This is a genomic window from Vibrio celticus (assembly GCF_024347335.1).
Taxonomy (GTDB): domain Bacteria; phylum Pseudomonadota; class Gammaproteobacteria; order Enterobacterales; family Vibrionaceae; genus Vibrio; species Vibrio celticus.
In genome coordinates, this window is the sequence record NZ_AP025464.1 from 1,903,161 (window position 1) to 2,016,907 (window position 113,747).

The window sequence follows — 113,747 nt, forward strand, 5'->3', positions numbered from 1 at the left end:
TTATTACTCTCTTGTTCTTGGTTGATGAGTTCTTGCGCTAAAGAGGCCAGTTCATTGGCGCAGTGAGCAAACTGTAGCTGGTCGGCTCGATGTTCCTTTAAGCGCTTTAGGCTGCTTCCGAAAATAGGTACGATGCCCGCACGAGTTGATTCAATGGTTTCAACAATCGGCTCTGAAACTGGAACACCGGTTAAGCGGGTGTGGATGACCTGCATCAGCGTGAACAGTAACATCCCAATTCGTGATTCAGTAAAGCCATTTTGATGGTACTGATCGCTCCAATACGCAAAGTTGAACTGAATGCTCTTAGTCACGCCTTTTAGGTAAGACGGGACTTGTGACTCGATTCGTACCTGTTCGCAAAAATCATATAACAGACGTTCGACTTCGTTTTTCGGTCGCAGTGAGTAGTGAAGTTCAGCGTCGGAAAGCAGCATTCGCAGCGCCGATGAATCGATCTTGCCTTGCATTGAGAGCTTGCTGTTTGTCAGCTCATGGCGAGACACAAAGGTGAGATCGTTGGTGTGTGCCGACTGATAATAGCAGGGGACGTTGCCGTTATAGAGACGCTCTCCCCGATAATTCAGGTTCAATTCACCACTGATCGCTCTAGCGACAGACACACCAAGGTCGAGGATCTTTTTCTTCTGAGAAGAAACATTGGCCATGGTTTACGACTCCGACTGCGCATAACTCTGAGTAGGCGTTTCTAGCGCCTCACCAAAGCAGCGGAAGTAATATTCGCTCACCAGCTCTTTCTCTTCATCTTCACAACGGTTGAGGAATGAAAGCCTAAATGCAGTCGCTACGTTATCGAATATTCGAATGTTTTCAGCCCATGTGATCACGGTTCTCGGAGACATTACCGTCGACAGATCGCCCGCTCTAAAACCATTTCGCGTTAAACCGGCGGTGGCGATCATTTTTTCGACTAACTGATGACCACTTTCATTGTTTAGCTCAGGGCGCTTGGATAACACGATCTTAGTTTCATGTTGTGGGTCTAAATAGTTAAGCGTGGCGATGATGTTCCATCGGTCAAGCTGGCTATGGTTAAGCACTTGAGTACCGGAATACAAACCCGAGAAATTACCCAAACCAAGTGTGTTACAGGTAGCAAATAGGCGGAAAGAAGGGTGAGGCGTGATCACTCGGTTTTGCTCTAAAGAGGTGTATTTGCCGTCTTGCTCTAGCAGTTGCTGAATCACAAACATCACATCAGGTCGGCCCGCATCGTATTCGTCCAATACTAATGCGATGGGTTGCTGAATGCTTTGTGGAAGAATGCCTTCCTTAAACTCCGTTACCTGCATTCCATCTTTAATGACGATGCTATCTTTGCCAATGAAATCCAATCGGCTTAAGTGTCCATCTAGGTTGATCCTCAAGCATGGCCAATTTAATCGTGCTGCCACTTGCTCTATATGAGAAGACTTGCCAGTTCCGTGTGTGCCTTGTATCAACGTGCGGCGATTAGAGGTGAAACCCGCCAATATCGCTAGCGTGACTTCAGGATCAAAACAGTAGTTAGGCTCGATCTTCGGTACATACTCTCCCGCATGTTCAAACGCCAATACGGTTAGGTTGCTGTCGATGCCAAAACACTCTCTCACACTTATTGGTTGTGTTGGTATCAATTCCGCATCATTCATTTTTCTTCCCTCTTAATAGCTTCCATGACTGCCGCGATGGGCGATATGTCATCGATTATTAACAGCTCACTCTAAGTTAACGGCACTTTTTGTACGAAAAACTATCAATAATGTGATCCAGTTTTATTAATTAGAATGAATTGTTCCAATTTAATATAAAAAGTTGACGCGCAAAAAATCTACTATTAAGGTGAAAATGAATTCGAAAAAGAGACAATTCATTCCGAAAAATGAAATTTTGGTTAACTCAAGGAGAATGGAAGAATGAGTGAGCAAGAAAAACGTACGGTTGTTTCCGGCACAGTAACAATGACACCATCAGAAGCGTTCGTTGAAACTATGGTTGCTAATGATGTTACCGACATGTTCGGCATCATGGGGTCGGCATTTATGGACGCAATGGATATCTTTGCTCCTGCTGGCATTCGATTGGTCCCAGTAGTACACGAGCAAGGCGCTGCCCACATGGCAGATGGTTACTCCCGTGTATCGGGTCGCCACGGTGTAGTCATCGGGCAAAATGGCCCGGGTATCAGTAACTGTGTAACAGCAATTGCAGCTGCGTTCTGGGCACATAGCCCGGTCGTAATTGTGACGCCAGAGACAGGCACTAAAACAATGGGCTTAGGTGGTTTCCAAGAATGTAACCAGCTTCCAATGTTCCAAGAGTTCACTAAGTATCAAGGACACGTAACGCACCCAGATCGTATGGCGGAATACACAGGCCGATGCTTCGACCGTGCGATGAGCGAAATGGGTCCAACTCAGCTAAATATTCCTCGTGACTACTTCTACGGTGAAACTCAAACCGAGATCCCTAAACCCGCGCGTTTAGATCGTGGCCCGGGTGGTGAGAAGTCTCTGAATGAAGCAGCTGACCTGATTGCTGAAGCGAAATTCCCAGTCATCATTTCCGGTGGCGGTGTGGTAATGGCTGATGCAGTTCAAGAGTGTGCGGCATTAGCAGAAAGACTAGGTGCACCTGTAGTGAACAGCTACCTACACAATGACTCTTTCCCTGCGAGTCACCCATTATGGTGTGGTCCTTTAGGCTACCAAGGTTCGAAAGCAGCAATGAAATTGATGGCTCAAGCGGATGTGGTTATCGCTTTGGGTACACGTCTTGGTCCATTTGGTACCTTGCCTCAACATGGCATGGACTACTGGCCGAAGAACGCGAAAATCATTCAGATTGATGCAGACAACAAGATGCTTGGTCTGGTTAAGAAGATTTCGGTTGGTATCTGTGGTGATGCAAAAGCAGCAGCGGTTGCTCTATCTGAAAGGTTGGAAGGTCGTGCACTGTTGTGTGATGACAACAAAGGCGCTCGCCAAGATACCGTCGCTACAGAAAAAGCACTTTGGGAAAAAGAGCTTGATGAGTGGACACACGAACGTGACTCGTTCAGCTTAGATATGATTGAGGAAAACTCACACGAGACTCCGTTCTCTGGTGGTGAATACCTACACCCACGCCAAGTACTGCGTGAGCTAGAAAAAGCGATGCCTGAAGACGTTATGGTCTCGACGGATATCGGTAACATCAACTCAGTGGCAAACAGCTACTTACGCTTTGAAAAACCACGCAGCTTCTTTGCTGCAATGAGTTTCGGTAACTGTGGTTACGCATTCCCGACCATCATTGGTGCGAAAGCTGCGGCACCTCATCGTCCCGCTATTTCATATGCAGGCGACGGTGCGTGGGGCATGAGCCTGATGGAAACCATGACATGTGTTCGCCATAACATTCCAGTGACAGCTGTGGTATTCCACAACCGTCAATGGGGTGCAGAGAAGAAGAACCAAGTCGACTTCTACAACCGACGCTTTGTTGCCGGTGAACTTGAAAACCAAAGCTTTGCAGAGATTGCACGAGCAATGGGTGCTGAAGGTATCACGGTTGATAAGCTAGAAGATGTAGGTCCAACCTTGCAAAAAGCCATCGACATGCAGATGAACGAAGGCAAAACAACCATCATTGAAATCATGTGTACTCAGGAATTGGGCGACCCGTTCCGCCGAGATGCACTATCAACACCGGTTCGTTTCCTAGATAAGTACAAAGACTACGTATAAGTCATAGGAAGTTTGCCCGACCAAAACAGTCTCGTGAATGCTAGATAAAGAGTTATCGAGAATGTGGTCGGGAAAACAAATTAAGCTCTAACACTAGCCATTAATTTCAAATTGGATGATCAAACAGAATGACTCAACGACCGAGTTGTTTTCAAAGATTCTTAATAGTACTGATATCTAAGTATTGGGTCATATATTTCTATTATTTCGCTATAAATATTAGAGCCCTAATGAAATAACCAAGATGAATAGGTGCGCGGTTTCAGTAATAGAGACTTATTAATAATTATTATGAGTAACTTTTAAATAGTAATTATCGATAAGTCGATAGAGTTCTTAGACTTTAGTATGTGTATTTCATTACATGTCAGTTTTTAACGAATAAATTTTAATTTAGTTATTTATATTGTCGAGTGGTTGGAACCAAGTATGAACAATAAACGTTATATCAGCACGCTCGAAGAACTGTATAAGATAATTGATTCATTAATGAATGAATGCAGTGACCAACGTGGTTTGATGTATAACGTGTGTGATTATGAAAATAATAATCTAATGCCAAGTTTAGGCCGTTCCAATCGTAAGAACATACGCCGTGTCGAACAAGAGTTGCTTTCAACTGTGAGAGTTTACGGTGGTCACTCGCTGAGCTCACACGACATAAATGACTGGTTATTGATGTGTTTAGCCAAGAAGCAGGGCTTTCCCACCCGTTTACTGGAATGGACCGATAACCTGTTAAATGCGCTTTGGTCGGTGTGTCACAGCCAAAGTAAAGACTGCATAAATATAATTAAAGCTATTGATTATCAGCAGGTTATTGTTTTTAGCTCGCCGTGTGATCTCAACAAAACTCAGATATTTAATGTGGCGGATTGCGATCAGCAAGAGCCACGCAAGGACAAGTGGTATTCCATTCACCCATTTAAGGAAGGTGGCAATGATGCCATTCAGCCTTTGTACGATGAGAAAGAATATTCAAACGGTCTAGTGTCCGTTCATATTCTTCCATCAGTGAAAGTAAACCTGATAAAGGAGTTAATATCCATGAATGTTTTAAATGAACCGACAGAGTATGTCGAAGAGAAACTAACGGATTTAAAAAATGAAGCACATGCAGATAACAACCAAGTCATAAATAAAGGTGACGGCAATATTGAATTGCAAGTTAATACTCATGATCGTCAACTTGAACAGTATGGTCGAAAGTATCATCAAGACTTTGATTTCGACTAAAGGCTAACACGTTCTAATTTAATTATACCTCTTATGTCGTCAGTGAAAAGTTGATTAAATAAAATTATAACACTAATTAATTTATAAAAAGATGAAATCTGTGAGCTTAGAGATTGTTTATAACCTAACTCGAAGTTAGAGTGATGAGCCTTGTTATCAAGTTGTTAAATTTTCACAGATCTAGTTTAAACACTCTAATAAAAAAGTGGCGCAAAGCTACTGAAATTTAAACCAATAACGAAAACATAAAGGATTCTGGAATATGAATATGCAAACCAATGCGGCGACATTCGTGCTGGAAAACCAAGTCGATACCGCCTTTTTACAGTCTTTCAGTGAGGCGTGGAATAACCATGATATTGAAGCACTCATGTCTTTCATGACAGAAGACTGTGTATTCCACACGGTGGCAGGAGAAGGCTTGCTTGGAAACACTATCGAAGGGTACGAAGCGGTTCGAAATAGCTTTGAATTGGTTTGGCAGAACTTTCCAGATGCGGCTTGGAGCGACCCTGTCCACTTTGTATGCGGTGACCGTGCTGTGAGTGAATCAACGTTTTCTGCGACGAACCCGGATGGCAGCGTCATCGAAGCTCGTATGGTTGATGTGTTTACCCTGAAAGATGGAAAAATCAGCGTAAAAAATGCCTTCCGTAAAACACGACCTCTTTTAACTCCCAGCAATACTCCCAAGAGCTAGACACGAAATCGCAACCCGTTCACGTGTTATGACTAGGAGAGTCGAATTATGAGTTTAGTAATGGAACAACCGGCAGCCGATGTGCCGCCAAAGGTGAAAAGCACCCAAGCAAAAGAAAGTACCCAAGCAAGAGATAAATACGATCCAAAATACGATCCACTTAAAGACAAGAGCCCAGGTCATGGTAAGGAATACGCACCAACCTACTGGGTAGATACGGCAGGCGCGCCACCTGAAGATGATGGTCCAATTACATCGGATATGGATGTTGATGTGGCGATAATCGGTTCAGGTTACACAGGCCTAAGTACCGCGATACACCTTGCTGAAATGTACGGCATTAAAGCGACTGTGATTGAAGCTAACCGTATGAGTTGGGGCTGCAGTACCCGAAATGGTGGTCAGGCTCAGTGTGCGTAAGGGCGTTTGAAGCGTTCTCAGTGGATTGAACGCTGGGGACTAGAAACCGCGCTGAAAATGCACCGCGAATGCGTCGATGGCATGAACACCTTTAAGTCTCTAATCAGAGACATTGATTGTGACCCACAACCGGGCGGCCATTTATATGTCGCTCACCGTCCAAAAGTGATGGCAACACTGGAGAAAGAAGCCAAGTTGCTGCGTGACACGTTCGATTACGATGCGCAGATCTTAGATGCGGAAACCGTAAAGCGTGATTACGTTGGTGACCAAGAAGCGGCAGGCGCAATGCATGAGCCAGAAGGGATTGGTATTCATGCAGGGAAACTGGCGTTTGGCTATCTAAGAAAGGCGAGAGCACTCGGTGTAAAAGTGCATCCAGCAAGCCCTGTAATGGGGTGGGAAACACGCAACGGTGTGCACTACTTGAAAACGCCCGGCGGTGTTGTGAAGGCACGTTCTGTTGGGGTTTGTACCGGTGGATACACCAGCCAAGGCTTGCATTCAGAACTTAAGAATCGCTTGTTGCCGGTACTTTCTAACTCGATGGTGACACGTCCGCTCACTCAAGACGAAATTGCCGCGTGTAACTTCAAAACCAATCAGGTGATTACAGATACCCGAATCCTGCGCCATTACTACCGTCTGTTACCGGATAACCGAGTGCAGATAGGTACGCGCAGTGCCATCAGTGGCAAGAGCGCACCTGAAAAGAAATACGAAGATATGTTGAGAGCGGATTTAACTCGAAAATTTCCGTCTCTCGATCAAATCAAAATTGACTACTCATGGTGGGGCTGGGTGGATGTTAGCCACGACATGATGCCGAGAATCTATCAGCCTAATCCAAAGCAATCCATCTTTTACGCGCTGGGTTATGGCGGTAATGGCGTGATGTATTCCGCTCAAGCAGGTAAGCGCCTCGCTCAGTGGATCGCAGGTGAAGGCCACAAGTTGGACTTGCCAATATTTGAATCAAAACTTCCGTTCCCCAACGTGAGGGAAGTGGTGGAATCAGAGATGTTTGCACCGTTTCGCAGAATGGGGCAGCGGTTCCTTTATCAGTGGTATTCGTTAAAGGATGAAAAGCTGTAATCGCGACTCGAACATTGTTTCCAAAATAGGGAAATAGAACTACGACCGGGAAAGTTGTACCAGGTCACCTTGTGAGCAAAGTACAGGCAGGAAGTCTGTACGATAGGAAAGGTTAAGACTATGAAATTTATTAAAAATAAAATTATTGCTGGTGTCACCATTGTAGCAACAGCGGTGTTATCTCATACTGCGGCAGCAGCGAATTTTAAAATGGCTATCGGCGATGCTGCTGGTGGCACGCAGTGGGAATTGGCGACATCGTTTTCTGAACTGATGGAGAAAAAAACAGACGGTAAGGTGAAAATCGATCTGTTCCCGAATGGTCAATTAGGCAATGAGCAAGACACCGTCAACGATGCTGCAATCGGCCTTCTCGACTTCTCTGTATTGGCGATCAACAACGTGACGCCTTTCTCTCCTACGGTTGGTCTACTGACCATGCCTTACGTCATTCAAAGTGCAGAAGAAGCGGTGCTATTAACTCAAGGCCAAGTGGGCCAAGATCTTGTCGATAACACGATTCGTGATGCAGGCGTTCGTATCGTAGGTTGGGCTTATTCTGGCTTTAGGGTTCTGACTAACTCTAAAAAATCCGTCGCTTCACCAGCGGATCTGAAAGGACTAGTGATTCGTGTTCCGCGTAACGAAATTATGATTGCTTCGTACCAAGCATGGGGTGTAAACCCAACACCAATGGCATGGTCAGAGACATTTACTGGCCTGCAGCAAGGTGTGGTTGATGGTCAAGACAACCCATACATCACTGTTCATGCGATGAAATTCAATGAAGTACAAAAGTACGTAACAAACCTCCGTTACATCTTCTCACTTGAGCCGTTAATCGTCAGTGAAACGGTCTTCCAACAACAGACACCTGAGATGCAAAAGATCATTCTTGAAGTGGGTCAGGAAGCAACAGAGCACAGCTTTGCTTATTTAGAGAATACTGAAAACAAGATCCGTGAAGAGCTACAAGCAAAAGGCATGGTATTCACAGACCCAGCAGACAATGAGAAAGAGTGGATTAGCAAGGTAACGAAATCAGTTTGGCCTAAGTTCTATTCAAGCATTGGTGGTAAAGACAAGCTAGACGACGTTCTTGAGTTACTAGGTAGAAAGTAACGATTAGATACGCCCTATCTGCTGTTCTCCGCTACTTAATCACCTAGCGATAGAACAGTGAGATAGGGCATTTACATGGCTTTACTCGTTGATCTGTTTAGTACCTGATCTGCTCAGTACCGCGAGCGACTGGTTGTCATGTGGAAATCAACATTGGAGGTTATATGTCAGTCGCTAAAACTATAAAAAAGCATCTTAACAACATCGAGGAATATACCTGTTGTCTGTTGCTAGCAAGCTTTGTCTTATTACTGTTCACACAAATCCTTACTCGTCAGCTTTTCGATTACTCCATACCTTGGGGTGATGAAGTTGCGACTTACATGTTCGTTTGGTTTGCCTATCTAGGCGCCGTTGTGGCGGCCAAAATGTCGGCACATAACCGAGTCAGCTTTCACTTCAAGTTCTTCCCTCCGATTGTTCAGACCGTCTGTGAAACCATCGCTGACTTCTTATGGTTGCTGTTCAACGGTTACTTTGTCTATCTCAGTTACGATTTCGTGTTCAACAAAATGAACCTGTTCTGGAAATCTCAAACGACAGGCATCCCAATGAAGTACTTCTATATGATTTTGCCTATCGCGTTTTCGTTGATGATGATTCGAATTATTTGGAACAACTATGAGCGTTTGTTCAAAGGCGCTAAGAACGAAGATCCAGAAGTCAAAGAACTGCGAAAAATGACGGCACAAAAGTCATCACAGTAGTCGTCACAGAGAATAGCCGTAATAGAGAGATGTAATAATGGAATCCTATTTAACTCTAATTTTATTTGGTGGCTTCTTAACCCTGTTAATTCTGGGTGCACCAATCACAGTATCACTGGCCGGCGCTTCAATGGCGGCCTATATGTTGCTCGACAAAAATCCCATCGCTTTAGTACAAATCGCGTTTACTTCGGTGGGTAACTTCCCGTTAATGGCGCTGCCGGCCTTTGTTCTTGCTGGCGCATTAATGGAGGCGGCGGGTATCTCCAAACGTCTGGTGGATATTGCAGAGAGCTTAGCCGGACCCGTGACGGGTGGCCTTGGCGCTGCAACGGTAATGGCCTGCCTTTTCTTTGGAGCTATATCGGGTTCAGGCCCAGCCACGACCGCTGCGGTTGGTATGTTGATGGTACCAGCAATGGTTAAGCGAGATTACGATAAGAGCTACGCCTCTGCGGTGACTGCCGCTTCAGGGGGATTGGGTATCATTATTCCGCCATCCATCCCGCTAGTTATTTTCGGCATTTCTGCGATGGGATTAATGGCACCGCCAGAGGCCATTGCTCAACACGGACAGTTTGCCTCTTTATCTATTCCAAAACTGTTTGTTGCTGGGGTTGTGCCGGGTTTCATTATGGCGTCGACGCTAGTGGTCACTAACTACTTTATTGCTAAACGTGAAGGTTACAAAGGGCTGACTGAAAACTGGTCATTTGGCGAAGTAAGACACTCTTTGCGCCGTGGTATTTGGTCGATACTGGCTCCGTTTTTGATTCTCGGGGGCATCTACAGTGGCATGTTCACACCAACAGAATCAGCGGTTGTGGCTATCTTCTATTCACTGTTTGTCGGGGTGTTTATTCACCGAGAGTTATCGTTCAAAAGCACGATTAAATCATTGTCGACAACGACATGGATCACTGGACGTGTGTTGCTGATTCTATTCGCGGCAACCGTATTTGGTCGCTTGCTAATCGAACAAAAAATTCCAGTTGTGGTGGCGGAGTCATTGCTAGGTTTCACTGACAACATGTACATGGTGTGGGCACTGACTATTGTGTTACTGCTTTTTGTTGGCATGTTCATGGAAACGTTAGCCGCGATCATGATTATCGTACCGGTCTTGCTGCCAATCATGTACATGCTAGGCGCAGATCCAACCCACGTAGGTATTGTGGTGGTGTGTACGTTATCGATAGGTTTTGCTACACCGCCGCTCGGTGAAAATATCTTTGTCGCCTCGGGGATAGGCGGAGCCACGGTCGAACAGATCACCGCGAAGATCCATCCCTTCGTGCTTGCATCCGTCATTGGCGTTTTCGTTATCGCTTTCTTCCCGCAAATTACGCTTTGGCTACCGTCCTTAGTGGGCTATTAGGAGAAGTTACTATGAATATATCAAGAATTATCCTTATTGGTTGTGCCGTATTTGCAGTGATCAGTGGCATTGGACTACGTGCCGAACATTCAGAAACAGCAAAAGAAAACGAGCCAGTTAATGTGCTCGATATTTCTGAGCCCCATGTGGTGAGCGAGGCTGAGAGAAGAGCCAAAACTCTCCTTGCTAAAGCGGTGGTCCATGTTCAAAAGGATGGCGATGAAAGCGTTAAAGACTTTATGAGTGACCCTGAATATATCGATGGGGAGCTATATGTGTTTGCTTTGGGCATCGATGGCCAATTCCTTGCCAGTGGCGGATCTTCGATGGTGCTGGTGGGCGACAGTGTGTTGGACACGCAAGACGTTTACGGCAATCCTTTTTTCCGTGAAATGATCACCAAAGCGGTACACAAGGGTTTTGGTCAGGTGAAGTACCACTGGACCAATCCGACTGACCGAATGGGCGAACCTAAAACCACGTTTTTCGAGCGTGTTGGTGATGTGATCGTGGCCGTGGGGTATTACCCAGAACGTTCCAGTGCTGCAGAAGCTAAGCGATTATTGGCGAGAGCCATGACCGCAATAGTGGAGTCTGAGCAAGACAGCATTACTGAATTTAATGATACCGAAGGTAGTTTTGTAGAAGGGGACTTGTATGTGTTTGTGATGGATATGAGTTCAGGAAAGCTGCTCGCGCATGGCGTGTCTCCTGAGCTTGTTGGGCGTTCACACAACGAAATTCTAAGTCCTGACGATAAGCCGATTCTCACTGAGATGTTAAACCTAGCCAAAGAAAATGGTCGAGGTGTTTACACCTATCGATGGTTAAACCCGCTGTCGAGCAAAGTGGAAACTAAGCACACTTACTATCGAGTTATCGACAATAAGTTGGTTGGGGTGGGTTATTACACAAATTCAAACAACACGTAAATGCGTTTCTACGGAACCCTCAACCCAGTTAAATAAAGGGCTGGGGGCTCGAAATACCGGTTTGTGTAAAAAAGCGATTTAGTAAAATTCACAGTGTGTAATTTTTGTTGTGAAATTGTTTCAAAAATACAAGTAGTATGAAAAACATGGAAACCACACAGTAAAGAACAATTTTGAAAAGGGTCTATTGGGATGTTTGACCTAAATGAAATTTAAAGCCGTACGAGGGATAGACTATGAATATGCTGACACTAGACAAAACAGAACTTCACAGAAACCATTCAACATTTATTGCTGAAGCTGTCTTTGCCGTCGAAATGGTGAAAGCAGACAAGCAACTCGAAAAACAAAAAATGGCGAAACAGTTGCTTGATACTCTATTTCCTCTAGAGACGGGTTCACATGAAGATGTAGTGAGCTACGAGATCGATTACCGACACGTTCAGGTTTACTTCAAGAATGGCGAACATACTGGACTGAAACGCGCTAAACACTTTGTGGCTTACACAGGTGATAAATCTAAGCCTTCAGCAATCCTATTCCGTGATGAAAGCGGTACGCACGTTGAAGTGACAATCGGCGCTCGTAAAGGCACAGGCCGCCTGGAGTTGGTTGATATTCAAGATATCCAATTAGAGACATGCACCACGTTTGGTCAAACTGAGGCGAGCCGTTCTTCTGGCATCCGTCACTGGGTGAGCTTAGTAAAAGGCGATGAAAGTGGCCGCCCGAATGCATCAAGTGAAGACAAAGAGTTCACGGCGAAAAATGGTGAAGACTATAACCTCGGTTTTTGCTTCGCAATCTAACGTACTGTCTTTGAAATGTGCAGTGCTGATCTGTGAGACGCAGCACTGACATTTGAACACTGATTTCTCTTTTACCTTTGGTAACTTTCCCCGCCCCTATAGCGGGGCTTTTTTATTAGAGCTATAAGTAAATTGGCTGATTATTAAAATTATCTGCAAAAAGTTTGGATGTAATTTTACGGTTCGTCATTTTAATTTAAATTGTTGTATTTGAACGTTTTTATTCTTTTATTTTATTCTGTTTTTATTGGGTTAACTATCACTATCAACGGTGGTTTGGGTGACTATTGAGCTAAAACTCAGTCAAAATGCTTTGAGCTGTGCTATAATGTGCGCCTTGGGATTGAGCCAGTAAGTCCATTTATCACCTTGCTCGGTGGTTTTTATCACGTTTTATTTTTGTGAAATGGCGAGCCAATCAAGTAGTAGTTGGATATGGAGAGCGTCCTTATATTCGTTGATTCGGATATGCGAACATCATAATTTATGAGTTTTAAATCAAAAAAATACAGTATTGATTCTACTGACTATCAAGTTGGTCAAGATAACGTCAGTAAATGGGGCATGGATGTCCATAACACAGTCTTCGTAGCCTCAGTAGGCTTATCTCTTCTCTTTATCGTCACTCTTCTTGCTCTTCCTCCTGCAGATGCCAAAGCTGCGATTGATTCTATCAAGGGTGCTGTTTTATCTAAGTTTGACTTCCTCTTTATGTGGGGAGCCAACATCATGTTAGTTTTTGCCGTTATTCTTGCATTCTCACCTTTGGGTAAAGTTCGCTTAGGTGGCGAAGACGCGACTGCGGATTATTCAATGTCATCTTGGATTGCGATGCTATTCGCAGCAGGCATGGGTATTGGACTTATTTTCTGGGGTGTTGCAGAGCCAACGGCGTTCTTCACCAACTGGTTCGGAACGCCACTCGATGCAGAACCTTTCACAGAAGCTGGCCGTGAATTGGCACTGGGTGCGACCGTATTCCACTGGGGTTTCCATGCTTGGGCTATCTATGGCATGACGGCACTTTGCCTTGCGTATTTTGTTTACAACAAAGGCTTACCGCTATCAATGCGTTCCGTGTTCTACCCAATTCTGGGTGAACGAGTATGGGGCAAAACCGGTGATGTGATCGACGTACTTACTGTACTGGTTACGTTGTTTGGTCTTGCGACCTCATTAGGCTTAGGTGGTACACAAGCAGCAAGTGGTATCAGCCACGTGTTTGGCTTGGAGAACAACATCTTCCTTCAGCAATCTATCATCGTTCTGATCATGGGCTTAGCGATCATCTCTGTTCTACGTGGTATGGACGGTGGTGTTAAGTTCCTTAGTAACTTGAACATGGTTATTGCGTTCGTATTCCTTGGCCTTATCGCTGTTCTGAACTTCACAACTGTGCTTGATTCTGTGGCGACTGCGGTAACGGGTTATGTGAAAAACATCGTTGCATTGAGCCAAAGTTCTGGTCGAGAAGATACAACATGGCTACATGGTTGGACTGTGTTCTACTGGGCATGGTGGGTTGCGTATGCACCATTCTTCGGTATGTTCGTAGCGCGTATTTCTAAAGGCCGTACGGTGCGTGAATTCCTACTTTGCGTACTGATTATCCCAACATTGGTAACATCGGCTTGGATGTCTATCTTTGGTGGCGTGGCTATCGAGCAAGTGATCAGTCATGTGGGGCAACTTGGCCTCGACCAAGGCATCACAGACGTATCTCTAAGCTTGTTCTACATGCTAGACGCATACCCGTTTGGTAGCATTCTATCTGTTATCGCTGTAGCACTGATCATCGTATTCTTCGTGACTACGCTAGACTCAGGTTCTATCGTTATCGATGGCATGACGGCGGGTGGTAAACTAGAAGTGCCAGTGAAACAGAAAGTGGTTTGGGCGGTTATCTCAGGCGCTATTGCAATGGTAATGCTGTGGATTGGTGGTACTCAATCTATCCAAGCACTGCAATCGATAACGATCATTGCTGCACTGCCGTTTACGATCATTCTTCTTATTGGCTGTTTTAGCTTGTTGAAAGGTCTACTGACTGAAGTAGATAAAGGACAAGAAAACGTTAGTGAAACCGCTAAATAAAGTAATCGAGTATGGGGAGTATATAGTTCGCTAATTACTCCTTTTTCAGTGTTATTTCAAAGCTCTCTTGTACTATGTGCAAGGGAGCTTTTTTATGCCCAAGAAGAAATCAAAGACAAGTAGAAAAGACAAAAAAAGAGCCACAAGTGAATCGTCACTTATGGCTCTTTTTAGTTTTAGGGAGCAGCTTTAGCTAATAGCTTACGCGTTCAGTTCGTGCTGAATAACGTAATCCAAAGCACCGACTACCGCTGCAACCTGAGCGTCATTACACTCTTCGTCTGTCACTTTATCGCTGTCCGGGTAAACCTCTGTGGTTGTACCGTACTTACAGTCAGTCACACCGCCACATAAGCCAAGCTTCTTCATTGGGTAGTTAATCACACCATGTTGGGTAACTTCAGAACCAATGATCTTGCCGTCTGCATCTGCTGGCGCAATGTGCGTTACTTTTTCTACTGAAGCAATCACCGCCGCTTGGAATTCTGGCTGTGGATTTTCAGTATCGCCAACTGTGTAGAAGCCGTCTGGAATCATACCTTCAATGTACTCAATACCATCACGTGCTGCGAGTGCTGGTCGAAATTCTGTTTCGTCAGAATCTGTCGTTTCGTGTAGATCAACGTGAACCAAGACTTCTGGTAAAGAAGCGACTAACGCACGTAGGTTTGCTGATTCTTCTGCTGGCGTACCGTCATAGAAAGAGCGGTTTGGATCGACAGCATTTGGGTTCCAACGGTTGATGACTTCGTAACCCCAAGGGCTCACACAAGGTGCAACAACAATGTTGAAATGCGCTGCATATTGTTCTGCTTGAGTTGCGGCGAACTTGATCGCGCCATGCACACCACTGGTTTCGTAACCGTGAACACCACCCGTTACAAGGATCGTTGGTTTTGATGCGTTCCAGTTTTTGCTTTTAATTGCAAAAAGCGGGAAGCGAGCTTCATCGTAGCTCAATGCGCCGTATTGCTCGATGTCAAAGCGGTCTGCCAATGCTTGGATTTTTGGCACGACTTCTTGCTGGTATTCACGCTTAACGGTTCTTTGAGCGAACCATGCTTGACGTTCTGCTTCTTGCCATTTTTGTCCTGGCTCACCGATTGGGTAGGAGTATTCACTTTTCATCTATACTTCTTCTTTTATGTTCGCGAAAGATGAAGACAGACTAGTCCTGTCTAGCTGAGACGGCAATAGAAAACACAACTTGTGACTCTATTTTTTACAGACTCATAACTTTGATGAGTGGATTGATGGTGTTACATTTTATCAATTGTTTAATCCCTTAAAAGAGACCATAAAATGGCTGGAGCAAGTTTATTAACGCTACTGGATGACATTGCAACCGTGTTGGATGATGTCGCACTGATGTCTAAGGTCGCTGCGAAAAAAACCGCCGGTGTGTTGGGGGATGACTTAGCGCTGAACGCTCAGCAGGTATCCGGTGTTTCTGCTGAACGAGAAATCCCAGTGGTTTGGGCGGTTGCAAAAGGCTCATTTAAAAACAAGCTGATTTTGGTGCCAGCCGCATTATTGATCAGTGCCTTTATTCCTTGGCTGATCATGCCTTTGCTTTTGATTGGTGGTCTGTTTCTTTGTTTTGAAGGGGCAGAGAAAATCTTAGAGAAGCTCTTTCCTCATGCTCATCAAGAGGCTGAAAAGGGAGAGGACACAAGTACTGGTGAATCCATAGAGGAGTATGAGAAGAGGAAGGTCGCAGGCGCGATTCGTACCGATTTCATATTATCTGCGGAAATCATCGTGATCGCTCTGGGTACCGTGACGGGTACAAGTATCGTCACTCAGATTCTTGTCGTGAGTTTGATTGCGGTTGTGATGACGATTGGTGTTTATGGCTTAGTAGCAGGGATCGTTAAGTTGGATGATTTAGGCTTCTATCTGCAGCGAACATCGAATGGTAGTGGCATTAAAACTCAATTGGGTAACGGGCTAGTCGCGTTTGCTCCCAAATTAATGAAGACGCTTGCTGTGGTCGGTACTGCCGCGATGTTCTTGGTTGGCGGCGGTATTGTGGTGCACAACGTTCCTGCGATTCATCACTTAATTGAGCCGATTATTATGGACTTTCGTGGACATACGATAGCGACAGCGGTTGTTCCAACGTTATTGAACGGTGTTATTGGTGTCTTAGCTGGGCTGATCGTCGTTGCAGGCTGGACTGTGATTGGAAAAATTCGCGGTAAGTAATCGCGCATTATTGATTTTAATAGAACCCTCTTTCCCCTAAACGAAAAAGGGGCACCATAATCATTATGGTGCCCCTTTTTAATCTAATGGGTCGTGTTTAATTAACACCACGCTCTTATTTTGCAATATAAGCGCTTACTTTACAGACCAAGCAATCGTCTCGCCGCCACGGATTGGCACAACGATGTCTGAACCGAAAGGCATGGTTTCAGCAACGTTCCACTCTTCTTTAACAAGAGTGATGGTGTCCGTGTTACGTGGAATACCGTAGAAGTCCGGGCCGTTGTGGCTTGCAAACGCTTCTAGATTCTCAATCTTACCTTCTAAGTCGAACACTTCTGCGTACAGTTCAACGGCAGCATGCGCTGTGTAAGAACCCGCACAACCACATGCTGACTCTTTTGCACCTTTTGCGTGTGGTGCTGAGTCTGTACCCAAGAAGAACTTCTTGCTACCGCTTGTTGCAGCTTCGATAAGCGCTAATTGGTGCGTGTTACGCTTCAGAATAGGAAGGCAGTAGAAGTGTGGCTTAATGCCGCCAACCAACATGTGGTTGCGGTTGTAAAGCAGGTGGTGAGCGGTGATGGTTGCCGCTACGTTGTCATTCGCGTTTTTAACGAAGTTTGCTGCGTCAGCGGTTGTGATGTGCTCAAGAACAATCTTTAGGTTAGGAAAGTCGTTCACAATCGGAGCTAGCACTGTGTCTAGGAACTGTTTCTCGCGGTCGAAGATATCAACATCGTGAGTGGTTACTTCACCATGAACCAGTAGCAACATATCCACTTCTTGCATTGCTTCCAACACGTGGTAAATCTTTTGTGCTGACGTCACACCTGAATCAGAGTTAGTTGTTGCGCCCGCTGGGTAAAGCTTTGCTGCCACTACTGCACCAGACTCTTTCGCTTTGCGAATTTCTTCAGGTGTTGTGTTGTCTGTTAGGTAAAGTGCCATTAGAGGCTGGAATTGCTCGCTTGGCTGCTCTGCCATGATGCGTTCACGGTAAGCTAAAGCCATTTCGGTATCGGTTACCGGTGGGATGGTGTTTGGCATGATTAACGCTCGACCATTGTAGCGGCTGATATCGCGCACTGTATCTTTTAATACTTCGCCATCGCGTAGATGAACGTGCCAGTCGTCAGGACGAGTAATCGTAAGTTGTGTCATTGAAGGCTCCCACCATTTGAAGTGTTATGTAGTTGGAGCCTAAACTCGGCGAAATCTGTGAAAGCAATCGCTTACGTTTAGGCGACAGGATGATAGTGGAAAAGCACTTTCATTTCATCCTATTTTTAACTCTTCAGGGCTAGGAGCTTGTTTTTATGGCGTTTTAATTCGGTATTTATTTTTGGATACGGGTTAGCGAGTCGCCACCCAGAGTCCGTGGATCATTCCTGGTACCCAAAAGAAGAAGGTCAGGACTATGTTAATCAGCAAATCTTTACCTGCGCCACGAGCGAAGAACACACCAACAGGCGGAAGCAGTACACATAAAATGATAATGACGAGTTTGTTCATGATAAATCCTTTTTATTCAATGAAAGTTCAATGCGATAACCGTGTTCACATTATAGAACGTATGGAGAGTGTTAATGCATTGCTGTCTTAATGTATACAAGGCAGTGATTTAAACATCTCAAGATATTAGCTTAGTATCAAGTGTTTAATGCCTGCCAGTTTATCTATTTATAACCATTTGTTAGCATTGGGACAAACAACAAAACATTGGAATCGTTATGTCGCAGTCACCTATAGATCGAAAGGCTTCAGAGCAAGCTCCTTCCTTATCTCAAATCAACGTGTTTCCGGTTAAATCAGTGGGCGGGATTGCACTCTCTTCTGCTTGGGTCGAAAAACAGGGCCTTACCTTCGACAGACGTTTTATGTTGGCGTTGGCTGATGGATCAATGGTGACGGCGCGTAAGTACCCTAAAATGGTCAAGGTGTCTTCAAGCTTGCAGCCAGACGGTTTGATTTTTACTTATGAAGGTAAAGAGCCGCTGCGCCTGAAATACGCAAACTTTAAGATGCAAGAAGCGCCTGCAACGGTGTGGAAAGATAGCTTCACTGCGTATACCACCAACGACGAGGCGGATGATTGGTTCAGTGATGTGTTGGGCGTGCGCGTAGAACTGCTGTTCTGTGGTGAGCAATCAAATCGTGTTCGAGAAAAGCTTGGTCAGAATGTCAGTTTCGCTGACGGCTATCCAATGTTGGTGATCAGCCAAGCCTCTCTAGATGAACTCAATCGCCGCAGCCCTGAAACCCATTCAATGGATCAGTTCCGTACTAACTTTGTTGTTTCAAATACAGAAGCCTTTGCCGAAGACGGTTGGAAGCGTATCCGAATTGGTGAAGTTGAATTCGAAGCGGTGAAGCCTTGTGAGCGCTGTATCCTAACGACAGTCGATGTTGAGAGTGGCGAATTTAGAGCAACAAAAGAGCCTCTTAATACCTTCTCTACATTCAGAGCTAACGAGCGTGGTGGTGTTTTCTTTGGTCAGAACCTTGTGGCGAAAAATGAAGGTCTGGTGAAAGCGGGTGACGTGGTTGAGGTACTTGAAACCAAAGAGAAAGAGCACTACGAAGATACTTGGGTTGAGTCACTGCACTTAACTTGCGTCGAGCGTGAAGAGATCGCTCGCGACTTCACGACGTTCTGGCTAGAGCCAGCGAAAGAGAACCATTCATTACCAAGCTATCAGCCAGGACAACATCTACCGATTGAGATGGTGATTGATGGCGAAAAAGTGTCTCGTCGTTACACGCTATCTTCTAGTCCTTCACGTGCGGGTCGTTTAGCGATTTCTGTAAAGCGAGTGGATGATGGTCAAATCTCCAACTGGCTCAATGATCACTTCCAAGTGGGGGATACTCTTGTTGCTCAAAACCCAGATGGTGCTTTCTATTTAGAACAAAACCCTAAGCATCCACTACTGCTTTTGTCTGCGGGTAGCGGCATTACGCCAATGTTGTCGATGCTTCGTTATTTGGCCGACCATGGCCAGATTGATGATGTGGTTTTCTATCACCAATGCAGCAGCGAAGAAGATATCCCTTATCAAGCGGAGATCGATCAAATTGCCAATGAACATCCAGGCTTACAGGTTATTTACTCACTAAGCCAACCAACGAAAGAGTGGGGTGGTTTATCAGGACGTTTGAGCGTGTCTCACGTCGCCAAAATCGAAGAGTTGCACAAGCGTCAAGCATTCGTGTGTGGCCCTGATGGCTTTATGGATAATGCCAAGAAATTGCTGATTCAAATGGGGCTTAATCCTCAGCATTACCACCAAGAAGCGTTTGGTGTTGCTCAGTCTACGGAAGAGGCGGTGAAGCAGCTTCAGTTAAGTGTGAACGGCTACCTGTTTGAAGGTAATAACCAATCAACCCTGCTAGAGCAAGCGGAGTCGGCGGGTGTGTCTATCGCTTCAAGCTGCCGTGCTGGTTTCTGTGGCGCTTGTAAAGTGACCCTTGAGTCTGGGCAAGTTCACCAACCGGATGTGCCTGCATTGCAAGAACATGAACGCAATATGGGTCAGATACTGGCGTGTTGCAGTGTGCCTCAAACCGATATCGAAGTTGTTGATTAACGACGCGTTCGGTCAAAAGGAAAACCACTAAATAGAAAGGCCGGAAGTTCGTGAATGAGCTTCCGGCCTTTTTGATTCTGAGACTAATTCAAAAACTAATTAATCGTAGATCGTTGGGATTGGTTGACGCTTGTGCTGTGTTGCTTTGTAGATACTCACTAAGCGATCGGATACGTCTTGAGAAACGGCTTTGCCTTCAAGGAAGTCATCGATCTGATCGTAAGAAAGGTTCAATGCTGCTTCATCGGCTTTCTGTGGGTCAAGCTCTTCTAGGTCAGCAGTTGGTACTTTCTTAACCAGTAGCTCTGGAGCGCCCAGTGTAGCTGCTAGTTCACGGACTTGACGTTTGTTCAGGCCGAACAGCGGTGCTAAATCACATGCGCCGTCACCGTGCTTGGTGTAGAAGCCAGTAATGTTTTCCGCTGAGTGGTCAGTACCGATTACAAGGCCGCCAACGTAACCTGCAATTTCGTATTGTGCGATCATGCGAGCGCGAGCTTTCACATTACCTTTCACAAAGTCGATTTTTGCTGAGTCTGTTGGTAGTAAGCCTGTACCTTCAAGAGCAACGTGAGATGCAGCGTGAAGCCCATCAACACCCGCTTTAATATTTACAGAAACAGATTGAGAAGGCTGAATGAAAGACAGAGCAAGTTGCGCCTCGTCTTCATCTTTTTGTTCACCGTAAGGCAGGCGAACCGCGATGAATTGGTAGTCTTTGCTACCAGCGCTTTTATTTAGGCTATCAACGGCCATCTGTGCTAAGCGGCCACAAGTTGTCGAATCCACACCGCCACTGATACCAAGGATCAGAGACTTGCAGCCTGACTGCTGAAGTTTCGTTTTGATAAAGTCCACACGACGAGTCACTTCGAAGTGAGGGTCAATTGAAGGTAGTACGCGCATTTCGTCACGAATTAACTGTTCCATTCGTATTCCTTTCCTGCAAGCAAATTAAAAATCTAGTGTTATCATACCTAAATCATCCGATTTAAAAACCTCTTTGCACAAGCTTAGAAAGAGAAGGCAGTAATTAATAATGGAAAAAATAGCCATTTTCGGTAGTGCGTTTAATCCACCGAGCTTAGGGCACAAAAGTGTGATTGATTCGTTGGCTCACTTTGACAAAATTCTACTCGTTCCAAGTATTGCCCATGCTTGGGGAAAAGAGATGCTAGACTTTGATACGAGATGTCAGTTAGTTAACGAATTTATTAGTGATCTGTCACTGGACCAAGTGGAGCTTTCTTTGATCGAAAAGAGCCTATTTACGCCAGGTGAAAGCGTCACGACTTATGCGGTGCTCAGTGAGCTTCAAAAGTTACATCGTGACGCTGAACTGACATTTGTTATTGGCCCAGATAACTTCTTTAAGTTCTCATCTTTCTATAAATCAGATGAGATTACCGGGCGGTGGTCTGTAATGGCTTGCCCTGAAAAAGTGAAAATTCGCAGCACAGACATACGTAATGCATTGATAAGTGGGATCGATGTTGCAAAATTGACCACTAAGTCAGTTACAAAAGCGTTGCAAGATAGTGGTCTGTATACAATAATGTAGGTTTACTAATTCAATGGATTTGAGACTATGCTAAAGTCCGCGATACATGCGACGATGATCATGGCAGCATGCAGTGTGCCTGCGTATGCTGAATGCGATTTTTTTAGCTTAGATTCGATCATGTTGACTTCTGATAAAGATGGCAGTTGTTTAGACTTCTCCTCGAGCATCGAGTCTTTTGGCCAACGCATGATGGAAATCAGTGGATTGAGTGAAGAAGAAGCCGAAAACACCCCAGACTATTGGTCTGACTGGGTTCTTCAAACCAAAGACTCGCCATTGCTGACACAAAGCATTGAATCAAACTATATTGGCTTGGGTATGTGGTTTCCAGAAGACCTTGAAGATGAGCAGTATGATATGTCGACAGAAGAGTGGTTGATGAATCATGGTCTTCAACTCAGCATCGGCTTTGGCGAGAAAGTAGAAGGGCAGCCGCGTATGCGCTTTGATTATCGTTGGCATGACTCACGTGACGCCGACCTAATGATGCAGGTTGAGTTGCCATTTTAGACAAGCAGATACATAGATAGATTGCTATCTATGTAAAAACACTAAGAATTAAAAAAGCCGCAAAAACTCAGTTTTTGCGGCTTTTTAGTATCTGGCTTGCTAGTTTAAATACCAGCTCTCACTTAGCGCCAAGCTATAAATCTTCACCAAAAACAAGCATACACAGTTGCTCGAACTCTTCTTCTTTACCTGAGAACAGATCATCAATCACAAGTGAACGTTTTTGGCCTGACTGCATGCGTTTCTTCGCTTCTCGCATCACCATCACCAGAGTGTGCTCTTGTGGCAGGTTTGAATCATCAATGTTCCATTGATTGAATCGCTGAGAAAGAGCACTTTCGCAAAGCAGTGGTTTAAATGACAACACTTCTTGCTTCAAGACAGAAAGCATATCTTTAAACGCTTGTTCCGTATTATTGGCATTGGAAGCACGAGCTTTGGTTTGCTCTAGCTTTTCTAGTAGTGCCGAAGAGAGGTTAGTTTGCGTAATGTAACCCGCTTGTCTTGGGAATGAATCCGTCAAACGAACAGAAAAGTCGACACGGTTAACCTGAGTGTTTGGAAAGTAGGTCAGTGACGTTAGGCAGTCGTATGGAATCCAGACGCTTTGTCCTAGTTCAACGGCATACTCTTGTTTGCCTAACTTAATCAAAACCAAGCCACTTTGAACCGATACAAGGCTATGTTTAAGTACTTTCTTGCGTGGTGTGATCACCAAGTGTGAAAAGTAAGCCGATGTATATTCAATAGCGAAGTTCATAGATAGTACCTTAATTTTGGGGCGTCAAGATTACCGTTAATCTTAAAGAATGCCAACAATAACAGGGGATTTTCAATGTTTCTGGTCTGACCTTGTCAAAAGTATGGGCTCTGTAGCTGCGAGAAGTCAAAACAACGCGTAGAATGAGCCAGCTTTTTATTATATGAATTAAAAAATGACCTCTCCAACCGATCCATATGTTGATATTCGTCCTTACGGCGATGATGAAATTCCAGCGGCACTAAACCGTCTTATTAATGATGAAGAATTTATCAGTGCAATCTTGCACTACCGTTTTTCAAACCATGCGTCTTGGTTCAAAGCATTAATGAGCCCGATTTTGCGTGTGTACTTAAAAATGAAATGGAGCAAGCTGACTAGCGTTGAATCCATTCAGATTGAAGTGAAAAAGTACTTACGCGACACGTTAGCGAAAACCACTAACGGTGTGACGTACACGGGTGTCGAGTCACTGGATGCGAACCAAGCTTATCTGTTTGTATCAAACCATCGTGACATTGCTATGGATCCTGCGTTGGTAAATTACGCTCTGCATCAAAATAATCATCAGACTTGTCGCATCGCTATCGGTGACAACCTGTTGAAAAAGCCATGTGCGACTGAATTGATGCGTTTGAACAAGAGCTTCATCGTAAAGCGTTCTTTGAAAGGACCGCGTGAGATGATGAAAGCGCTAGGGCAGTTGTCTTCTTACATTAAGCACTCTCTAGAAACAGGCAACTCAATCTGGATCGCTCAAAAGGAAGGTCGTGCGAAAGACGGTAACGATTTTACTGAGCCAGCAATCTTGAAAATGTTTCACGTTGAAGGACGTAAGCAAAAAATTGCTTTCCCTGAATACGTGAAGTCATTGAAGATTGTTCCTGTGGCTATTTCTTACGAGAACGACCCATGTGACACGGCTAAAGCGATAGAGCTTTTCGAGAAAGACGTAAACGGCAGTTACGAAAAGGGTGAGTTTGAAGATATCGAAAGTATCATTCAAGGCATCATCGGTAATAAAGGACGCGTTCACGTTGGCTTCGGTCAGGTTATCGACCAAGATTTTGATACCCCTGAAGCGCTTGCTGAAGAGATCGATCGTCAGATCCACGATAACTACAAACTGTTTCCAGTAAACTTACTGGCAGCAGAAAAAGAAGATGAGTCGATTACAGCGGTAGTTAAGCAAGAGTTTGAAGCTAAACTATCGAGCCTGCCACAAGGTGCGCGTCAGTACTTGATCGATAGCTACGCGAACCCAGTGAAGAACATTGGTTAACGAGAGTTAGTTGATTAGCAACTTGATTGAATTGAAAAAGGAGCCTTGGGCTCCTTTTTTGTTTCTGAATCGCTACTTGCTGCTGCGATCGAGCATTTACGTATTAGAGCAATAGAGCTTTAGCCTGAATTAGCGAGCGACTGCGCCACCGAGCTCTAGATTGGTTGGCCATGTGGTTACGGTGTTGCCGCCCAGATAGATGTTGCCTTTGACTGTCATGGTCTCGGGGAATGTTGTAATCCCAGAACCGCCTATATATAAGTTACCATCAACCACGATCCCGTTGGGTAGCTCGGTTAAAGGAGTGCGGATCACGCTCAGATCGCCTTTCACTCTAAAGCCATTCGGTAGCCTTTCCAGTGGAGTATCGGTGAGGTTAATAAAGCCGCCCACTCTTACACCTCTTGGCCAACTGGTGATTTGGCTGCCAATTAAGTCGACGTAACCTTTTATCTTAACCCCGCTCGGGACTTGAGCGAGTTGGCTGTTAGAGCCTTTTAGGCTGCCGTTCACTTCTAACCCTTTGGGTAGGCGTGTGATCGCAGTGTTCTCTATATTGAGATTACCATCTACCACCAAGCCAGTTGGAAGTGATGTATAAGGCTTATTTCTTAGATATAAGTTTCCGTAATTATCGAGATGGTTCAATATTTGATAGTGATCGAGTGGTTCAGCACTGACATTTGTTATGGTTAAGGAACCAATAATAAGTGCAATTATTCTGAGCATAACAAGCTTCTTATTACGATAGACGTTTACACTATAATGGAAAAATTAATCTCGCATAGTGTTTTACCCATTTGGCGGTAGATTAACGAGGAATGGAGCAAAGATGATAGGTAAATCAATGATTAGAGTAAATATACTAATTGTTAAGGTCTTTCTGATAGCCGCTTCAGTGTTTGGCTCAATGTCTGCGAGTGCCAATAAAGTAATTTCAACGCCCGGTAAAGCTGCGGTAGTGGTGACACAAGGCAGTCAACAGCAACGAGTTTGTTATTATGATGACAAGGCTTATAGTATTGGGGCAGTGTTAGAGGTGGGGGGCGTAGTGATTCAGTGCGCTGCAGAAAATGATTTTGAGCAAAATGGGTCACTGGCTTGGGTTCAATTAAAAAAAGACGAGTAATTCACTCGTCTTTTAATAAGAATATAAATGCTTATATTAACGCGCTAGAGAGCGAGTCTTAAGTTCAAAAATAATCTTCTCAGCGCTAACTTCAAATTTAAAGCGAGCGCGCAACTCTGTGCTTTCTTCAGTCATCTCTGATGCTTCGAACTCAACGTTGCTAGACACTTGTTTAGCAAGTTCAACATACTTAGCAAACTCAGCTTCAATCAGTGCTTTTGAGTTTCCGTAAACCGTTACTTCAGCAACATCGTCGCCTTCTTTAATGATGAACCCGATTTCGCCTGCACAGCCGCAAGCCTCACATACATCGTTGTTACCAATATCTTGGCTCATAAATAATCCTCTTACAAAGTCTGAGGTTATTCTAACGAGCAATTTGAACTGTATCTACAAAAATTAAAACCTTTGAACTAATTTATACTGGTATGCTATGTTGTTTGTTAAGGTGTTTAATGAATATCTACATTCGCGCCGCCAAATATGTGTGTGATTTACCTCACGTTTTGTTTAAAAGGAATGTTATTAATATGTCAGAATATCATTCACTTAGTTGCGCCAGAAATGATTTTATAAGACTATCTATCGCTTGATAGGTATTTATACAATAAATTTTTCGTTGGGTATTTCATATTCTAAGTAGTTATTTAAACTTATCGACTTAGGATTGTAAGGTGATTTTCGAAGAATAATTAGACAAAGTGTCCAAAGAGGCATCACTGTAAAATTGTTCGTACATAGTATTTGTGTGAATTTAGTTATAAATACTTGCGAAAAAATACCTTGCTCACATAATGCTGATAACGATTTTCATTCTGACTTCATTTGATTGAGTTAGATGGATTTACAAAGAGAAGAGCCTGAATATGCCAAAGCGTAGTAAAGAAGATACAGAAATCACGATCCAGAAAATCATGGATGCCGTTGTAGACCAGCTACTAAGATTGGGTTACGACAAGATGTCATACACGACGTTGAGTCAACAAACTGGTGTTTCTCGTACAGGTATAAGTCATCACTTTCCAAAGAAAACGGATTTTACTGCTGCTCTAGACGGTCGTATTTTCAAGATGTTCATGGAACACATTGACTTCGAAAATGGCCTTGACGCATTTTCAGCTAGCTGGGTTGCAGCACTTGAAGACGCTGAGTTCCTAGCAATCTTACGTTTACTTTTCCATCATATCGTTACTGCTGAGAGCGCGCATGAGTTCGCTGCAAACGGTATTGATCGTCTATACAAGCTGACTGAAACTCAGTTTGGCGATACTAGCGGTAAAGAACTAGAGTGGTTGATTGGTAAATCATTGATTCGTATGAGCCAATAATCAGCACTCAATAAAAGAAGCTCCTGCGGGGGCTTTTTTTGTGCCTGCCGTTTCACTTCTTGTGCGTTTTTCTCTAAATCCCACACCGATGTCGCTGTCTTGTTTATTGATGCTGAATGAAGTTATTTCTCTTCTTTTTATATGCTTACGTTCAAGCCTTGTTTCCCTCTCTAGTGTTAAAAGCTAAGTAACTCTAAAGGGTAGTGTGCATTTCTAGAGCCTCAAACGTTCAAGGTGAGGCGTTTTGGTGTTTGCTGCCATCGTTATTAATAAAATTGAGTTTAAGCCGAGAGAGTAGCTGTGAGCCAATAAAAAAGCCCCGAACAAATCGAGGCTTAGGATTACGTCATTGTTATCAAGAACGAATACTCAAAACGAGTCGCTCCTTAATCGGACTTATTGCGCGGGGTGAACCTGAGGGAAGCTCATGGTCGGGTGTTTTTCTACGATACTTTTGTAACCATACACATCTTCTATCATCGAAGGTTTCAGCGCATCCCAAGGCTTGCCATCACACACCAAATTGCCATCTTTCAATACCACTAATCGATCGGAATACTGCGCGGCTAAGTTGAGATCATGCAAAACTACGATAACCGCGGCATTGTGGTTGTCGGCCAATTCTCTCGCAATCTTTAAGGTGTTGTGTTGGTGGGCAAGATCCAGTGCAGACGTTGGTTCATCAAGCATCAAAATACATTGGTCACCAGAGTGGTGAAGCTGAGTTAACACTCGAGCCAAGTGCACTCGCTGCTTTTCACCGCCCGATAGCGAAGGATAAAGCCTTTCACTCAAGTGAGTCACATCAGCAACATCCATTTTTTTGCTAGCAATGCTGGTCAGCTTCTTGTTGGATTCTTGCAGAGGAATTCCACCAAGCTCGACAACTTCATGTGCCAAGAATGGGAAGGTCAATGTGCTGTGTTGAGGAAGCATAGCAAGGTGCTTAGCTAACTTTTGAGAAGGCCACTTGTCTTTACTGTGTCCAAAATACTGGATATCGCCGTTGCTTGATATCTCTTGGCACAAAGCTTTAAGCAGCGTGCTTTTACCTGCGCCATTTGGCCCAAGCAGTGTGGTTACCTTTCCCGCGTCAATCTCAATAGAAACGCCATCTAATATCACTTTACTGCCGAACTTCACTTCGATATCGGTCGCTTTTAAAGCTGAAGGAAACATTAAAGGATTCTCCCTTTCTGTTGAAATAGTAGATACAAGAAGAATGGAGCGCCGATAATCGCAGTGACAATACCAACAGGAAGTTCAGCCGGAGCAAGTACCACGCGTGAGAACATGTCTGCGGCGGTTAGCAGCAGTGCGCCTAGTACCGCTGATAGTGGCAACAGAACTCGGTGGTCAGGGCCTGCTAACATACGACCTAAATGCGGGATAACCAAACCAATAAAACCAATCATGCCAGACAGGCTAACCGTTATACCAACACCTGCAGCCGTCAGTAGAATCAGCTTTCGTTTAAGCTTTTGTACTGGGATACCAAGGTGTTGCGCTTCTGACTCGCCCAGTAATAGAGCATTTAGAGACATCGCTTGGCGGTAGAAAACAACAAACAAGCCAACGAGCGTGACAGCTGCCAGCAAAATTCCTGACCACTTAGCGCCCGCCAATGAACCCATCGACCACAATGAAAGATCGCGCAGCATTTGGTCATCAGCAATGAAATTCAAGAAGCCGATACCTGCGCCAGAGAGCGCACTGATCGCCACACCTGCCAACAACATTATGGTGACAGAGGTGCCGAATTTGCCCGTGCCCAGTTTATACACCAACAGGGTGGTTAAAGCGCCACCAAGAAAAGCGAACACAGGAACCGCAGCAAAGTTCATGAAAGCAGGGTATTGAAGCGATAGCTCAGAAAAAAGCACGATGGCCAGAGCTGCACCTAGCGCCGCACCAGCAGACACACCAATGATTCCAGGTTCAGCAAGCGGGTTTCGAAACAAGCCCTGCATGACCGCGCCACATAAAGCGAGAATCGCGCCGATTAGCATGCATAATATCGTTCGGGGTAAGCGAATCTCTTGAATCACTAAGTTGATGTGGGGGGCTAAATCATTGTTTGGCTGGAGTAAGCTCGCTGCGCTGTCCGCTAAGCTAATGTTCATTGGCCCAACGGTGATTGAAAACAGTGCGACGAAGACTAGGGTAGCACCTAGGCCTAACATCGATGTTTTCAGCGGGACGGTTCGTAACAACATAAAGGGCCTCAATGTCTATCACCAACTTCAATACTTATCACCGACTTCGCAAAAAATGAGACGGTGATGAGCATTAAGCAAGCAACAGTAGAAATGGGTAGTCGAATTATAGCGGTAGATAAGTTATAGCGGTAGATAAGTTATAGCGGTAGATAAGAGCGTTTAATCGTTTCGCTTCAGAAAGGCTTTCAAGGCCAAGTCCGCCAACCAAAGCACTGCCATTTACGGTAATGATTTGCTTGTTCATGCCTGCAGGCGTTGCCGCTAACATAGGTAGCGATTTCAGGATGGCATCAGCACCGCCCATCTTTTGGTAGCTACGACCGCTGACTAAAATCACATCTGGCTGCATTTCTACCAGTGATTCCATCGACAGTGGCTTGTAAGACGTTAGGCTTTGAGCTGCAGGGTTGATACCGCCAGCTAACTCGATGATTGCATTTGGCGAAGTTTCACCGCCAGCAACGTTCGCAGGACGGCCTTCATGCAGCAATAGGAAAAGTACTTTCTTCGCTTCGTTACTTGGTACTTGGTTCGCTTTCAGTGCAGCAATCTTCTGATTTACTTCAGCTTTAACTTGCTGTGAGTGTGCTTCGGTATGGGTAATCTTGGCGATTTGGTCGATACGTTTTAATAGCCCTTCAACGTTTGCTTCAGTGTTGACGATTTCTACATCGACACCCGCCGACTTCAATTGAGAAATCGCGTTGTCTGGACCCATTTCATCTGAGCCAATCAACGTGGTCGGTTCTAGGGCAAGTAAGCCTTCCGCAGACAGGTTTCGGTGATAACCAATCTTTGGCAGGTTTTCTGCTTGAGGAAAGTGGCTGGTCACATCAATCGCGACTAGCTGCTCTTCAGCACCTAATGCCAAAACCAATTCAGTAACAGCACTACCGGCACTGATGATTCGAGGTTGTTCAGCGTCGTTGGCCATTGCGGGGGCGCTAAGTGCCAGGCTGATTGCTGCCAATGAAAGAAGAGGTGTCTTGGTCTTTAATTTATTGAGCACGTTTAAGTTGTTCATAATAAGTTCTTTATATTTTCTTTTTGTATCGCGAAGATACTCAGTGAGCAGTCCGTTCGCATTGTGAGTTCGAATCGATAGAGAGGCTTAGTTCTGCTTGTTTAGTCTTATCAACCAGAAGCCAAACCTCGTGAAAATTGAGTGTCGCTCTAACCATCGTCCGTGAGCAGTTGAGTCGCTGGTATTCCGTTTTCTTGAAGGAATGACAGCAACTTCACTAGGTTTTCAACGTTGGCGGCTTTGTCCGCGCCAATGATGATCGGCTTTTTATCCGTTGAGCCAGTCTCTTCTAACAGGGCAATCTTGAAGTTTTCCCAGTCGATGTATTCTTGGCCGTTAATTGCCCAGTAGGGTTCGCGGTCTAAAATATTGACGCTAATCGAATCCTTGTGGACTTCAGAAACGTTTTTGACATCCGAGCTTGGCAGCTCAACTTCCAGTGACTCCAGCTTTACCGATGCCGTAAGCAATAGAAAAACCATCACGATAAAAATGATGTCGAGCAGCGGTGTTAAGTCAGGAGCCAGGCTCTGTGTGTTCGATGAGTAGGGCGTTTTAATCATGCTTGGCTCACATCACCGATAGAGGTTTTGTTGAGAGGCTTACCTTGAGTATCATCAGACTGATTGGTTTGAATCGACATGCCTTCTAGCCACACATTCACATAGTTTAGAGTATGTTCTAGCTGAGCAAGCACTCGATCGGCCCATAACCCGAGTAGCTGAGCACCTGAAATAGCTGGAAGCGCAATCATCAAACCCGCAGCTGTGGTTCGCATTGCTAATCCAAGACCGTCTGCCAAATCATTGGGCGTGATGCTGCCTGTTGTCGCGGCAACGCCTTTAAACATCTCAATAAGACCAAGTACCGTACCAAGCAAGCCGATGAGTGGGCTGATCACGCCGATCAAACCAAGCAGCCTTAAACCTGCATGAAGTTGGTGGCGTTTTTCTTGTAGCCAGATCCCAGCAGCATCTTCACGTAACCCTTTTGAGAAAGAGTGGTGAGCAAGCAACATTGACACGCCCTTGTACAGTAGCGGGCGTTTACCTGAAATCGACTGAGCAAGCGCTTCAATCTCTTTACTGTTGGTTGGTGAGATTTGGTTTAACTCGCGACGAATGGCACGTTTGCCCACACCAATGCTGAGCATGACTTGGAAGACACGTTCAGCGATGATCATTGCTGTTAATGCCGAACAGATAAGAAGAGGCCAAGTCATTAAGCCAAGTTGATCTTGTAAGTAACTGATTTGTTGCATGATTAATCCAACCTAAAACGAACAGGTATTTGTACTCGGTGAGCAATAGCTCGACCATTGACAGTGTGAGGTGAGAATTTCCATTGTTTAATGGCATCTAATGCGGCGTTATCGAGCATTAGTGCGCCTGATGAATTTACTAATGCTTGTTTAATTTGTTTGCCTTCAGCGTCTAACCAGATCTCATAAGTCGCGACACCTTCAACGCCACGACGTCTTGCTTGGCGAGGGTAATTCGGTGGGGTAGGACGCGCAGAGAACGAAGGTTTAGTGACCAAAACTGGCTCTTGGTTTGATACGCCTTGATTTACTTCCTGAGGCTGGTTGGCAGACTCGTCCATATTCTTATCGACTTTCTTGTCGGCCAGTTTCTCTGGTTGAGTGGCTGGTTTTGGGCGTTCTTTCTTAACCACCTTTTTCTCAGTTACTGGTTTCTTTTGAACCGGCTTCTTCTCGACAACCTTTTGCTCAATCACTTTTTTCTCAACTTTCTTTGGTTGAGGCTTATTGGTGATCGCTTTTTTCTTTGGAGTTGGCTTAGCTTGCTTTGGCTCAACCGTTTTTGGTTCGACTGATTTAGGTTCGGCTTGTGAGACGGTTTCTTTTATTGGCTCAGGCTCAACTGGCTCTGTGACTGTTTTTTGCTGAGCTTGTGAAGGAGCGCTCTTAGGAGTGAAGTTGATCGATACCGTGTTCGATTGGCTACCTGCAGGCATCGCAAATACTTTGGATTCTTGAGCGACAAACAACAACGCTGCATGAATCACTAACGATGCACCGCCTGCAATAACATATCTAGGAACGTTCACAATCAATCCTTTACCAAATCAAAATTCTGTATCGGATTATTGCCCAGAATCTAAATAAGATCAATTATCAATTGCATTATCATTTACGTGTATTTATGATTCTCTCAGTTTTTAGCGAATAGTCTTCCAGACTTTGCTATGTAAGTGTTTAGAGAGATTATATGAGTCTTAATATTTATAAATTTGACGAATCAATCTTGGGCATTTCTAGCCCTGATCCGCTTCGTTTTGCGTTTGCGAAAAAGCATTCTGCACACGCCGGAGGAAGCTCAATTCCGGTCGACCCCAGTAAGAAGTTAGAACTCTTTGACGAATTGATGTTGAGTGAAGGGAAAAAACAGGATAAGCGTTGCTTGTATATCCACATTCCTTTCTGTCGTGTGCGTTGTACGTTCTGCAATTTCTTCCAAAATGCCGCAAGCCGTAAATTAGTGGATGAGTATTTCGATGCACTGATGGTCGAGCTAAAGCAGAAAGCCAAAACGCCTTGGGCTCAGTCTGGACTATTTCACGCTGTCTATATTGGTGGCGGAACACCCACCGATTTGTCGCCTCAACAAGTTGAGCAGCTGGGTAAAGCGATTCGTCAATATTTCCCACTAGCAAACGATGTTGAGATGACATTGGAAGGGCGCATCAATCGATTTGGTGACGAGATGTTTGATCGTGCGCTTGAAGGTGGCTTCAATCGTTTCTCATTCGGTATTCAAAGTTTCAATACTCAAGTTCGACGCAGTGCTAAGCGCCTAGATGACCGAGAGGTTGTGCTAGAACGTATCAGTTCACTGAGCCGTACAGAACAAGCGCCAATCGTTCTTGATCTGTTATACGGATTACCACACCAATCTATGGAAGTGTTCCAACAAGATTTAGAAGACTACATGTCTACTGGCGCACACGGCATTGACCTCTACCAACTGATTGTTGCGGGCAATGCACCTATGCTTAATCTTGTTGAGAAAGGAAAAATCCCACCGCCTGCGAATACGCCAGACAAGGCGAGCATGTATTTGGCGGGTGTGGAGTTCATGGCAAAAAATAAGGTCAAGCAACTCAGCGTAAACCACTGGACACGTGATAACCGCGAACGCAGCATTTACAACAGCTTAGCGAAAACTTATGCCGAAGTTCTACCCATTGGTTGTGGCGCTGGTGGCAACATAGGCGGTCATGGTGTGATGCAGCATCGAACTTTAGACAGCTACATGGAGTCTATAAAGCAAGGTCAGTTGCCGATTGCCATGATGACGAAACAAAGCTCATTAGAGTCTATCTTCTCAACATCAAAGGCAGGTTTCGATTCTGGTGTTGTTAGAAGAAGTACGCTACCGAGCTTTATGGGACAAGACACGTTTGACTACCTTAAGCCTTTGTTCGCGCATTGGGAAAAGAACGGTTTAGTTGAGCTTTCGGAAGATTATCTGATCCTGACTATTGCTGGCAGCTTTTGGGCGGTAAGCCTAGCGCAGAGTGTAATTCAAGTGCTTAACGCTGAATACCAAGCTATGCATCCAGCGCCTAAAGCGTCAGGTTCGGGCGTACACCCGCATGCAAGTTTGAAGCACGCTTAATATCGAATTTTTAGTTTATAACTTACTCGTTTATACGGAACATATTCAATGACAGATACAACATTAGAAATGACAGAAACTCTAGAACAGCGCGTAGCTCTAATTTTAGAAGAAGAACCAAAACTACTGCCAACAGCAATTGCTGAGAAGCTAGGTGTTTCAGAGGTTGAAGTGGTTGCTGCTTTTCCAAACGACATGGCGGTAATGCTCGATGGCAGCCGTGCTCAAGAGATTCTAGAAGGTTTAGTGGGTTGGGGCCCTGTGACCACTATCGTGCATTCATTTGGTTCTATCTTTGAAGTAAAAGCACCATTCCCGAAAGGTAAAGTAGCGCGTGGTTACTACAACCTGATGGGTAAAGAGGGCGAGCTTCATGGCCACCTAAAACTGGACAACGTTAAACATATCGGTTTGGTGAGCAAGGCGTTCATGGGTCGTGAAAGTCATTACTTCGGCTTCTTCAGTGAAACCGGCGAGAACATTTTTAAGATTTACCTAGGCCGCAACGAAAAGCGTGAGCTTATTGCCGACCAAGTAGAACGCTTCAAAGCGCTAAAGGAACAAGCTTAAGTTCAATTTACAGTAAACAATCAGCAGCAATCTTACATAGGGTTGCCAACTGGCTTAAACAAGACATCAATGTTCGAGGATCGTTTAGTTCGCTAATGTTCGCTCAACCTCGGGCAAAAATAATAAATCAGAGAAAGTGAAGAAAGGAATTACCCATGGAACAGCAAGTAAAACAAGAACGTCTACAAGGTCGCCTAGGTCCAGAAATCAAAGAGTTTCGCCAAGAGCGCCGTACCCTTCAACTTGCAACGGTTGATGAAGAAGGTCGCCCGAACGTAAGTTACGCACCTTTCGTTCAGAACCAAGAAGGTTACTTTGTTCTAATTTCTGATATTGCTCGTCATGCTCGTAACTTGAAAGCGAACCCTCAGGTCTCTTTGATGATGATTGAAGACGAAGAGAGCTCGAAGCAGCTTTACGCACGTAAGCGTTTAACGTTTGATGCTCAAGCAAGTGTTGTGGAGCGTGAAACGGAACTTTGGACTCAAGTGATCGGCCAGATGCAAGAGCGTTTTGGTGAAATCATTGATGGTTTAAGCCAACTTCAAGACTTCTCTCTGTTCAACCTTAAAGCAGAGAACGGCCTGTTCGTTAAAGGCTTTGGTCAGGCATACCAAGTGTCAGGCGATGATCTGGTGGATTTCGTTCATCTACAAGAAGGCCACAAAAAAGTATCTAACGAGTAATCTCGTTTAACCGATTTCTTCAGGAGCCCTCCAATGTGAGGGCTTTTTTATGTCTAAATCAAAGAGTTTGGTATATTGGCGTTTGATGACTATTTATGTGTAAGGATCGGTACGTGAAACCAGTAAGTCGAGATTGGGACGAGTTTTGTTATCCGTTTATCTATGAAGACAGTCCTATCTGTGATTTTGAGATTTTGTCGGATGAACTTTGTTGCCGAGTTGGATTGGTGTTGTCTTTAGAGCTAGAGCCTCAGGTTCGTGAGATCCTGCAACGCTTGCAGCCAAACATCTACCATTTGAATGGCTCTGTGCGCGGTAAGCTTGCCATCACCGAGTCTGAATTGGTCGAGCTCAAGCAAGACTATCATCGTATCCGAGAGCAGCTAGAAGGTGGTTTTAAAGGTTTTGTCTTACCCGGTGGGCACCGAGTGTCTAGTGAACTTCACTTGTGTCGTTGTCAGGCTAAAAAGGTCGTGCGAGCTTTGGTGAGTATTGAACATCATGAAAGCAAAAAGTCGCCAGACCCGATTCTTTTTAAATACGCCAACCTAGTCGCGAACACTCTCTATGCATTGGCCTCTTTTACCAATCATGTCAATGAAGTCGAGGAAGTGGAATTTGTGAGTAAGAGCTATTCTATGCCGAAAAAGTCTATGCCAGATAACAAAGACTAACGGTTAGCTCTATTCTTATTAAGATTTGAAGAAAGAAGAGACTAAGAAGCTAAACCATTGAGCACTATGCTAGGTTTAGCTTCTAAACAGAGCCTAAGCAGCCGTAGAGGCGCCGTTTAAGACTTTTGCACCGCGTAGCATAGCTTCGATTAATTCACCCGCGTTGAACTTCTCAAGCGCTTCATGTGCCCCTACCTGATTAGCACGGTCGACACAGATCTCACTGGATAGTGAGGTATGCAAAATACAGTAAGCGTGACTTAAAGCGCTGTCGTTTTGCACTTCAAATGCAAGCTCATAACCATCTAATCCTGGCATTTCAATGTCACTGACAAGAAGGTCAATCGCTTTGCCCACGCTAGCTTGGCGTCGCATTAGGTCAATCGCATCCAAACCGTTATTACAAATGCTGTAAGGGATGTTGATGCTGTCTAAGGCATCTGATAACTGTTTACGCGCAATCAAAGAGTCATCCACCAATAAGATGTTCAACGCTTTGAGGCGTTCCCTTTCTACATCGGTCAGCATCGGAATGTGCGCATTTTCATAAGCTGGGTAGATCTTAGAAAGCAGCAGTTCCACGTCGAGCATTTGCACAATACGGTCTTCGAAACGTGTAATACCGGTAACAAACACATTGCGACCCACACTGGTGGGTGGAGATTCAATGCTCTTCCAGTCGCATTCAATGATTTTATCAATCGAACGAACCAAGAACGCCACAACCGTTCTCAAACAGTCAGTAACGATGAGTACACAATCTTGGTATTCCGCGGGTGTTATCGGACGGAAGCCAATCGCAGCGGACATATCAATCACTGGAACCGTAAGGTCGCGGATAGTCACTGTACCAATCACGTGATGATGGGAGTAGGGGATCTGAGTCATCGGCTGAAAAGGGACGATTTCTCTGACCTTAAGCGTGCCAATCGCAAAACTTTGAGTGAGGGATAACTTGAACATCAACATTCCCTGTGACTGACTCGCTTTACTGATCGGTTTGGCCATAAGTGGCTCCTACTTAATACGCGCTTAATTTATAAGGATTAATTTAAAGGGAAATGGAAGCCGCAGCAAGTCGCGATGCGGTTTTTAATAGCCTTTAATGCAGTTGTTTTCGGTTATAGAGTGAAGAATAGCGGTTCTTGGGTTAAAATCACGCTAAACGCTGGCTGTCGATGAATTTATGTCGATAAGCCGTTAGCGGCAAACAGATTTACAACAGTCAGTTCATTCGCGATGTTCTAAGCAATCGTCGTAAGTAAACTGGCAGCAACAAACTGAGAATTATCATGGCAAGAACAGCAGCAGCGCTTCATATTTTGGTGAAGCATAAAGAACTAGCAGAAGACATCATGACGCAGCTTAAAAAGGGCGCTAAATTTCAAACGCTAGCGAAGAAACATTCAACCTGTCCATCTGGTAAAAAGGGCGGCGACCTAGGCGAGTTCAAAAAAGGTCAAATGGTGCCTCAGTTTGATAAGGTTTGTTTCTCTGGCGAGACGCTTGTACCCCACCTTGTGAAAACAAAATTCGGTTGGCATGTAGTTAAGGTTCTTTACAGAACCTAGTGTAAGATATGTGTTAGATGGAATAAAAGGAGCGTATATACGCTCCTTTTTTGTGACTTTTTTGCGCGTTTTAAAGTACTACGGTTGAGTGTTCATCCCAGACGTTATGCGATAATTGGTGCTACGCCCTCAACTATCCACCGTGAGTAATTGGTAGGAGGAGGAGGGTTTTTAATGAGTAACTCATATAATAAATGCCATTCTTGAGGAAATTTATGCAGCTTTGCCTTTTAGCCTTTGCCTTTTCTAAAAAGCTGTAAACGAGTTTGGTAGGAGAACAACATGGAGAGTTCAGCTATGTTAAGCAACCCAGCGACAGATGTCATATTGCATGCCTTTGACTGGTGCTACGCTGACGTAATGAAGAACGCCCCACTGATCCAAGAGTTGGGTTATAAATCTGTTTTAGTATCACCGGCGATGAAATCGCTGCGCGGCCCTAAAGGTTGCGACCGAGATTCTGGTACCCAATGGTGGCAGCGCTATCAACCACAAGATTATCGTGTGATCGATAATCAACTTGGTGACACGCAAGACTTCACAGCGATGGTGAACACGTTAAAGCAACATGGGCTTCGTACCTATGTAGATGTTGTTTTTAACCACATGGCCAACGAATCTGGTATCCGCGGTGATCTGACGTATCCCAATCAGCAAGACATGGCGTCTTATCAAAAAGATGCTGATTATTATGAATCCATACGTTTGTTTGGTGACCTTTCTAAGCCTTTATTTGATGAAAACGACTTTGTGGAAGCGTTTGGTATCAAAAACTGGAAAGACACTTGGGAAGTGCAGAATGGGCGTATTACTGGCGGAGCCAGCGATCCTGGTTTGCCAACGCTGTTAGACAACGACAATGTGGTTGCACAACAACGAGCGTATCTAAAAGCCTTGAAAGCGATTGGTGTGAAAGGTTTCCGCATTGATGCTGCAAAACACATGACACTGTCACACCTGCGCAAGGTATGGACTGATGATATCTGTGAAGAAATGCACATCTTTGGCGAGATCATTACCGATGGCGGTGCGACGGAAGAAGAGTATGAGCTATTCCTTGAGCCATATCTGAAACACACGCGTTTAGGTGCGTACGATTTCCCTCTGTTCAATACCATTTTCAAGGCCTTTGAAGAGCAGGGCAGCTTTAAGTCTCTGATCAACCCTTACTGTTTTGGTCAGGCTCTGTCGAATATGCGAGCGATCACGTTTGCGGTCACTCATGATATTCCCAATAACGAGGTGTTTTTGGAGCATGTGATGGATGAAGTGGACGAGCGATTGGCTCATGCCTTCATTCTTGGTCGCGATGGCGGTGTACCACTAGTTTACAGTGAATTAAGCACGAGCGGTATTTTGGATCAGAATGGCCAGCCTCGTTGGCTTAACGACTGGCAAGCGCCTTACATGAAAAGCATGATTCAATTCCATAATCATGTTCATGGCGAAGCGATGTGTGTAGTTGAAGCGAATGATGATTTGTTGGTATTTGTCCGCGGTGACAAAGGCATTGTGGTGATCAACAAGTCGAAACGCAGCAAAACCGCCTCGTTAAATTGGACTGGTGCGGTAACCGATTTACTGTCGGATGATGTGTTTGAATGTGTTGGTAAGGATTTAACCATCAAGGTGGAATCGAACCAATGCATGATGTTAACGACGAATGAATTGAAGCCTGTCACGAGTTAACTTGGATAGACTAGAAAGAGAAGCCCCGCTTACTGGCAATCAGTAATCGGGGCTTTTTATTTTAAGCTATTGCTCGGTAACTAAACCAAATGGCGACTCAGCCAAACGGCAACTGAGCCAAACCTTGGTTAAACCGTAAACTTATTCAATAGCTCGTCTTGTTGGCGAACATTGTCAGTTTGCTGCTGCATTGCGGTATTCGCTTCTTGGGCCGCTGTTGATACTTGTGTTGAAAGGTCTTTGATCTTAACAGTGTTGTTATTGATCTCTTCCGCTACCAAGCTCTGCTCTTCTGCCGCTGAAGCAATCTGGATGTTCATATCTGAGATGCGTTGAATCGCGTCACGGATACGGTCAAGTGAAGAGTTAGCTTGCTGAGCGCGTTCAACGGCGTCAGTGGCTGTGTCTTTACTTTGGTTCATCGCGTTCGATACTGAGCTTGCACCCGCTTGGAGCTGTTCAATCATGTTGCGGATTTCAGTAGTCGATTCTTGAGTACGTTGCGCCAGAGTGCGAACTTCATCGGCAACGACTGCGAAACCACGGCCTGACTCACCAGCACGCGCCGCTTCAATAGCTGCATTCAATGCCAGTAGGTTGGTTTGGTCTGCAATATCGTTGATTACTTTTAGAATCGTTTCGATGTTGGCTGTTGCTGATTCAAGTACTTGTACTTCAGCAACGGCTTGGTCGATGCGCTCAGATAGGTTATCAATCGCTTGAGTAGTATCACTAACTACAGAAGTACCGTCTAGTGTTGCTTCGTCTGCTTCACGAGCAGCAGCTGCTGCACCTTGAGCGTTGTTTGCGACTTCTGTTGCGGTAACCGCCATCTCGTTCATTGCTGTTGCTAACTGTTCAAGCTCTTGCAACTGGGTATTCATTGCGTTCGCTGATTCGCCCGCACCTTTCACTGTGATTTCAGTGCCACGTTTAATCTCAACACCAATCGCTTTCGATTGAATGATCTGATTTTTCAGGTTTTCAGTAAAGGTGTTGAAGCCTTTCGCTAGGTCAGAAAACTCTTGGTCGGTATTGGTATCTAGACGCTTAGTTAAGTCACCTTGTCCGCTTGCTACGTCTTGAATTGCTTGGTTAAGCGCATCCAGTGGACGCATTAATACACGAATCAGAACAGTCAGTGCGATGATGCTAAGAATCACTGCAATCAATGAATAGATCATCGAGCTGTTCTTCAATTCTTCAACGGTTTGAAAAGCGATCTCTTCATCAAGGATGACACCAATGTACCAATCTTCACTTGGGATGTGGGTGAAGTTAACTAAGAACATTTTGCCGTCGACTTCAATTTCTTGAGAGCCTTCACGAATAGTCGCTTGAGGCATGTAGCTTGAAAGCAATTCGCCATTGTTTTTCGCATTTGGGTGAGCAATCGTGGTGCCGTCGGCTGTTACTAGGAATAGGTAACCCGCATCAAACAAGTTCACTTGGTTTACCAAGGTAGCGAGGTTCGTCAATTCTAGGTCATAGAACATACCCGCAGTGAAACGACCGTTGTCTTTAACGGGTGTACCCACTGAGATGATGACTTTTTTGCTTGATGCATCCACATAAGGAGCGGTCACAACTAAACTGTTTTTGGATTTAGCATCAATGTACCAAGGACGGATTCGTGGGTCGTAATCTGGCCCTGCATCCCAACCGTCATCATTTTCAATAACGAAACCGTTGGCTTCATAACCAAAACCAACCGCTAGGAAGCTGTTTTTAAGCTTTGGTTTTTCTAATATTTCTTTTACGTAAGCGCGATCTTCAGGGTTGATCTCGATGACTTCAGTCGTCGATTGAGCCAGCGCCTTCTTGGCGTTCATCTCTGATTCGACGGTATTTTTAACGCCAGAGACCATTTCTTTCAGGCTCGCATTGACGTGGTTTTCTACAGCACTTCTTACGGTGTAAAGTTGTTGTATTGAAAGCAATGATACTGTCACTAGCAGCAAGGCTGATGATGCAGCAACCACCTTATGGCTAAATTTCATTGAGTTTTCCCCTTCTCACAGGCTTTGCGAAGACTAAAGTTAATCGTGTTTTTGTAATTATATATATCGACTAGATTGAAAATTACTTGAATGTAAATTCACAAAATAGACTACAAAAATACAACAACCTAAACAATACAAAATTCACTAAATCACATATTTGTTACTTTTAGTATTTGGTTCAATGATTTGGGGAATGGGACTGGACGGAGTTTAAGGAAGAATTAAGAATGTATTAATTTGTTGGTTATGTGTTCAGTTTTCTATTAACAAGAGGTGGGGTGAATAAACGATATGAAATCAAATGATATGCCAGTTTTATATATTTAAGGGCTTTGAAATTGATGCGTGAATATATTCCGTACAAAAAAAGCCCCACAAAAGTGAGGCTTTATAAACTGAATCTTTATTGAATTATATAAGTAGTATCTAATTTAGAATATTAGATGCGCTACACCAGCGATAACTGGAAGTGTAATTAACGTACGTAGAATAAAGATAATAAACAGTTCTAAGATGTTCACTGGAATCTTACTGCCTAGAAGTAGAGCACCCACCTCAGACATGTAGATCAGCTGAGTTACCGACATTGCTGCAATAACAAAGCGAGTCATCTCGTTGTCGATAGAAGCCGCAAGGATTGCTGGGATAAACATGTCCGCAAAACCAACAACAATCGTTTCAGATGCTGCAACCGCTTCAGGAACACCAAGTAGCTCTAGGAATGGAATGAAAGGCTGACCTAGGATTGAGAACACAGACGTGTATTCCGCAATAACCAGTGCCATTGTACCTAAACCCATAACAACAGGCAGTACGCCAAATACCATATCTACGGCGTTACGAACGCCTTCGCCAAATACAGATTTAGCCGACTTTACTTGAGATGCTTTATTTACCGCTAGCTCAAGACCCCAAGAGAACGTTGAGTGACCTGCTGGGATCGCGTCAGCGTCTTTGTGCGGCTTGCTGCCATCAATGAAAGTATCTTTCTTCATGCTTAGTGGTGGAAGGCGAGGGATGATCACCGCTGCCACAATACCCGCTAAACAGATTGCTGCGTAGAAAGGTAGGAACAGGTGCTCTAGTTCTACCTGAGCAATAACCACAAGACTGAATGTGATAGATACTGCTGAGAAAGTCGTACCAACAACCGCAGCTTCACGCTGAGTGTAGAATTTCTTCTCGTACTGTTTGCTTGTAAGCAGGATACCAACGCTGCCGTCACCCAACCAAGAAGCCATACAGTCAATAGCACTGCGGCCTGGTAGGTTGAAGATTGGACGCATGATTTTACTTAGTAGCGTGCCAAACAGCTCTAGTAGACCAAAGTTAAGTAGAAGCGGAAGTAGCAAACCAGCAAAGATGAATACTGAGAACAGTGTCGGAAGCAGGCCTTCTAGAACCAGGCCACCAGTATTTTCTTCCCAAATAACCTCAGGGCCAACTTGGAAGAAAGCCATAACGGCTGCAGCACCACCAATTAAACGAACCAACAACCATAGTGGAGATGGGTTGAAAAGGCCGTTTAAAAATGAATTTGATGTAATGATTGTAGGCTTAAAAATGGTGCTTAAAACTGAAGCTACAGACATGAAAGCAACGATCGCAGTGATGATAGGGACTAGATATTCACCGAAAACCGCTTGAATTGATTTGGCTAAGATAGCTACAGGGATGGTTAGATCACCTTGATAGCTGATTGGCGCCATGAAAAGGAATAAACCAATCAATGATGGGATTAAGAAAACCCAGAAACTGCCTTTAGATTTCTCTGTTTGAGCAGTATTCGTGTTGTTAGACATGTTATTGTTCTCGAATTTCTACACGTAAAAAAGCCACATCCTTGGCATTTTTATTCACTAAACGTCCGTATTTTCTCATTGGGTGCAAGATTACCCAGTATTAATATCGCTTGCAATACTATTCATCAAATATCGCTAAATATTCATGCTGGTTATTCTGCAACGTATTAAGAGTTTAGAATAAAGTGTTGCGGATGTTACGTAGTTTGAGGTTATATTGCCAGATATTTATGAATTGACTGGGGTTTCAGTTCGATAGGTCAAGTATAACCAGTAGCTAAACGCAATAATGAAGGCGAAAGAAGCTGGGAAAGCCAATGCTAAGATTTCGAAGCGTTGGAACAGACAAGCGCCAATTAAGCCGCCAAACAGGAAGCCAACCACAATGAACATTAGCAGTTTGGCTTTACGGCGGTCAAAAGGCATCCCCTTTAAGCGAGCGCCAATCATGATCCCAAGATCGGTAATGATCCCGCTCATGTGTGTTGTTCGAATGATCGCCCCGCTGTAAGTGGTGATCATCGCGTTCTGCAAACCACACGCGGCTGAAGCGAAATACTGACCTGAAGTATAGCCTTGCAACAGTGTCCACAGCGCCAAAAACAGCAATCCACCCTCAATACATAGCGCAACACCGTAACGGCGTCCTAACTTCAATGCTTGGTTTTCAATAAAGAACCCGCTGAACGCCGCACCTAACATGAAGCTCATGATCACCAATAGGAGGTGAACAGAAGCCGAGGTCGGTGTAAGCAGACTACTGCCTAGCAAAGACATGGTGCCGGAGATATGGGAGATAGCTTGATGTTGGAAGCCAAGTAAGCCGATAGCATTAACACTGCCAGCAAGGGCTGCTAACAGTAAGGCGCCGTATTCAACCCAGCGAGGTAGCATAGAAATCATGTGGTTCACCCTGGGTTAAATAGAGGAGCAAGATTATAACGCTAGAGAAAAGATACGCTAGCGCTGTGGAGCGTTGATATTTGATCTTAGGCAACAGTATTGCAGTTTGTTTTAATACTGTTGATCTATAAAGATAACGGTCAATAACGAGATAAAGATAACGCTCAATGACGAACTAGTTGTAATGGCTCATTTGGTGGTCGAACTTAACCCAACCGTGCTTGCGTTCTTCATAAACCGAAAAGCTTGGTAGTGGGAAGTCTTGCTCTTTAAATAATCCGAGCGGGACGATATAAAAATCGGCGGCGGCAACCGACTGCAAAAGCATGGTGGTGCCACACTTGGGGCAAAACTGATAGGTGACTTCATTACCCGTATCGCTGATGCGTGAGAAAGAGGTCACTTCACCGCTGAGTGTGACTTGTTCTATTGGGAACCGTGCCTGAACGCCGAACACACTTCCGGTGCGTTTCTGACACTCATAGCAATGGCAGACAGAGGTACGTTGAGGTTCGCCTCGGCATACTAGATTGACTGCTCCACAGCGGCATTCGCAACTTCTGATATTTCTATCTTTAATATGATTGATATCCATCCATGCTCCACTTCTGGTTAAGCCTGTATTGATAATTATACTAAAGCCCTTTATGGTCTGCACAACTGGATGAAAACAAAAGAATATAATTGCCCATGAAAAAGAAAATCTTACCTATTCCTCTGATTCTACTGATTCCAATTGTCATGCTGGTTGTGGTGATAGTGGCGGGTGTTTATCGCTTTAGCTTAAGTGATGAAGAGATCTTGGCGAAGTTTCCTTCTTCTCAAGTGAGTTATGACCCAGTCGTAGAAACCGTTTTTGATTTGAAGGCGACCAACCCATGGACAATTAAAGTTCCTGAAACTAACGCCTACGCGTTTATTAATGAAGTTGATGAGCCTAGAGCCATCGCGTTTGGACGCTATGACTCAGGTGTTGAGCGCGGCGTGGTAACGGTAGACACCAATAATCTTTCAGCCGCTACGCTGGGCAAGGCGAGTTTCTTTGTCGCGCCGATGTGGATATCTAACCAAGGCAGCGGTGTTTTCTATTATCTAGGCCTGTTTAAACATGACCAGCAACGAAGCCGTGTGGTGTTAGTCGACCAACTTTTTCTGGGCGATCGTATACGAATTCAAACATTGGAGGTCGCTCAGCAGCCAGATTCGCAATCACAGAATAAACTCACTGGGGAAGGTTTTATCGGCTTTACTCAGCATTCTGCGGAACAATCATTTGCAGAACCCCCTTCTGAAAAGGTGTTAATGAGTTTTTCTTTTGATACGCAATCAATTGGTAAGCAATAACGTTTGCGTGAATGTAAGGATCTGTTGTTTATGTGAGCCAAATTACATATTATCTTAGTTAGATGAATGAAATTTAGACACACTTAGCTTTGTGTCCGCTTATTTTTACAAATGGAGCTTGCGAATGATTAATAAACGTTTTTTTAAGACGAAAGATGAAGTTGAAGTGACCTTCGAGCTAGAAGCTCAGGAAGCGAACTCTGTATCCATCGTTGCTGACTTTCTTGATTGGAAAGCTACCCCAATGAAAAAACTAGCCAAAGGGAAGGTTTACAAGTTTAAAACTCGCCTACCTAAAGATGGCGAGTTTCAATTCCGCTACCTAGTTGATGACCAACAATGGGTGAACGATGCGAACGCTGACCGTTACATCCCAAATGAGTTTGGTGAAGACAACTGCTTAGTGTCGACGGTAAACGCATAATCTTTTCTTAAAACCAGCGACTAATTCGCTTCGTTTATTAATTATTCGAAACGGAATAACGTCAACCAATAGAAAGCAGAAGCTAGCCGTTTCTGCTTTTTTATTTTTAAATTTAGCGGTTAATTTTATTTCTTATCTAGTGGCTCTTCATCTACGGCAACTCAATGACTTAGGCTAAGTTGGGCAGATTCACATCATATTATGACAATGCATTGATGATTTATGCGTTTGAAAAGCATATCCTATGCCTTTATATCGTAGAAAGACCTGTTTACCGTGTATTCAAAAATATTTTCCTCTCCGTTTGCCGAGCTTTCACCTGTAAAAAAAGTAGCTATTTTAGGACTGCCACTTATTGCAGCGATTGGGGTTGCTCTGCAATCTTCGCAATCAAATCTGACGAAAACGATCGAGCTTGATCTACCAGACTCAACCGTTATTGAGTCAATTCTGTCACCATCTTCTGTTACCGTTATTGAGCCACCGACATTTGAGTATCAAATTCAATCTGGCGATAACTTGAGTAGTATCTTCACGCAACTTGGATTTTCTTATAAATCGATGATGAGCGTGATGGAAACCGATTTGAACTTCCTTGCTTTAGATACGCTTCGCCCTGGTAATACATTACGCTTTTGGCGTGATGAAGCGACCGGCGACCTTTCTAAAATGGAACTTCAATTTAGCGTCGCAGACAAAGTGGTTTATCGACTGCTTGATGACGGCAGCTACGAATTCGAAGACATCTCTATTCCGGGTGAATGGAAGCAAAAACCTTTAGTCGGTGATATTCAAGGCAGCTTCTCTATGTCGGCGAACAAGGTTGGCCTGAGCAGTCTTGAGATTGACCATATTGTGACTCTTCTTAAAGACAAGCTGAACTTTAGCCGAGATCTGCGCGCTGGCGATCAGTTTGAAGTGCTTCAAAAAGCGCAATATGTTGATGGTGTTGCAACCGGAAAACGTGAAATTGAAGCAATTAAGATCATGAATCGTAACCGCGTTGTATCAGCGTACTTGCACACTGATGGTCAATATTACGATGCCAATGGCGATAGCTTACAACGAGCTTTCCAACGTTACCCTGTGAGCAGTAGCTGGCGCCAAAGTTCTCAGTTTAACCCTAAGCGCTTACACCCTGTGACTGGCCGCATTTCACCGCACAACGGTACAGATTTCGCGACGCCAGTTGGTACGCCGGTTCAAGCAACGGGTGATGGTAAAGTGATTATGACGCGTAAGCACCCATATGCGGGTAACTACGTGGTCATTCAACACGGCAGCACATACAAAACACGTTACCTACATTTGAGTAAGATTCTGGTTCGTAAAGGACAAACGGTATCTCGTGGACAGCGTATTGGTTTGTCTGGCAAAACTGGCCGAGTGACAGGCGCACACTTGCACTACGAACTGATTGAACGTGGTCGTCCTGTGAATGCAATGACAGCAAATATCCCGATGGCAGATTCTGTGCCTAAAAAGGAAAAAGCGACGTTTGTAGCAGCAAGAGATGAGGCTGATAAGCTATTAAAGGTCGCTTTAGAAGCCCAATCTAATAACAGCTAGTTAGACTCTTTGAGATAACCCTGAATAAGGTTGTTATTCATCAAGCATAATTAGAACCGCGAGAGCATCACTCCGAGTAGAGTCATGACCTCGCGGTTTTTTTGATCCTAGGTCAATTCAAGGATAGCGGTTTAAGCCAAAGGCTCAGAATGAGTAACATAGCTGACGATAGCTTCAGGTCGCATGGGTGGTGAGTAGAGGTATCCTTGTATCTTGTCACATCCCATTGCGTGCAGCTTTTCTAATTGCTCACGCTTCTCTACGCCTTCCGCAACCAAAGACACATCGAGTCTGTGAGCAAGCTGGATAATCAGCCAAACAACGCTTTCTGAGGTTGAGTTGGTCAGCAAATTACGGATAAAGGTGGCATCAATTTTAATGCAGTCGATGGGGTAGCTGTGGATGTAGTTCAAACTGGAGTAACCCGTACCGAAATCATCGAGCGCAATAGTGAAGCCTTGCCCTCTCAAAAAGTTAAGTGCCGATTTTGTCTCTTGGGTTGGAGATAACAGCACCGTTTCGGTTAACTCAATAACAAACTCATCAGCTTTAAAGTGATGCTGTTCAATGGTTCGTGTGAGATAGGAAATATAGCGTTTCGAGTCGGTAAGCTCATGAGCAGAACAGTTTATTCCAAGCTTAACCTTGTAACCTAAGCCTTGTTCTAAAGTGGTTTTAGCGCGGCACACTAACTCAATAATACGCTCACCTAGCTCGACAATCAGCCCAGACTCTTCAGCCACTTGAATGAACTCCACAGGCGATATGTCACCGTGTCTGGCGGTCTTCCAGCGAGTCAGCACCTCGAAATATTCCCATTGCGTCTCACCTTGACCCACAATGGGTTGTACAACTACGTACATTCCATTGCTATCTGGGATATAGCTTTGTGATATCGGGTTTTCGAGTTCATTTCGCAGCGCGGCAATTAGCTCGGTTTTTCTTTGGTAGCGAGATCTCAAGTGGGTGTCATAACATTGAATATGAGTATCTTGGCTGTGTTTACACTCTTTCAGCGCCAAGCTAGTGTTGAATATGATCTGTTCAACGTCTTTGTTGTCTCCGTCCGAACTGGCAATTCCAATGCTGAGTTCCAAATCTATCTTAATATCAACGCTGCTATAGCCTTGCTTAATTTTTGCCAGTATCTGCTCGCACACCGCTATCGGGTCAGAGAGGTAAGTAATGAAGGCGAACTCGTTGCCTGCAGTCCGGAAAGTCAGGTTGCTTTCGGGTAAGGTTCGACGCAAGGTTTCTGCGACAAATTGAAGTACTTTATCGCCAATATAATTGCCGTGCATGTCATTAATGGCTTTGAAGCTATTGATATCGAGTAAAGCCAATGTAAACGGAGTGACGCTCTGTTGAGTAATCGACTCTAAGGTATCTGATAGACAGCTTCGGTTGAGTAACCCGGTTAGGCTGTCGTGTGACACCTCATAACTAAGCTGATTTACAAGTTGTTCGGAACGATCGTTAAACCACATTTCACGCAAGGTGTGGATGATGATGTCGGCGAACAATTGATGGTGCTTTATCACGTCTTGTTGCTGATCAGGGCTAAGAGGCGAGGTGAACGTTGAAAACAGCACGCCCATCACTTCGCCACTTTGAGTTCGAGTCGGGATCGCGATGGAGTTTTGTGAGGTGATTTCCTGCCTAAATGCCGATGTCGGCAATGACTGGACGACGTACTGAGCAAACGAGCAATCTGGGTGTCTTTGATTGACGGCTTGTTGATAGATATGACCATGGCGCGCATTGATTTTGTCATGCAATACATGGTCAGAATGGGCGATCACCAAAGGAACGGTTTGGTCAGGGAAGTGCTTCTTTTCAATGATGCTGGTGTATTGAGTATCAAAGGTCTGATGTAAAGTAAGCACAGCCGACTCTAAAAGGTCGATACCTTCCAATTTCAGCAAACGGCCAATGCGCTCTGTGTCTATCATGCTGTTGTGCGTATGTTGAGTCATAGCCACCACCCCTAGTTAACCAGATTCACTGTGTAAGCGGTATACGTATTATCTTGTTATGTGCGAAATTGTATAATCCATATGCACCAAGTTAATTATTAGCCGTGTTGTATAACTTTTCAAATTAAAATGTGACTTATTTCACAGAGCTTGCGTGCCACGCTCTTTGTCTAGCCTATCTTTGAGATGGTCCAAAAAGAGCTTGGTTCGCGTATGCGAGTAATCAAGCTTAGGGTAGTACGCGTAAACCATCACTTCGTCGGCAGTAATATTTGGCAATACTGGAACTAATGTCCCTTGTTTTAGATCCTCTTTGATCATCGCTTTGATGGTTAATAGTACGCCCATTCCTTGCTTGGCTGCGTGAAATAGAGCCTCAGGGTTGGTGGTCGCAAAGTTACCGTTGAGAGTGATGCGTTGCCCTTTAGTGAGTGTGACTTCTCGGGTAGGCCGCTCTCCCCAAATCAAAGAGTTGTGTTGTTCTAAGTCCTGTTCGCTGGTGGGGTAACCATGTTTAGCCAAATAGCTTGGCGCAGCATAGAAGCTAGCTTTGTGCTCAAACAGCGGTGTTTTCTTAAAGCTTAACGAGTTGAGCTGTTCCAGTTCACGGCTGATCACCAGATCTAAGCCAAGTTCTGGTAATTGCCCTGGCGTGGTCGTGATCAGCTGCACTTTAATGTCCGGATACTTTTCTAAGAAGTCGTCCATGTATTGCACGAGAAACTTAGAGCCAACCGCTATCGTTGCGCCTATCTTTAACAGGCCTGCTGGGGTTTGGTTAACCGAGCGTGTCTCATCAATTATGGACTGCCAATTGTCGAGCTGATCTTTGGCTCGCAGGTAAAAGAGCGCACCTGCTTCGGTTTGGCTAATTGATCGCGTGGTGCGCTTTAACAGTTGGGTGCCGATGCGCTCTTCTAGCCAGTTCACTCTTTTACTGATCGCCGAGCTGGTGGTATTCAGTTTTCGAGCAGCACCATTGAAGCTACCCTCTTCGACTACTCTGACGTAGCTTTTTACGTTAAGAATCCAATCCATATTATTTCCTGTTAGGACTTAATAAAATTCCAATTTAGCTAATTATCAATTGTTGGTTTTGAATGTAAACTCATCTAATGAACAAATATCAAACGAATAGGGAATTTTTTGAGCCAATCGACCTTTAAAAAAACGCCGTTACTCTTAGCAATGATGATTATTGCTACGGGGCAGGTGGGTGTGAGCATCTACTTGCCAGCATTGCCGTTAATTGCTTCTGACTTAAGTGCTACTCAAGTAGATGTACAGCTGCTCGTGACGCTGTTTCTGGTGGGCTTTGGCTTGTCTCAGCTATTTTACGGACCGATGTCCGATGCGGTGGGAAGAAGACCTATTTTCTTGTTAGGTCAGGGCGTTTATTTGATTGGTACTGTCGTTTGTGTTGTGTTTTCTGACAATATGATGGCGCTAGAAGTTGGTCGCTTGCTGCAAGGTTTAGGGGCGGGTAGTGCCTCGGTTCTTGGGAGAAGTGTGCTTCGCGACAGCTATGATGGTTCTCAACTCACTAAGGCGCTGTCTTATATCTCGATCACAGCTTCGATCATGCCGATCATTGCGCCAGTATTCGGTGGTTGGATTTCATTTCACCTCGGTTGGCAGGCGGTGTTCCTGTTCGTTTTATTGTATCTACTAGCGATATTCACACTGGGTTACTTTGTTCTGCATGAAACTTTGCCATACGGAAAGAGCCGCTTTGATGCCTGCCAAGTGGTGAAGAACTATGGGCGCTTGTTGACCAATCGCCAAGTGTTGACCAGTGCCAGTTACAACTGGATGAGCTACATGGCGAGTTTGGTATCGCTGTCGTTGTTTCCATTCTTAATGCAAGAGCAATTGGGGCTGACCGCCGCTGAATATGGCTCATTGATGATTGTTCCTTCGGCAGGCTTACTGATAGGTAGCGTCGCTTTAAACTTACTCAATCGTAGGTTTAGTACGCCCCAACTGATGAGCCTTGCGATTTTGATTATCTTGGCATCGGGAACTTGGCTTCTTACTCATGAGTTATCCATTTTTAACTTAGTTTGGGCGTTTACTTGGTTGGCGATAGCACAAGGCATTTCGTTCCCACTATCAATCAGCATGTTATTAGAACCTCATAAGAAACAAGCGGGCGCAGTGTCGGCATTGTCTGGTTCAATTCAGATGTGTTTAGCGGGTTTATTGGGTGGGTATCTAGTAGAAAGTTGGGTCACGACTCATCTACAGTTAGGCGTGTTCTACCTCATTATTGGTGCAGCCATGGGTGGAGTGCTTTGGTCTTCAACCAAAATGAACAAGAAAGGCGATACTGTTGAAGTGGAATATAGCTAAACACTAAATTCACTATCGTTTAACGCACCATCGTTAATACGTTGTATTTGTGCTGATGGTTTTCTACAATGCTTCGGTCCATTGAATAGGTAAAACAAAATGCAGCAAAATGAATTTGAAGTACTGGTAAAAGCTATCTGCGCACTAGATGGCCTGCCTCAAGCGCTTGAGCTATTGAAATCCAATGAGGATACAGAAGTCGCTGAGGCTGCTGCATCACTGACTGGTCAATTTGCACTTGCTGAAGTGGAAGGCGAAAAGCGTATTTACCACGTGACGCTTCAAGAAAATGAACAAGGCGAAGAGCAAGAGTACATCGAACATGTCATGAATGAAGGCGATGACTTAATCAAATTTGCAGCTTGGTTCTTTGAAACGATGTTTGAATTGAAGCAAAAAGACACATACCAAATTGCCGGTAAAACTTACAGACAGCCGAAGCGCAGCTAGGTTTCTCAGTAAAGCATTTTAGAAAGCAGCTCTCTTGAGCTGCTTTTTTTATCAGTGTCTAAATCAATGTCTTGGATTGTTATTAGGAATGGAGCATTAAGGCCAAACCGGACTTCAGGTTAACTCATTGATATACATATACAATGCTGACTAGCACACAGGAAAAATTAGGTTTATTGCAATTCAATAGCTCACATTGCATTAAAGTGTGATTTAGATCTTGTTTTTGGGCGTTTTAAGTGTAAAATCCGCGCTAAAGAAAGTTGATTATGTGCGGAGATAAGCATGAATTACGAACTAGGCCACGCATACCTTGGTCAAATGGCAGCAAAAAACATGATGCACGAAGCATTGTACGGTACGTCAAAGCCAAAGAAACCATCGTTCTTTAAGCGAATGATGAAGAAAATGGCTAAATAAGCATTTTCAAAAACGGAATTTTAAAAGGCCTTAAACTCGATGAAGTTTAAGGCCTTTTTCGTTTTAGGGATTGGTGACAGTTATCGCTTTGTTTTGTTGTGGATGGACACAAAAAACACTAATTTAGCTTCTGACTAATGGCTTTTAATGAATTCAGCCAGCAGATTGATTGGATAAGTCGACCACATTATTAGGGATGCTATCTAAACCATTCTCTTTCATCCACGCTTCTAAGTTGTCGGCACCACCGATGTACTTACCATCAAGCCAGATCTGCGGGACAGTGACCGGTGTTTTCTCACCAATGTGTGCTTTTACCTCTGGAATCATACGATACAAAGCGGCACTGTCTTTTACGACATCGTGGTATTGGTATTCAACACCCGCTTCATCCAACATTTTCTTTGCTTTAACACAGAATGGGCAGGTCGCCTTACCATAAACGATGTTGCCTTTTAGGCTGTCTCGTTTGGTCCACTCTTTGATCACCGATTGGACTAACACACCGCGATTCAGCGCTTCACCTTGGCTGACCACTTTGCCTTCAACAACAAGGATCGGAGCATGCCAAGAACCCAGCTTTAAAGGTTCCCACCAGTGAGATAACCAATCTTTCACTTCTAGTTCGACATCAACGTCAGCCAATTCATTCTCAAAAGTGTCCTTAAGAATGTCTTTGGTAAGGGTACATTCTCCACATGGGATATTTACTTTAAATGGACCCCAGCTGCCTGCCCAACGGTATAGTGTAATCTTGACTGGTTTCTTCATGGTTACGACCTCGCTTAAAATTCTCTTATCAATATAGAACGGACAGTCGAACTATTTATTTCATCGACTTTAAACTTTCTTAACTTTCGCCGTTTTTTTTGTTTCCCAATGGGTAATGAATGCAACTGACGCAATGATAATCGCAGCCCCTAGCCATAAACGACCTGGTGGAACCCAACTGAAGACCAGCCAACCAGCCAAGACATTTAGAGGTAATTTCGCGTGATCAAACGGTTGAACGAAAGAGGCATCAGCCACCGAGTATGCTTTTACAATAGCCCACTGAGCCAGTGCTGTCATAACACCGATAACGATTAAGATAGCCCAAATAGTGCCGCCACTTGGCATTTGCCAATCAGGAACGGCCAGCAAGATGTTAAATGGCGTAATTAATAGCAGAAGGTAAACCACCATGGTGGAAGGGCTGTCTTGTGAAGAAAGCTTTTTCACCATCAGTGAGTAGCATGCCCAAAAGAACGCTGCACCAACGGGTAACAACGTCGCCCAGCTAAAGTCTTCAGCCCATGGCTCTAGAATCACCATCGCACCCACGAAGCCTGCTAAGGTTGCCCCCCAACGAGCTGCGCCCACTTTCTCTTTTAGGAAAAGACCAGAACCTATGGTTGCAAACAGTGGCGAAGTCATAAGAAGGGCTATGCCTTGCCAAATCGGCACAGGGTAAGCCAGCGCCCAAATCCAAAGTTGGATACCAATAACCGATAGGAAGACACGGAATACGTGTAGCTTGAGATTATCAGTTTTTAGTGCTCGTCGAATTCCCAATGTTTTTAGATAAGGAAGAATAGCGAACAATGCAATTGAATACTGAATGACGGCAACGGTAGTAGAAGTCAGTCCGAAATGAATGCTAGCGATTTGAGTTAGGCTGTTGATCAAAGCAAAGGCTAAACCAGCGGTTAGCATCCAGCTAGCGCCTTGAATCGGATGGTGTTGTGACATGATGCTTCTAATTATTTGATGTGGTTCACCTATGATACGGATTTAGCACAATGAAACCAGAAAAAGCATTGATGAAGTTAGTCAGAATATTTGAATATGAAAAAGGTTGAGCCATTGCCCAACCTTTTTAGCCTTCATCTAAAGTAAATTTAGATTAGAAGTCGTAGCGTACACCAGCTTGTAGTTGGTCATCTTTATTGTCTAGTTGCTCGAACTTGTAACCAGCATATGTACGAATGTGGCCGTTAAACTTGTATACCGCTTCAATAGCAAAGTTGTTTGCTTCTTCATCAGCCGCTTTATCGAACTCACCGTAGTTATATACGCCAATTAGTGATAGCTGTTTAGTTGCCTTGAAGATAGCTGAAAGCTCGTAGCCTGTGTAGTCTTCATCTGCAACTGAAGCCATTGTGTATAGGCCACCAACAGTAAACGCATCCATGGAGAACTGAGCTACAAGGTTGATTTGATCGTCATCGAAGTTACCATTCTTTTGAGAAACATAACCCGCACCAAGGTCAAATGCACCTAGGTTGTACATAGCAGCGATGCCAAAACTATCAGCGTCTTTTTCATTTGCTGCGATGTAGTTAGCTTGCACTGTCAACGCGTCAAACTCACCAGAGTAAAGGAAGTTATTCTCACGTTTATCTTTGTTACCATCAACGGCATCAGCGGCATCAGCACCAAATGTAGCCATTGTATCCGTAATGTCAGTCAACATTACCTGTGATGAATCTTGCTTACCGTAAGAGAATTCACCGAAGTTTGTACCAAGGCCAGCATAGAAATAACGGTTAGTAAGTGAGTCCGTTTTCTCTCCATTTACACCTTCAGCCGTATCTCCAGTAAATTCAGCTTCATATTTACCAAAGCCGTATAACTCATCTGAAACTTGAGTTTTACCTGAGATATTTAGACGAGCTCGTGACTTGTCTTTGAAAGAACTGTCTGATGCACTTTCGTTGTTGTCAGAGATGTTGAAGCGAGCTTCCGCACGACCGCCAATCTTAAGCTCAGTGCCGTCAGAGCTGTAAACTGTTGCTGCTAGAGAAGAACCTGAAACTAGTGCTGCTACCACTGCAGAAGCTAGAACTGCCTTTTTCATAATCACTTACCTTGTATTTTAAAATCCGTGAGCAATGCGCTCTCCGTTTCGATATGAAGCTAATTTAGAGCAGATAAATTAAGCTTTCATTTCCATAAAATTACATTTCCGTGAATAGGGAACTTATTTAGGCGTTGATTTTATTGCACTTTTATTTCATTTGGCTGAGCGGTTTGTGAATAATTGTCTAAATTAGAAGTTTTAGAACCGCTATCTGTACGAGTTTTACTTTGAAAGAGATGAGGATGTTATGAGTGAGTTCTATGGGCTGAACTGCAGCTGTTAAATCGATTAACTGCTTGTACTGGTTAAGATATCCTCTATGATGCAAAAACTTACGAGAGAATAGATTTTGCTCAACAAGATGGAGTGGTTGGATGAAAACAGAGTACTTAGGCGATGTTTTACAAGGCAGGCAGGTTATTGGCTCCTTGAATGTTGAAGACTTACAGGTCGGAGAGCATCAGTTTTGGTTTCAAGTGACCAGCGATGGACTAGGGCAACCGAAAAATATGCCAGTGTCTGTTTTTAAAGGAAGCCAAGATGGGCCAAAGTTGATGATCACCGCTGGTATTCATGGTGATGAGTTGAATGGCGTGTTGGCTGCTCAACAAATTATCAGAGATCTCGTTGGCAAGAACTTAACTGGCACCGTGACTATTGTGCCTACGGTCAACTTGTCTGGTTTGTTAAATCATAGCCGCGATTTTATCTCTTCTGATCCGGGTTCATGTCCGGCTAATCTCAATCGACTTTTCCCTGGTGATTCTCATGGTTTAGCTGCTGAGCGTTTTGTAGCGTCATTATGGGAGCGCTTACTCAAGCACAATGCAACGTTCGCGGTTGATCTTCATACTCAAACGCGCGGCGCGGTTTATCCTCTCTATGTTTTTGCTGATTACCGGATTGATCAATGCTTGGAGATGGCGAGATTAATGCAACCCGATTGCGTGCTCAATGACCCAGGCGACCCAGGTATCTTAGAAACCGTATGGAACCGAAGTGGTATCCCAAGTATCACGGTCGAAGTAGGGATGGGTAAGTTTACTCAACCTGACATGATTCAAAGAGCGGTAGACGGTGTTTTGAACATGCTTTCCTATTATGAAATGCTTGAGGTCGATGGACAAGATCCGTTAGAAGTAAAGCAACTGCCAAGCATGGATTGGATTGAAGGCAACAACGTCGTGTCTATTCGTGCTGATATTGGTGGTTTTGTTCTGCCTCAGGTCGAGCTTTTGCAAAGCGTGGAGCAAGGTGATTTGTTAGCCATCCAATATGATGCTTTTGGTAATGAATGCCGTCGTTATCACGCACCGTCTGCTGGACGTGTCCTTAGCTATAACGTGGATGCGTTAAGGGAGCCGGGTGCGCTTGTTTGTCGCTTGCTAAGTTAAGGCTCAGTCGTTGGACGTTTCCGTGTTAATGCACTGTGTTGCGATCTAAAACACGTAAAAAAAGACCGAGCTAGGCTCGGTCAAAGGACAGTTGTCTAGAGTAAGCACGTCTTGGACTTATCGAGAGAACTGCTTTTAGAGTAGCGAGGCTAGATTAAGAATCCATTGCAAGATAGTGACACTTCGACTGCTTTTCTATTTCAAAAATAATATTGAAAACATTATCTTAAACTCATCAAAAAGCCGACTGCGAGTTACGCGAGTCGGCTTTTTATTACTTCTCTTTCGAATCTTTATCTCTATCTACACTCGATTAAAAAGCGTCATCCACGATCTCTTTTAATCGGTCATAAGGCACATATCCTAGTAAAACATTTCCGTTCATCATCATGGTTGGAGTGCCCGTTAAGCCTAGTGCACTGAACGTTTGATGGTTAGTGGTTAGAACCTGGTTTTGTTCTTGAGTTGTTTTTAGTTCCGCCTCTGTTCCCGTCTTCTTGGCAACGGCTTCTAGTGAGCTTTTCGAGTGAATACCGCTTTTCGCCATCAGCAATCTATCAACTTCAGGGAATGCTTCTGGGTTATCTTTCCATACTTTCATCGCGTATAGCGCCGCGTTGGTGTCTAGTCCCGAAACCTGTTGCTGCTTAAACGATAAGTACACGTTGATCACTTTAATGTCGCTGTTTTCAGAGGCTAATTGAACCAAGCCTTTTTCCAAGCGCTTACAGTAAGGGCAGTTATAGTCGGTAAAGTTAATGATGACCGATTTGCCATCCGGATTGCCCGTGATTGGGTGGGCGTCATTGTTGTATAACCAATCATGGCTTTCCGCTTGGGCTTTCTTCGTTTGCTCTTGACCTGCAACGTACTGCTCTAAACTGGTATGCAATCCAGAGATCGTCGATGGGTTTTCCTTCAGGAATTGATTAATTTCTTCAAGTTGTTGAGTTTGTTCTTTGTTTAATTCTGCGAAGGCATTAGTACTCATTAATGAGCCTAAAATCAGTGCGCTTATCAGATGCTTTTTCATATTGTCTTTTCTCTAATTCGTGATAATCGTGAGCGCTTATTAGGTTGCGCTCACATTAATATTGTTTGTTAAACTGGCTGAGTCGGTTTATTCACTTAGCTTTGCTCTGTTTTTCTTTGTGAGCGATTTAGGCAAAGTAGGTTCTTAACCACAGGCCGATAGGGGATGTAACGCCGGTTGCGATACTGCTAATCTTTCCATCTTTGATGATGACAATACTTGGCGTGACATTGACTCCCCAACTTCTGCTGATCGATCCAGAGAGATCATTGATAACAGGGAATTCATACTCTTTGGCGTCTAAGAAGCGCTGAACACGTTCGTCTGGACCAGATGAAAGTGCGACAGAAACTACTTGATGGGAGTCGCTGAAGCTATTAACCGTCGGGCTCACCAATTTGCATGCGCTGCACCAAGTCGCCCAAAAATAGACAATAACGGGCTTACCGTTTTTGCTTAGCTCGATAACATCAATATCTTCCCCTTGGAGCGATTGACCTACAATTGGAATCGCGTCGCCTTGAGGCATGCTTCTGCTGTGATAAAAGTCCATGGCAAATGAAACCACGCCAACGATCAATATCATTGAAACCAGTTCCTTTCCCCACTTCTTAAGACGACTTGGCTTTTTGGCCTCACCCTTTACAGCGTCGTCTTCAATCGTGCTAGATTTCTCTTCATTGTTGGGAGTCTTCATCAGTTATCTCGCAGCGTCGATGGCTTGAACGACAGTGTCACTGTTGAGAATGACAGGCAGTGGAATACCGCTTTTATAGCTCGGGCCGTAGACGATATTAAATGGCACACCAAATCGCCCATTACTTTGTAAATATTGAGTGACACTTTCACTTGGTGTTGTCCAATCACCTTTCATCAAAACAATGTCTTCTTGCTGTAGGTGACTGTAGACAGGGTCTTGAAGGATGACGCCGATCTTGTTGGCTTTACAGGTGATACACCAATCAGCAGTCACATCAACAAACACCGTTTTGCCTTCATCAACGAGCTGAGGGATTTGCTTCGCATCCAGCTTTTGCCAAGCGAGATCGTCAACAATCGGAGTCGCCCAGTTATCAGCGGTGACACTACCGACGATCAATGCAGCACCAAACATCAAGGTTGTGGTTGCGACGATAGGAATCAGCACCTTGCGACCCAACTTACGACCAATCCAAATCAATACTGAAATCACGATAAATAGCGACAGCAGGATAGTTGGGAATTTACCAATGAATGGGCTAAGGAGGCTTGTTAGCCATAGGCTGGTAATGAACATCATTAAGCCAAATACCAGCTTAACTTTGAACATCCACGCCCCAGGCTTTGGAAGCAATTTGGTTAGGCTTGGGAATAGCGCAAAGATCAACCAAGGCGCACTCATACCGATACCGAGCGCGATGAAGATTGCCCATAGCTCTTGGTAGCTTGCTCCGAGTGCATACGCGACAGCGGTTCCTAGGAATGGTGCGCTACATGGCGTTGCTAACAGCGTTGCAAACATGCCTTGAACAAAGTGGCCTGAATGTGAGTCATCACCTTTGGTTGCCATCCAAGTGTTTAAACCTGATGGTAGTCTGAATTCGAATAACCCAAGCAGGTTAATCGAGAACAGCAAAGTGATGATCAGCATGAACCCGATGAACCAAACGTTTTGGAATTGGATTCCCCAACCAATCGCATTACCCCCCATTTTTAGTGCGGTCATACCTAGGGCTAACAGCGCAAATGATGTAATGACACCTGAAGCAGAAGCTAAGAATGAGAGTCGGATATGACGATTAGATGCACCTTGGTTTTGAATGATGCTGTTTAATTTCATTCCTAAGACTGGCAAAACACATGGCATGATGTTGAGGATCAAACCACCAATTAAAGCGAAGCCTATCATCGCCAAAAAGCCGTTGTTGCTTGTTTGGTAAGCGATCGGTTCTGAGCCAACTTGGGCCGTCATCTCTTCGGCGAAATTAGTGTCTGAAACGGTGACACTCACGTTACGGTCCGTTAAGTCGACTTCACCTATCCAGTTGCTCACATCAAATACGGCCGTCATTGTATTGTCTGTGATGTGGACGCTTGGTTGAGAGAAGAAGTCATCAATCACTTCTTGCCCGTCAATCAACACCATCGGCTTATCCCAGCCATCTTTACTTGTCAGCTGAGTAACCAGTTGCTGCTTGCTCTTGTCCCAAAATAGACCATTGACCGAAGTGCGGTTAGCTTCTCGTGGAGATTGGCTCATCCCTTGGTTGAACAAGAACATCGCTTCTTCATCGAGCGCTAAGGTTTGTGGGTCAATCGGCAGTTCGATATCGTAATCGGTTAACACACAGATATTGGTACACGACGGAAAGGTAAACGATGCCCTGAATATCGCAGGCTTCGTGTTGTCTTTCAGGGTTAACGTGACAGGAAAGCTGACATGTTTTTTGTAGCCTAACGTCATGACGTCAAGCTGCTCGTAGTATTTAGGTATCGGCCAGCGCCACTCTACTGACTCAATGTTTGTTGAACCAGACCAGTCCCAGCTTGGCGGAATGCCACCTTCGCCTGGGCTGCGCCAATAGGTTTTCCAGTCGCCGTCGAGCACGACATCGAGCACGGTTTGAATCTTAGAGCCGTCCTCCGATTGTTCACCTGTCGACATCATTCGCATCTTAACAGGCGGATGCTCGGGCACACTAAGCCAGCCCGTTGTCTGTGCCAAGGCGGTAAATGACGTCATAACCAAAAGGGCAGTGACTAAGGTTTTCGCGCATGTACGCATAGAGAATGCCAATGAATCGACAAACTTAGTTAGTAGTGTGTTGTACACAAATGTATCTCCAAAAAATAAATAAAAGGGTGTAGTAGCCCGGTTATTTACTCTCTAAATATACAGTGTTTTAGATGCAATCGGTGTTTTGTCGGTCGAGTAGAGCGATGATTGTCTCTAGATAATCTCGAGATGTGAGGAGGTAAGTTAAACGCAACAGCAATAATAAGTACGAATGGGATCAGCCAGCCGGTTTTAGGGGCGGCAAAGGTCAGCATTTTCGAACTCAGGCTGCATGAACTTGAATTGGGTGACGTTAACATTTTTGAGGCTTCTAAGCCGAAAACACTGGCGTATAGAGTGGCCATTTTTTCTGAAGAAGCGATGTCGGTTTGAGGGTTACTGGTTTCTGTATGAGTTTGTGCGCCAACTAGGACTGATTGACCATTAGCGGATGCAGATAACGATACTTTCTTTACGGCCAGAGTGCTCGCCAGACAAGTTACGATAACCAGTCCGGTAAGGAAGAGCGCCCAAAGCGAATGCTTTTGTCGGCGGTTCTGTGTGGATAAGAAAAGTAGTGATGTGTTCAGCAAATTAGTCAGTAATCAAATCTGTTATTAGTTAAAGCCAGCTCATTGAATTGTGGCTAGCTTAGATAAGTTCTCTTCGCGCCACAAGTCATAAAATGGTTAAAGTGAAACTATGTATAAACGCGGAAAACGGCAGGTACACGATAAACGACGCATAAACACCAATTCACGCGAATACGACCTTGAGTTCTAGCTAAAGTTCACAACAACTGAAAGTTATCGCTAATTTATTCTTTATCGAGTGGTCTATCCAAGATGAGGCGATACAAAAAAGCCCAACACACCGTCAGTGATGAACGTGTTGGGCTTTAATCATTGGTGCTATTGGAAAGGCTTAGTGAGTGCGGCGAGGGCCGTTACGTACCAAGTCTTTACCGTTATCAAACACTTCTTTAGTGATCCAGCGAGCAAGCAGAACTTTGTGGCTGCTGTTGAATACAGCAACGAAGTGACGACCATCTGAATTATTGGTTGCCATGCCTACACCTTCAACCCCTTCAAGGCCTAAACCGCCAGCTTCCACTGAAATTAGGAATTGCTCTAGTTCTTCTAGAGACTCAATAATATCAAGTTCGTTGTTCATTTTTATGCTCTCTTGCTGTGAGCCAACATCGTATTTAGGGCGCTTTAGTGCATGTGCTCGAATGAAGATATTGGTTGTTGTTCTTTGTTGGATGCGTACTCTACAGGTCATAAGAGGGGATTGGAACTATCAAATATTAGAAGCAGGCTGCTAATTTGCGAGTTTTTAACATAACATACGTTTAAATGCTTGTTATCCATATTCTTTTTACTACTATTTATAGGGTCAATTTAAACAGTAATAGGAATTAATATGATGAAGGTTTGGCGTTGTCTATTGTTAATGTTGGCGTTTGTCGCATTTGGAAGTTATGCGCAGAGCGTTGAGAAAATCGCAGAAGTACAAGATCAGTTAATGCTCGATCTAGTAACATTAGAAACGGCGCATGATGCTGAAAAACCCTTTCTTGAAGATATATTAAGGCGTAAGAATCAGGGCCTACGCGAAGAGATTTTTTCACAGCTATCGTCGGATAAAAAAGAGGGGCTGGATGTCACTCTTGCTCAGCAGGTTGAACTACTGCAAAAATTACTGTCATTGAATGAAATTAAAATCGTTTCAATGAGTAAAGAAAACCGTTCAGCTGAAGGTGATGCTAAAAAACGCCTTGAATTGCGTATTCAAAAACGAATCGGAATGATGGATGTTTATTATCAGCAGCTTGCTAAGACCTTAAATTGGTCAAAAGAACGTGGTGTTGATGTTTCTGTTCCTGAAGGTGAGCTCAAAACAGCACTTGTTTCTCGTTCTCAATATCTTACTAATGCGATTCTATACACTGATACACAGCGTCAAGATTTAGAACGCCGGTTATCTTATGTAAGTGAAGAAGAGAAAGCGACCATTAAAACTGAGCTTGAACGTTTCAGTGAGCGAACTAGCGTTATGGTTGCGAGCTTAGAAGAAACCATCACGCTAATGGAACCGTTTGGCGTAGATGTGACCTCATACAAACGTGTTTTGCTAGCGACGACAGGCGACATTAACGCTGATGTGTTGGATGTTGATGTTGCACTGGAACTGTTGGATGGTTGGCTTCGTTCATTCAGTTCATGGGCTTTTGAAAATACCCCTTCATTTATCGTTAAACTCGCGCTTTTCCTCGGGATTTTGTATGTAACTCGCCTTATTGCTAATGTGGCGCGTAAAACCGTTCGCAAGAGTGTTTCGCACTCTAAAATGGACTTCAGTGTATTGATGCAGGACTTCTTTGTATCAATTGCATCTAAAGCGGTCGTGTTTGTTGGTTTGCTGATCGCCCTCTCTCAAATAGGGATCGAGTTAGCTCCGTTATTAACTGGTTTCGGTGTTGCGGGTGTCATCATTGGTTTCGCATTGCAAGATACGCTATCTAATTTTGCATCGGGTTTGATGATCTTGATCTACCGTCCTTATGATGTGGGTGACATGGTTAAAGTCGCGGGTGTGCAAGGCACGGTAAAAGACATGAGTTTAGTGTCGACGACCGTTCAAACCATCGATAACCAACGCTTGGTGATTCCGAACAACAAGATTTGGGGTGACGTGATCAACAACATCACGGCAGAGCGTGTAAGGCGTGTTGATATGGTTTTCGGTATTGGTTACTCAGATGATATCGATAAAGCGAAAGCGGTATTGAACGACATCATTCTAGCGCACCCTCTAGTGTTGAAAAAACCAGAGCACATGATCAAGCTTCACACCTTGAATACCTCTTCTGTTGATTTCGTAGTACGACCTTGGGTTAAGACTGATGATTATTGGGATGTGTACTGGGATGTAACGGAAACCGTGAAGAAACGCTTCGATGAAGAAGGCATCACGATTCCATTCCCTCAACGAGATGTACATATTTACAATCACGAAGAGAACTAAACGAAAGAGCTAGTACGAGAAGCGATTTCGAAAAGAGCTACTACGAAACAGCTAAGCGCAGCTTAGAGTCGACTTCTTAATGTGATATCAAATGGACGCTGAATAAGCGTCCATTTTTATTGGCTGACAGTTATTTACTACGATTGGTATTATATTGAGCTTCATTCTTTTAGGTAACTCAACCACCTTAGAATTAAGTTATGATAGGGTAGGCTTAGTTTGGACAGTTGAAAGCGAATGGATGATTCACAGCAAAAAACGAACAGTAGAAATACAACAGTAAGAAAAGCGACGCGAATCGAAAGCGTTATGAACTCTGCGATGTGGCATCTAACCCAAAGAGACATGACGGAAAGCGAGCTGATTGCGAAGCTCAAAGTGAAAACCGATAATCAAGAATGGATCGATGAAACTTTAGGGACTCTGAAAGGCTTTGGGTATCTCAAGCCTGATCAAGTGTTTGCAGAACAATTCGTGGAACAAGCTTTTTCTGGTGAATTCGGTTCTCGATATATTGTCGAAAAATTGAAGAAGAAGGGCCTGACGGACTTAGTGATTTCTGATGCAATCCATAAAGTGTCCTTCGAAAAGTCTATTGATGAACAAACCATCTTGATAGACCGAATCAACCACTACTACTCAAGCTTTACCATGAGCCGTGAAAAGCTGGTTGCGACCCTGCAAAAGCGTGGCTTTAGCTATCAACAAGTTAAGGTAGCGATTGAACAGCACCCACAAGCGCATCAACTGAAAAGTAACATTCAAATTAAGGCCGAGAAAGCCGACTTGGAAAAAGAAGTACTCAAGTATGCTCGTAAAGGCAAGGGCCTGACCGCCATTCAGCAAGAGCTTAGACAACGACAAATCGACACCAGTGAACTGTCATCGCTCATCGACCGATTGATTAATGAGGAGCAGCTAGATTTCTATTCTTCGTGTTTAGAACAGTTACAAAAGAAATCTTATGACCTCAACGATCACAAAGAGCGTTCAAAGGCGTACGCAATGTTAAGTCGAAAAGGCTTTTCGTCGGATGAAATCAAATTTGCTCTGAGTGAAGGCAACGAATAACTAAGCCGGACAAATTTCCTATGTTGCATGTTGGTTTGTCCTAAGTAACTATTTGACAAAAGTGTTTCACCTTAAAAAGCCAAACACAGATTTTTTTGCGCAAAGCTTGTTTTCAACCTAGTTGGTAGCGAGATTCTGCATACCAAAGAATTAGCTCTTGGATACGAGCATTGGCAATAGGTGCTTCGTAAGCAGCGTCACTCTGTCTCTTGGTCTCGGTACAAAGTTCGATGTGATTGCTACCACCACCTCATCGTTTGGTGATACAAACAGCGCGTTGCCCCCATCACCAAGAGCGCAATAGCAATTATTTGAGATATGAGGCATCAACCACTATAGAAAGCCGTATCGACGCTCTCTATAGCGACTCTGCTCCGAAGTGCTTTGCTGTATCCACGAACTCGACAGTAAGCGCCGACCATCCCAACGCCCGTTGGCAAGGTAAAGATTTGCCAGCTTAATTAGGTCAAGCGTGCTTAACACGAGCCCCCAACCAGTTGTATTAACACCACGAGGGTCTGCAACCCAACCACGCTCTGTTGCACCTCGAGTAAACTCCAGATGCTGCTGCCGATCGCTTAGAGTGATATTCTTCACAGGAGCGATCCCAAGCGGTGCAAATAACTGCTGATTTGCGTAGTCTGCCACCCTTTGCCCAGTAGCGTTGATCAACACCACTGATAAGACGTGCAACGCGGGTGTGGTGTACTTAAACTGCCTCCAAGAAGATCAAGAGAAGCTAATGTCCACTACACTATTGAGTTGCCAAAGCTTAGGCAACATCCACTAAAGAACGGCTTTGAGCCATCCCTAAACCACTATTTCTCTCACTCCATGTCGCCAGAAAGCTTTTAAGCTGTGAGGTTTGTGGTGACAGAAATAGCTTATTAGGTGATCCTTGTTCTGCAATTTGCCCCTGAGATAAAAAGACCACTTTGTCGGAGACTTGGGCAGCGAAACCCATTTCATGGGTGACGATGACCATAGTCATCCCTTCCTCTGCTAGAGATTTCATCACTTTCAATACTTCGCCAACCAATTCAGGGTCAAGGGCTGAGGTTGGTTCATCAAATAGCATGATCTTTGGCTCTGTACCCAAGGAACGGGCAATCGCGACTCGCTGCTGTTGACCACCCGAGAGTTGGTTTGGGTAAGCGTCTGCTTTATGAGCCATATCTACTTTTTCTAATACCTGTTGGGCTTTGTCCTTAGCCTGCTGCTTGCTGAGTTTCTTAACGTAGACCAAAGGCGCCATGACGTTTTCCAGTACCGTCATATGTGGCCACAAGTTGAACTGTTGGAACACCATGCAGACATCGGTGAGGTCGCGTTGGGCAATGTGCTCTGGAAGCTTCTGAAAATTACCTTGTGTATCGGCACCATAACCAATCATTCTGCCGTTTATCAGTACTTCGCCACTGTCATAATGTTCAAGAAAATTCATGCAACGCAACATGGTGCTTTTTCCCGAACCTGAGCCGCCAATAATACAGACTACTTCGCCGGTTTCTATGGTGAGATCGATGCCCTTTAATACATGGTTGTCACCAAAACTTTTGTTTAACTGCACCAATTTGATGGCTTTATGTTGTGTTTTCATAGAAAAATCCTTTTTATCTAACGGGTTAGGCCAACGTTAATTGAGGTAATGTCGCGCGCGCTTTTCACTCCACGCCCCGAATCTTGCTAGTGCTGAGGTAATGCACCAATAGGCTACGGCCAAAAATAGGTATGGCTCGACAACGGTGAAGGTTTGAGTCGCCATCGTGACAACGGCTTTGGTTATCTCAGGTACAGTGATAATCGACAAAATCGCCGACTCTTTGATTAAAATGATGCTTTGGTTAATGCTAGGTGGAATGATTAACCCGAGCATTTGAGGAATTTGTACACGTGTTAAGGTTTGCCAGCGCGAAAAGCCAAGATCATAACTGGCCTCCACTTGCCCCTTGGGAATACTGGCAAAGCCAGAACGAAAGATCTCGGCAAAGTAGGCAGCGCCGTACATCCCTAACCCAAGGATACCGACCTGCTCAGCGCTTAATTCGATACCAACAAATGGCCCACCGTAAAATACCAGATAGACCTGCACCAGCAATGGTGTGCCTCTGAAAATCAATAGATAGCCGCGGTAAAAGATGCGCAGTGGTAACCAGGCAACTTGGCTCACTCCATAGAGTGCTAACCCAGCAAATAGGCTGATAACAAGACCAATTGAGCAAACAAATACGGTATAAGCCAGCCCTTTTGCAAGTAGTGGAGCGTAGGTGAAATAAAGTGTGAAATCCATGACGGTTCCTCTAGCTGGTAGCGAGCTTTGATTCGATATAGCGCCCCAATAGCCCGATACATGAAGTAAGGACGAGATAGAGCAGACCTGCAGTGACGAAAAACTCAATCGGTCGGTATGAGGTTGATGAATAGGTTTGTGCCAGTCGCATTAAATCAGTCACCGCGATGGTTGAAATCAGCGCTGAGTTTTTGATGATATCTATGGTTTCATTCACCAAGGAAGGTAAGGTTTTACGGAATATTTGGGGCAGTTCAATGCGAACCAGCCTCTGTACTGGAGAAAAACCAAACATCCAAGCCGCCTCTTTTTGACCGGCAGGCAAAGAGAGAAAACCACCTCTTAGTATCTCTGATTGAAACGCGGCGGTGTTCATCGACAGTACAATAATTGCGGTCAAAATTGAGGGAATATTGATACCAGCCAGAGGTAAAAAATAGAAAACGATGACCAACTGAACCAACAACGGCGTCCCTCTTAAGGTACTGATGTAGATCAGGCAACAGGTTCGGATTACCGTTGTGCTAGACATGCGCCCTAAACAGATTAGAGCGCCCAAGCCAAAGCCTATTATGATAGAAATCAGTGAGATCCACGCCGTGGTCCACAGCCCCGTCAATAAAGAAGGTATCGCGCTCAAAACAACAGAGAAATCAAACATGGCAGGTCTCCTTAGCGACAGTATTTCGCTGCCGTGATTGAGCCGCGATACAGAGCAACTCGAACATGATCGTCGCCCCTACAAGCGCGGTATTCCCTGTAGGATCGAAAGGTGGAGACACTTCAACCACATCCGCGCCAATAACGTTGACGTCTTGAAGACCACGGATTAATTGCAGTGCTTCGATGGAGGTGAAGCCTCCCACCTCCGGTGTTCCCGTGCCCGGAGCAAAGGCGGGGTCGAGACAGTCCACATCAAAGGTAACGTAAGCCGGTGTATCGCCAATGGTCTGTTTTATCTGTTGCAGTATCCCTTCGACACCGAGCTCAACGCATTCATCCATATAGAGAACACGCATGCCCGTCTCATGGCTAAAGCGCCACATATCTTTATCATTTAGTGAGCCTCTGATACCGATTTGAATGGTTCTTTTCGGATCAATCAGGTTTTCTTCTACCGCGATCTTAAATGGTGAACCATGATGAAACTTGGACCCGAAGTAATTGTCGCCTGTGTCACAATGGGCATCAAAATGGATGAGGGCTACCGGTCCGTCTTGTGCTAAAGCCCTTAAAATGGGCAATGAAATCGAGTGGTCACCTCCGGCAGCGATAGGCAGTGCACCTGAGGCTTTGATTTGCTTAAAAAATAACTCTATCGACTGGTGAGCTTTGACTAACTCAAAAGGAGAGTCGGGAAGTACATCACCTACATCCGCAACTCGGCATAGCTCAAAAGGAGCGACCCCGGTTGCTTGATTGATGATGCGCATTAAACTGGACTGGTTACGGATCTCACGCGGACCATGTCGAGTGCCTGTTCGGTTGGTCACACCCCCGTCAAATGGTACTCCGACTAGAGCAATATCGACATCTTGAAGGTCGGGGACATAGTCGCAACGCATAAATGTTGCGATACCACTATATCTTGGCAGCGTTTGGTTTGGATTAGGCATGAGACTCTCCTTGGGACGCATAGTGTGATACATAACCAATCAGGTTCATCAACAGTTGAGCCGCGAGGGTCGCTGTGACCTCTGCCGGATCGTAAGGTGGTGAAACTTCGCAAAGATCAATACCCACAACCTCGGTGTGTTGGCAAAGTTGACGAAGAAATTCCAGTACCTCGTAATATTGAAACCCACCGTGGCTCGGGGTACCTGTTCCGGGAGCAATGGAGGGGTCGAAGCCATCAATATCGATAGTGATATAGCAAGCTTCCCCTTTGGGAATCGTCGCCAAGATATCCTCGATACTCGATTGACGGAACTGGCGTACTGATAAAATGTTGGAACCAGCGTTTATGGCGTCCACATAGTCAGACTGACTCGAAGATGAAACATTACGAATGCCAAGTTGTGTTAGACCCGAGACATGTGGCATTTCTGAGGCTCTGCGCATGCAGTTTCCATGACCGTAGCGAACCCCATGCCGTTCATCGACAAAATCTAGATGAGCATCAATTTGGACAATATGTATGGGTTTATGTCCACCATAAGCTGCTAGAACGGCGGCTGTAATAGCATGGTCGCCACCCAGTACCACCGGAATAGCCTTATTTGACAGAATGGCTTTGACTTCATCTTGAATGTTATTCAGGCAGGTGTAAGTGTCGGTATGCACTATATCGACGTCACCGACGTCGACAATATTTACTTTGTCCTTGGCCAAAAATAGTGTATCGAGTTCGTGGTCATAAGCTCCGTGATGACCAAAAGAGAATAGGGTAGATGCTTGACGAATGGCTCTAGGACCAAAGCGCGCGCCGGAACGATACTGGCATCCCATATCGAAAGGTGCACCAATGACCGCGAAGTCGGCTTGATAGGCACTGCCTTGTTCAACAATCGGACTTTTAGCAAAGGTACAAAATCCGACAAACGGTAGGTTGAGTTTTGGTTTAGTACAAGCGTTAGGTTCCATCTAAGCCTCGGATGATCAATGCGGATATAACTAGCCTCCTTGATTCCTTGGAGGCTAGCGCGGATGTTTAAAGAATTAGTTAATAGGCTGTGGAACCATACCTGTTGGTACGTCCATCGTGAAACCAAACCATTTTTGCTGCAGTTCGGCTAACTTGCCTCTTTTGTGAAGTTTTTCTATCCCGTCACTCATGAACTGGACAAGTGTTGCTGAGTCAGCATCTTTTCTGCCTACCCAACCGTAGTACGTTGCTGGACCAAAAGGAGGTTGCACGATTTCAAACATGTCTGGGCGCTCTTTGATAATCGGTGCAAGATTTGGAATCGCTTGTGGAACCACATCGACGCGACGAGATGCAAGTGCGGCATAAGCTTCGTTGTAGTCGGTAAATTCTTTGATAGATTTGTACTTGTCGCCTTTTGGCGTTAATACCTCTTGTTCAAAAGTTTTAATCACACTTAGCTGAGCGGAACCCGCTTGAGTGCCCAGTACCATACCTGCCATATCTTCTGGGCTCTGAATACGGTCATCCCCTTTGCGTTTCAGCATAGCAACGGAAGCTGTTGAAATCGGGTATGTGAAAGAATAATTAGCCGCTCGATCTTTGGTTATAGTCAGAGATGTGGCGACAAAGTCGTATCGGTTTGCGTTTAGTCCAGCCAAAATACCTTGGAAAGGCAAGTCCAGCTGTTTCAGTTTGACACCCGGTAGATCTTTAAGGATTTCATCAAGAACATCTTTGCCGTAACCGACGATCTTACCGTCTTGCAGCATTTCAAAGGGTGCGTAGCGAGCTTCAGTAGCAATGGTAATCTCGCCCTTTGCTTTGATCTCCGAGAGAAGGTCAGCATGAGCAGCGTCAGTGAATAGTGAACTAAGCAGTGTGGTGCCCAATAGTAGTGTTTTACTTGGTAATTGAACTTTCATCTCGATCCCTCGTTATGATGATAGGTAGTTGCCATCTATATTGATTCAATTGCAAGATCGCTGACAAACGGTGATTACTAATCTGTATACATAAGAAGGTGTTATGCACCAGCTTGGGGATAAAGTGTGGTTTAAAATGCCACATATTTGTGCGTTTCTGTTTGGATATGACGTTTTGAGTTGAGAGTTCTGATTTGATGAAAACTACGCTGACAAAGTGAGTTATAGGCCAGAACGTTGCTAGATGGCGGTTATGAATCGTTGTGAATAGTGGCATATATTCTGCAAAGGCTAGTGGGTATAAACATTATTAGTATGGATATAAGGCGACCGTTTCGTTACTGATACAGTTTGTTACTGATAAGGTGATGAAAATTGACCGCACTATACCTGAGTCGTTAAGAAGTTTGCTTGGTTGACAAGTTGAAAAGTTGATATGGAGGTCAATGTGGCATTAAGACTCCCCCCCCTAGAAGCCTTGCGCTATTTTGAAGCGGCGGCGAGACATTTGAGTTTTACTCTCGCTGCGCAAGAGCTTTGCGTTTCGCAAAGTGCCGTGAGTCAAAAAGTAATTCAGCTAGAGCAACGTTTGAACTTTAAGTTGTTCGAACGCAAGCCAAGACAGTTAACGTTGACAATTAATGGCGAGCACTTGTATCTGTCTGTGCAATTAGCGCTGTTGCAAATCCGTGACACATTAAGCGATATTGACTCAAAAGATCAGATGACACGGTTAGAAGTTTACTGTATGCCGTCGTTTGCCAGCCGCTGGTTGATGCCGTGTTTAAGCAGCTTTTATCAAAATAACCCTAAGATTGATCTGCTTATCTCAGCCAGTTTTTCTGAGCCAAACTTTCGTAACGAAGATGTCGATATCGGTATATGTCATGGTGTCGGGGATCAACCTTCAATGGAACAAACCCTATTATTTCGTGATTACATTTACCCGGTTGCCAGTCCAAGCCTGCTCGCCAAATTGCCCTTGAGAACACCGGAAGATTTAAGAAAGACAGTGCTTCTTCATGACTCTTTACCGCAAGCGAAACTGTCCACCTCTTGGCAGCGTTGGTTTAGTGATCTTGGTGTAAGTCGAGTGGATTGCAATGCGGGTTATAGTTTCAATCAGGCGGATTTGATTGTTCAAGCGGCGATCGATGGGCAAGGGGTGGCATTAGGGCGCCATAGTTTGGTCGCTCGAGATGTGGCCGCAGGGAAACTAGTGCCACTGTTTGGTCATGCGCTTGAAGATGATGGTGTTTACTTGGTTTGTTTGAAAAAGTTAACCAGTCGACCACAGATTCAACGTTTTTCCCATTGGATGCGACAGCAAGCGAAAGAGTTTGAAACGCGCTATAGCGTGGATTCCATTCTTTCATATAAGCACAGATAATACCGGCATTACGATTCACTGTTTGTCCCTATACGGAAATTACAACAAGATAATTACCGTGCAAATCAGTAAAGGGACAGATGTCATGCAAGATATATTGGAAATCAGAAACGGTGAAAAGGTCAAAGGGACTTTTTCTTCTTTGGAGATGTTAACAAGGCTCGCGACCTTGCGTGAGCTATTGGCAGATCAACAATTGGATGCGGTGGTTTTTACGTCCATTCAAAACATCAATTACTACAGTGACTTTTTATACACTTCTTTTGGGCGCCCTTATGCGCTCGTTGTAACGCAAGACCGCTCGGTGACAATTTCAGCCAATATCGATGCGGGTCAACCGTATCGCCGTAGTATTGGAGACAATTTGGTATACACCGATTGGAAACAAGATAATTATTATCGAGCGATCAAAAATGTGTTGCCTAACCCAAAAACCGTCGCTATAGAAGCCGATCACTTGACCTTGATGGCGAAGCAAAAATTCGCAGATCTCTACCCACAAGCCAGCTTTTACGATATCAGTGGCGATGTGATGGCAAAGAGAATGGTTAAGAGTTCGGAAGAAATCGAACTGATCAAACATGGCGCTCGCATCGCGGACATCGGTGGAGCCGCTTGTGTCGAAGCGATTAAAGAAAATGTGCCAGAATTCGAAGTAGCGATTGCAGCCAATAATGCCATGACGCGCGCAATTGCCGAGACGTTTCCCCACATTGAGTTGCGAGATACGTGGACTTGGTTTCAGTCTGGGATTAATACCGATGGAGCACACAATCCGCTCACTACTCGTCGCTTGCAGTCGGGTGATATTTTGAGTCTAAATTGCTTTCCTATGATAGCAGGTTACTACACCGCTCTGGAACGTACCCTTTTCTTGAATCACTGCGATGATGAGCAACTGAAAATATGGCAAATAAATTGTGAAGTGCATCGAAAAGGTATTGAGCTTATCAAGCCGGGCGCAAAGTGTTGCGATATTGCCGCCGAATTAAATGAAATCTATCGTGGTTATGGGTTGCTTGATTATAGAACCTTTGGCTATGGTCACTCGTTTGGTGTCTTAAGTCATTACTATGGACGCGAAGCTGGACTGGAACTACGAGAAGACATAGAGACCGTTTTACAGCCGGGGATGGTGGTGTCTATGGAGCCGATGCTGATGATTCCTGATCACTTAGCGGGAGCGGGAGGTTATAGAGAGCATGATATTTTGGTTGTCAATGAACAAGGTAGCGAAAATATCACAGGCTTTAAATTTGGTCCTGAACACAACATTGTTGGCGCATGATGAAGCGCTATCTTGGACTGTTTGCCGCTTTGTTAACCATTGTCATGTGGTCATCTTTAGCGGCATTGACGCTTTCAGTGAATCATTTGCCCCCCCTATGTACAGTGGGTATCGTGCTCATCATCGCTTCGATTCCAGGGTTAAAGCATTATCGAACATGGCGTTTGCCTATCAAAGATTGGCTTAAAGCGATCATCGGTATGTTTGGCTACCACTATCTGCTGTTTGATGCATTTAGCCGAGCCCCAGCGATAGAAGTGAACATGATTCAGTATCTTTGGCCACTGTTTATTGTGTTGGGAACCCCTTTGTTTGGTGGTCAAAAATTGAATGTTGGCCATGTTTTGGGGGCAGGGCTCTCTTTCGTTGCTATTTTAATGGTGATGAACAATCAACAATCAAAGATAAGTAGCGAGCATTGGCTAGGTTACCTCGAAGCGTTATGTGCAGCGCTTTTATGGGCACATTATACGTTGACTAATTGCCACAACGATAGGATGTCTAGCTCGGCGGTTGCGGCTATTTGCTTGATGTCCGGATTGTTGTCACTTGGGGTATTTGTGATGACAATGGATCAGATCCCGCCAATTCAATTAAGTGATTGGGTCTCATTACTGTTGTTAGGCTTAGGACCTATGGGCTTGAGTTTTTACAGTTGGGATTATGCGATGCGTCACGGTGATCCAAGGTTTATTGGCTCGTTGACTTACCTCACGCCATTGCTATCCATGATGCTGTTGGCGGTTGCATTTAATTCGGTCACACTCTCTTCGTTACACTTGATTGCTTTGTTGACGATCATTTTGGGAGCCAGTTTAGGGAAATTATGGCCAAAGTTTATGGATCGCAATCGAACACTCTATGACGTTAACTAGGGCGTGTTGATCTTTGCTGTACATTTCGCGTTCAACAATACATCGGTAGCCACATTAACATGAATGCCAGCGATAACATGCTGGCATAATTCCTTTCTAGCTTGTCATATCTACTTGAAATAGCTCGATAATGCTTAATTCTCCCAAAGGCATTTTCGACCAAGTGACGATACTTGTATAAACACCAATCCATACTGTCTTTGTCTATATCTTGTCCGTAATTGCGTTTAGCAATTACCGTTTCTCCGCCACGTTCCTTAACAAAAATACGGAAAGGTTCGCTGTCATATCCTTTATCACAAACGATGGTATTAACTTCATCGAGTTGCTCAACTAAGCTTTCGGCATGCACTATATCGTGGCGTTGTCCCTCTGATAAATCAAAGCAAATCGGCAGGCCACCACTATCTACGGCTAAGTGAATTTTGGTTGAGTTGCCCCCGCGACTTTTTCCTATTTGCTCTGAACTTTCAGTAGCTGCACCTGTACTATGCTGATGTGCTCTAACTATAGAGCCATCAAGAAATACCCATTCAAAATCAGCCATGTTAGATAAGCTTTTGAAAAGATTATCTAAAATCCCTTTCTTTGACCAAAGATTAAATCGTCTGTAAACGGTACTCCACTCTCCGAACTCAGAGGGTAGATCTCGCCAAGGAATACCTGTTCTCATTCGATAAAGTATTCCTTCAAATGTCATTCGATGTTCAGTTTTATCGTAAATACGACCTGTACTTTTCATAACTTGGAGTAGCAGTTCCCAGCGAATATCAGTTAGCATTGTTCTTGGCATGGTATTGGTTATGGTTTTACTTTTGGCGAAGCAAATTATAACTCTTTACCATGCTGTTCAAAAAACACTCACGAAAGATCAACACGCCCTAGTGTGCTTTCGACTTGGGTTATAAACTGACCACTTTCGGTGCCTTAATGGGTTATGAAACTAATAACACTGGTCCATCACTGTAGTAATCATGTCCATTGTTGAGAGCGATTGGTTTGGCTAAGGCCAGTCGCTCCGCATCCCATAATGTATTTATGCTCATTATACTCTCTTTCAACTGGTCTCTTCCTCCGTCCACGTTTGGGTCGTTGCTGTGGAGTATGGTAATGATGCCGTTGTATGGGATCACCGTTAAGCCATTATCATAGCTAATCGCTACCCAACCAGACAGTTTGGCCGCTATTGATGTCTTGGCCTGAGTTCCACCAACGAATATGAGAGCGATGAGTTAGCGAGCCAGCTTGTTGAAATGCCATGTCTTGGGGAAGACCATCTCAATGCAAATCGGAAACTGGCGGGGTTTTCTCCTTCAACAGTTTAATGCAGTCCCCAAATGAGAGTTGCCCATGAGTAAAGGTTCGGTTTTCAATCCAACCCAATGCGTTCATCAGTGATCACAGTAGCGTGTTGGTTTGCTCAAGTCACCATTGGACAAAAGCAACTTAGAGCATTTGGTTTACATTAGTGCTTTACCATTACAACGATTATGGAAAATTGCAATACCACATTTCAACGGCCTAATTACAAAACATCTAACAAACCGGTGGCCATTCACTCTGAGCCTTAACAATACGCTACCGCCTCCCCCCTAAAGATGCCACTTTCTGCATACCTATTCCAATCTGACGAGTCACAAAAAACAAGGCCTACATGAGACAAACACACAAGCCGAGACTGCTTGGTCACACAGTAAGTCTTCATTATTGGCAACTATCACTAACGGTACTACATTGAAACACGGTGCCGAAATCGAACGGCTAAGCCCCTCGCCTTAAAGGAGATCATTCAATGGAACCTTCAACGTTTGCCAAAAAGACATGGAAAAGACTTCAACAACAAATCATGCAAAGCCATGAGCAAATATCAAATAGACTCAATAACTCGACTAACCCAAACGCCTTCATCGCCTTTCTAACCCAACAAAAAGAGGTCAGCAACCACTTTGAGTTGGCCGGTAGCAAAGATAAATACGGCATCTATGGCAAACTGTTGATAGGAAAATGCCTGTATGCGGAAAAGGGCAGGCTCTACATCGAAAACGTCTACTATCCGCTATCCAAGAAGCGCTTTGGTGACCGGATCGCTATCGATGCCATCGACACCTACTCAGGCCACTATATAGAGCGGTTGATTGACCGAAAAGGGATCAAAACCTTGTCGGCGTTAAAAGCAGAAATCGCCGAGCAATATGCTCGCTATAAGGAAGCGGGGTTTGCTCAGCAATATGGCGTAATGGACGTCGACAGTGATTTTATCATTGTCTACCGAGACATGGTGGTGTTTAGCGAAGGCGAAGTCGACGAGGACAATGAAGCACGCATCGTCAGGAAGTCCTTCATTACTCAAAAGGAGTTCAAGGGTAACAACCAAGAAATCATTAACTTTGTGCTCAACTGTTTAGACGTTGAAGCCTGCTTGTTGACCACGCATGCCCTACCGGAAAGCCAAACTGAAGCCATAAACGTCATAGAAGACACCTTCAAGCGCATCACCAACTACAAAGAACAGATAGAAACCGTTACCGGGGAAGCGCCGCCAATGAGCGGCTTTAAAGTAGACCACAAACAAATTCGTCTGTTTGAAAAATACCTCAGAAAGTACGACCCGCGGATGAACTAGACGGCACTGAACGAAACGATAAAAGCGTCCCAATACATAAATGGACATAAACGTTTCAGCGTCTTCGCTAAATTAATAAATTATGAATAACTACAAGTATCGAAAGTCGCTTAGCTTGGTGTTCAGTCTATCTGGTGCAGATCAAATCACGAATTAGCATAAGTATGGAAAGTCACTAAGCTCACTGTCCAGTATTGATGGTGCACATCATGTTGACGTATGCGTTGAGGATTGAACATCCAGAAGAGTGGCAAGGGGAGAATAAGTAATGAGATATTTTAAACTAGCGCTACTTAGCTCTATCTTGCTAATGGGTTGTGCAGAAACGCCTGATACGACAATGACTCGCCATCAAATTGATGACTTAGCCGATAATGACCGAGACGGTGTGATTAACCAGCGAGATCTATGTGCCGATACGCCAGAAGGTGTAACGGTAGACATTAAAGGGTGTGCCAATTGGAAAATTGTCGAAGATGTTGAAGTATTAAGTGTGGCATTTGATTTTGATAAGTATGACCTTAAACCTGATCATACTGCTGTATTAAATGAGTTGGTGCGTTTACTAGGAGAGCAGCCTGATGCTTCGGTTACCTTGGTCGGTGATACCAGTGCTGAAGGTACAAACGCGTATAACAAGGCATTAGCGAAGAAAAGAACTGGCGTGATTCGAGACGCTTTAATTGATAGAGGTATCAATGGTGAGCGAATCTTCGAACAAGAGTTTACTCAGATAACCAGCTTAACTCAGCATCTTCACAAGCGTAAGCGCAGGACCATTGCAGTATTAAAAACAGAGAGTATGGAAGTGAATCCATCTTGGAATATCTTCACTTCAGAGATGCAGCTCGACAGCAATAGCGATGTGGAATCTAAGACATCGATTGACCCAGTAGGAGGCCAGTAATGAAACGTCTATCTAATAAATCGGGCTTACTGCTTGCTGCTGTACCTATGTTGTTCTCGGCATCGACGTTTGCGAATGATGCCAGTGAAATTGGTTTGGTCGCGATTGAGCCGAATATGCAGGGCCTTGTTGAAGACTTACTTAAGAGCCAAGAGAGCGACCTAGAAATCTTGTTGAGTGACAGCGTCCCAGAACAGATGATCATGCAGCGCTCGCGTGTTGGTATCACTTCCAAAAAGTGGACTGACAAAGAGATGGCTAGGTTCGACATGCGCTACGGCTATAGACCGACAGAGCTGATGTTTACCGCTGACGTGATTGCGATTCTAGCGAATGAAAATAATCCTGCAACATCCATCAGTGTCGCTGAACTTATCGATGTGTTTGGTTGCTCTAACGACCCTAAACATCCCAAATGGTCACCAAGCAGTGATATCCGTAATGGTGAAAGTCTAGATACTCATATGCTGCCCTTCGCCATTGATCATAACCTGAAGGGGCATACCACCTTTTCAAGTTGGGTCGAGTGTGGAACGGAGGGAGAATATGTCCATACTCAATTCTTAGCGGACCTGCCGGACCTGATTAACAAGATTGAAGACGAAGATGCAGCTATTGGGTACACCGTCTACTCAGATCAAATCTCAGACGTGAAATGGTTGAGCGTGGTTGATAACCTAGGTGTGAACTACGACTTAAACAAAGAAACGATCCTCTCTGGTCGTTACCCGTTAGCAACGGTTTATTACATGTACTTGAATATTCCAGCGCATCGCAAAGGCTTTACGGAACAAGAGGAGTTCTTTGTTGGGCTTACCTTGTCTCAAGATCATCAAGGCGTTTTGAACCAATACGGCTTCATCAGTTTGCCGCCAGAAGCCATTCAACGTAATAAAGTAAGACTATCGCTTGAAGAGCCAGCAATAGAAGGTGGCTATAAGTAATGAATACGATGTATTGTAACTGTTGTGGGAGAGTGATATCCTCTCTTTCGTAATGGTTCTCAACGTGACGGATTACGTTATTCGGTGATGAATTTATCTAGCGGGCATGTATGCCCGTTTTTTTTTCGCCTAAAATTTGCGACTCGAGCGGTTGTTTGTCGATTGGTCACGTATAATGGACACTTCATATAGCGCCAAATAAGCCCAGTCGATGAAAATCTTTCAAGTTCTAATCTTGCCTCTAATGCTGTCCCTCAATGCTATTTCATTTTCAGCGCAGGCAACCGAAAGCTGGTGGCTAAGAACAGTATTTAACAGCAGCACAAGTTTGCCGAATTCTCAAAACTATATTAACGATATCGACTTGATGGATTGTGGTGAGATCGAAGATACGCTGTTGTGCAGTGACTTAACCCAATATTATGATCTGGATGTTTACGTTGAACTGGAGTTGGGTGACTCAAGCGTCGAAACAGTTCGCTTATACCTGCCATATTCGCACCTAAGCTACACAAAGCTTCAGGCATACCTTCGCCAAGATGGCTTTGCTCTCAGTTCAATTCGTATTGGTGAAGATGAATTCGATGTTACTGCTCAACTCGAACAAGCTCGAAATGAAGGTGTTGGTTTCGATAAGGTGGATAAACAACTGGTCGAATTTATCAATGCGCCTCACGGTTCAGCAGAGCAACTGAGTGTGTGGAATGTGCCTAGCTTATCTTCTTCTAGCTCTCCTTCTCCTTGGATTCAGTTATACAGTGATGGTGACAACTTAACGGTTCAACTTAATCGTTTTTAATTGCTCAAATTTATAGATAGTTTCGTTATTTATTAGGCTAAACAAGCCTTTCAGGAGAACGGCTCACTGGCAGACAGCAAGTTATAATTTATTTAAGTGTTCGTTTTTCTGCGGCTCTCACATTTTTAATAAGCGTTTACCTTTGCCATTTGTTATACGTTGAGCCCTCGGTAAAACGAGCTTAGGATACGTTCAGTATTGATAAAGGAGACAACCCATGGTTGCAAGAGTAACGATAGCGCCACAAGGCCCAGAGCTTTCTGAGTTGGTGCAAGGATACTGGCGTACAGCAGAGTGGGGCATGACCCCGCAACAACGTCTGACTTTCCTGAAGCAACATATTGATCTTGGCATCACAACTGTCGATCACGCGGATATTTACGGTAACTACCAATGTGAAAAGTTGTTTGGTGAGGCGTTAGCGCTTGAACCAAGCCTTCGTGATGATATTCAAATCGTCACCAAGTGCGATATCAACCTATGTGGTGACCACACTCCAGATCGTAAGATCAATCACTATGACACTAGCGCGCAGCATATTTACCAATCAGTAAATAACTCATTAGAGCGCTTAGGTGTTAACGATATCGATGTATTGTTGATTCACCGCCCTGACGTGTTAATGGATGCAGATGAAGTAGCAGAAGCGTTCGCAGAGCTACACAAAGTAGGTAAAGTTAAGCACTTCGGTGTTTCTAACTTTTCACCGCGTCAGTTCGAACTTCTTCAATCTCGCCTTGGTAAACCGTTAGTGACCAACCAAGTTGAAATCAACCCATTGAACTTCGAAGTGGCTCATGATGGCACGCTAGATCAACTGCAGATGAACCGCATTCGACCGATGGCCTGGTCTTGTCTCGGTGGTGGTAGCATCTTTAGTGGCGATTCAGCGCAAGCAATTCGTGTTCGTGATGAGCTAGAGGCGATTCGTCAAGAAGTGGGTGCAGGCAGCATTGATCAAGTGATTTACGCTTGGGTTCGTCGTTTACCGTCTAATCCAATTGCGATTATTGGCTCAGGTAAGATTGAGCGTGTGAAGACTGCGGTTGATGCACTGAAAATCGAGCTGACGCGCGAACAGTGGTATCGAGTATGGGTGGCATCTAAAGGTCACGGTGTGCCATAGAAAGCAATTCGTATAGAAGTTAAAGCCAGCTATTGGGGGGCAGTTCAGAACATGCTATGGCTTTTTTTTGGTTCTTCGCAGATTAGCGGGAACTGAAAACAAAAACGGTAGTTAGTGGTAAGGTTACATTGCCAAACACAACCTTTCACAAACTACCGTTTTCATGCCGAATAATACTTTCCTATCATCATTCTGGGAAGGCTTTCAGATCGTAAAGTCTTATAAAACTGACTCATTAATCTCTATCACCTTAATTCCTGATACCGCGGCATACTGCTCTTGTGGCCAAGCTTCTGACTCGATCCATGACACTCAATGGAGAACGCTTAAAGATGCGATGATGCTTGGCATACCCGTTGAGTTATTCGTCCAGACTCGGCGCATCAAGTGTTCAAATTGTGGTATCAAGACTGAATCTATTTCTTGGGTTAAGCCATATTCTCGCCTCACTAATCGGCTGATTGATTACATTGATAATCTATTACCATTGCTACCCATCAAACACATTTCAGAGCTTACTGGAGTGCACTGGCACACCATCAAAGAAATAGACAAGCAACGTCTCAAGCGTGTCGTACCTGAGGTTCCTTGGGGGTGCTTGCGTCAACTGGTCATGGATGAGTTTGCCATATTCAAGGGCCATCGTTACGCCACTGTTATCGCAGATGCACAAACGCATCAAGTACTTTGGATTGGTCTAGGTAGAAGTCGCAAAGACATACGCCCTTCTTTGAGATGCTTGGAGAGCATGCACAAAATATCGAAGTTGTGGCAATGGATATGAACACCGCTTTTGATCTAGAGGTTCAAGCTCATTGTCCAAATGCCCGTATCGTCTATGATCTCTTTCATGTCGTCGCTAAGTTTGGTCGAGAGGTTATGGATAGAGTTCGAGTAGATCAAGCTAACCAACTTAAAGATGACAAAAGTGCACGGCGTTGGGTCAAGCGCTCACGCTGGGTACTACTGAAAAATAGAGAGAATTTAAATACCAAGCAACAAAGCTATCTGGATGAAATACTTGCGATTAACCGTGACTTAATGGTGACCCATTTACTTGGCGCTCAACTCAAGGAACTCTGGTACTGCGAATCGGAAAAACAAGCCCGAGACCTTTGGGAAATATGGTGGCAACAAGTTCATGAAAGCGGAGTAAAGCCACTCATAAACTTTGCTAGAAAGCTGAAACCGTACCTTCATGGGATAGTGTCTTCAGCTTTATATCACTTAAATACATGTACCTTGGAAGGGATTAATAACAATATTCATAGACTGAACCTTAAGCATTAAGACCAGCATAAATCCCGTCTAACGTGATGTTTTTCTTTGACTTCCTCTGGGCGGACTTTTGTGCGTTCTTAAATATATAGCTAGAGGCCCATTCCAGTTTATTGCCTATTTCTGACCATGCCTTGTGGCTGATACATTCAAATATGGGCAACAGCCACACATCCACATTTTTTGCCGCCTTAAACAGCGAGACCGATGGCATTATCTGAAGCGCAGTACTGCGCCTGATGATCAGCGAGAGTAAACTGGCCCAGATAAGCCCATCAACGATGGCCTTTTGTGCGGTGACAAATCGTTGCCAGTTTGTGTGAGATTTTAATTCTTTAAAAAGCAACTCCACCTGCCATCGACAGCGGTAGATCGCCATTATGTCATCAGCAGTATAGGTACCTGAAGGCAAGTTAGTTAACCAAATACAGAATCGCTTTTCTTCTGCAAACCAACGTCTTACCACTCTAAATTCTTGCTTACCACTACGAACTTTAAGGTCGAGTACCTGTGAGCGATTAGTACCTCGAGTGATGTCTTTGAGCTTCTTTCCTTCTAGTTTAGATAAATGCCGGCCCTGACCGTTTCTCGCTTCTATAACATGAGGATTCAGGGACTTTGCTCCTCGAAAAATATAGAAACCACCATACAGTTCAAGCTCAGTAAAGAATTGGAAGTCAGGGTACCCTGCAGGGCAAGCTTACGAAGCCCCTTGTACTGCAAGGACTTGCGAAAGGTAGCTATTGCTACGGTTTGCTTTTTTCTGCTTTCTTTTGATCCCTGCTTTGAAGCTGGTTTCTTCCGTCAGCAGATTTAAAGCTATATGTCTTATAACTGCTAAATTCTCACCAGCTTGCTCTCGACGAATCCGACATTCATCTTCTTTAAAACCTACGTCTAATCGCCAGTGCATCTGATTTTCAATGCTCCAATGTGCTCGCGTGCTCTCTAGTAAAGCTTTAGCCGTCAGTTTTGCTGAGCTTATGTAGTGCTTGATTTGCATTGTTTCTGCTGGCTTATCACCTTCTTGACGAATTGAAACGACCATACCAATGGTGGAGAGTCCCGCCCAATCAAGCGCTATATCGCCTAAGAAATCTGTATTGTGAACAACCATACTCAAACGCGTTTCTGTACGACCATGTCCTTTCTCTTGAGTGACGTATTTATCACCTTCAAAACTATTAAGCATACTAGAATTAAAGACTTGGCTAATCGCTTGCTCCAATCGTTTTTGATTACCTTTTACCGCTAAGAGGTAATCTGCATCTTGGCCGACTATCTTTTCAGCTATATCCTTCTGGCATCCCATAGCATCAATCGTCACTAAGCAACCTCGTAAGGAAAGCATTTCAAGCAGTTCGGGGATCGCTTTGATTTCATTGCTTTTGTCTGCTGTTTTAACCTGCCCTAACACAACTTGATTTGCAGCACTAAACGCACTAACCATATGGATTGCACCACAACGCTTGTCTTTGTTGTATGTGCCTCTGAGAGTTTTGCCGTCGATAGCAATCACTTCACCCTCAGTCACCTCATGACAGTCTTTCATCCACGCAGTAAAGCATCGTTGCAGTTGCTTGGCGGAAATAAGATTGATAACTCGGGCAATGGTATCGTGTACTGGTATGCCTTGTTTGAAATCACCATACTGTCTAAGCCATTCCAAGTTATCTTCACCAAAATCTTCAATATCCTCCCAACCTTCAGCACCAGCAATCACTGCTGCAATTGTTAAGAAGATAATGTCGGTTAGCGTGTGCTCTATTTTCCAGGCTTGGCGAGGGTCTCGAATAACTGAAATATGGTCCAAAAGGCTTAATCCGTTCATTAGGCTAAATATCTGCTGTTAAAAAACAGTATATGATCACACCTAAATCTGATCATCAAATCGATCTTGGATGTATTGAGATTATTGTGACTTCAGTATCTAATTAGTGAAAATATGACTTCACGTCATCCCTTATTTCATAAGGGGTTTTCATGATCTTGCCCTGAGATACGGATTACTTTTTTATGAAGATAAAAGCGGCTTTCCCCGGAAAGCCGCGATGAACCTTTTTTGTTTGTGCAAACCGTGTTGAATTCTCTGAATCTAGAGCATCGTCTTCAATACATAGTTCCTCGAGACAAAGTGATGTTTAAGTGCGGCACTGATATGCAGCACAATTAAACAGGCTAGGGCAATACAACTGGCACGATGTAAATAGAAAAAGAAGCCGTTGATTGCAGAGTCGGTAATTAGATTATTTACACTCACTAACCAAAATAAAGAGTACGGTTCTTTTAGCATTAAGTAGCCGGTGCTGAAAACCATAAACATCACAAGATACATCAAAGAGTGTGCAAGCTTGGCAACGCATTTTTGCCCTTCAGGCACAGAGGTTGGCATGTTTGGCGATGAGCGAAAGTGGCTCCAGATATAACGAACCACAAGCAGTGGCGTCGCAACGGTCGCCAATGACATGTTGAGCACTGACAGAAAAGAAAACAGCTCTGGATGACTGGTGACATAGTGCATCACATACCCTGCGATTGTTGCATAGATGATTACAGAAGCCATTACCCAGTGCAGTACACGGCTTACTAAATCGTATCGTGGATTATTCAAATTAACCTCGTTCTGATCGTTATTAATATAAGATTCATCTCGATGCAATAAACCATTTTTCGGTATATTCGCATCGCGAATTAATTATATAGAACAGTATTACGCGGTATTTTTATAATTTAGAAATTAATGATGTTGCTTCAGGTGTTTTATAATTATCAATGATGTTTTAGAGTGTTAATTCCAATATGGACATAGCAAAATTGTCGACTTCCTAGCTTGTATGCTTATTACGAGATACAGTTAGTCTAAAGATAAATATATAAGGAATGTATAATGCTTCGAATCTTATTGATTGCAGTTATCTCGGTGTTCAGCGCGATGAGTTTTGCAAGCGAAGAGGTTAAGTACTCTGAACAAGAGTATTTGGATAGACCGCTGATGGAGCGTTATATCTTGGATGAGCTGAAGCAACTACGAATGGAACAGCAAGATCTTGAAAGACGCTTGACCATTCAGATGACTGACCGGGAACTGACTGTGGCAGACAAGTCTCTGAATTACGCCAATGTAACCGTAACCTACTTCTTCTACATTATTGCCGGTGTTGCCTCCCTAATTGCATTGGTGGGTTGGCAATCACTCAAAGAGTTGAAACACACCACCAAAGAGATGGCTGACCGACGACTCAACGACATAGCCCAAGATTATGAGAAGAAGTTTAACGTTCTTGAAAGGGATCTTAAGCGTAAGACTCGAATCATCTCAGAGAACAACCGAGAAATCGAAATCATCAATGAAATTCATAATTTATGGTTGAGGGCTCAGAATGCTCAAACCGCCGAGCAGAAAATTGAAATCTACGATGAGATCTTAAAAGTTCGCCCGGGTGATTTGGAAGCACTAACTTACAAAGCCGATGCCGCAATGGACATGCAGGAATACCACTGGGCGATGAGCTTATGTAATCGCGTGTTGGAAGTGGACGATCAAAATGCTCACGCCTTGTATCAACGTGCTTGTGCCTACGCAAGGTTAGGTGCTGAAGGCCAAGCGATCGATGACTTAGAGCGCTCTATCGAAGCCAGTGGTTCAATGCGAGAGCTATTGGCTGATGAACCTGACTTTGAGATGCTGCGTGGCTTAGAACGCTTCGAAGCACTTCGTGAAGAATAATGCTAGATAAAGAGTAGTGTTAACTAAGATGGTGGGCCTTGCATGCCCACCATATTTTCACGCCTATCGCGCTGCGGTTTCTTACATTTCATTTATTTCCTTGAATGAATTGTTATGTTATAACACTTTCTAAGTTCCTCGTTATAACCGCTAAGTATTTTATGAAGTTCCTCCGTATTGGCCTGATCGTTATTGCTATCAGCGCATTTTCCCTTGCTGCTTTGCTCTCTTTTCATCCTGAACCAGAAAAAGAAATCTCGATAAAAGTCACGCCTTATCAAGAACTGCACACGGACGGTGAGGAACAGGCGCCGCCACAAACCAATTCGAACTCAATGATCAAAATTCACTACTTTGTGAAGGTTGGGGATACCCTCAGTAATATATTCGAATCGTGGAATCTGCCTTATGAAACGGTTCACAAGGTCATGGAAGCGGATCTTGAATCTTTGAAACTCGACACAATAAAACCTGGTGACCATCTAGAGTTGCTTTTGGATAGTGACTCAAAACAGCTTGTGGAGCTGATTTATCACGAGAGTCTGGTTGAGCAAGCAGCCTTTACTCGAAACGATGATGGTAGCTTCACCTATAAATTCCACGAGATCCCAGGCGAATGGAAAGAAAAACTCTATGCGGGTAGTGTTCACGGTAGTTTTTCAACATCGGCATGCAAAGCAGGGCTGACGACAGCTCAAATAGCCAATATTACCCGCACACTAAAAGACAAAGTCAACTTCGCTCGTGAACTAAGAGCCGGTGACAGCTTTAATGTATTGGTCAAAGAGCAGTACACGGATGATCACCTAACGGGTAAAACAGAAATTCAAGGTACCTCAATTCAATTAAGAAACCGAGAAGTCGCAGCTTTTCTAGCACCAGATGGTCTTTTTTATGACAGAGAGGGAAATAGTCTAGAGCAAGCCTTTGATAGATACCCAGTCGACAGAAAATTCCGAAGAATCACTTCTTCGTTCAATCCGACACGAAGACGCCCAGTAACTGGGCGAATCTCACCGCACAATGGTACCGACTTTGCGACACCTGTTGGTTCACCTATCTACTCAACTGGTGATGGTCGAGTGGTGGCACTTCGTGACCACCCGTATGCTGGTAAATATTTGGTGATTGAACACAACAGCGTATATACGACGCGTTATCTTCACTTGAGCCGCTTCTTAGTTAAGAAAGGTCAGCAAATTAAGCGAGGTCAGAAAATTGCGCTATCGGGTGCTACTGGTCGTATTACTGGCCCGCACTTGCACTTTGAGGTATTGGTTCGTGGTCGCGCCGTCGATGCGATGAAGGCGAACTTACCAATGGCAAGCTCAATTATGCCTAAAGATAGAAAAGAGTTTTTGGCTCGAATTGCCTCTTTTGATGCCATGCTCTCTGAACCCGAAGATCGCGCGAGTTAGAGATATTCAAATCTAACTTGGCAACGCATACAATCACGCCCCTTAGTTAGCGATTTAGCTAAGGGGCGGTTTTTTCGAGAATCACACGATTAAGCGAATGAATCCGTTATTCGATAGATAGAGCTATTGAGCGATGGGTTTGCCACCGACTAAGCAACCACCACTGCCGTGCCACTAGCAGACACCATCAACATGCCATTGCCTGTTCCCAAGACTTCGTAATCGATGTCGACACCCACCACTGCGTTGGCACCCGCTTCAATCGCTTTCTGTTCTAACTCTTTGAACGCGTAGTTACGTGCTTTTTCCAGTTCTTTCTCGTAGGTACCAGAACGTCCACCCACAAAGTCACGAATTCCTGAAAACATATCTTTGAAAACGTTCACCCCTAGAATGGCTTCTCCGGCAATAACCCCTTTGTAATCGACAATGCGCTTGCCTTCGACTGATTGTGTGGTGGTAATAATCATAATGGCCTCTTGTAAGCTTGCTGAGCTGTCACTCGCTTATTGATTGATAGTTTGGTCTTGCTCGTGAATGTCATCGTTCAGTGCTGTCTCTGAGCGCGTGAATTCATGTCTTAACCATGTTCTCAGTTTTAGCACACTTTCTTGTTTTAATTTGTTTTTCGGGCAAACAAAGTAAAAATCTTGGTGCGGGTTAGCAACCGGTTTACCCAATTCGACAAGCATCCCATGGCTGATGTCATCTTTCACAAACAAGCGATGCGTTACTAGTACGCCTAACGAACGAATTGCAGCTTGCACCGCTTGAATGGAGACATCGAACGTCAGATTGCTATGGAATGTGGGCAGTGGAATTTGGTAATTGTCGCACCACACTTGCCAGTCGTGTTGCCGCCTGATGTTAAAAACGCCAATGGTTGGGTTTTGTTTGACGAGTTGCTCGACGCTCAATCCGGTCTGGTTTTTTAATAGAGTAGGGCTGCACACCAAGACCAAATCATCGTCGCCCAGTTTCTCGCTGTAATATTGTTCCCACTCGTTGGGCTTGCCATGTACAAGCGCAACATCGACCCCTTCCTGCTCAATGTCGAAAGGGCCAGTTAGCGTCGAAATACGGATATCAAGTGAGGGAGCGAATGCTTGGAAGTCGGGAACTCGTGGGATCCACCAGTGCATCGCGAGCGAATTGACCATGTTGAGGGTAATGCGGTGGTCGTTAGGCGTTCTGGCAAGCTCTTCGGTCGCCTCTATCACTTGTTCAAGCGCGGGCGCGACTTTGCGGTAATATCGCTTACCTGCGGCATTAAGAACAACACGACGACCGACTCGTTGAAACAGAGGCTTGTTGACCAGTTGTTCTAACGACTTGATCGCTTGGCTTACCGCAGAGTGACTGACGTACAACACCCGAGCGGCGTCGGTCATGCTGCCAGTCTCAGCAACAGCAATGAAAGCGTAAACGGATTTAAGCGGAACGAGTTTTTTCATTGGTAAGTTTTCCTTACAGTTATGGTTAATATTACTCGCTATTTTTCATTACGTCACGCCTCTAAAATAGATGTCATAGGAGGTGATAATTATGTCTGATATTACCAAGGCGACGACTTTCATGTTGTTGTCGACGTTCAGTTTGTCTTTAAGCGGCTTAATGGCCAAGTATCTATCTGAAGTGATGCCCACTTCGTTGCTCAGTTTTGTGCGTTTTTTGTTACCCAGTCTGTTCTTATTTCTTTTTCTGACCTTTTACAAAATCAGCAAGCCGACACGAGAAATGTGGAAACCTTTGGTGATGCGGGCGATCTTTATGGTGGCGTGTCAGTGGTGTTTCCTTACTTCACTGCAAACCTTAACGCTGGTTGAAGGGGTTGTGTTGTTCAGTACGGGTCCTCTGTTTATTCCATTGTTAGAAAAGTTAATATTTAGAACCAAGATTCATACAACGACGATAGTGTGTTTAGCTGTTACCTTTGTTGGCGTAGTGATGATGGCAGGGGATTGGTCGCAGTTTGAGTTTGGTTCGGAGTTCTTTAGACCTGCGCTTCTGCTTGGGCTTCTCGCGGGGGTATTTAATTCTGGCTCGCAAGTGAGTTTGTACCGAGCGACTAAAACCAGCCTGACACCAGCAGAGCTTAACGCGTGGACCTTTTTAGCTGCGGCAATTATTGTGATACCAATGGTGGTGTTTACTTCTGTTTCTGCGGCGCCCGATGTGCTTGAAAGTGCAGAGAAAGGAACCTTGTCGGCGTTATTGTCTTTTGACGATTTACGCTGGATTGCTCTCGGAGCACTTGGTCTTGCACTGTTTACCATCAATACCCAAATCTTCCGTTCCAAGGCGTATAAGCTGGCAGACAGTGGCTCCCAGTTGGCACCTCTGATTTTTACAAACATGTTGTTTAGCGCGTTATGGCAGGGCTTGTTCTTTGATGATGTGTTTTCTACTCAGCAGATGATTGGCATTAACTTAATTGTCGTGGCGAGCATCACTAACACGCTATTAGCGAAGAGACATAGCAAGGTGAAAGCCAAACAAAAACTGCACACTCCAATGGCGGTAGCGACTGTAGTGGACGTTGCGGTATTGGACTCGGCAGCTAAAAGCTAACCATTGAGCTATGGCTTATCCTCTGAATGGTTAGTTTAAAACTTAAAACAATGAGCGTATGTACTCTTTTACTCGGTCGATGTGTTCGTGCGGGTCAATCTCGCAGCGTTGGTTTGTTTCTAGGAATCGCTCAGCGTATTTATCGTAGATTTTGTTTTCTAAGAACAGCAAATATAGTTTGGGATCGATATGACCGCTGGTCGCCATGTTGGTCATGATGTTGAGTGATTCGCTTAAGAGTTTGCCTTTTTTGTACGGGCGATCACTCGAGGTGAGCGCTTCAAAGACATCAGCAATCGCCATGGCTCGGGACGGCAAAGGTAATTGATCTTCACTCAACCCACGAGGGTAGCCCTTACCATCAATACGTTCATGATGCCCACTGGCAATTTCGGGAATATTTTGCAGGTAAGGTGGGTAAGGGAGCTTGTTTAACATGGTGAAGGTCTGAATGATATGGTCATTGATCATGAAGCGTTCTTCTTCGTTGAGAGTGCCACGACTGACTTTCAAATTGTGCAGCTCGCCTTGGTTGTATTTGACCTCTCCAGGCTTAAGGACGAACTCTTCTTGCCACAATTCTGCTGGGTTAAAGCCATTATCCCATGGGATCTTGTGCTCTGGCTTGTCCGCAAGGAGTGGTTCCATCACTGGTAATGTCTGTTCACTGTTATCTGGTTTAGCGTCGGCAGATTGTGACGATTTCTGCCACGAGTTGTACCTCTCTTTTTCAGCCCAAGATATTCCAAGTTGATCATTTAACGTTCGTTTCCATTGGCGTTTGGCTATTTGATCTAAGCGTTCTAGCTGCTCTTCCGTCATAGATTCGCCGCCAAGGTTACACTCAGCAACAAAGGCAAACTCCTCATCCAGTTCAGACAGGCTTTGTTCGAGTATTTTGAGTTGTTCTTCTTGTAGCGCACCGTTCGCCATCGCTTTCCAGTAATCGGTTTCCGCTTGCTGTTTCAACAACTCAAAACGCATTCGCACTTCGTGGATTCGGTCGTAAATGGTTTCCAGTTTTGTTGCCTTGTCTACCACATATTCAGGCGTGGTCACCTTGCCGCAGTCATGAAGCCAAGCGGCGAGCATCAACTCTTCCCACTGTTTACTATCCAATGAGAATTGCGGGTAATAGCGGTCATCATCTATGGTTGCTTGAGTTAGCCATTTGGTGAGCTCAGGCACTCGTTGACAATGCCCACCCGTGTAAGGTGACTTGGTATCAATCGCCGACGCAATCAGCTCAATAAAGGCGTTAAGCATGTCTTTTTGTTGCTGCATTTGGTCGATGTTGTCTTTCGCTATTTCCGCAAAGCTGAGCAGCTCTCGTAAAAAGGCGTGCTTGTCTGCCTGCATCTTGGTGATCGGTCTTTCATAGCCAATTGCCACAATCCCTACCAACAACTTTTCTCTGTTTAATAGTGGAAACAGGTACAGGTCTGAATTGAAGATCGAATCCTGGTAATAGTTGAGAACATTGTCTTCTCGGTTTAAATGGATCGTCTCACCAGACTTAAGCTGGCACAGCAACCAAGGCGTGTGTTTGATGAAGTCATTGATGTCGGCCTTAAAAGGCAGAATGGCAAGGTTGGCCGCCGTATCAAACACGTCTTTCTCTTTTGATTGAGTGAATAGGACAATGGTTTCTGCTTTGGTGATTAAATAGCTTTGATGAGCAATGTTCTTGGCTAAGATCGAAAACTCCTGATTCCCGGCCGTGTCTCGAAGTAGGGTAATCAGATCATGAAGCGTGTGTTCCATCAGCTCAATTGAATGGGCGAGGTTAGCCACTTCTTGAATCATGCTTTTGGGATAATGAGTACGCCTAAAGTCAAATCGAGCGATGTTGTCGGTGAGTTGCATCAGCGTATTAAGCGGCTGAGACAGTCGATTGGCGACAAACCATACGATAGCGAAGCAGATGAACAACATCCCAATCGCGACCGCAACTTGCTTGTCTCGCATCGAGATAAGATCAGCGAGTAGCTCATTGTGTGGTGTCGCTTCTGCCAAGTACAAGGTGACGTTTTGAGTCAGTTGAACCGGCGTTAACGTTAGTGCCCAAGTGTTTAAGTTGTATTCAACGTTTTTTAGATTGAGGTTAAACTTCTCTTCATCAGAGATAAGCGGCGCAATAACGGACGCTTTCAATGCTTCCATCTGTTCACGTTTGGGCACATTAAAGAAGCTTTGGTCTTGCTCACTGCCAGAGAGTTTCCCAGTCGTTTGGTTGTTCGTTTGCTCAGTTTTACTTGTGTCATCAGACTTGGGTATTGATAACTCAAGTTGATGTTGACCGAGAAGATTAAAATGTTGATCGAACAAGGCGAGTCGGGTTTGCGGAGAATAAGCTAATTCACTGATCTGAGAAGAGAGCGAACTCAACGTAAAATCGGCACCAACCACATGCTTGCCATTGGCAGAGCGCCTAGAGAGTGTAATGCCATTGGTTTGCAGGAAATAGAATAGATAGGGCTCAGAGAGTTGTATTGAGCCGTCAGGCTTTGCGTTACGAAACCAAGGACGAGTGGTGGGGTTGAACTTACTCTCTGCTTGTCTAGTACTGATCACTTGATGTGCGCCATCAAGGTAGGTAATAAAGTTTTCACCGTCTAGATTGGTGCTGCTGACCATCATGGTCGCTTTAGCGGGGGCGCTGTTTTCAGCTCGCTGTTTATTGGTGCTTAATGGGCGAAAGATTCTAAAGTCACCATCTTCAGAACCATAAAATAGAGCGACCAAATTGGTGTTTTGTTTGAAGATGATATCGACCGAAGCAAGCCAAGAGTCTTTTTCGACAGCGGAAGTTTGATGAGCAACAAACGGGCTCACCGCCATCACATTTAAGGTTGTGATGACCGGGGCAATGGCTTGTTTAAATACTGATTCCAGCTTGTCGCGATGCTCATTACTGATCTCGCGCACTGTGCCTAACAGCAACTCTTGAGAGTGCCGATAACTTATCGAAATCAATACCGCACCGACAAGTGTTGTCAAAATTAGGAAAAGGCTAGTGATGTGGATACTCAGCGGATATCGTCTTCTTCTCATCTAACACTCCGGTTTGTAGACTGGTTTAAGTATTGACGAACTTGGGTAGGTTGCAAAAAATTGGCGCAATTACCGAGAGTGTGCGGTTCTACTTAGATAAGGCCAAGTGTAGGCTCGTTTGGTTAGCCACGTATTACCTGTCATGTAAATGAACCAGTAATAAACCTTTATGTTTGGGTGCTAATTGTCACTTTCAGCTGATAAACTGGTCGAATTGTTGCCATTAGGCACTCATTTTCTGAAGCACTCCTTTCCTGAAAGAGATTCAGAGTTACTTTCTGAAAAACGTATTTTGACCGAGCGAAGAGGGCATTGATTCATGGAACTCAAAGTAGATACTCACACCCACACATACGCAAGTGGTCATGCTTACAGCACATTGATCGAAAACGCCAAGTCGGCAAAGCAAAATGGTTTAGCCATGTTTTGTACTACCGACCATTCAGAATCAATGCCGGGCGCTCCACACTATTGGTTCTTCAGTAACCAACGTGTACTTCCTCGTTTTATCGAAGAGGTTGCCATCATCCGTGGTGTTGAGTCGAACATCATGAACACGCAAGGTGAAATCGATATTCATCCGAGCGTTGATAAGAACCTAGATTGGGTGATTGCCAGCTTCCACGAGCCCGTTTTTCGTCCATCGGATGTCGCTACCCATACAGAGGCTCTCATGAATGTGATTAAGGGCGGTCGAATTGATGCGCTTGGTCACTTAGGCAATCCTAATTTTGATTTCGATTTTGAAGCTGTTATTCAATGTGCGGTTGAGAACAACGTGGCGATTGAGATCAACAACACCACACTCAAAGGCAATAGCCGAGTTGGCAGTGTTGACCGCTGCTATGAGATTGCAAGAATAGCGAAAGCGAAGGGTGCATTTATTACAACAGGCAGCGATGCGCATTTCTGTTTAGATGTCGGTGGCTTAGACTTAGTCGCAGTATTGTTAGATGAAGTGGGCGTAGATTCGAGTAAAGTGATTACCCATTCGCCAAAGCAATTCCTAGCCTTTTTAGCCTTGCGTGGTCGTAATGAAATCCCAGAATATTCAGATCTTATTTAAGAGAATGTCGGCGGGTTTGCATTTCGACACAATCAATTTTTGTGCCTGACAGATTTTTGTATACACTAGCCGAAAATAATAAAGTCGAAGTGCCACAGTAATGATGGCTCTAACTTCAAAGACACTGCTTCACTTGGAGAAACAATGAAAACTCGCTCAATCCTTTTATCTGGCTTAATTGCTGCGTCAGTATTGTCTGGTAACGCATTTGCCAATGTAGACCTTAAGAAAAACATGCAAGAAATGAAGCTTGCGTTCAAACAAGCGGCAGAAGCTCAAAGTATTGAAGAGATGCAAAAGCCTATTGTTCGTTTAGATACGCTAGTGGCAGAGCTGAAAACGGGTGTTTACCCAGTCGAGAAAGAAGACAACTTCATGGAAGGCTTCAAAAAGATCAGTGCATCACTGGATAGCATTGAACAGAAGCTAGACCAAGGTGACTTAGCGTCTGCGCAGCAAGAACTTCTTACTATTGACGGCCTTCGTGAAGAGTACCATGAGAAGCGTAACCCAAGCATCTGGAGCAAGATCTTCGGTTAATTCGTTAATCATGAACGTTTGCTAGATAGGTAACAAAGAACAAATCTCAAGATTCGATTTCTAAAACGCCGCCTTACATTCCCCTCTTTCGAGGACGGTGTAAGGCGGCGTTTTTTATTGTCTCTTTTATTGAAAGCCTAATGCAAAGTGTTGTAACCAGTATTTAACGAAAAAGAGTGTGCGTTAGCTTCAATTTTTTAACTTGCTGTTAATCTTTACGTTTACCTAAATTCCAAGTCCCTCATAATAAGGGAAATTTATAAAGACTTGGAATAATGCGCCGAACCTCGTTCAACTTCTCCATGTTACTTGCAACAGCATTAAGCTGGGCGCTAGTGACATTAATGCCTGTTATCAATGCTCATGGTAATAGTGCGGGAGTGTGGGCGTCGTTATGTACGGTCAATGGCTTTGAATTGGTTCAAATCGAAGAAGGCGAACCTAATACTCATAAAGGAAAGCCGTGTCCGTTTAGCCATTTTTCCACGTTTCACCAAGACGAACTTCCCACTACACTACTGACAACTCGACTGAGTTCTATTGTCTCCGACAGCTACGCTTTTTTGGCTCTAAGCGAACGCTATATGAGGCAAGCCCCGCGCGGCCCTCCCTTTGATATTGCTTAAACCTAACCCACTAAAATAATTAAAAATAAAGTATTAAGTAAAGTTAAACATGCTCAGATTACTTTCCGATTTTTCAGGAGGTATGTTTGCGTGTGTCAAAGGAAATAATAATGTTGAGAAATGAATCTCAAACCCCTGCGAAAGCACAAGCTATTTCGCAGTCTAAAAGCAGTGCAACAACCGGTTCGAAAACCAATATAAAAAGCAAAGACCGCAATAAAACCCTCTATTTCCTCACATGGCGCTGGCACTTCTATGCTGGGCTATTCGTTATCCCGTTTATGTTAATGCTGAGCATTACAGGCTTGGTGATGCTGTTTGATGATGAAATCGAGTTAGCTTTTCATCACGATGCGATCGAGATTGTTGCATCGGGCGACCCAATTAAAGTGTCACAACAGTTAACTGCAGTGCAGAATCAATACCCACAAGGTTCGGTTACCCAGTTCGTTCCGAGCAAAGCGCCTGATCTCGCTAACCGCTTTTCGGTAGCACTTGAAGATGGCACTTCCGTTTTCGCCACTGTGAATCAATACACTGGCGAAGTGGTCGGAGAGATTCCGCGTAGCGACAGCCTGTACCAACTGGCGAATGATATTCACGGCACTTTGTTGATTGGTGATTGGGGTGATTACCTAATTGAAGTCGCAATAAGCTTGTCTATTCTGTTGCTCGTCAGTGGCATTTACTTATGGCTACCGATAGACAACGCAAGCCGCGCTGGTTTTCTTAAGCTTCGATTTGGTTCAGGAGCGCGTATTTTAATGCGTGATCTGCATGCGAACATCGGTGGTACTTTATCGCTTATTCTGTTGTTGTTTATTCTGTCTGGATTGGCATGGACAGGTTTTTGGGGCGGTAAGCTTGTTCAAGCATGGAGCACTTTCCCTGCTCAAATGTGGGACGATATTCCATTGTCAGATAAGACGCATGCTTCCCTCAACCATGGCTCAGAAGAAGAGCTACCTTGGAACTTGGAGCAAACACTATTGCCTTTGTCTCAAGATAAGCCAACAGAACACGTTCATCATGTGGAAGAGGCTACGGAACCTCACGACCATTCTAAGATGGGTGAAGATCACTCTCAACATATGTTGTCAGCAAGCAACTTCAACATTGATGACGTTACTGAAAAAGCGTACTCACTTGGCTTTACGCAATACAAGGTCAATTTCCCGCGTTCAGAAACGGGCGTCTACACGGTCACAGCCAATACCATGGGCGGTGACATCATCGATCCAACGCAGGATCGTACCACACACCTCGACCAATATTCAGGTCGTATTCTTGGTGAGGTGACATGGCAAGATTATAACTTCATTGCCAAGACTTTAGCTGTGGGTATTTCATTGCATCAAGGTGACATCAGCATCATCAATAAGCTTCTAAATACCTTGTTTTGCTTGGCGTTCATTGTTGTGTCTGTGACTGGCGCTATGATGTGGTGGATGCGTAGACCTTCAGGACAAAGAAAGCTTGGTACGCCACCGAAGTTTGGTGATGCAGGGCTTTGGAAGGCAGGCTTGGTGACGGTCGTGGTTATTTCAGTACTGTTTCCGCTTGCGGGAGCAACGATCGTGACAGCAATGCTATTGGATTGGTTACTGTTTTCACGTGTTGAGAAATTCAAGACCGTATTGAGTTAATTGACATGCAAACGGACTTTCTCTACTTGAGAAGGTCCGTTTTATTAATCAGATGAGCTCTTCTTCTGTGAGGAAGACTTTTAGACTTGATTCAGCTCTAGATCTGATAAAGCTTTAGATCTGATACAGCTCTAGCGGCAGGCCGTCTGGGTCTGCGAAAAACGTAAATGATTTCCCCGTAAATTCATCAACTCGAATCGGTTCGACTTCAATGCCTTGTTCTTCCAAGTAGCTTTTGACATGTTGAACGTCATCAACACAAAAGGCCAAATGTCTCAGCCCTTGAGCTTCCGGAAAGCTTGGTCTTTCTGGTGCGTTAGGGAAGCTGAATAGTTCTATCTGAGCACCATTAGGTAGCGCTAAATCAAGCTTGTACGACTGGCGAGCCTCACGATAATTCTCTGCAATGATCTCAAGTTTTAAAATCTCAGTGTAAAAGTGTTTCGACAATTCGTAGTCTGAACAGATTATGGCCGCGTGGTGTATTCCTTTCAGCATCAGTTTATTTCTCCTGCCAACTTGTCACCTAAGTGCTCCATGGCGTAATCAATGAATACACGCAATCGAGCGGGCATGTACTTGGTTTGAGCAAACTGCATCGCAATCGCACCATGGTAATTACTCTTGATGGTCCAATCTTCCAACACTTGTACTACAGACCCTTCAGCCAACGCATCTTGAATCACGAAGTCATGGAAAATACCGACGCCTAGACCTTCTTTCACACCTTTCAGTCGCATCTGCGAGTGGTTCACAGCGTAACGTCCACTGACGGGTACTGTGTGAAATTCATCATCTTTAAGAAAATCCCAAATGTGATCTTTGTCTGTCTCTGCAAGATACAAACAGTCGTGTTCAGACAGCTCGGTAGGGTGGTGAGGAATCCCCTTGGCATCTAAATAGTCAGGGCTTGCACACAACACTAGGTTTGTTTTTCCTAACTCTTTTAATACTAAGCTCTCGTCGGGCTTATCGGTCAGGCGGAAAGCGATGTCGATGCCCTGACGTAAAATATCGATGTCGCCGTCAGCCGCTCTTAGCTTGAGTTGAATCTCTGGATACTGATTTAAAAATGGAACAACAAAAGGCTGTAGCACTGAGTTCAAGAAGGCTTCAGGCGCCGCTACTGTTATAGAGCCTGCAGGCTCAGTATGGTCGGAGGTAGACAGCTCAACCGCTTGTTGCGCCGCATTAATCATGACCACGCTTTGGTCGTATACCAACTGGCCTGCTTGCGTGATGATCAATGTACGAGTGGTACGTTCAAACAGCTTTACTGAGAGTGCTTTTTCTAGACGTGTGATCAATTTACTCAACGCTGAAGGTGTCACGCCTAGCTGCTTTGCTGCGGCGGTAAAGCTACCTTCATTCACAACTAAGATAAACGAGGCGAGATCGGGAAGTAGGGCGATGAGTTTTGGGTTAATCATAAGTATCCAGTTAGACTGATTTCAACGGTGGCCATAACCTTGATTGTGAGTGATCTCTTCTGATTTGTGAATCAATTTCATTAATTGCTTAGCGTGATTGCTCTGATAGGTTGTTGTGTTTGAGGCTCATCTGTATAGCGGCGTTGCTGGTGCGCATTCTGAGATGAAAAATTGATATTTGATATGAAAGTGAAATTAGACGGAAATTAAAGGTGATTTGGCGTTTAAAAGAGCAAGTGAAGGGCGTTAATGTGCCCTGTGTCACTGGGATGAACTATTATTCATGCCTGTGATTCATTAATGTTTTTCCAACTAGAGGGATAATCGGAACGGGGATGTTCAACTAGAATATAGGCATAAGTTTTACAGTGTAAATGATCGTGTTGAGATCGTTTACATCCCTATATAAAGCGGCGCGCGATGCTGCTAAATAATAACTAGGAAGGAATGAGACAATGTCTTCTGCATTTTACCAACAGATTCAAACTCAAATCGAAGAAGTTAAAGAAGAAGGTCTTTACAAGTCTGAGCGCATTATTACTTCTGCACAAAAAGCAGCGGTTTCTATCTCGACTGGTGAAGAAGTACTAAACTTCTGTGCAAACAACTACTTAGGTCTTGCTAACCACCCAGCTCTTATCGAAGCAGCTAAAGATGGTATGGATCAGCACGGTTTTGGTATGGCTTCAGTACGTTTCATCTGTGGTACTCAAGATTCTCACAAAGAACTAGAGCAAAAGCTTTCTACGTTCCTAGGTAAAGAAGACACTATCCTTTACACATCTTGTTTTGATGCAAACGCTGGTTTGTTCGAAACAATTCTAGGTAAAGAAGACGCAATCATCTCTGACGCACTAAACCACGCATCTATCATCGATGGCGTTCGTCTGTGTAAAGCAATGCGTTTCCGTTACTCGAACAACAACATGGAAGAGCTAGAGCAGCAACTTATCGCAGCTAAAGAAGCTGGCGCTCGTCACACACTAATCGTAACCGACGGTGTGTTCTCAATGGACGGCGTAGTGGCTAACCTTCCTGCTATCTGTGACCTTGCAGACAAGTACGACGCACTAGTAATGGTTGATGACTCTCACGCAGTGGGCTTCATGGGCGAAAACGGAGCGGGCACTCACGAGTTCCACAACGTTGTAGACCGTATCGATATCATCACTGGTACTCTTGGTAAAGCAATGGGTGGCGCTTCAGGCGGTTACACTTCTGGTAAGAAAGAAGTGATCGATTGGCTACGTCAGCGTTCTCGTCCATACCTATTCTCTAACTCTGTTGCACCAGCAATCGTATCTGCGTCTATCCGTGTTCTAGATCTTCTTGCGGAATCAGGCGACCTACGCACTCAACTATGGGAAAACTCTGCTCACTTCCGTACTCGAATGGAAGAAGCTGGTTTCACTATGGGCGGTGCAGACCACGCAATCATCCCAATCATGCTTGGTGATGCAAAAGTAGCGGCTGAGTTCGCTGAGCGCGCACTAGAGAAAGGCATCTACGTTGTAGGTTTCTCTTTCCCTGTAGTACCAAAAGGTCAAGCTCGTATCCGTACGCAAATGTCTGCTGCACACTCTCGTGAGCAACTAGACCGCGCAATCGATGCGTTCATCCAAGTTGGTAAAGACATGGGTATCATCTAATTTAAAAGGGGTGCCACGAGCATCCTTTAATTAGATAGAGCAACACCCAGTAGAACATATAGATTTTTGATTCTCGCCTTACAGTTAGGCGAGATGAACTAGGTAAAATTATGAAAATTAAAGCACTTTCTAAGCTTAAGCCTGAAGAAGGCATTTGGATGACCGAGGTTGAAAAACCTGAAATGGGTCATAATGATCTTCTTATTCGTATTAAGAAAACCGCAATTTGTGGTACTGACGTACATATCTACAACTGGGATGAGTGGTCACAAAACACAATTCCAGTACCTATGGTAGTAGGTCACGAATACGTGGGTGAAGTTGTTGGCATCGGCCAAGAAGTTCGTGGTTTTGAAATCGGCGACCGTGTATCTGGCGAAGGTCACATCACATGTGGTCACTGTCGTAACTGTCGTGGCGGCCGTACTCACCTTTGTCGTAACACAACAGGTGTTGGTGTTAACCGCACTGGTGCGTTCTCTGAGTTCCTTGTGATCCCTGCGTTCAACGCATTTAAGATCCCTGCAGAAATCTCTGACGATCTAGCTTCAATCTTTGACCCGTTTGGTAACGCAGTACACACAGCACTTTCTTTCGACCTAGTAGGCGAAGACGTGCTAATTACTGGTGCTGGTCCAATCGGTATCATGGCTGCAGCTGTTGCTAAGCACGTTGGTGCTCGTCACGTTGTAATCACTGACGTAAACGAATACCGCCTAGATCTTGCTAAGAAAATGGGTGTGACTCGCGCAGTAAACGTGATGGAAGAGAAGCTTGAAGACGTAATGTCTGATCTTGGCATGACTGAAGGCTTCGATGTAGGCCTAGAAATGTCTGGTAACCCATCTGCGTTCAACAGCATGCTGACTAACATGAACCACGGCGGTAAGATCTCTCTACTAGGTATTCCACCATCAGACATGGCAGTAGATTGGAACCAAGTCATCTTTAAAGGCTTGGTTATCAAAGGTATCTACGGTCGTGAGATGTTCGAAACTTGGTACAAGATGGCTTCTTTGATTCAATCTGGCCTAGATTTAACGCCAATTATCACGCATCACTTCAAGGTTGATGACTTCCAAGCAGGCTTCGACGCTATGCGTAGCGGGCTTTCTGGCAAAGTTATCCTTGATTGGGAATAAGTGAAATAGCACTAAATCGTCAGCCCAAATTCGTGATGCTCTATCACTAAGAAAACGGCATTTAGTGGTATAAAAACGTATGTTTTGGGGTTCAGTTTGCCCCAATTTTGCCCCAAAGCAAAAATCCAATTTGCCCCAAAGACCTATATGGAATCCACGTATTTACAAAGCGACGAACCATAAAAGTTAAGATGCGGTCGTATATTCGGTTTCTGTTGGGGGAGCTACCCCCTAACCTTTGATGTTTGCGCACCTACTGACCTATTCAGTTAGGCAGTTTTAGAAAACATTACACTTCGGTCAGGTTCTCAGTAGGTTGGTCTTACCTATTATGCATCATCATTTTGTAAAATTTGGTACTGCGTTAAACTTAAACTGTTGCTGGTATTGATTGATATTTTGGGTTTTGTCGCAAAGTTATGCTGATGTACAAGCGTACTGATTTCCAGATGCAACTAGTCTGCAAGCGCGTAAAATTCATCCCAAACGGATAAACCATCAGGATTGTCGAGTTGCCCATTTTTAATCATCGACCACAGCTCTATTCCCGCTAAAGTCGCTTTTGCACCTTCGTCAGATTTCCAACCCAGTGCTTGGTTCATTTTCCCTTTTACTCTGCGGTGGCTCTGCTCAACAATATTGTTCAGATACTTAACCTGAAGCACTTCAATCAGGTTGAGTATCCTACCAGTCAACCAAAGTTGGACGTTGATATTATGTAGCGCTAACGCGTTGGCACCACTCTTATCGGTCACGACTTTCTCAGGTAAGCCATTATAACCTATTGCCTTGGTGAAAAAGGCACGAGCAGCTTTCTCGTCACGACGATCGCACAGTAAAAAATCAATAATACAGCCGTACTTATCGACGGCCCGGTAGTAATACTTCCACTGACCTTTGACGTTAATGTAAGTCTCGTCCATCCGCCACGAAGCCGCGACAGGTTTCTTTCTTCCACGAGCTCGATGCTCCAGCAATGGCGCATATTTGATGACCCACCGGTTGATGGTTGAGTGATCAGTATCGATACCTCGTTCAGCTAATATCTCTTCGATTTCACGGTAGCTGAGTTTATAAGAAACGTAATAGCGAATGGCCTGAAGGATGATGCAGGAAGGAAAGTGGCGACCGGAAAAGTTGATAGTCATAAGGTAGGAGGTAATGAGCACTGGCTGAGATCCTAACTCAACATCCAGTTTGCGACAAAACCCGATATATCTACGATTTAGCCTGTAGACTCAACCTCGGCGAGACCATCGAGCTTATTCCCGACATGCTCGACCCCAAAGACCTATTCGGGGTGATGCAATCGCTCGCACACAATTATGCCGTAGAGCATGCAGCATAGCCTACCATTAAAGCGCTTTAATACTTACCCTTGCAGGGCGGTGATAATCTGTTGGCAGAACTTAATTGTCGCCACAGGTAATACCCGCCCTCTAAGCTGCGCAACATGCAACTCTCCTCCACGTCAATACTGGTGCGCTACTTTTAAACGATGTTGCTCCTGTGATGTTCGGCTGCTACTTCATCAGTGCCCTGCTGCTACCACTACTCACTCATTTTGGTTTAGCCGATTTTACCGGGGTGCTTATTAGCAAGCTTTTTATCAAAGCCTTTAACCTACCAGGACGAGCAGCCATTGACGCCTTGACCTCATGGGTCTCAGCCTCAAGTGTTGGCGTTATTATGACGGCAAGTCAGTACCGTAACGGAGGTTACAGCAAGCGTGAAGCGGCAATTGTAGCAACCAACTTCTCAATTGTCTCAATCACCTTTGCCTATGTGATCCTAAAGTTCGTCCACATGGAATCACACTTTATTGCCTGGTACGGGTGCGTTCTGACCTGTGGCATAGTTTGCGCCATTATTATCTCACGCTTGCCACCGTTGAGATTGATTGACAACACTTTAATTACAGGCGAACTAAAAAATCCCGACGACAATCACATCGACTATCAAGATTCACTGCTTCGTACCGCAGCCGAGCACGGTATGAAAAGAGCTGAGAAAGCAGGTAGTATCCAAACCATGCTTATCGATGCCTTGTACTTTGTGATTGATACCACCATAACGGTGATCCCGGCAATGATGGTTTTTGGTGGACTTGGTCTGTCTTTAATTGAATTTACTGGGATACTAAATATTGTCTCAACCCCGCTGGTCCCTTATCTTGAGCTACTTGGTATTCCAGAAGCTAGTGCGGCAGCAGCTGCCATCTGTAGTGGTTTTATTGATATTCTGATGCCAGTGATCCTAGGTAGCAGTATTGAGAGCGAGGTAGCTCGCTTTGTGATCGCAGGTGTCGCCGTAAACCAACTTGTATTTATGAATGAAATTGCTGTGCTGATGCTCAAGGCCAAGATCGGCCTGTCCATTCCTAAAATTGCAGCGCTATGGCTGCTACGCGTATTAATTTCTATCCCATTAATGGCCCTTTGCGCCCACATGTTATTTTAGTGAGAATAAAGATGAAAAAACAATTTATCGAAGGAAACCCTGCACTTATCGTAATTGATGTTCAAGGCAAACTGTTTATTGAACGCGAACGTCCTATTCCGAATATGGAGCGGTATGACGAGCGTAAAGCCTTGGCCGGTGAGCTTATCAAGCAAGCGAGAGCCTGTAATATTCCAGTGATCTTTATCCAGGAAGTACACCGCGATAATCTAGTCGATTTTGGCCGCGAACTCGATGGTGCAGAGGATATTCACTGCTTAGAAAGCAACCCAAACACTGCGATCTGTGCCGATGAAATTGATTTTCGTCCTGATGATTACCTTATCAAAAAACGCCGTTATTCTGCTTTTTTCGGTACGGATCTCGAGATCCTACTAAAAGGCCTCAAGGTTGATACACTGCTGCTTTGTGGGTGCCTAACCGATGTGTGCGTACACTACACCTTTGTTGATGGTCACCAGATGGATTACTACTGCCGCGTGGTAGAAGACTGTGTTGCTGGCTCCTCCCTAAAAGCCCACGAAGGTGCGCTTGAAGCGATGGAATACCTGCAAACTGGTGCTGTTGCGACACTTGAAAAAGCAACTAATGAGATGCAGACTTTTGCTGTCAAACAAACGCAAATCGCATCCTAGCACAAAAAGTGGACGCCTTACGGGGGCGCTGTTGCTTAAATCAATTGAACCTTTCGGTGTTCAGATGATCTGATCATTCATGACAGATTAAATGGGTGTTGTACTGGCGCTAGTTCTTGGTTTAGAAGTAGGGCTTGGGCATGAGAGTATGTCAGTGAGTGGGTTTCACTGTTCTGATCGTAAGATCCTGATTTAGTTCACTCGAATTACGCAACAAAGCCGATTTTGGTTGCACCTAACTAGTGCCTTTGCACCAAGATGGGGATATCTAGAACGGAGATGTAAATCAATAATTGCTTTAATCATTGATTTTATATGTTTTTATAGTTGGCATGAGGTTTGCTTGATTATTGTAAGTTTACAAGAGCGCAAAGCTAGTTGGTATCGCTGTCAACCTAGCTCACAATGTGGAAAATAGACATCTAGGGTTCCGGCTGTGTAATCAGTGTCTGGGTCGAGAGTTGTCAACCTCGCAGGAGGTCACACGGAGGGATAGAAGCCCGGGAGATTAAACCAAACCAATTGGTTGCGTCTCTTGTGTTGATATTTAGTGACCTCATGGAGGAGATCCCTGTGAAAGCTCAAATCAAAAAAAGCCTAGTCGCATCTGTTGTCGGTACTACGTTACTCGCATCCACTTTTTCACCAATCGCACTAGCTCAAGAGAAAGAGAAGTTCACCCTGGCTTGGTCTATCTACGTCGGATGGATGCCATGGGACTATGCAGACCACTCTGGAATCTTAGATAAATGGGCTGACAAGTACGGCATTGAAATCGATGTTGTGCAGGTTAATGACTACATTGAATCCATCAACCAGTTCACTACAGGTCAGTTCGATGCGACCGTTATGACCAACATGGATGCATTGACGATTCCAGCAGCCAGTGGTGTTGACTCTACTGCTCTCGTCGTTGGTGACTTCTCGAACGGTAACGACGGCATTGTCCTTAAAGGGGACAAAAAGTTAGAAGACCTGAAAGGCCAGTCGATTAACCTTGTCGAGCTAAGTGTCTCTCACTACCTGATGGCTCGCGCACTCGAAAGTGTGGGCATGAGTGAGCGAGATGTCAGAGTGGTGAACACTTCGGATGCTGACCTTGTGGCAGCGTTCAGCACTAGTCAAGTCACTTCGGTTGTCACCTGGAACCCGCTACTGAACGAAATCACGTCGCAGCCAGACACGTCTTTTGTTTTCAACTCTTCTGATATTCCTGGCGAAATCATCGACCTGTTAGTCGTAAATACTGACACCTTAGAAAGTAACCCTGCTTTAGGTAAAGCGTTGACGGGCGCTTGGTATGAGATCATGTCAATCATGCAATCATCAGAGCAGGGTGACGAAGCCAAATTTTATATGGCTCATTCATCGGGTACCGACCTCGATGGCTACAAGTCACAGCTGCAAGCCACCAACATGTTCTACTCAGCAGATGAAGCGGTGAGCTTTACGCAAAGCCCTAAACTCGCAGCGACGATGCAGAAAGTCAGTGAGTTTTCATTTGAGCATGGTCTATTGGGTGAAGGCGCTCCTGATGCGGGCTTTATTGGTGTCGAAACACCAGCAGGCGTTTATGGCGACCCAAGCAACGTTAAGCTTCGATTTACCTCTGAATACATGCAGATGGCAGCAGATAACAAGCTGTAATATCACCATTCGGTCGTTGTAAATGGAGCCGTTATGACCAAAGTAATTAACCGTCATCCGTCCAAGTTTGGGCGAGTAATGCTTGGTGTGATGCCATTTCTGATCCTGCTTGCCGTCTATGTGACGGCATCAGATGCCAGACTGGCAGCTAACTCTGCTGATAAGCTGCTTCCTGCGTTTAGCAGTTTTGCTGATGCTATTGACAGAATGGCATTTACCCCAAGCCGAAGAACCGGTGAATACCTAATGTGGACAGATACCTTCGCCAGCCTAACGAGGCTGGCTTGGGGGATTGGCATCAGTGCACTGATTGGTCTATCTCTCGGTATCGCGACAGGGATCATCCCATTAGTGCGTTCTTCTTTATCACCTATGATCACCACCGTTTCACTGATTCCACCAATGGCGATTTTGCCAATCTTGTTTATTTCATTTGGTGTAGGTGAACTCTCCAAGGTGGTACTGATTGTCATCGGCGTGTGTCCCATCATTATCCGAGACATTCAGCTCAGGGTCCAAAGCCTACCGGATGAACAGCTTATCAAAGCTCAAACACTGGGCGCAAACAGCTGGCAAATTATTGTTCGAGTCATCCTTCCACAGATTATGCCGAAACTGATTGAAGCGGTTCGTCTGACTCTTGGTAGTGCGTGGCTATTTTTGATTGCTGCCGAAGCAATAGTGGCAACCGAAGGCTTGGGGTACCGCATCTTCTTGGTACGTCGATATTTATCAATGGACGTGATCCTGCCATATGTTTTGTGGATCACTATCTTGGCTTACTGCATGGATTGGCTATTACGTTTAGCGTCCAAAAAGCTAAGTCCTTGGTATCACCAGTCACAAGGAGAGAACAATGGCTAACCCACAGGCTATTAACCAAACGAATCAACCGATCATCCAAGTTAAACAGGTTTGGAAGGAATACGGCGATAACATCGTTCTTGAGCGTTTGGATCTTACCGTTAATGAAGGTGACTTTGTCAGTATCGTTGGTGCATCGGGCTGTGGGAAGACCACATTCCTTAATATGCTGCTCGGCACAGAAACACCTTCGAGAGGGCAACTGTTGCTAGACGGAGAGCCACTGACTCAAGAGCCGGGAGTTGAACGAGGCATCGTGTTCCAAAAGTACTCCGTTTTTCCTCATTTAACGGCGCTTGAGAATGTCATGCTTGGCTATGAGTTTGAGGAAAACAGTATTTCTAGCACCCTGCTGGGACGACTGTTTGGCGCTAAGAAACGACAAGCTAAAGAGCAGGCGCTGCAAATGCTGGAACAGGTCGGTTTGCTGGCGGCACAAGACAAATACCCTCATGAATTATCAGGCGGCATGAGACAGCGTCTTTCTATTGCACAGGCACTGATCAAAAAGCCAAGAATACTGCTACTCGATGAGCCTTTTGGTGCGCTTGACCCCGGAATTCGTAAAGACATGCATGTGCTTGTGAAATCGCTTTGGAAAGAGCAAAACCTAACGGTCTTCATGATCACGCACGACCTCAGTGAAGGCTTCTATCTGGGGAATCGCCTCTGGGTGTTTGACCATACTCGCCAAGATGAGCAAGCGCCCGAGCGTTTTGGCGCACAGGTGACGTTTGATATTCCAACCGAGCAGTTGGAACACTCTCAACCAGAACAACTTCTCCAAAAAATTGCATAAGGAATTAAAGATGTTAGCAAAACAGGACGTGATTTTTTCAGACACTCTGCCAGGGGCCGCACACTGGTCTATGGTGGTGCCAAAAGGTCGAACGGTTCGGTTCAAAGATCTTGAAGGCGGAGCAAACCTAAGTGTGTTGTTCTACAACCCAGCGAATCCACTGGAGCGCTACAACGCACCAGATACTCTGAAAGGTCAGCATACGTTCAAGTTAACGACAGGTAATTGTTTGTACTCAGACATGGGGCGTATCTTTTGCTCGATTGTCCGTGATGATACTGGATGGATTGATACAGTATGTGGTGTCGCCAATAAGCAAAAGGTGGCTCAGAAGTGGGGCGAGCGCGATTATCAAACAGAGCGTAATCAGTGGAAGCAGAACGGCTATGATGCGCTGCTCGTTGAAGTGGCTAAATATGGTTTAGGTAAGCGTGATTTAGCCGCGAACTTAAACCTGTTTAGTAAAGTGTCTACAGATGAAGTAGGCAACCTAAATTACGATCCTCAGCACAGTAAAGCAGATGATTGTATTGAGCTGCGTTTCGAAATGGACACCTTGGTAGTGATGACGACTTGTCCTCATCCTCTTAACCCATCAGAAACATACCCATACAAGCCTGTCGAGGTCATGGTATTCGAGTCTGAGCCAATGCAACAAAACGATACTTGCCTTAATCATCGCGAAGAGAATAAGCGAGGTTTTGAGAACAACCGCCGCTATGAAACAACGGCCAGTCAAACTATTAAGCCATCCACTGTCAGTCACTGTTGTTAAAGGAGTAAAACATGATTGTAGAGAGCCAATTAGAACTAAGTGAAGCGCTTTATCGTGATGTTGTCCCTGCTGGTGACTACTACATGAAAGTCGTCAAAAAAGGTCAAACAGTGCGTATCCTTGATATCGAAGGCAACCAAGCAGCAGATACTCTATTTTACAATGCCAACGATCCTTCAGAGCGTTATAGCGCTATCGATACCATTCGTGATCAGGGTAATGTCTACCTTACGGCTGGCACTAAGATCCTGTCTGACCAAGGTAATGTGATGCTTGAGATCGTCGCTGATACCTGTGGTCGTCACGATACCTTAGGCGGCGCATGTGCCACTGAGAGCAACACGGTACGTTACTCTATTGATAAGAAATGCATGCATGCTTGCCGTGATAGCTGGTTGTTGGCTGTCGCAGAAAACGAGCAGTTTGGTATGTCTAAGCGAGATATTACTCACAACATTAATTTCTTTATGAATGTACCAGTGACTGCCGAAGGTGGTCTTACGTTTGCCGATGGCATCAGTGGTGCGGGTAAATATGTAGAGCTCAAAGCCCACATGGATACCATCGTTTTAATGTCGAACTGCCCACAATTGAATAATCCATGTAATGCCTACAATCCAACGCCTGTTGAGATCATCGTTTGGCAATAAAGTCAGCAAGATAGCTGAGAAAATGAGTAAGGGACGACCCTAGTTAATGCTCTATTTTTTCCGGGACGACCCGGATTTTAGGGACGAAAATATGTTTAGTAAGGTATTAATTGCTAACCGTGGAGCCATTGCTTGCCGAGTTATCCGCACATTAAAACAACTTAATATCGGCAGCGTTGCCATTTACAGTGAAGCAGACTCTCAAAGTCTCCACGTTGTCGGTGCTGATGAAGCGTTTTCTTTAGGTCAAGGTGGCGCGACTGAGACCTACCTTAATCAAGACAAAATTATTGCGATTGCCAAAGAGTCTGGCGCACAAGCGATTCATCCTGGCTACGGCTTTTTAAGTGAAAACCCAGAGTTTGTCGAACGATGCGAACAAGAAGGATTGGTCTTTTTAGGACCAACAGCAGAACAAATGCGATCTTTTGGCCTTAAACACTCTGCGCGTAACATCGCTACTCAAGCAAATGTGCCGCTTCTCCCAGGCACAGACTTACTCAATGACAAACAACAAGCACTGCAGGAAGCAGAGAAAATCGGCTACCCAGTGATGTTGAAAAGCACGGCTGGTGGCGGTGGCATCGGCATGCAGTGCTGTTTTACCAGCCAAGAACTCGATGAGGCTTATGATAGCGTTAAGAGACTGAGTGCGAATAATTTCAGTAACAGCGGCGTGTTCCTCGAGAAGTTTATTCAACAAGCACGTCATATCGAAGTACAGATTTTCGGTGATGGGCAAGGCCACGTAGTTGCATTAGGTGAACGTGATTGCTCGGCACAGCGTCGTAACCAGAAAGTCATCGAAGAGACACCCGCGCCTAACCTCAACGATGATACTCGAACTAAGCTGCAAGATACCGCAGTGAGATTGGCCAGTGAGGTTAACTACCGTAATGCTGGTACCGTCGAGTTTGTATTAGATCAGCAAACACAAGCGTTCTATTTCTTAGAGGTAAATACCCGCTTACAAGTTGAGCATGGCGTAACCGAAGAAGTGTTTGGTGTGGATCTTGTCGAATGGATGGTTCGTCAAGGGGCTGAACGGCTAGAACTAGAGACACTTAGCGCCACCCTTAAATCACAAGGTCACGCGATTCAGGTAAGGCTTTACGCTGAAGACGCTAATAAAAACTTCCAGCCGTGTGCAGGTCTATTAAGTCATGTTGAGTGGGCAGAGCAAGAGAACTTGCGCATCGAACACTGGATAGAAGCTGGTGTTGAAGTGTCGCCATTCTTTGACCCGATGTTAGCGAAAGTGATCGTTCATTCCGATGATAGAAATACGGCACTGGCAGAGCTTAAGCAAAGCCTCGGCAACAGCAATATCTACGGCATCGAACACAACAAGGCATATCTAAGCCAACTGCTTGCCAGCGAACTGGTAAAGAAAGGTGAAGTGCTGACTCAGTCTCTTAACAGTTTTGAGTTTAAACCGAACACTTTTGACGTCATCAGTGGCGGAACCCAAACCACGATTCAAGATTACCCGGCTCGAACTGGCTACTGGGATATTGGCGTACCATCATCAGGCCCAATGGATGCGCTGAGCTTCCGTTTAGCGAATACATTACTTGCCAATGAAGAATCAAGTGCAGGCTTGGAAATCATTGTTTCAGGGCCAACGCTCAAATTTAACCAAGAAACTCGCATCGCTCTGACAGGTGCAAGCATTCAAGCGACATTGGATGGTGAATCGGTCGCAATGAGCGAAGCGGTTGAAATAAAGCCAGGACAAACCCTTAAGCTTGGCAAAGTGCTAGACGGCGCTCGAACATACCTGGCAATTCAGGGCGGTATTGATTGCCCCGAGTATCTTGGGAGTCGTTCAACCTTCACGCTAGGTCAATTTGGTGGTCATGCTGGCCGCGCATTGCTCGCCGGTGATGTTTTACATATCAAAGAAGCCACTCCAAAGAGTACCACTGAGATCAGTTCCATTACTCAACCGGAGTTCAACGGTGAATGGCAGATCCGAGTGATTTATGGCCCGCACGGAGCGCCAGATTTCTTCACTCAAGAAGATATTGATGCCTTCTTTGATGCTGAGTGGAAGGTGCACTTTAACTCAAGTCGTACTGGCGTTCGTTTAATCGGACCTAAGCCCAACTGGGCGCGCGCAGACGGTGGGGAAGCTGGTCTTCATCCATCCAATATTCACGATAACGCTTACGCGGTTGGCACGATAGACTTTACTGGTGACATGCCAGTTATCTTAGGTCCAGACGGCCCAAGTCTTGGCGGCTTTGTTTGCCCCGCCACCATCATCAAAGCCGACCTTTGGAAGATGGGGCAGCTCAAAGCAGGGGACAAAATTCGATTTACACCTGTAACGGTGGAAGATGCGGAGCTTGCCGAACGCGCGCAGCTTACTCAGATCGAAACGGGTGTAATCGAAGAAATGGTGCTGCCAATAGCAGAGCTTGATTCACCCATCATTAAGACTATCCCAGCAAGCCAATATGGTGAGCAAGTGGCTTACCGCCCAAGCGGGGAAGATTACCTGCTGGTGGAGTATGGCCCACAGATGCTCGACATTCGTTTACGATTCCGAGTCCACGCATTGATGCTCAAGCTTCAAGAGCGAAACTTGGTAGGTGTTCATGAGCTGACGCCGGGTATTCGTTCCCTACAAATTCATTACGATAACCTTGTAATGCCAAGAGATCAGTTGCTTGATGAGCTAGAAGCGATCGAAGCCATGCTGGATAGTATTGATGATCTGACTGTACCAGCTCGCGTGGTGCATCTGCCTTTATCTTGGGATGACGAAGCAACGCGCTTGGCGATTCGTAAATACGATGAAGTGGTACGCAAAGACGCGCCTTGGTGCCCAGATAACATTGAGTTTATCCGCCGCATCAATGGACTTGATTCCGTCGAAGACGTTAAGCGCATCGTGTTTGATGCCAGCTACCTCGTGATGGGGCTAGGGGATGTGTACCTTGGCGCACCTGTAGCAACGCCAATGGACCCTCGCCATCGTTTAGTTACCACAAAATACAACCCAGCTCGAACTTGGACTCCAGAAAATGCCGTTGGTATCGGTGGTGCGTATATGTGTGTCTACGGTATGGAAGGCCCGGGTGGCTACCAGTTTGTCGGTCGTACGCTACAGATGTGGAATCGCTATCGTCAAACCGAAGCCTTCACCAAACCTTGGCTACTGCGCTTTTTTGACCAAATCAAGTTCTATGAAGTCAGTGCGGATGAGCTACTCGATATTCGTGAGAAACACCCTCAAGGCCACTACCCAGTGAAAATTGAAGAAACGGAGTTTTCTTTAGCGGATTACCAATCACTGCTTCATGAGCATGCCGATGAAATTAAGCACGCGAAAGCGCGCCAGCAAAAGGCATTCGAAGAGGAGCGCCAGCGTTGGGAAGAGTCTGGGCAAGCGAATTTTGTTGCAACAGAAATCGAGCAATCAAGCGTACAAACCGAGCTCGAAGAAGGGCAGGAAGCGATTGAAAGCCACGTTGCGGGTAATATTTGGCAAGTGCTTGTCGAGCCTGGTCAAACCGTGAAAGAGAATGACGTAGTGATGATTCTAGAAGCGATGAAAATGGAGTTAGAAGTCACCGCGAGTGTCTCGGGCGTCATTGATTCAATATGTCATGAAGCAGGTGCTCAAGTGCACGCTGGCGAGCCATTACTGGTTGTTAATACATGCGCAGCATAGCAGTTTGAGGATAGATAGATAAATGACTAATTCAAATACGACGCTTCAAGCAGCGACAGAGCCACTGACCATCAGCGGCCTATGTGAGGCCTACCGCAGTGGTGAACTTGACGTAGAGCAGTTTTTGCGTAACAAGCTCGAACAAGTCAGAGCCGACAAATCCAATGCTTGGCTATCAGTGATTTCTGACCAGCAACTTGACGCGTATCTAGCTAAACTTGCAGAACAGGACATTGAACAGTTACCCCTGTTTGGCGTGCCTTTTGCCATCAAAGATAATATCGATTTGCAAGGGTTGGGTACGACTGCTGGCTGCGAAGCCTACCGCTACCAACCATCAGAATCCGCCTATCTGGTTAAGCAGTTGACCAACGCTGGCGCGGTACCTTTGGGTAAAACGAGCCTTGATCAGTTTGCAACCGGTTTAGTGGGTACACGTAGCCCTTGGGGAGCGGTGAACAACAGTTTTGATCCGCAGTATATCTCAGGTGGCTCAAGCTCTGGCAGTGCAGTTGCCGTAGCGACCAACCAAGTATGTTTTGCATTAGGAACCGATACTGCAGGCTCTGGCCGTGTACCAGCAGCATTTAATAACCTATTCGGCCTCAAGCCAAGTAAGGGGCTGTTAAGTTGCAGTGGTGTCGTCCCCGCATGTCGTACATTAGATTGCGTTACATTCTTCACTAAAAGTGCAGAAGACCTGAGCACACTCTATCAAGTGGGAGCGAGCTATGATGAGAGCGATTGCTACGCTCGCTATGCTATTGAACAAGGGCTTGAAGCAACCACTCAGTTTTCTGGATTGAGAGTCGGAGTGCCATCCGAGGAGCAGCTAAAGTTCTTTGGCAACGAAGAGTATCGTAAGCTCTATGCTCAGTCGGTTGCTCGCCTAGAGTCATTGGGGGCAGAAGTCATACCATTTGATTTGTCGCCATTCATAGAGGCGGCTAACCTGCTTTATCAAGGCCCTTGGGTTGCAGAAAGATATGCTGCTATTGAATCCTTCTTCAATAGTAATCAAGAGCAGTGTTTGGAAGTGATTCAAACGATTGTTGGTGGAGCCAAAGACCTTTCTGCTACCGATACATTTAAAGCCATATACCAACTGCAAGCATTTAAAGTTCAGTGCGACCAGTTGATGGACAATGTTGATGCTGTGCTGACGCCAACCGCAGGCACGATTTATACTATTGATGAAGTGAATAACGACCCGATTGCCCTAAATAGCAACCTCGGTTACTACACCAACTTCATGAACCTACTCGACTACAGCGCGATAGCAATGCCCGCAGGTTTCACCGAAGCTGGATTGCCGTTTGGTGTCACCCTGTTTGCCCAAGCCTTCCAAGACGAAGTCTTGATTGCATTAAGTAAAGAGTGGCAGCAGGCGATGAATTTGCCACTGGGGGCAACACTAGTTGAACTCGAGAGTAGCGAGAGTGTGGATTTGCTAGTTTGTGGTGCTCACATGAAAGACTTAGCGCTTAATCATCAACTAATAGAGTTAGGTGCGAACTTTAAACAGCGAACCACTACATCAAAGAATTATTCTCTGTATTGCCTAGCAGGTGGGCCACCACTAAGGCCTGGACTAGTCCGTAGCCCAAACAAGGGTGAAAAGATTGAGGTCGAAATCTGGCGAGTGCCTAAAAAGCAGCTAGGAGCTTTGCTGGTGCAAATTCCACATCCTTTGGGATTGGGCAGTGTCGAAACTGACTCTGGTGAATGGGTGAAAGGGTTTATTTGTGAAGGTATAGGGATTGAAGGGGCAACCGACATTACTGAGGCAGGCGGTTGGCGATATTTTCTTGAAAAGTCTTAACGAGCTCACTGTTTAGATGGGCCTGTTGCGAAAAATTTGCTTGGCCCACTTTTTCTGGTTCTGTCGCAAACAGGAGTGCTGAGTTAGGATATCCGTCAGCATTCATTACCTTTGACATTATGACTATCAACTTTTCCGGTCGCCACTTTCCTTCCTGCATCATCCTTCAGGCCATTCGCTATTGCGTTTCTTATAAACTCAGCTACCGTGAAATCGAAGAGATATTTGCTGAGCGAGGTATCGATACTGATCACTCAACCATCAACCGGTGGGTCATCAGATATGCGCCATTGCTGGAGCATCGAGCTCGTGGAAGAAAGAAACCTGTCGCGGCTTCGTGGCGGATGGACGAGACTTACATTAACGTCAAAGGTCAGTGGAAGTATTACTACCGGGCCGTCGATAAGTACGGCTGTATTATTGATTTTTTACTGTGCGATCGTCGTGACGAGAAAGCTGCTCGTGCCTTTTTCACCAAGG

The 113,747-nt window shown here is 44.7% G+C and carries 104 protein-coding genes, 4 pseudogenes and 1 riboswitch (1 of these 109 only partly in view); of the genes and pseudogenes, 60 read left to right on the forward strand and 48 right to left on the reverse strand.

Annotated features, from left to right (window positions below; translation table 11 throughout):
* Both OCV19_RS24345 and OCV19_RS24350 read right to left on the reverse strand, forming a co-directional pair.
* On the reverse strand, positions 1 to 668 hold the 5' end (the start) of the coding sequence (locus tag OCV19_RS24345; protein WP_065676759.1) for a cobaltochelatase CobT-related protein. 1,051 nt of this gene lie to the left of the window's left edge; 668 of the gene's 1,719 nt are visible here — the first part of the coding sequence; its start codon is at positions 666 to 668; the stop codon falls past the left edge of the window.
* A 3-nt stretch (positions 669 to 671) separates the two neighbouring features.
* Positions 672 to 1,652 carry an AAA family ATPase gene (locus OCV19_RS24350; RefSeq protein WP_065676760.1) on the reverse strand — a complete coding sequence of 327 codons (981 nt, stop codon included), beginning with the start codon at positions 1,650 to 1,652 and terminating at the stop codon, positions 672 to 674.
* A 264-nt stretch (positions 1,653 to 1,916) separates the two neighbouring features.
* On the opposite strand from OCV19_RS24350, the gene xsc reads away from it, so the two are divergent.
* The 10 genes and pseudogenes from xsc to OCV19_RS24400 all read left to right on the forward strand — a co-directional run bounded on the left by xsc (position 1,917) and on the right by OCV19_RS24400 (position 14,221).
* Positions 1,917 to 3,728: a sulfoacetaldehyde acetyltransferase gene (xsc, locus tag OCV19_RS24355; protein ID WP_004731917.1), complete on the forward strand. Its 1,812-nt coding sequence runs from the start codon at positions 1,917 to 1,919 to the stop codon at positions 3,726 to 3,728.
* A 429-nt stretch (positions 3,729 to 4,157) separates the two neighbouring features.
* Entirely contained in the window at positions 4,158 to 4,964 is an 807-nt protein-coding gene (locus OCV19_RS24360) for an FRG domain-containing protein (protein ID WP_065676761.1), read from the forward strand.
* 262 nt (positions 4,965 to 5,226) lie between these two features.
* A complete protein-coding gene (locus OCV19_RS24365) occupies positions 5,227 to 5,664 on the forward strand; it encodes a nuclear transport factor 2 family protein (RefSeq protein ID WP_065676762.1) in 438 nt (145 codons plus the stop codon).
* Between the two features lie 48 nt (positions 5,665 to 5,712).
* A pseudogene (locus OCV19_RS24370) lies at positions 5,713 to 7,179 on the forward strand (NAD(P)/FAD-dependent oxidoreductase).
* A gap of 120 nt (positions 7,180 to 7,299) precedes the next feature.
* Positions 7,300 to 8,301, forward strand: coding sequence for a TRAP transporter substrate-binding protein (locus OCV19_RS24375; protein ID WP_065676763.1), 1,002 nt, complete (start codon positions 7,300 to 7,302; stop codon positions 8,299 to 8,301).
* Between the two features lie 164 nt (positions 8,302 to 8,465).
* Positions 8,466 to 9,008, forward strand: a complete 543-nt coding sequence (locus tag OCV19_RS24380) for a TRAP transporter small permease (protein ID WP_004731905.1) — start codon at positions 8,466 to 8,468, stop codon at positions 9,006 to 9,008.
* Between the two features lie 37 nt (positions 9,009 to 9,045).
* Complete coding sequence (locus OCV19_RS24385; protein WP_004731904.1) at positions 9,046 to 10,386, forward strand: TRAP transporter large permease; 1,341 nt, start codon at positions 9,046 to 9,048, stop codon at positions 10,384 to 10,386.
* Between the two features lie 11 nt (positions 10,387 to 10,397).
* Positions 10,398 to 11,318 (forward strand): cache domain-containing protein, encoded by a 921-nt coding sequence (locus tag OCV19_RS24390; RefSeq protein ID WP_065676764.1) that lies wholly within the window; start codon positions 10,398 to 10,400, stop codon positions 11,316 to 11,318.
* 236 nt (positions 11,319 to 11,554) lie between these two features.
* A complete protein-coding gene (locus OCV19_RS24395) occupies positions 11,555 to 12,127 on the forward strand; it encodes an aldolase/citrate lyase/malate synthase family protein (RefSeq protein WP_017064292.1) in 573 nt (190 codons plus the stop codon).
* A gap of 486 nt (positions 12,128 to 12,613) precedes the next feature.
* Positions 12,614 to 14,221, forward strand: coding sequence for a BCCT family transporter (locus OCV19_RS24400; protein WP_065676765.1), 1,608 nt, complete (start codon positions 12,614 to 12,616; stop codon positions 14,219 to 14,221).
* A 201-nt stretch (positions 14,222 to 14,422) separates the two neighbouring features.
* On the opposite strand, the gene OCV19_RS24405 is transcribed toward OCV19_RS24400, so the two are convergent.
* Positions 14,423 to 15,349 (reverse strand): M14 family metallopeptidase, encoded by a 927-nt coding sequence (locus OCV19_RS24405; RefSeq protein WP_065676766.1) that lies wholly within the window; start codon positions 15,347 to 15,349, stop codon positions 14,423 to 14,425.
* Between the two features lie 174 nt (positions 15,350 to 15,523).
* Between OCV19_RS24405 and OCV19_RS24410 the strand changes: the two genes are divergently transcribed.
* Positions 15,524 to 16,429, forward strand: coding sequence for a DUF808 domain-containing protein (locus OCV19_RS24410; protein WP_065676767.1), 906 nt, complete (start codon positions 15,524 to 15,526; stop codon positions 16,427 to 16,429).
* A gap of 135 nt (positions 16,430 to 16,564) precedes the next feature.
* Here OCV19_RS24410 and pyrC read toward each other — a convergent pair whose 3' ends face one another.
* A complete protein-coding gene (gene pyrC, locus OCV19_RS24415; RefSeq protein ID WP_048609740.1) occupies positions 16,565 to 17,593 on the reverse strand; it encodes a dihydroorotase in 1,029 nt (342 codons plus the stop codon).
* Positions 17,594 to 17,785: 192 nt separating this feature from the next.
* On the reverse strand, positions 17,786 to 17,944 hold the full coding sequence (locus OCV19_RS24420; protein WP_008215717.1) for a YqaE/Pmp3 family membrane protein: 159 nt from the start codon (positions 17,942 to 17,944) through the stop codon (positions 17,786 to 17,788).
* A gap of 218 nt (positions 17,945 to 18,162) precedes the next feature.
* On the opposite strand from OCV19_RS24420, the gene OCV19_RS24425 reads away from it, so the two are divergent.
* Positions 18,163 to 20,019 carry a hybrid-cluster NAD(P)-dependent oxidoreductase gene (locus tag OCV19_RS24425; RefSeq protein WP_065676768.1) on the forward strand — a complete coding sequence of 619 codons (1,857 nt, stop codon included), beginning with the start codon at positions 18,163 to 18,165 and terminating at the stop codon, positions 20,017 to 20,019.
* Between the two features lie 99 nt (positions 20,020 to 20,118).
* Here the strand turns inward: OCV19_RS24425 and nadE are convergent, their stop codons facing one another.
* Positions 20,119 to 20,949 (reverse strand): ammonia-dependent NAD(+) synthetase, encoded by an 831-nt coding sequence (gene nadE, locus OCV19_RS24430; protein WP_065676769.1) that lies wholly within the window; start codon positions 20,947 to 20,949, stop codon positions 20,119 to 20,121.
* 109 nt (positions 20,950 to 21,058) lie between these two features.
* Here nadE and OCV19_RS24435 point away from each other — a divergent pair, with 109 nt between their 5' ends.
* Together OCV19_RS24435 and OCV19_RS24440 are read left to right on the forward strand one after the other, a co-directional pair.
* Positions 21,059 to 21,580: a nicotinate-nicotinamide nucleotide adenylyltransferase gene (locus OCV19_RS24435; RefSeq protein WP_065676770.1), complete on the forward strand. Its 522-nt coding sequence runs from the start codon at positions 21,059 to 21,061 to the stop codon at positions 21,578 to 21,580.
* Between the two features lie 27 nt (positions 21,581 to 21,607).
* On the forward strand, positions 21,608 to 22,093 hold the full coding sequence (locus OCV19_RS24440) for a hypothetical protein (protein WP_065676771.1): 486 nt from the start codon (positions 21,608 to 21,610) through the stop codon (positions 22,091 to 22,093).
* Positions 22,094 to 22,226: 133 nt separating this feature from the next.
* Here the strand turns inward: OCV19_RS24440 and OCV19_RS24445 are convergent, their stop codons facing one another.
* Positions 22,227 to 22,853, reverse strand: coding sequence for an AraC family transcriptional regulator (locus OCV19_RS24445; protein WP_065676772.1), 627 nt, complete (start codon positions 22,851 to 22,853; stop codon positions 22,227 to 22,229).
* Between the two features lie 175 nt (positions 22,854 to 23,028).
* Here OCV19_RS24445 and OCV19_RS24450 point away from each other — a divergent pair, with 175 nt between their 5' ends.
* Positions 23,029 to 24,135: a 1-acyl-sn-glycerol-3-phosphate acyltransferase gene (locus OCV19_RS24450; RefSeq protein WP_065676773.1), complete on the forward strand. Its 1,107-nt coding sequence runs from the start codon at positions 23,029 to 23,031 to the stop codon at positions 24,133 to 24,135.
* A gap of 129 nt (positions 24,136 to 24,264) precedes the next feature.
* Here OCV19_RS24450 and OCV19_RS24455 read toward each other — a convergent pair whose 3' ends face one another.
* A complete protein-coding gene (locus tag OCV19_RS24455) occupies positions 24,265 to 24,864 on the reverse strand; it encodes a hypothetical protein (protein ID WP_065676774.1) in 600 nt (199 codons plus the stop codon).
* 103 nt (positions 24,865 to 24,967) lie between these two features.
* Here OCV19_RS24455 and OCV19_RS24460 point away from each other — a divergent pair, with 103 nt between their 5' ends.
* Positions 24,968 to 25,264, forward strand: coding sequence for a YnjH family protein (locus OCV19_RS24460; RefSeq protein WP_065676775.1), 297 nt, complete (start codon positions 24,968 to 24,970; stop codon positions 25,262 to 25,264).
* A gap of 36 nt (positions 25,265 to 25,300) precedes the next feature.
* Here the strand turns inward: OCV19_RS24460 and OCV19_RS24465 are convergent, their stop codons facing one another.
* Complete coding sequence (locus OCV19_RS24465) at positions 25,301 to 25,600, reverse strand: YfcZ/YiiS family protein (protein WP_065676776.1); 300 nt, start codon at positions 25,598 to 25,600, stop codon at positions 25,301 to 25,303.
* Between the two features lie 530 nt (positions 25,601 to 26,130).
* Between OCV19_RS24465 and OCV19_RS24470 the strand changes: the two genes are divergently transcribed.
* On the forward strand, positions 26,131 to 26,592 hold the full coding sequence (locus OCV19_RS24470) for a TetR/AcrR family transcriptional regulator (protein WP_004731875.1): 462 nt from the start codon (positions 26,131 to 26,133) through the stop codon (positions 26,590 to 26,592).
* 396 nt (positions 26,593 to 26,988) lie between these two features.
* Here OCV19_RS24470 and OCV19_RS24475 read toward each other — a convergent pair whose 3' ends face one another.
* From OCV19_RS24475 to OCV19_RS24500, 6 genes are all read right to left on the reverse strand, one after another.
* Complete coding sequence (locus OCV19_RS24475; RefSeq protein ID WP_065676777.1) at positions 26,989 to 27,771, reverse strand: heme ABC transporter ATP-binding protein; 783 nt, start codon at positions 27,769 to 27,771, stop codon at positions 26,989 to 26,991.
* Positions 27,771 to 28,808 carry a FecCD family ABC transporter permease gene (locus tag OCV19_RS24480; RefSeq protein ID WP_065676778.1) on the reverse strand — a complete coding sequence of 346 codons (1,038 nt, stop codon included), beginning with the start codon at positions 28,806 to 28,808 and terminating at the stop codon, positions 27,771 to 27,773. Before OCV19_RS24480 ends, OCV19_RS24475 begins: the two co-directional genes overlap by 1 nt.
* Before the next feature lie 106 nt (positions 28,809 to 28,914).
* Positions 28,915 to 29,835 carry a heme/hemin ABC transporter substrate-binding protein gene (locus tag OCV19_RS24485; protein WP_065676779.1) on the reverse strand — a complete coding sequence of 307 codons (921 nt, stop codon included), beginning with the start codon at positions 29,833 to 29,835 and terminating at the stop codon, positions 28,915 to 28,917.
* Positions 29,836 to 29,984: 149 nt separating this feature from the next.
* Positions 29,985 to 30,398 (reverse strand): ExbD/TolR family protein, encoded by a 414-nt coding sequence (locus tag OCV19_RS24490; RefSeq protein WP_065676780.1) that lies wholly within the window; start codon positions 30,396 to 30,398, stop codon positions 29,985 to 29,987.
* On the reverse strand, positions 30,395 to 31,096 hold the full coding sequence (locus OCV19_RS24495; protein WP_065676781.1) for a MotA/TolQ/ExbB proton channel family protein: 702 nt from the start codon (positions 31,094 to 31,096) through the stop codon (positions 30,395 to 30,397). The genes OCV19_RS24490 and OCV19_RS24495 overlap by 4 nt, the downstream gene beginning before the upstream one ends.
* Positions 31,097 to 31,098: 2 nt before the next feature.
* A complete protein-coding gene (locus OCV19_RS24500) occupies positions 31,099 to 31,905 on the reverse strand; it encodes an energy transducer TonB (RefSeq protein WP_065676782.1) in 807 nt (268 codons plus the stop codon).
* Between the two features lie 161 nt (positions 31,906 to 32,066).
* Here OCV19_RS24500 and hutW point away from each other — a divergent pair, with 161 nt between their 5' ends.
* The 4 genes from hutW to OCV19_RS24520 all read left to right on the forward strand — a co-directional run bounded on the left by hutW (position 32,067) and on the right by OCV19_RS24520 (position 35,406).
* The gene (gene hutW / locus OCV19_RS24505; RefSeq protein ID WP_065676783.1) at positions 32,067 to 33,476 is read left to right on the forward strand and encodes a heme anaerobic degradation radical SAM methyltransferase ChuW/HutW; all 1,410 of its coding nucleotides are present in this window, start codon (positions 32,067 to 32,069) and stop codon (positions 33,474 to 33,476) included.
* Positions 33,477 to 33,524: 48 nt separating this feature from the next.
* Positions 33,525 to 34,046, forward strand: coding sequence for a heme utilization cystosolic carrier protein HutX (hutX, locus tag OCV19_RS24510; RefSeq protein ID WP_016784265.1), 522 nt, complete (start codon positions 33,525 to 33,527; stop codon positions 34,044 to 34,046).
* A 155-nt stretch (positions 34,047 to 34,201) separates the two neighbouring features.
* Positions 34,202 to 34,732, forward strand: coding sequence for a heme utilization protein HutZ (hutZ, locus tag OCV19_RS24515; RefSeq protein WP_004731858.1), 531 nt, complete (start codon positions 34,202 to 34,204; stop codon positions 34,730 to 34,732).
* A gap of 113 nt (positions 34,733 to 34,845) precedes the next feature.
* Entirely contained in the window at positions 34,846 to 35,406 is a 561-nt protein-coding gene (locus tag OCV19_RS24520) for an ATP:cob(I)alamin adenosyltransferase (RefSeq protein ID WP_065676784.1), read from the forward strand.
* Positions 35,407 to 35,499: 93 nt separating this feature from the next.
* Here OCV19_RS24520 and OCV19_RS24525 read toward each other — a convergent pair whose 3' ends face one another.
* Positions 35,500 to 36,414 (reverse strand): chemotaxis protein, encoded by a 915-nt coding sequence (locus OCV19_RS24525; protein ID WP_065676785.1) that lies wholly within the window; start codon positions 36,412 to 36,414, stop codon positions 35,500 to 35,502.
* A 281-nt stretch (positions 36,415 to 36,695) separates the two neighbouring features.
* On the opposite strand from OCV19_RS24525, the gene ppiC reads away from it, so the two are divergent.
* Both ppiC and OCV19_RS24535 read left to right on the forward strand, forming a co-directional pair.
* Complete coding sequence (gene ppiC / locus OCV19_RS24530; protein ID WP_258185064.1) at positions 36,696 to 36,977, forward strand: peptidylprolyl isomerase PpiC; 282 nt, start codon at positions 36,696 to 36,698, stop codon at positions 36,975 to 36,977.
* 282 nt (positions 36,978 to 37,259) lie between these two features.
* Positions 37,260 to 38,666, forward strand: coding sequence for an alpha-amylase family glycosyl hydrolase (locus OCV19_RS24535; protein ID WP_065676786.1), 1,407 nt, complete (start codon positions 37,260 to 37,262; stop codon positions 38,664 to 38,666).
* Between the two features lie 128 nt (positions 38,667 to 38,794).
* On the opposite strand, the gene OCV19_RS24540 is transcribed toward OCV19_RS24535, so the two are convergent.
* The 4 genes from OCV19_RS24540 to OCV19_RS24555 all read right to left on the reverse strand — a co-directional run bounded on the left by OCV19_RS24540 (position 38,795) and on the right by OCV19_RS24555 (position 44,032).
* Positions 38,795 to 40,666 carry a methyl-accepting chemotaxis protein gene (locus OCV19_RS24540; RefSeq protein WP_065676787.1) on the reverse strand — a complete coding sequence of 624 codons (1,872 nt, stop codon included), beginning with the start codon at positions 40,664 to 40,666 and terminating at the stop codon, positions 38,795 to 38,797.
* A gap of 434 nt (positions 40,667 to 41,100) precedes the next feature.
* Positions 41,101 to 42,471 carry a YjiH family protein gene (locus OCV19_RS24545; RefSeq protein ID WP_065676788.1) on the reverse strand — a complete coding sequence of 457 codons (1,371 nt, stop codon included), beginning with the start codon at positions 42,469 to 42,471 and terminating at the stop codon, positions 41,101 to 41,103.
* 228 nt (positions 42,472 to 42,699) lie between these two features.
* A complete protein-coding gene (locus OCV19_RS24550) occupies positions 42,700 to 43,374 on the reverse strand; it encodes a YoaK family protein (RefSeq protein WP_065676789.1) in 675 nt (224 codons plus the stop codon).
* Positions 43,375 to 43,549: 175 nt separating this feature from the next.
* The gene (locus OCV19_RS24555) at positions 43,550 to 44,032 is read right to left on the reverse strand and encodes a GFA family protein (protein ID WP_170926836.1); all 483 of its coding nucleotides are present in this window, start codon (positions 44,030 to 44,032) and stop codon (positions 43,550 to 43,552) included.
* Between the two features lie 32 nt (positions 44,033 to 44,064).
* On the opposite strand from OCV19_RS24555, the gene OCV19_RS24560 reads away from it, so the two are divergent.
* The 3 genes from OCV19_RS24560 (at position 44,065) to OCV19_RS24570 (ending at position 46,711) form a co-directional block, all read left to right on the forward strand.
* Positions 44,065 to 44,718, forward strand: coding sequence for a hypothetical protein (locus tag OCV19_RS24560; protein ID WP_065676790.1), 654 nt, complete (start codon positions 44,065 to 44,067; stop codon positions 44,716 to 44,718).
* A 124-nt stretch (positions 44,719 to 44,842) separates the two neighbouring features.
* On the forward strand, positions 44,843 to 45,142 hold the full coding sequence (locus tag OCV19_RS24565) for an isoamylase early set domain-containing protein (RefSeq protein ID WP_009845720.1): 300 nt from the start codon (positions 44,843 to 44,845) through the stop codon (positions 45,140 to 45,142).
* Between the two features lie 276 nt (positions 45,143 to 45,418).
* Positions 45,419 to 46,711 carry a peptidoglycan DD-metalloendopeptidase family protein gene (locus OCV19_RS24570; RefSeq protein WP_050650911.1) on the forward strand — a complete coding sequence of 431 codons (1,293 nt, stop codon included), beginning with the start codon at positions 45,419 to 45,421 and terminating at the stop codon, positions 46,709 to 46,711.
* Between the two features lie 131 nt (positions 46,712 to 46,842).
* Here the strand turns inward: OCV19_RS24570 and OCV19_RS24575 are convergent, their stop codons facing one another.
* Together OCV19_RS24575 and OCV19_RS24580 are read right to left on the reverse strand one after the other, a co-directional pair.
* Positions 46,843 to 48,687, reverse strand: coding sequence for a putative bifunctional diguanylate cyclase/phosphodiesterase (locus OCV19_RS24575; protein ID WP_065676791.1), 1,845 nt, complete (start codon positions 48,685 to 48,687; stop codon positions 46,843 to 46,845).
* A gap of 141 nt (positions 48,688 to 48,828) precedes the next feature.
* Positions 48,829 to 49,725 (reverse strand): LysR family transcriptional regulator, encoded by an 897-nt coding sequence (locus tag OCV19_RS24580; protein ID WP_065676792.1) that lies wholly within the window; start codon positions 49,723 to 49,725, stop codon positions 48,829 to 48,831.
* Between the two features lie 108 nt (positions 49,726 to 49,833).
* On the opposite strand from OCV19_RS24580, the gene OCV19_RS24585 reads away from it, so the two are divergent.
* The 3 genes from OCV19_RS24585 to OCV19_RS24595 all read left to right on the forward strand — a co-directional run bounded on the left by OCV19_RS24585 (position 49,834) and on the right by OCV19_RS24595 (position 51,909).
* Positions 49,834 to 51,039: a multidrug effflux MFS transporter gene (locus OCV19_RS24585; RefSeq protein ID WP_065676793.1), complete on the forward strand. Its 1,206-nt coding sequence runs from the start codon at positions 49,834 to 49,836 to the stop codon at positions 51,037 to 51,039.
* A gap of 99 nt (positions 51,040 to 51,138) precedes the next feature.
* Positions 51,139 to 51,489, forward strand: a complete 351-nt coding sequence (locus OCV19_RS24590; protein WP_017057980.1) for a hypothetical protein — start codon at positions 51,139 to 51,141, stop codon at positions 51,487 to 51,489.
* 285 nt (positions 51,490 to 51,774) lie between these two features.
* A complete protein-coding gene (locus OCV19_RS24595; RefSeq protein WP_010431176.1) occupies positions 51,775 to 51,909 on the forward strand; it encodes a hypothetical protein in 135 nt (44 codons plus the stop codon).
* A 153-nt stretch (positions 51,910 to 52,062) separates the two neighbouring features.
* Here OCV19_RS24595 and OCV19_RS24600 read toward each other — a convergent pair whose 3' ends face one another.
* The 3 genes from OCV19_RS24600 to OCV19_RS24610 all read right to left on the reverse strand — a co-directional run bounded on the left by OCV19_RS24600 (position 52,063) and on the right by OCV19_RS24610 (position 54,748).
* Positions 52,063 to 52,680, reverse strand: a complete 618-nt coding sequence (locus OCV19_RS24600; RefSeq protein ID WP_050620585.1) for a glutaredoxin domain-containing protein — start codon at positions 52,678 to 52,680, stop codon at positions 52,063 to 52,065.
* 69 nt (positions 52,681 to 52,749) lie between these two features.
* Positions 52,750 to 53,640: a DMT family transporter gene (locus tag OCV19_RS24605; RefSeq protein WP_065676794.1), complete on the reverse strand. Its 891-nt coding sequence runs from the start codon at positions 53,638 to 53,640 to the stop codon at positions 52,750 to 52,752.
* 154 nt (positions 53,641 to 53,794) lie between these two features.
* The gene (locus OCV19_RS24610) at positions 53,795 to 54,748 is read right to left on the reverse strand and encodes a porin (RefSeq protein WP_065676795.1); all 954 of its coding nucleotides are present in this window, start codon (positions 54,746 to 54,748) and stop codon (positions 53,795 to 53,797) included.
* Between the two features lie 377 nt (positions 54,749 to 55,125).
* Here OCV19_RS24610 and OCV19_RS24615 point away from each other — a divergent pair, with 377 nt between their 5' ends.
* On the forward strand, positions 55,126 to 56,145 hold the full coding sequence (locus tag OCV19_RS24615; RefSeq protein ID WP_065676796.1) for a succinylglutamate desuccinylase/aspartoacylase family protein: 1,020 nt from the start codon (positions 55,126 to 55,128) through the stop codon (positions 56,143 to 56,145).
* 313 nt (positions 56,146 to 56,458) lie between these two features.
* Here the strand turns inward: OCV19_RS24615 and OCV19_RS24620 are convergent, their stop codons facing one another.
* The 4 genes from OCV19_RS24620 to OCV19_RS24635 form a co-directional block, all read right to left on the reverse strand.
* Positions 56,459 to 57,178: a DsbA family protein gene (locus OCV19_RS24620; RefSeq protein ID WP_065676797.1), complete on the reverse strand. Its 720-nt coding sequence runs from the start codon at positions 57,176 to 57,178 to the stop codon at positions 56,459 to 56,461.
* Between the two features lie 127 nt (positions 57,179 to 57,305).
* Entirely contained in the window at positions 57,306 to 57,875 is a 570-nt protein-coding gene (locus tag OCV19_RS24625) for a protein disulfide oxidoreductase (protein ID WP_065676798.1), read from the reverse strand.
* A gap of 3 nt (positions 57,876 to 57,878) precedes the next feature.
* On the reverse strand, positions 57,879 to 59,942 hold the full coding sequence (locus tag OCV19_RS24630; protein WP_065676811.1) for a protein-disulfide reductase DsbD family protein: 2,064 nt from the start codon (positions 59,940 to 59,942) through the stop codon (positions 57,879 to 57,881).
* A gap of 915 nt (positions 59,943 to 60,857) precedes the next feature.
* Positions 60,858 to 61,106, reverse strand: a complete 249-nt coding sequence (locus OCV19_RS24635) for a hypothetical protein (protein WP_017062732.1) — start codon at positions 61,104 to 61,106, stop codon at positions 60,858 to 60,860.
* 252 nt (positions 61,107 to 61,358) lie between these two features.
* Between OCV19_RS24635 and OCV19_RS24640 the strand changes: the two genes are divergently transcribed.
* A complete protein-coding gene (locus OCV19_RS24640; protein WP_065676799.1) occupies positions 61,359 to 62,963 on the forward strand; it encodes a mechanosensitive ion channel family protein in 1,605 nt (534 codons plus the stop codon).
* Between the two features lie 237 nt (positions 62,964 to 63,200).
* Entirely contained in the window at positions 63,201 to 64,034 is an 834-nt protein-coding gene (locus tag OCV19_RS24645; protein WP_065676800.1) for a RecX family transcriptional regulator, read from the forward strand.
* A gap of 333 nt (positions 64,035 to 64,367) precedes the next feature.
* Here OCV19_RS24645 and OCV19_RS24650 read toward each other — a convergent pair whose 3' ends face one another.
* The 7 genes from OCV19_RS24650 to OCV19_RS24680 all read right to left on the reverse strand — a co-directional run bounded on the left by OCV19_RS24650 (position 64,368) and on the right by OCV19_RS24680 (position 69,834).
* Positions 64,368 to 64,631, reverse strand: coding sequence for a serine hydrolase domain-containing protein (locus OCV19_RS24650; RefSeq protein ID WP_306345541.1), 264 nt, complete (start codon positions 64,629 to 64,631; stop codon positions 64,368 to 64,370).
* Positions 64,632 to 64,806: 175 nt separating this feature from the next.
* Positions 64,807 to 65,634, reverse strand: coding sequence for an amino acid ABC transporter ATP-binding protein (locus OCV19_RS24655; RefSeq protein ID WP_065676802.1), 828 nt, complete (start codon positions 65,632 to 65,634; stop codon positions 64,807 to 64,809).
* A 36-nt stretch (positions 65,635 to 65,670) separates the two neighbouring features.
* Positions 65,671 to 66,324: an amino acid ABC transporter permease gene (locus OCV19_RS24660; protein ID WP_065676803.1), complete on the reverse strand. Its 654-nt coding sequence runs from the start codon at positions 66,322 to 66,324 to the stop codon at positions 65,671 to 65,673.
* Between the two features lie 10 nt (positions 66,325 to 66,334).
* Positions 66,335 to 66,985: an amino acid ABC transporter permease gene (locus tag OCV19_RS24665; RefSeq protein ID WP_065676804.1), complete on the reverse strand. Its 651-nt coding sequence runs from the start codon at positions 66,983 to 66,985 to the stop codon at positions 66,335 to 66,337.
* A complete protein-coding gene (speB, locus tag OCV19_RS24670) occupies positions 66,978 to 67,940 on the reverse strand; it encodes an agmatinase (protein WP_065676805.1) in 963 nt (320 codons plus the stop codon). Before speB (OCV19_RS24670) ends, OCV19_RS24665 begins: the two co-directional genes overlap by 8 nt.
* A complete protein-coding gene (speB, locus tag OCV19_RS24675; RefSeq protein ID WP_065676806.1) occupies positions 67,933 to 68,907 on the reverse strand; it encodes an agmatinase in 975 nt (324 codons plus the stop codon). Before speB (OCV19_RS24675) ends, speB (OCV19_RS24670) begins: the two co-directional genes overlap by 8 nt.
* Before the next feature lie 75 nt (positions 68,908 to 68,982).
* Positions 68,983 to 69,834 (reverse strand): transporter substrate-binding domain-containing protein, encoded by an 852-nt coding sequence (locus tag OCV19_RS24680; protein ID WP_065676807.1) that lies wholly within the window; start codon positions 69,832 to 69,834, stop codon positions 68,983 to 68,985.
* 448 nt (positions 69,835 to 70,282) lie between these two features.
* Between OCV19_RS24680 and gcvA the strand changes: the two genes are divergently transcribed.
* The 3 genes from gcvA (at position 70,283) to OCV19_RS24695 (ending at position 73,387) form a co-directional block, all read left to right on the forward strand.
* Positions 70,283 to 71,224 (forward strand): transcriptional regulator GcvA, encoded by a 942-nt coding sequence (gene gcvA / locus OCV19_RS24685; RefSeq protein ID WP_065676808.1) that lies wholly within the window; start codon positions 70,283 to 70,285, stop codon positions 71,222 to 71,224.
* Between the two features lie 85 nt (positions 71,225 to 71,309).
* Positions 71,310 to 72,512: a M24 family metallopeptidase gene (locus OCV19_RS24690; RefSeq protein WP_065676809.1), complete on the forward strand. Its 1,203-nt coding sequence runs from the start codon at positions 71,310 to 71,312 to the stop codon at positions 72,510 to 72,512.
* The gene (locus OCV19_RS24695) at positions 72,509 to 73,387 is read left to right on the forward strand and encodes a DMT family transporter (RefSeq protein ID WP_065676810.1); all 879 of its coding nucleotides are present in this window, start codon (positions 72,509 to 72,511) and stop codon (positions 73,385 to 73,387) included. The genes OCV19_RS24690 and OCV19_RS24695 overlap by 4 nt, the downstream gene beginning before the upstream one ends.
* A 31-nt stretch (positions 73,388 to 73,418) precedes the next feature.
* Here the strand turns inward: OCV19_RS24695 and OCV19_RS24700 are convergent, their stop codons facing one another.
* The 3 genes from OCV19_RS24700 to OCV19_RS25065 all read right to left on the reverse strand — a co-directional run bounded on the left by OCV19_RS24700 (position 73,419) and on the right by OCV19_RS25065 (position 74,647).
* Complete coding sequence (locus OCV19_RS24700; RefSeq protein ID WP_086738309.1) at positions 73,419 to 74,180, reverse strand: IS5 family transposase; 762 nt, start codon at positions 74,178 to 74,180, stop codon at positions 73,419 to 73,421.
* Between the two features lie 142 nt (positions 74,181 to 74,322).
* On the reverse strand, positions 74,323 to 74,520 hold the full coding sequence (locus OCV19_RS25060) for a hypothetical protein (protein WP_370736633.1): 198 nt from the start codon (positions 74,518 to 74,520) through the stop codon (positions 74,323 to 74,325).
* A gap of 19 nt (positions 74,521 to 74,539) precedes the next feature.
* On the reverse strand, positions 74,540 to 74,647 hold the full coding sequence (locus OCV19_RS25065; protein ID WP_083994443.1) for an LssY C-terminal domain-containing protein: 108 nt from the start codon (positions 74,645 to 74,647) through the stop codon (positions 74,540 to 74,542).
* A gap of 532 nt (positions 74,648 to 75,179) precedes the next feature.
* Between OCV19_RS25065 and OCV19_RS24705 the strand changes: the two genes are divergently transcribed.
* The 6 genes and pseudogenes from OCV19_RS24705 to OCV19_RS24730 form a co-directional block, all read left to right on the forward strand.
* Entirely contained in the window at positions 75,180 to 76,010 is an 831-nt protein-coding gene (locus OCV19_RS24705; protein ID WP_065677921.1) for a hypothetical protein, read from the forward strand.
* Positions 76,011 to 76,278: 268 nt separating this feature from the next.
* Complete coding sequence (locus OCV19_RS24710; protein WP_065677922.1) at positions 76,279 to 76,917, forward strand: OmpA family protein; 639 nt, start codon at positions 76,279 to 76,281, stop codon at positions 76,915 to 76,917.
* Complete coding sequence (locus OCV19_RS24715; RefSeq protein WP_065677923.1) at positions 76,917 to 77,861, forward strand: PstS family phosphate ABC transporter substrate-binding protein; 945 nt, start codon at positions 76,917 to 76,919, stop codon at positions 77,859 to 77,861. Before OCV19_RS24710 ends, OCV19_RS24715 begins: the two co-directional genes overlap by 1 nt.
* A gap of 211 nt (positions 77,862 to 78,072) precedes the next feature.
* A complete protein-coding gene (locus OCV19_RS24720; RefSeq protein WP_065677924.1) occupies positions 78,073 to 78,660 on the forward strand; it encodes a hypothetical protein in 588 nt (195 codons plus the stop codon).
* A 217-nt stretch (positions 78,661 to 78,877) separates the two neighbouring features.
* Positions 78,878 to 79,786 (forward strand): aldo/keto reductase, encoded by a 909-nt coding sequence (locus tag OCV19_RS24725; protein WP_048610753.1) that lies wholly within the window; start codon positions 78,878 to 78,880, stop codon positions 79,784 to 79,786.
* A gap of 163 nt (positions 79,787 to 79,949) precedes the next feature.
* Positions 79,950 to 81,052: pseudogene (locus OCV19_RS24730) on the forward strand (ISL3 family transposase); the annotation flags it as partial.
* Between the two features lie 13 nt (positions 81,053 to 81,065).
* Here OCV19_RS24730 and OCV19_RS24735 read toward each other — a convergent pair.
* From OCV19_RS24735 to OCV19_RS24745, 3 genes and pseudogenes are all read right to left on the reverse strand, one after another.
* Positions 81,066 to 81,755, reverse strand: a pseudogene (locus tag OCV19_RS24735) (IS4 family transposase); the annotation flags it as partial.
* 9 nt (positions 81,756 to 81,764) lie between these two features.
* The gene (locus tag OCV19_RS24740; protein WP_261875708.1) at positions 81,765 to 82,895 is read right to left on the reverse strand and encodes an ISAs1 family transposase; all 1,131 of its coding nucleotides are present in this window, start codon (positions 82,893 to 82,895) and stop codon (positions 81,765 to 81,767) included.
* Positions 82,896 to 83,159: 264 nt separating this feature from the next.
* Positions 83,160 to 83,675, reverse strand: coding sequence for a cytochrome b (locus OCV19_RS24745; protein ID WP_083994421.1), 516 nt, complete (start codon positions 83,673 to 83,675; stop codon positions 83,160 to 83,162).
* Positions 83,676 to 83,951: 276 nt separating this feature from the next.
* Between OCV19_RS24745 and OCV19_RS24750 the strand changes: the two genes are divergently transcribed.
* Positions 83,952 to 84,791 carry a tetratricopeptide repeat protein gene (locus OCV19_RS24750; RefSeq protein ID WP_065677759.1) on the forward strand — a complete coding sequence of 280 codons (840 nt, stop codon included), beginning with the start codon at positions 83,952 to 83,954 and terminating at the stop codon, positions 84,789 to 84,791.
* 161 nt (positions 84,792 to 84,952) lie between these two features.
* A complete protein-coding gene (locus OCV19_RS24755; RefSeq protein ID WP_065677758.1) occupies positions 84,953 to 86,209 on the forward strand; it encodes a peptidoglycan DD-metalloendopeptidase family protein in 1,257 nt (418 codons plus the stop codon).
* Positions 86,210 to 86,358: 149 nt separating this feature from the next.
* On the opposite strand, the gene OCV19_RS24760 is transcribed toward OCV19_RS24755, so the two are convergent.
* Positions 86,359 to 86,679: a heavy metal-binding domain-containing protein gene (locus OCV19_RS24760; RefSeq protein ID WP_004730185.1), complete on the reverse strand. Its 321-nt coding sequence runs from the start codon at positions 86,677 to 86,679 to the stop codon at positions 86,359 to 86,361.
* A gap of 36 nt (positions 86,680 to 86,715) precedes the next feature.
* On the reverse strand, positions 86,716 to 87,663 hold the full coding sequence (locus tag OCV19_RS24765; RefSeq protein WP_065677757.1) for a LysR substrate-binding domain-containing protein: 948 nt from the start codon (positions 87,661 to 87,663) through the stop codon (positions 86,716 to 86,718).
* Positions 87,664 to 87,754: 91 nt separating this feature from the next.
* Here OCV19_RS24765 and OCV19_RS24770 point away from each other — a divergent pair, with 91 nt between their 5' ends.
* Positions 87,755 to 88,780 (forward strand): DMT family transporter, encoded by a 1,026-nt coding sequence (locus OCV19_RS24770; RefSeq protein WP_065677756.1) that lies wholly within the window; start codon positions 87,755 to 87,757, stop codon positions 88,778 to 88,780.
* Positions 88,781 to 88,822: 42 nt separating this feature from the next.
* Here OCV19_RS24770 and OCV19_RS24775 read toward each other — a convergent pair whose 3' ends face one another.
* On the reverse strand, positions 88,823 to 91,834 hold the full coding sequence (locus OCV19_RS24775; RefSeq protein ID WP_065677755.1) for an HD domain-containing phosphohydrolase: 3,012 nt from the start codon (positions 91,832 to 91,834) through the stop codon (positions 88,823 to 88,825).
* Positions 91,835 to 92,153: 319 nt separating this feature from the next.
* On the opposite strand from OCV19_RS24775, the gene OCV19_RS24780 reads away from it, so the two are divergent.
* The 4 genes from OCV19_RS24780 to OCV19_RS24795 all read left to right on the forward strand — a co-directional run bounded on the left by OCV19_RS24780 (position 92,154) and on the right by OCV19_RS24795 (position 95,712).
* The gene (locus OCV19_RS24780) at positions 92,154 to 92,900 is read left to right on the forward strand and encodes a phosphatase (RefSeq protein WP_065677754.1); all 747 of its coding nucleotides are present in this window, start codon (positions 92,154 to 92,156) and stop codon (positions 92,898 to 92,900) included.
* 144 nt (positions 92,901 to 93,044) lie between these two features.
* On the forward strand, positions 93,045 to 93,440 hold the full coding sequence (locus OCV19_RS24785; protein WP_065677753.1) for a cytochrome b562: 396 nt from the start codon (positions 93,045 to 93,047) through the stop codon (positions 93,438 to 93,440).
* A 275-nt stretch (positions 93,441 to 93,715) separates the two neighbouring features.
* Entirely contained in the window at positions 93,716 to 94,066 is a 351-nt protein-coding gene (locus OCV19_RS24790) for a hypothetical protein (protein WP_065677752.1), read from the forward strand.
* A 110-nt stretch (positions 94,067 to 94,176) separates the two neighbouring features.
* Positions 94,177 to 95,712 (forward strand): PepSY-associated TM helix domain-containing protein, encoded by a 1,536-nt coding sequence (locus OCV19_RS24795; RefSeq protein WP_065677751.1) that lies wholly within the window; start codon positions 94,177 to 94,179, stop codon positions 95,710 to 95,712.
* 114 nt (positions 95,713 to 95,826) lie between these two features.
* Here the strand turns inward: OCV19_RS24795 and gloA2 are convergent, their stop codons facing one another.
* On the reverse strand, positions 95,827 to 96,210 hold the full coding sequence (gloA2, locus tag OCV19_RS24800; protein WP_065677750.1) for an SMU1112c/YaeR family gloxylase I-like metalloprotein: 384 nt from the start codon (positions 96,208 to 96,210) through the stop codon (positions 95,827 to 95,829).
* The gene (locus tag OCV19_RS24805; protein ID WP_017059538.1) at positions 96,210 to 97,142 is read right to left on the reverse strand and encodes a LysR family transcriptional regulator; all 933 of its coding nucleotides are present in this window, start codon (positions 97,140 to 97,142) and stop codon (positions 96,210 to 96,212) included. Before OCV19_RS24805 ends, gloA2 begins: the two co-directional genes overlap by 1 nt.
* A 455-nt stretch (positions 97,143 to 97,597) precedes the next feature.
* Here OCV19_RS24805 and OCV19_RS24810 point away from each other — a divergent pair, with 455 nt between their 5' ends.
* On the forward strand, positions 97,598 to 98,791 hold the full coding sequence (locus OCV19_RS24810; protein WP_017064793.1) for a glycine C-acetyltransferase: 1,194 nt from the start codon (positions 97,598 to 97,600) through the stop codon (positions 98,789 to 98,791).
* A gap of 110 nt (positions 98,792 to 98,901) precedes the next feature.
* Positions 98,902 to 99,933, forward strand: coding sequence for an L-threonine 3-dehydrogenase (gene tdh / locus OCV19_RS24815; protein WP_065677749.1), 1,032 nt, complete (start codon positions 98,902 to 98,904; stop codon positions 99,931 to 99,933).
* A gap of 455 nt (positions 99,934 to 100,388) precedes the next feature.
* Here the strand turns inward: tdh and OCV19_RS24820 are convergent, their stop codons facing one another.
* Positions 100,389 to 101,081, reverse strand: a complete 693-nt coding sequence (locus tag OCV19_RS24820; RefSeq protein WP_065677748.1) for an IS6 family transposase — start codon at positions 101,079 to 101,081, stop codon at positions 100,389 to 100,391.
* Between the two features lie 364 nt (positions 101,082 to 101,445).
* On the opposite strand from OCV19_RS24820, the gene OCV19_RS24825 reads away from it, so the two are divergent.
* From OCV19_RS24825 to OCV19_RS25070, 10 genes and pseudogenes are all read left to right on the forward strand, one after another.
* The gene (locus tag OCV19_RS24825) at positions 101,446 to 102,393 is read left to right on the forward strand and encodes a YjiH family protein (protein WP_065677747.1); all 948 of its coding nucleotides are present in this window, start codon (positions 101,446 to 101,448) and stop codon (positions 102,391 to 102,393) included.
* An 11-nt stretch (positions 102,394 to 102,404) separates the two neighbouring features.
* A complete protein-coding gene (locus OCV19_RS24830) occupies positions 102,405 to 103,028 on the forward strand; it encodes a cysteine hydrolase family protein (protein WP_065677746.1) in 624 nt (207 codons plus the stop codon).
* Positions 103,029 to 103,439: 411 nt separating this feature from the next.
* Positions 103,440 to 103,537: riboswitch (guanidine-I (ykkC/yxkD leader) on the forward strand.
* A gap of 64 nt (positions 103,538 to 103,601) precedes the next feature.
* Positions 103,602 to 104,675 carry a putative urea ABC transporter substrate-binding protein gene (locus tag OCV19_RS24835; RefSeq protein WP_240508217.1) on the forward strand — a complete coding sequence of 358 codons (1,074 nt, stop codon included), beginning with the start codon at positions 103,602 to 103,604 and terminating at the stop codon, positions 104,673 to 104,675.
* Positions 104,676 to 104,708: 33 nt separating this feature from the next.
* Positions 104,709 to 105,539 (forward strand): ABC transporter permease, encoded by an 831-nt coding sequence (locus tag OCV19_RS24840; RefSeq protein WP_065677744.1) that lies wholly within the window; start codon positions 104,709 to 104,711, stop codon positions 105,537 to 105,539.
* A complete protein-coding gene (locus OCV19_RS24845; RefSeq protein ID WP_065677743.1) occupies positions 105,532 to 106,338 on the forward strand; it encodes an ABC transporter ATP-binding protein in 807 nt (268 codons plus the stop codon). Before OCV19_RS24840 ends, OCV19_RS24845 begins: the two co-directional genes overlap by 8 nt.
* Positions 106,339 to 106,348: 10 nt before the next feature.
* The gene (locus OCV19_RS24850; protein ID WP_065677742.1) at positions 106,349 to 107,113 is read left to right on the forward strand and encodes an urea amidolyase associated protein UAAP1; all 765 of its coding nucleotides are present in this window, start codon (positions 106,349 to 106,351) and stop codon (positions 107,111 to 107,113) included.
* Between the two features lie 11 nt (positions 107,114 to 107,124).
* Positions 107,125 to 107,763, forward strand: a complete 639-nt coding sequence (locus tag OCV19_RS24855) for an urea amidolyase associated protein UAAP2 (protein WP_065677741.1) — start codon at positions 107,125 to 107,127, stop codon at positions 107,761 to 107,763.
* 91 nt (positions 107,764 to 107,854) lie between these two features.
* The gene (uca, locus tag OCV19_RS24860; RefSeq protein WP_065677740.1) at positions 107,855 to 111,445 is read left to right on the forward strand and encodes an urea carboxylase; all 3,591 of its coding nucleotides are present in this window, start codon (positions 107,855 to 107,857) and stop codon (positions 111,443 to 111,445) included.
* Positions 111,446 to 111,467: 22 nt separating this feature from the next.
* The gene (gene atzF, locus OCV19_RS24865) at positions 111,468 to 113,267 is read left to right on the forward strand and encodes an allophanate hydrolase (RefSeq protein WP_065677739.1); all 1,800 of its coding nucleotides are present in this window, start codon (positions 111,468 to 111,470) and stop codon (positions 113,265 to 113,267) included.
* A 119-nt stretch (positions 113,268 to 113,386) separates the two neighbouring features.
* Positions 113,387 to 113,734: pseudogene (locus OCV19_RS25070) on the forward strand (IS6 family transposase); the annotation flags it as partial.
* Between the last annotated feature and the right edge of the window lie 13 nt (positions 113,735 to 113,747).

What these genes read in the sequence shown, in the direction of transcription:
- OCV19_RS24350 (WP_065676760.1), bottom strand. Translation starts at nt 1,652, where the DNA reads ATGAATGATGCGGAATTGATACCAACACAACCAATAAGTGTGAGAGAG.
- xsc (WP_004731917.1), top strand. Translation starts at nt 1,917, where the DNA reads ATGAGTGAGCAAGAAAAACGTACGGTTGTTTCCGGCACAGTAACAATG.
- OCV19_RS24360 (WP_065676761.1), top strand. Translation starts at nt 4,158, where the DNA reads ATGAACAATAAACGTTATATCAGCACGCTCGAAGAACTGTATAAGATA.
- OCV19_RS24365 (WP_065676762.1), top strand. Translation starts at nt 5,227, where the DNA reads ATGAATATGCAAACCAATGCGGCGACATTCGTGCTGGAAAACCAAGTC.
- OCV19_RS24375 (WP_065676763.1), top strand. Translation starts at nt 7,300, where the DNA reads ATGAAATTTATTAAAAATAAAATTATTGCTGGTGTCACCATTGTAGCA.
- OCV19_RS24380 (WP_004731905.1), top strand. Translation starts at nt 8,466, where the DNA reads ATGTCAGTCGCTAAAACTATAAAAAAGCATCTTAACAACATCGAGGAA.
- OCV19_RS24385 (WP_004731904.1), top strand. Translation starts at nt 9,046, where the DNA reads ATGGAATCCTATTTAACTCTAATTTTATTTGGTGGCTTCTTAACCCTG.
- OCV19_RS24390 (WP_065676764.1), top strand. Translation starts at nt 10,398, where the DNA reads ATGAATATATCAAGAATTATCCTTATTGGTTGTGCCGTATTTGCAGTG.
- OCV19_RS24395 (WP_017064292.1), top strand. Translation starts at nt 11,555, where the DNA reads ATGAATATGCTGACACTAGACAAAACAGAACTTCACAGAAACCATTCA.
- OCV19_RS24400 (WP_065676765.1), top strand. Translation starts at nt 12,614, where the DNA reads ATGAGTTTTAAATCAAAAAAATACAGTATTGATTCTACTGACTATCAA.
- OCV19_RS24405 (WP_065676766.1), bottom strand. Translation starts at nt 15,349, where the DNA reads ATGAAAAGTGAATACTCCTACCCAATCGGTGAGCCAGGACAAAAATGG.
- OCV19_RS24410 (WP_065676767.1), top strand. Translation starts at nt 15,524, where the DNA reads ATGGCTGGAGCAAGTTTATTAACGCTACTGGATGACATTGCAACCGTG.
- pyrC (WP_048609740.1), bottom strand. Translation starts at nt 17,593, where the DNA reads ATGACACAACTTACGATTACTCGTCCTGACGACTGGCACGTTCATCTA.
- OCV19_RS24420 (WP_008215717.1), bottom strand. Translation starts at nt 17,944, where the DNA reads ATGAACAAACTCGTCATTATCATTTTATGTGTACTGCTTCCGCCTGTT.
- OCV19_RS24425 (WP_065676768.1), top strand. Translation starts at nt 18,163, where the DNA reads ATGTCGCAGTCACCTATAGATCGAAAGGCTTCAGAGCAAGCTCCTTCC.
- nadE (WP_065676769.1), bottom strand. Translation starts at nt 20,949, where the DNA reads ATGGAACAGTTAATTCGTGACGAAATGCGCGTACTACCTTCAATTGAC.
- OCV19_RS24435 (WP_065676770.1), top strand. Translation starts at nt 21,059, where the DNA reads ATGGAAAAAATAGCCATTTTCGGTAGTGCGTTTAATCCACCGAGCTTA.
- OCV19_RS24440 (WP_065676771.1), top strand. Translation starts at nt 21,608, where the DNA reads ATGCTAAAGTCCGCGATACATGCGACGATGATCATGGCAGCATGCAGT.
- OCV19_RS24445 (WP_065676772.1), bottom strand. Translation starts at nt 22,853, where the DNA reads ATGAACTTCGCTATTGAATATACATCGGCTTACTTTTCACACTTGGTG.
- OCV19_RS24450 (WP_065676773.1), top strand. Translation starts at nt 23,029, where the DNA reads ATGACCTCTCCAACCGATCCATATGTTGATATTCGTCCTTACGGCGAT.
- OCV19_RS24455 (WP_065676774.1), bottom strand. Translation starts at nt 24,864, where the DNA reads ATGCTCAGAATAATTGCACTTATTATTGGTTCCTTAACCATAACAAAT.
- OCV19_RS24460 (WP_065676775.1), top strand. Translation starts at nt 24,968, where the DNA reads ATGATAGGTAAATCAATGATTAGAGTAAATATACTAATTGTTAAGGTC.
- OCV19_RS24465 (WP_065676776.1), bottom strand. Translation starts at nt 25,600, where the DNA reads ATGAGCCAAGATATTGGTAACAACGATGTATGTGAGGCTTGCGGCTGT.
- OCV19_RS24470 (WP_004731875.1), top strand. Translation starts at nt 26,131, where the DNA reads ATGCCAAAGCGTAGTAAAGAAGATACAGAAATCACGATCCAGAAAATC.
- OCV19_RS24475 (WP_065676777.1), bottom strand. Translation starts at nt 27,771, where the DNA reads ATGTTTCCTTCAGCTTTAAAAGCGACCGATATCGAAGTGAAGTTCGGC.
- OCV19_RS24480 (WP_065676778.1), bottom strand. Translation starts at nt 28,808, where the DNA reads ATGTTGTTACGAACCGTCCCGCTGAAAACATCGATGTTAGGCCTAGGT.
- OCV19_RS24485 (WP_065676779.1), bottom strand. Translation starts at nt 29,835, where the DNA reads ATGAACAACTTAAACGTGCTCAATAAATTAAAGACCAAGACACCTCTT.
- OCV19_RS24490 (WP_065676780.1), bottom strand. Translation starts at nt 30,398, where the DNA reads ATGATTAAAACGCCCTACTCATCGAACACACAGAGCCTGGCTCCTGAC.
- OCV19_RS24495 (WP_065676781.1), bottom strand. Translation starts at nt 31,096, where the DNA reads ATGCAACAAATCAGTTACTTACAAGATCAACTTGGCTTAATGACTTGG.
- hutW (WP_065676783.1), top strand. Translation starts at nt 32,067, where the DNA reads ATGAGTCTTAATATTTATAAATTTGACGAATCAATCTTGGGCATTTCT.
- hutX (WP_016784265.1), top strand. Translation starts at nt 33,525, where the DNA reads ATGACAGATACAACATTAGAAATGACAGAAACTCTAGAACAGCGCGTA.
- hutZ (WP_004731858.1), top strand. Translation starts at nt 34,202, where the DNA reads ATGGAACAGCAAGTAAAACAAGAACGTCTACAAGGTCGCCTAGGTCCA.
- OCV19_RS24525 (WP_065676785.1), bottom strand. Translation starts at nt 36,414, where the DNA reads ATGGCCAAACCGATCAGTAAAGCGAGTCAGTCACAGGGAATGTTGATG.
- OCV19_RS24535 (WP_065676786.1), top strand. Translation starts at nt 37,260, where the DNA reads ATGGAGAGTTCAGCTATGTTAAGCAACCCAGCGACAGATGTCATATTG.
- OCV19_RS24540 (WP_065676787.1), bottom strand. Translation starts at nt 40,666, where the DNA reads ATGAAATTTAGCCATAAGGTGGTTGCTGCATCATCAGCCTTGCTGCTA.
- OCV19_RS24545 (WP_065676788.1), bottom strand. Translation starts at nt 42,471, where the DNA reads ATGTCTAACAACACGAATACTGCTCAAACAGAGAAATCTAAAGGCAGT.
- OCV19_RS24550 (WP_065676789.1), bottom strand. Translation starts at nt 43,374, where the DNA reads ATGATTTCTATGCTACCTCGCTGGGTTGAATACGGCGCCTTACTGTTA.
- OCV19_RS24560 (WP_065676790.1), top strand. Translation starts at nt 44,065, where the DNA reads ATGAAAAAGAAAATCTTACCTATTCCTCTGATTCTACTGATTCCAATT.
- OCV19_RS24565 (WP_009845720.1), top strand. Translation starts at nt 44,843, where the DNA reads ATGATTAATAAACGTTTTTTTAAGACGAAAGATGAAGTTGAAGTGACC.
- OCV19_RS24575 (WP_065676791.1), bottom strand. Translation starts at nt 48,687, where the DNA reads ATGACTCAACATACGCACAACAGCATGATAGACACAGAGCGCATTGGC.
- OCV19_RS24580 (WP_065676792.1), bottom strand. Translation starts at nt 49,725, where the DNA reads ATGGATTGGATTCTTAACGTAAAAAGCTACGTCAGAGTAGTCGAAGAG.
- OCV19_RS24590 (WP_017057980.1), top strand. Translation starts at nt 51,139, where the DNA reads ATGCAGCAAAATGAATTTGAAGTACTGGTAAAAGCTATCTGCGCACTA.
- OCV19_RS24595 (WP_010431176.1), top strand. Translation starts at nt 51,775, where the DNA reads ATGAATTACGAACTAGGCCACGCATACCTTGGTCAAATGGCAGCAAAA.
- OCV19_RS24600 (WP_050620585.1), bottom strand. Translation starts at nt 52,680, where the DNA reads ATGAAGAAACCAGTCAAGATTACACTATACCGTTGGGCAGGCAGCTGG.
- OCV19_RS24605 (WP_065676794.1), bottom strand. Translation starts at nt 53,640, where the DNA reads ATGTCACAACACCATCCGATTCAAGGCGCTAGCTGGATGCTAACCGCT.
- OCV19_RS24610 (WP_065676795.1), bottom strand. Translation starts at nt 54,748, where the DNA reads ATGAAAAAGGCAGTTCTAGCTTCTGCAGTGGTAGCAGCACTAGTTTCA.
- OCV19_RS24615 (WP_065676796.1), top strand. Translation starts at nt 55,126, where the DNA reads ATGAAAACAGAGTACTTAGGCGATGTTTTACAAGGCAGGCAGGTTATT.
- OCV19_RS24620 (WP_065676797.1), bottom strand. Translation starts at nt 57,178, where the DNA reads ATGAAAAAGCATCTGATAAGCGCACTGATTTTAGGCTCATTAATGAGT.
- OCV19_RS24625 (WP_065676798.1), bottom strand. Translation starts at nt 57,875, where the DNA reads ATGAAGACTCCCAACAATGAAGAGAAATCTAGCACGATTGAAGACGAC.
- OCV19_RS24630 (WP_065676811.1), bottom strand. Translation starts at nt 59,942, where the DNA reads ATGCGTACATGCGCGAAAACCTTAGTCACTGCCCTTTTGGTTATGACG.
- OCV19_RS24635 (WP_017062732.1), bottom strand. Translation starts at nt 61,106, where the DNA reads ATGAACAACGAACTTGATATTATTGAGTCTCTAGAAGAACTAGAGCAA.
- OCV19_RS24640 (WP_065676799.1), top strand. Translation starts at nt 61,359, where the DNA reads ATGATGAAGGTTTGGCGTTGTCTATTGTTAATGTTGGCGTTTGTCGCA.
- OCV19_RS24645 (WP_065676800.1), top strand. Translation starts at nt 63,201, where the DNA reads ATGGATGATTCACAGCAAAAAACGAACAGTAGAAATACAACAGTAAGA.
- OCV19_RS24655 (WP_065676802.1), bottom strand. Translation starts at nt 65,634, where the DNA reads ATGAAAACACAACATAAAGCCATCAAATTGGTGCAGTTAAACAAAAGT.
- OCV19_RS24660 (WP_065676803.1), bottom strand. Translation starts at nt 66,324, where the DNA reads ATGGATTTCACACTTTATTTCACCTACGCTCCACTACTTGCAAAAGGG.
- OCV19_RS24665 (WP_065676804.1), bottom strand. Translation starts at nt 66,985, where the DNA reads ATGTTTGATTTCTCTGTTGTTTTGAGCGCGATACCTTCTTTATTGACG.
- speB (WP_065676805.1), bottom strand. Translation starts at nt 67,940, where the DNA reads ATGCCTAATCCAAACCAAACGCTGCCAAGATATAGTGGTATCGCAACA.
- speB (WP_065676806.1), bottom strand. Translation starts at nt 68,907, where the DNA reads ATGGAACCTAACGCTTGTACTAAACCAAAACTCAACCTACCGTTTGTC.
- OCV19_RS24680 (WP_065676807.1), bottom strand. Translation starts at nt 69,834, where the DNA reads ATGAAAGTTCAATTACCAAGTAAAACACTACTATTGGGCACCACACTG.
- OCV19_RS24690 (WP_065676809.1), top strand. Translation starts at nt 71,310, where the DNA reads ATGCAAGATATATTGGAAATCAGAAACGGTGAAAAGGTCAAAGGGACT.
- OCV19_RS24695 (WP_065676810.1), top strand. Translation starts at nt 72,509, where the DNA reads ATGATGAAGCGCTATCTTGGACTGTTTGCCGCTTTGTTAACCATTGTC.
- OCV19_RS24700 (WP_086738309.1), bottom strand. Translation starts at nt 74,180, where the DNA reads ATGCCAAGAACAATGCTAACTGATATTCGCTGGGAACTGCTACTCCAA.
- OCV19_RS25065 (WP_083994443.1), bottom strand. Translation starts at nt 74,647, where the DNA reads ATGGCATTTCAACAAGCTGGCTCGCTAACTCATCGCTCTCATATTCGT.
- OCV19_RS24705 (WP_065677921.1), top strand. Translation starts at nt 75,180, where the DNA reads ATGGAACCTTCAACGTTTGCCAAAAAGACATGGAAAAGACTTCAACAA.
- OCV19_RS24710 (WP_065677922.1), top strand. Translation starts at nt 76,279, where the DNA reads ATGAGATATTTTAAACTAGCGCTACTTAGCTCTATCTTGCTAATGGGT.
- OCV19_RS24715 (WP_065677923.1), top strand. Translation starts at nt 76,917, where the DNA reads ATGAAACGTCTATCTAATAAATCGGGCTTACTGCTTGCTGCTGTACCT.
- OCV19_RS24720 (WP_065677924.1), top strand. Translation starts at nt 78,073, where the DNA reads ATGAAAATCTTTCAAGTTCTAATCTTGCCTCTAATGCTGTCCCTCAAT.
- OCV19_RS24725 (WP_048610753.1), top strand. Translation starts at nt 78,878, where the DNA reads ATGGTTGCAAGAGTAACGATAGCGCCACAAGGCCCAGAGCTTTCTGAG.
- OCV19_RS24740 (WP_261875708.1), bottom strand. Translation starts at nt 82,895, where the DNA reads ATGAACGGATTAAGCCTTTTGGACCATATTTCAGTTATTCGAGACCCT.
- OCV19_RS24750 (WP_065677759.1), top strand. Translation starts at nt 83,952, where the DNA reads ATGCTTCGAATCTTATTGATTGCAGTTATCTCGGTGTTCAGCGCGATG.
- OCV19_RS24755 (WP_065677758.1), top strand. Translation starts at nt 84,953, where the DNA reads ATGAAGTTCCTCCGTATTGGCCTGATCGTTATTGCTATCAGCGCATTT.
- OCV19_RS24760 (WP_004730185.1), bottom strand. Translation starts at nt 86,679, where the DNA reads ATGATTATTACCACCACACAATCAGTCGAAGGCAAGCGCATTGTCGAT.
- OCV19_RS24765 (WP_065677757.1), bottom strand. Translation starts at nt 87,663, where the DNA reads ATGAAAAAACTCGTTCCGCTTAAATCCGTTTACGCTTTCATTGCTGTT.
- OCV19_RS24770 (WP_065677756.1), top strand. Translation starts at nt 87,755, where the DNA reads ATGTCTGATATTACCAAGGCGACGACTTTCATGTTGTTGTCGACGTTC.
- OCV19_RS24775 (WP_065677755.1), bottom strand. Translation starts at nt 91,834, where the DNA reads ATGAGAAGAAGACGATATCCGCTGAGTATCCACATCACTAGCCTTTTC.
- OCV19_RS24780 (WP_065677754.1), top strand. Translation starts at nt 92,154, where the DNA reads ATGGAACTCAAAGTAGATACTCACACCCACACATACGCAAGTGGTCAT.
- OCV19_RS24785 (WP_065677753.1), top strand. Translation starts at nt 93,045, where the DNA reads ATGAAAACTCGCTCAATCCTTTTATCTGGCTTAATTGCTGCGTCAGTA.
- OCV19_RS24790 (WP_065677752.1), top strand. Translation starts at nt 93,716, where the DNA reads ATGCGCCGAACCTCGTTCAACTTCTCCATGTTACTTGCAACAGCATTA.
- OCV19_RS24795 (WP_065677751.1), top strand. Translation starts at nt 94,177, where the DNA reads ATGTTGAGAAATGAATCTCAAACCCCTGCGAAAGCACAAGCTATTTCG.
- gloA2 (WP_065677750.1), bottom strand. Translation starts at nt 96,210, where the DNA reads ATGCTGAAAGGAATACACCACGCGGCCATAATCTGTTCAGACTACGAA.
- OCV19_RS24805 (WP_017059538.1), bottom strand. Translation starts at nt 97,142, where the DNA reads ATGATTAACCCAAAACTCATCGCCCTACTTCCCGATCTCGCCTCGTTT.
- OCV19_RS24810 (WP_017064793.1), top strand. Translation starts at nt 97,598, where the DNA reads ATGTCTTCTGCATTTTACCAACAGATTCAAACTCAAATCGAAGAAGTT.
- tdh (WP_065677749.1), top strand. Translation starts at nt 98,902, where the DNA reads ATGAAAATTAAAGCACTTTCTAAGCTTAAGCCTGAAGAAGGCATTTGG.
- OCV19_RS24820 (WP_065677748.1), bottom strand. Translation starts at nt 101,081, where the DNA reads ATGACTATCAACTTTTCCGGTCGCCACTTTCCTTCCTGCATCATCCTT.
- OCV19_RS24825 (WP_065677747.1), top strand. Translation starts at nt 101,446, where the DNA reads ATGTTCGGCTGCTACTTCATCAGTGCCCTGCTGCTACCACTACTCACT.
- OCV19_RS24830 (WP_065677746.1), top strand. Translation starts at nt 102,405, where the DNA reads ATGAAAAAACAATTTATCGAAGGAAACCCTGCACTTATCGTAATTGAT.
- OCV19_RS24840 (WP_065677744.1), top strand. Translation starts at nt 104,709, where the DNA reads ATGACCAAAGTAATTAACCGTCATCCGTCCAAGTTTGGGCGAGTAATG.
- OCV19_RS24845 (WP_065677743.1), top strand. Translation starts at nt 105,532, where the DNA reads ATGGCTAACCCACAGGCTATTAACCAAACGAATCAACCGATCATCCAA.
- OCV19_RS24850 (WP_065677742.1), top strand. Translation starts at nt 106,349, where the DNA reads ATGTTAGCAAAACAGGACGTGATTTTTTCAGACACTCTGCCAGGGGCC.
- OCV19_RS24855 (WP_065677741.1), top strand. Translation starts at nt 107,125, where the DNA reads ATGATTGTAGAGAGCCAATTAGAACTAAGTGAAGCGCTTTATCGTGAT.
- uca (WP_065677740.1), top strand. Translation starts at nt 107,855, where the DNA reads ATGTTTAGTAAGGTATTAATTGCTAACCGTGGAGCCATTGCTTGCCGA.
- atzF (WP_065677739.1), top strand. Translation starts at nt 111,468, where the DNA reads ATGACTAATTCAAATACGACGCTTCAAGCAGCGACAGAGCCACTGACC.